100 protein-coding genes, 2 tRNA genes, 1 other RNA gene and 6 pseudogenes are annotated in these 108884 nt (G+C 63.6%); 43 read left to right on the plus strand and 66 right to left on the minus strand.

Annotated features, from left to right (window positions below):
• Nucleotides 1–67 precede the first annotated feature (67 nt).
• The 23 genes from L6Q67_RS18070 to L6Q67_RS18175 form a co-directional block, all read right to left on the minus strand.
• Nucleotides 68–508, minus strand: a complete 441-nt coding sequence (locus L6Q67_RS18070) for a transposase (protein ID WP_296572737.1) — start codon at nucleotides 506–508, stop codon at nucleotides 68–70.
• Between the two features lie 198 nt (nucleotides 509–706).
• Entirely contained in the window at nucleotides 707–1165 is a 459-nt protein-coding gene (locus L6Q67_RS18075; RefSeq protein WP_296572742.1) for a hypothetical protein, read from the minus strand.
• Between the two features lie 65 nt (nucleotides 1166–1230).
• Nucleotides 1231–1791 carry a hypothetical protein gene (locus L6Q67_RS18080; RefSeq protein ID WP_296572745.1) on the minus strand — a complete coding sequence of 187 codons (561 nt, stop codon included), beginning with the start codon at nucleotides 1789–1791 and terminating at the stop codon, nucleotides 1231–1233.
• Nucleotides 1792–2370: 579 nt separating this feature from the next.
• Nucleotides 2371–2682, minus strand: a complete 312-nt coding sequence (locus tag L6Q67_RS18085) for a hypothetical protein (protein ID WP_296572748.1) — start codon at nucleotides 2680–2682, stop codon at nucleotides 2371–2373.
• Nucleotides 2683–2753: 71 nt separating this feature from the next.
• A complete protein-coding gene (locus L6Q67_RS24570) occupies nucleotides 2754–2963 on the minus strand; it encodes a DUF6572 domain-containing protein (RefSeq protein ID WP_367171653.1) in 210 nt (69 codons plus the stop codon).
• A gap of 201 nt (nucleotides 2964–3164) precedes the next feature.
• Nucleotides 3165–3638, minus strand: a complete 474-nt coding sequence (locus L6Q67_RS18090) for an OsmC family protein (RefSeq protein ID WP_296572751.1) — start codon at nucleotides 3636–3638, stop codon at nucleotides 3165–3167.
• A 608-nt stretch (nucleotides 3639–4246) separates the two neighbouring features.
• A complete protein-coding gene (locus L6Q67_RS18095; RefSeq protein ID WP_296572754.1) occupies nucleotides 4247–4798 on the minus strand; it encodes a hypothetical protein in 552 nt (183 codons plus the stop codon).
• A gap of 438 nt (nucleotides 4799–5236) precedes the next feature.
• On the minus strand, nucleotides 5237–5695 hold the full coding sequence (locus tag L6Q67_RS18100) for a hypothetical protein (protein WP_296572756.1): 459 nt from the start codon (nucleotides 5693–5695) through the stop codon (nucleotides 5237–5239).
• 547 nt (nucleotides 5696–6242) lie between these two features.
• Nucleotides 6243–6590: a hypothetical protein gene (locus tag L6Q67_RS18105; protein WP_296572758.1), complete on the minus strand. Its 348-nt coding sequence runs from the start codon at nucleotides 6588–6590 to the stop codon at nucleotides 6243–6245.
• 90 nt (nucleotides 6591–6680) lie between these two features.
• Nucleotides 6681–6989, minus strand: coding sequence for a hypothetical protein (locus L6Q67_RS18110; protein ID WP_296572761.1), 309 nt, complete (start codon nucleotides 6987–6989; stop codon nucleotides 6681–6683).
• Between the two features lie 78 nt (nucleotides 6990–7067).
• Nucleotides 7068–7616 carry a hypothetical protein gene (locus L6Q67_RS18115; RefSeq protein WP_296572766.1) on the minus strand — a complete coding sequence of 183 codons (549 nt, stop codon included), beginning with the start codon at nucleotides 7614–7616 and terminating at the stop codon, nucleotides 7068–7070.
• A 174-nt stretch (nucleotides 7617–7790) separates the two neighbouring features.
• Nucleotides 7791–8450 (minus strand): hypothetical protein, encoded by a 660-nt coding sequence (locus tag L6Q67_RS18120; protein WP_296572775.1) that lies wholly within the window; start codon nucleotides 8448–8450, stop codon nucleotides 7791–7793.
• A 66-nt stretch (nucleotides 8451–8516) separates the two neighbouring features.
• The gene (locus L6Q67_RS18125; protein WP_296572777.1) at nucleotides 8517–8951 is read right to left on the minus strand and encodes a DUF695 domain-containing protein; all 435 of its coding nucleotides are present in this window, start codon (nucleotides 8949–8951) and stop codon (nucleotides 8517–8519) included.
• Between the two features lie 118 nt (nucleotides 8952–9069).
• On the minus strand, nucleotides 9070–9366 hold the full coding sequence (locus L6Q67_RS18130) for a DUF3144 domain-containing protein (protein WP_296572779.1): 297 nt from the start codon (nucleotides 9364–9366) through the stop codon (nucleotides 9070–9072).
• Between the two features lie 92 nt (nucleotides 9367–9458).
• Entirely contained in the window at nucleotides 9459–9893 is a 435-nt protein-coding gene (locus L6Q67_RS18135) for a hypothetical protein (protein WP_296572781.1), read from the minus strand.
• A gap of 29 nt (nucleotides 9894–9922) precedes the next feature.
• Nucleotides 9923–10273: a hypothetical protein gene (locus tag L6Q67_RS18140; protein ID WP_296572783.1), complete on the minus strand. Its 351-nt coding sequence runs from the start codon at nucleotides 10271–10273 to the stop codon at nucleotides 9923–9925.
• A 258-nt stretch (nucleotides 10274–10531) separates the two neighbouring features.
• A complete protein-coding gene (locus L6Q67_RS18145; RefSeq protein ID WP_296572785.1) occupies nucleotides 10532–11023 on the minus strand; it encodes a hypothetical protein in 492 nt (163 codons plus the stop codon).
• A gap of 27 nt (nucleotides 11024–11050) precedes the next feature.
• Nucleotides 11051–11530: a hypothetical protein gene (locus L6Q67_RS18150; protein WP_296572787.1), complete on the minus strand. Its 480-nt coding sequence runs from the start codon at nucleotides 11528–11530 to the stop codon at nucleotides 11051–11053.
• A gap of 183 nt (nucleotides 11531–11713) precedes the next feature.
• Complete coding sequence (locus L6Q67_RS18155; RefSeq protein ID WP_296572789.1) at nucleotides 11714–12295, minus strand: restriction endonuclease; 582 nt, start codon at nucleotides 12293–12295, stop codon at nucleotides 11714–11716.
• Between the two features lie 166 nt (nucleotides 12296–12461).
• Nucleotides 12462–13082, minus strand: coding sequence for a hypothetical protein (locus L6Q67_RS18160; RefSeq protein ID WP_296572791.1), 621 nt, complete (start codon nucleotides 13080–13082; stop codon nucleotides 12462–12464).
• 75 nt (nucleotides 13083–13157) lie between these two features.
• The gene (locus L6Q67_RS18165) at nucleotides 13158–14165 is read right to left on the minus strand and encodes a PHB depolymerase family esterase (RefSeq protein ID WP_296572793.1); all 1008 of its coding nucleotides are present in this window, start codon (nucleotides 14163–14165) and stop codon (nucleotides 13158–13160) included.
• 99 nt (nucleotides 14166–14264) lie between these two features.
• On the minus strand, nucleotides 14265–15365 hold the full coding sequence (locus tag L6Q67_RS18170) for an NADH:flavin oxidoreductase/NADH oxidase (RefSeq protein WP_296572794.1): 1101 nt from the start codon (nucleotides 15363–15365) through the stop codon (nucleotides 14265–14267).
• 98 nt (nucleotides 15366–15463) lie between these two features.
• The gene (locus tag L6Q67_RS18175) at nucleotides 15464–16885 is read right to left on the minus strand and encodes an MFS transporter (protein WP_296572796.1); all 1422 of its coding nucleotides are present in this window, start codon (nucleotides 16883–16885) and stop codon (nucleotides 15464–15466) included.
• Nucleotides 16886–17040: 155 nt separating this feature from the next.
• On the opposite strand from L6Q67_RS18175, the gene L6Q67_RS18180 reads away from it, so the two are divergent.
• Nucleotides 17041–17937 (plus strand): LysR family transcriptional regulator, encoded by an 897-nt coding sequence (locus L6Q67_RS18180; protein WP_296572798.1) that lies wholly within the window; start codon nucleotides 17041–17043, stop codon nucleotides 17935–17937.
• A gap of 18 nt (nucleotides 17938–17955) precedes the next feature.
• On the opposite strand, the gene L6Q67_RS18185 is transcribed toward L6Q67_RS18180, so the two are convergent.
• Nucleotides 17956–18957 carry a helix-turn-helix transcriptional regulator gene (locus tag L6Q67_RS18185; protein ID WP_296572799.1) on the minus strand — a complete coding sequence of 334 codons (1002 nt, stop codon included), beginning with the start codon at nucleotides 18955–18957 and terminating at the stop codon, nucleotides 17956–17958.
• A gap of 61 nt (nucleotides 18958–19018) precedes the next feature.
• On the minus strand, nucleotides 19019–19882 hold the full coding sequence (locus L6Q67_RS18190; RefSeq protein WP_296572801.1) for a transporter: 864 nt from the start codon (nucleotides 19880–19882) through the stop codon (nucleotides 19019–19021).
• Nucleotides 19883–20346: 464 nt separating this feature from the next.
• On the opposite strand from L6Q67_RS18190, the gene L6Q67_RS18195 reads away from it, so the two are divergent.
• The 3 genes from L6Q67_RS18195 to L6Q67_RS18205 are packed head-to-tail and all read left to right on the plus strand — an operon-like array spanning nucleotide 20347 to nucleotide 23882.
• Entirely contained in the window at nucleotides 20347–21996 is a 1650-nt protein-coding gene (locus tag L6Q67_RS18195; RefSeq protein ID WP_296572803.1) for an NAD(P)/FAD-dependent oxidoreductase, read from the plus strand.
• Between the two features lie 17 nt (nucleotides 21997–22013).
• On the plus strand, nucleotides 22014–22781 hold the full coding sequence (locus L6Q67_RS18200) for an SDR family NAD(P)-dependent oxidoreductase (RefSeq protein WP_296572806.1): 768 nt from the start codon (nucleotides 22014–22016) through the stop codon (nucleotides 22779–22781).
• Between the two features lie 60 nt (nucleotides 22782–22841).
• Nucleotides 22842–23882, plus strand: coding sequence for an alpha/beta fold hydrolase (locus L6Q67_RS18205; RefSeq protein WP_296572809.1), 1041 nt, complete (start codon nucleotides 22842–22844; stop codon nucleotides 23880–23882).
• Between the two features lie 97 nt (nucleotides 23883–23979).
• Here L6Q67_RS18205 and L6Q67_RS18210 read toward each other — a convergent pair whose 3' ends face one another.
• The 4 genes from L6Q67_RS18210 to L6Q67_RS18225 form a co-directional block, all read right to left on the minus strand.
• Nucleotides 23980–24867 carry an AraC family transcriptional regulator gene (locus tag L6Q67_RS18210; protein WP_296572819.1) on the minus strand — a complete coding sequence of 296 codons (888 nt, stop codon included), beginning with the start codon at nucleotides 24865–24867 and terminating at the stop codon, nucleotides 23980–23982.
• A gap of 103 nt (nucleotides 24868–24970) precedes the next feature.
• Nucleotides 24971–25663, minus strand: coding sequence for a hypothetical protein (locus tag L6Q67_RS18215; RefSeq protein WP_296572822.1), 693 nt, complete (start codon nucleotides 25661–25663; stop codon nucleotides 24971–24973).
• A gap of 188 nt (nucleotides 25664–25851) precedes the next feature.
• A complete protein-coding gene (locus L6Q67_RS18220) occupies nucleotides 25852–26886 on the minus strand; it encodes an adenosine deaminase (protein WP_296572824.1) in 1035 nt (344 codons plus the stop codon).
• 103 nt (nucleotides 26887–26989) lie between these two features.
• Complete coding sequence (locus L6Q67_RS18225; protein WP_296572828.1) at nucleotides 26990–28069, minus strand: BMP family ABC transporter substrate-binding protein; 1080 nt, start codon at nucleotides 28067–28069, stop codon at nucleotides 26990–26992.
• A 160-nt stretch (nucleotides 28070–28229) separates the two neighbouring features.
• On the opposite strand from L6Q67_RS18225, the gene L6Q67_RS18230 reads away from it, so the two are divergent.
• Entirely contained in the window at nucleotides 28230–28736 is a 507-nt protein-coding gene (locus L6Q67_RS18230) for a nucleoside deaminase (RefSeq protein WP_296572830.1), read from the plus strand.
• Between the two features lie 68 nt (nucleotides 28737–28804).
• Nucleotides 28805–30103, plus strand: coding sequence for a hypothetical protein (locus L6Q67_RS18235; RefSeq protein ID WP_296572833.1), 1299 nt, complete (start codon nucleotides 28805–28807; stop codon nucleotides 30101–30103).
• Between the two features lie 33 nt (nucleotides 30104–30136).
• On the opposite strand, the gene L6Q67_RS18240 is transcribed toward L6Q67_RS18235, so the two are convergent.
• Nucleotides 30137–31327, minus strand: coding sequence for a response regulator (locus tag L6Q67_RS18240; protein WP_296572835.1), 1191 nt, complete (start codon nucleotides 31325–31327; stop codon nucleotides 30137–30139).
• 177 nt (nucleotides 31328–31504) lie between these two features.
• On the opposite strand from L6Q67_RS18240, the gene xdhA reads away from it, so the two are divergent.
• The 8 genes from xdhA to guaD all read left to right on the plus strand — a co-directional run bounded on the left by xdhA (nucleotide 31505) and on the right by guaD (nucleotide 43040).
• Nucleotides 31505–32977: a xanthine dehydrogenase small subunit gene (gene xdhA / locus L6Q67_RS18245; RefSeq protein WP_296572838.1), complete on the plus strand. Its 1473-nt coding sequence runs from the start codon at nucleotides 31505–31507 to the stop codon at nucleotides 32975–32977.
• Entirely contained in the window at nucleotides 32974–35286 is a 2313-nt protein-coding gene (xdhB, locus tag L6Q67_RS18250) for a xanthine dehydrogenase molybdopterin binding subunit (protein ID WP_296572842.1), read from the plus strand. The genes xdhA and xdhB overlap by 4 nt, the downstream gene beginning before the upstream one ends.
• 46 nt (nucleotides 35287–35332) lie before the next feature.
• Entirely contained in the window at nucleotides 35333–36349 is a 1017-nt protein-coding gene (xdhC, locus tag L6Q67_RS18255) for a xanthine dehydrogenase accessory protein XdhC (protein ID WP_296572845.1), read from the plus strand.
• Complete coding sequence (locus tag L6Q67_RS18260) at nucleotides 36346–37923, plus strand: ABC transporter ATP-binding protein (protein ID WP_296572848.1); 1578 nt, start codon at nucleotides 36346–36348, stop codon at nucleotides 37921–37923. Before xdhC ends, L6Q67_RS18260 begins: the two co-directional genes overlap by 4 nt.
• Complete coding sequence (locus L6Q67_RS18265; RefSeq protein ID WP_296572851.1) at nucleotides 37910–38980, plus strand: ABC transporter permease; 1071 nt, start codon at nucleotides 37910–37912, stop codon at nucleotides 38978–38980. Before L6Q67_RS18260 ends, L6Q67_RS18265 begins: the two co-directional genes overlap by 14 nt.
• 55 nt (nucleotides 38981–39035) lie before the next feature.
• Nucleotides 39036–39956, plus strand: coding sequence for an ABC transporter permease (locus L6Q67_RS18270; protein WP_296572854.1), 921 nt, complete (start codon nucleotides 39036–39038; stop codon nucleotides 39954–39956).
• A gap of 400 nt (nucleotides 39957–40356) precedes the next feature.
• On the plus strand, nucleotides 40357–41718 hold the full coding sequence (locus tag L6Q67_RS18275) for an 8-oxoguanine deaminase (RefSeq protein WP_296572856.1): 1362 nt from the start codon (nucleotides 40357–40359) through the stop codon (nucleotides 41716–41718).
• A gap of 5 nt (nucleotides 41719–41723) precedes the next feature.
• Complete coding sequence (guaD, locus tag L6Q67_RS18280; protein WP_296572859.1) at nucleotides 41724–43040, plus strand: guanine deaminase; 1317 nt, start codon at nucleotides 41724–41726, stop codon at nucleotides 43038–43040.
• 47 nt (nucleotides 43041–43087) lie between these two features.
• On the opposite strand, the gene L6Q67_RS18285 is transcribed toward guaD, so the two are convergent.
• Entirely contained in the window at nucleotides 43088–43447 is a 360-nt protein-coding gene (locus tag L6Q67_RS18285; protein WP_296572862.1) for a DUF805 domain-containing protein, read from the minus strand.
• A gap of 139 nt (nucleotides 43448–43586) precedes the next feature.
• On the opposite strand from L6Q67_RS18285, the gene L6Q67_RS18290 reads away from it, so the two are divergent.
• The 3 genes from L6Q67_RS18290 (at nucleotide 43587) to L6Q67_RS18300 (ending at nucleotide 48312) form a co-directional block, all read left to right on the plus strand.
• Complete coding sequence (locus L6Q67_RS18290; protein WP_296572865.1) at nucleotides 43587–44786, plus strand: MFS transporter; 1200 nt, start codon at nucleotides 43587–43589, stop codon at nucleotides 44784–44786.
• A gap of 128 nt (nucleotides 44787–44914) precedes the next feature.
• Nucleotides 44915–46291, plus strand: coding sequence for a GGDEF domain-containing protein (locus tag L6Q67_RS18295; protein ID WP_296572868.1), 1377 nt, complete (start codon nucleotides 44915–44917; stop codon nucleotides 46289–46291).
• A gap of 92 nt (nucleotides 46292–46383) precedes the next feature.
• Nucleotides 46384–48312, plus strand: a complete 1929-nt coding sequence (locus L6Q67_RS18300; protein WP_296572872.1) for a radical SAM protein — start codon at nucleotides 46384–46386, stop codon at nucleotides 48310–48312.
• Between the two features lie 13 nt (nucleotides 48313–48325).
• Here L6Q67_RS18300 and L6Q67_RS18305 read toward each other — a convergent pair whose 3' ends face one another.
• On the minus strand, nucleotides 48326–48952 hold the full coding sequence (locus L6Q67_RS18305) for a response regulator transcription factor (RefSeq protein ID WP_296572875.1): 627 nt from the start codon (nucleotides 48950–48952) through the stop codon (nucleotides 48326–48328).
• Nucleotides 48949–50778, minus strand: a complete 1830-nt coding sequence (locus L6Q67_RS18310; protein WP_296572877.1) for a PAS domain-containing protein — start codon at nucleotides 50776–50778, stop codon at nucleotides 48949–48951. The genes L6Q67_RS18305 and L6Q67_RS18310 overlap by 4 nt, the downstream gene beginning before the upstream one ends.
• Before the next feature lie 627 nt (nucleotides 50779–51405).
• On the opposite strand from L6Q67_RS18310, the gene L6Q67_RS18315 reads away from it, so the two are divergent.
• Nucleotides 51406–53382: an ATP-binding protein gene (locus L6Q67_RS18315; protein ID WP_296572881.1), complete on the plus strand. Its 1977-nt coding sequence runs from the start codon at nucleotides 51406–51408 to the stop codon at nucleotides 53380–53382.
• Here L6Q67_RS18315 and L6Q67_RS18320 read toward each other — a convergent pair.
• Nucleotides 53379–55265 (minus strand): serine/threonine-protein kinase, encoded by a 1887-nt coding sequence (locus L6Q67_RS18320; protein ID WP_296572883.1) that lies wholly within the window; start codon nucleotides 55263–55265, stop codon nucleotides 53379–53381. The two genes, L6Q67_RS18315 and L6Q67_RS18320, sit on opposite strands and share 4 nt — an antisense overlap.
• A 357-nt stretch (nucleotides 55266–55622) precedes the next feature.
• Here L6Q67_RS18320 and L6Q67_RS18325 point away from each other — a divergent pair, with 357 nt between their 5' ends.
• Both L6Q67_RS18325 and L6Q67_RS18330 read left to right on the plus strand, forming a co-directional pair.
• Entirely contained in the window at nucleotides 55623–56705 is a 1083-nt protein-coding gene (locus tag L6Q67_RS18325) for an SUMF1/EgtB/PvdO family nonheme iron enzyme (protein ID WP_296572885.1), read from the plus strand.
• Between the two features lie 91 nt (nucleotides 56706–56796).
• On the plus strand, nucleotides 56797–57117 hold the full coding sequence (locus tag L6Q67_RS18330; RefSeq protein WP_296572888.1) for a hypothetical protein: 321 nt from the start codon (nucleotides 56797–56799) through the stop codon (nucleotides 57115–57117).
• Between the two features lie 96 nt (nucleotides 57118–57213).
• Here L6Q67_RS18330 and L6Q67_RS18335 read toward each other — a convergent pair.
• The 4 genes from L6Q67_RS18335 to L6Q67_RS18350 all read right to left on the minus strand — a co-directional run bounded on the left by L6Q67_RS18335 (nucleotide 57214) and on the right by L6Q67_RS18350 (nucleotide 60002).
• A tRNA-Leu gene (locus tag L6Q67_RS18335) sits at nucleotides 57214–57298 on the minus strand.
• Nucleotides 57299–57366: 68 nt separating this feature from the next.
• On the minus strand, nucleotides 57367–58134 hold the full coding sequence (locus L6Q67_RS18340) for an ABC transporter permease (protein ID WP_296572890.1): 768 nt from the start codon (nucleotides 58132–58134) through the stop codon (nucleotides 57367–57369).
• Nucleotides 58135–58147: 13 nt separating this feature from the next.
• A complete protein-coding gene (locus L6Q67_RS18345) occupies nucleotides 58148–58927 on the minus strand; it encodes an ABC transporter ATP-binding protein (RefSeq protein WP_296572892.1) in 780 nt (259 codons plus the stop codon).
• A gap of 34 nt (nucleotides 58928–58961) precedes the next feature.
• The gene (locus L6Q67_RS18350; RefSeq protein WP_296572895.1) at nucleotides 58962–60002 is read right to left on the minus strand and encodes an ABC transporter substrate-binding protein; all 1041 of its coding nucleotides are present in this window, start codon (nucleotides 60000–60002) and stop codon (nucleotides 58962–58964) included.
• 410 nt (nucleotides 60003–60412) lie between these two features.
• Between L6Q67_RS18350 and L6Q67_RS18355 the strand changes: the two genes are divergently transcribed.
• On the plus strand, nucleotides 60413–61276 hold the full coding sequence (locus L6Q67_RS18355; RefSeq protein ID WP_296572897.1) for a hypothetical protein: 864 nt from the start codon (nucleotides 60413–60415) through the stop codon (nucleotides 61274–61276).
• 86 nt (nucleotides 61277–61362) lie between these two features.
• Here the strand turns inward: L6Q67_RS18355 and L6Q67_RS18360 are convergent, their stop codons facing one another.
• From L6Q67_RS18360 to L6Q67_RS18370, 3 genes are all read right to left on the minus strand, one after another.
• On the minus strand, nucleotides 61363–62673 hold the full coding sequence (locus L6Q67_RS18360) for a dicarboxylate/amino acid:cation symporter (protein WP_367171655.1): 1311 nt from the start codon (nucleotides 62671–62673) through the stop codon (nucleotides 61363–61365).
• 45 nt (nucleotides 62674–62718) lie between these two features.
• Nucleotides 62719–63489, minus strand: a complete 771-nt coding sequence (gene sfsA, locus L6Q67_RS18365; protein ID WP_296572902.1) for a DNA/RNA nuclease SfsA — start codon at nucleotides 63487–63489, stop codon at nucleotides 62719–62721.
• Nucleotides 63490–63559: 70 nt separating this feature from the next.
• Nucleotides 63560–66160, minus strand: coding sequence for a chemotaxis protein CheW (locus L6Q67_RS18370; protein WP_296572905.1), 2601 nt, complete (start codon nucleotides 66158–66160; stop codon nucleotides 63560–63562).
• Nucleotides 66161–66384: 224 nt separating this feature from the next.
• On the opposite strand from L6Q67_RS18370, the gene rquA reads away from it, so the two are divergent.
• Nucleotides 66385–67071 carry a rhodoquinone biosynthesis methyltransferase RquA gene (gene rquA, locus L6Q67_RS18375; RefSeq protein ID WP_296572909.1) on the plus strand — a complete coding sequence of 229 codons (687 nt, stop codon included), beginning with the start codon at nucleotides 66385–66387 and terminating at the stop codon, nucleotides 67069–67071.
• A gap of 16 nt (nucleotides 67072–67087) precedes the next feature.
• Here the strand turns inward: rquA and L6Q67_RS18380 are convergent, their stop codons facing one another.
• From L6Q67_RS18380 to cbiB, 5 genes are read right to left on the minus strand one after another with little or no spacing between them, the layout of a single operon-like run.
• A complete protein-coding gene (locus tag L6Q67_RS18380; RefSeq protein WP_296572912.1) occupies nucleotides 67088–67891 on the minus strand; it encodes a cobalamin-binding protein in 804 nt (267 codons plus the stop codon).
• Nucleotides 67892–67929: 38 nt separating this feature from the next.
• On the minus strand, nucleotides 67930–68967 hold the full coding sequence (locus tag L6Q67_RS18385; protein ID WP_296572914.1) for a hypothetical protein: 1038 nt from the start codon (nucleotides 68965–68967) through the stop codon (nucleotides 67930–67932).
• Nucleotides 68964–69839, minus strand: a complete 876-nt coding sequence (locus tag L6Q67_RS18390) for a cobalamin-binding protein (RefSeq protein WP_296572916.1) — start codon at nucleotides 69837–69839, stop codon at nucleotides 68964–68966. Before L6Q67_RS18390 ends, L6Q67_RS18385 begins: the two co-directional genes overlap by 4 nt.
• A gap of 22 nt (nucleotides 69840–69861) precedes the next feature.
• Nucleotides 69862–70833, minus strand: a complete 972-nt coding sequence (gene cobD, locus L6Q67_RS18395) for a threonine-phosphate decarboxylase CobD (RefSeq protein WP_296572918.1) — start codon at nucleotides 70831–70833, stop codon at nucleotides 69862–69864.
• Complete coding sequence (cbiB, locus tag L6Q67_RS18400) at nucleotides 70826–71764, minus strand: adenosylcobinamide-phosphate synthase CbiB (protein ID WP_296572921.1); 939 nt, start codon at nucleotides 71762–71764, stop codon at nucleotides 70826–70828. The genes cobD and cbiB overlap by 8 nt, the downstream gene beginning before the upstream one ends.
• A gap of 39 nt (nucleotides 71765–71803) precedes the next feature.
• On the opposite strand from cbiB, the gene L6Q67_RS18405 reads away from it, so the two are divergent.
• The 4 genes from L6Q67_RS18405 (at nucleotide 71804) to ssrS (ending at nucleotide 74090) form a co-directional block, all read left to right on the plus strand.
• Nucleotides 71804–73315: a cobyric acid synthase gene (locus tag L6Q67_RS18405; protein WP_296572923.1), complete on the plus strand. Its 1512-nt coding sequence runs from the start codon at nucleotides 71804–71806 to the stop codon at nucleotides 73313–73315.
• Between the two features lie 32 nt (nucleotides 73316–73347).
• Nucleotides 73348–73575 carry a hypothetical protein gene (locus tag L6Q67_RS18410; RefSeq protein WP_296572926.1) on the plus strand — a complete coding sequence of 76 codons (228 nt, stop codon included), beginning with the start codon at nucleotides 73348–73350 and terminating at the stop codon, nucleotides 73573–73575.
• A gap of 1 nt (nucleotide 73576) precedes the next feature.
• Nucleotides 73577–73873 (plus strand): cell division protein ZapA, encoded by a 297-nt coding sequence (locus L6Q67_RS18415; protein WP_296572929.1) that lies wholly within the window; start codon nucleotides 73577–73579, stop codon nucleotides 73871–73873.
• A 35-nt stretch (nucleotides 73874–73908) separates the two neighbouring features.
• Nucleotides 73909–74090: non-coding RNA, 6S RNA (ssrS, locus tag L6Q67_RS18420), on the plus strand.
• Between the two features lie 100 nt (nucleotides 74091–74190).
• Here ssrS and L6Q67_RS18425 read toward each other — a convergent pair.
• Nucleotides 74191–74643 carry a c-type cytochrome gene (locus L6Q67_RS18425; RefSeq protein WP_296572936.1) on the minus strand — a complete coding sequence of 151 codons (453 nt, stop codon included), beginning with the start codon at nucleotides 74641–74643 and terminating at the stop codon, nucleotides 74191–74193.
• A gap of 141 nt (nucleotides 74644–74784) precedes the next feature.
• Here L6Q67_RS18425 and L6Q67_RS18430 point away from each other — a divergent pair.
• Nucleotides 74785–74861: transfer RNA gene (locus L6Q67_RS18430), tRNA-Arg, on the plus strand.
• A gap of 147 nt (nucleotides 74862–75008) precedes the next feature.
• On the opposite strand, the gene L6Q67_RS18435 is transcribed toward L6Q67_RS18430, so the two are convergent.
• Nucleotides 75009–75224, minus strand: a complete 216-nt coding sequence (locus tag L6Q67_RS18435; protein WP_366945156.1) for a helix-turn-helix transcriptional regulator — start codon at nucleotides 75222–75224, stop codon at nucleotides 75009–75011.
• 147 nt (nucleotides 75225–75371) lie between these two features.
• On the opposite strand from L6Q67_RS18435, the gene L6Q67_RS18440 reads away from it, so the two are divergent.
• The 4 genes from L6Q67_RS18440 to L6Q67_RS18455 all read left to right on the plus strand — a co-directional run bounded on the left by L6Q67_RS18440 (nucleotide 75372) and on the right by L6Q67_RS18455 (nucleotide 78546).
• Nucleotides 75372–75608 carry a hypothetical protein gene (locus L6Q67_RS18440; RefSeq protein WP_296572941.1) on the plus strand — a complete coding sequence of 79 codons (237 nt, stop codon included), beginning with the start codon at nucleotides 75372–75374 and terminating at the stop codon, nucleotides 75606–75608.
• Nucleotides 75601–76839 carry a site-specific integrase gene (locus L6Q67_RS18445; RefSeq protein WP_296572944.1) on the plus strand — a complete coding sequence of 413 codons (1239 nt, stop codon included), beginning with the start codon at nucleotides 75601–75603 and terminating at the stop codon, nucleotides 76837–76839. Before L6Q67_RS18440 ends, L6Q67_RS18445 begins: the two co-directional genes overlap by 8 nt.
• The gene (locus L6Q67_RS18450) at nucleotides 76832–77803 is read left to right on the plus strand and encodes a metal-dependent phosphohydrolase (protein WP_296572946.1); all 972 of its coding nucleotides are present in this window, start codon (nucleotides 76832–76834) and stop codon (nucleotides 77801–77803) included. The genes L6Q67_RS18445 and L6Q67_RS18450 overlap by 8 nt, the downstream gene beginning before the upstream one ends.
• A gap of 140 nt (nucleotides 77804–77943) precedes the next feature.
• Nucleotides 77944–78546, plus strand: coding sequence for a hypothetical protein (locus L6Q67_RS18455; protein WP_296572949.1), 603 nt, complete (start codon nucleotides 77944–77946; stop codon nucleotides 78544–78546).
• Here L6Q67_RS18455 and L6Q67_RS18460 read toward each other — a convergent pair.
• Nucleotides 78534–78839 carry a helix-turn-helix transcriptional regulator gene (locus L6Q67_RS18460; RefSeq protein ID WP_296572953.1) on the minus strand — a complete coding sequence of 102 codons (306 nt, stop codon included), beginning with the start codon at nucleotides 78837–78839 and terminating at the stop codon, nucleotides 78534–78536. The two genes, L6Q67_RS18455 and L6Q67_RS18460, sit on opposite strands and share 13 nt — an antisense overlap.
• A gap of 163 nt (nucleotides 78840–79002) precedes the next feature.
• Here L6Q67_RS18460 and L6Q67_RS18465 point away from each other — a divergent pair, with 163 nt between their 5' ends.
• A complete protein-coding gene (locus tag L6Q67_RS18465; protein ID WP_296572956.1) occupies nucleotides 79003–79875 on the plus strand; it encodes a hypothetical protein in 873 nt (290 codons plus the stop codon).
• 53 nt (nucleotides 79876–79928) lie between these two features.
• Here the strand turns inward: L6Q67_RS18465 and L6Q67_RS18470 are convergent.
• The 3 genes and pseudogenes from L6Q67_RS18470 to L6Q67_RS18480 form a co-directional block, all read right to left on the minus strand.
• Nucleotides 79929–80351, minus strand: a pseudogene (locus L6Q67_RS18470) (integrase core domain-containing protein); the annotation flags it as partial.
• A gap of 327 nt (nucleotides 80352–80678) precedes the next feature.
• Nucleotides 80679–81053 (minus strand): hypothetical protein, encoded by a 375-nt coding sequence (locus L6Q67_RS18475; RefSeq protein WP_296572959.1) that lies wholly within the window; start codon nucleotides 81051–81053, stop codon nucleotides 80679–80681.
• A 30-nt stretch (nucleotides 81054–81083) separates the two neighbouring features.
• Nucleotides 81084–81734, minus strand: coding sequence for a hypothetical protein (locus L6Q67_RS18480; protein ID WP_296572962.1), 651 nt, complete (start codon nucleotides 81732–81734; stop codon nucleotides 81084–81086).
• A 181-nt stretch (nucleotides 81735–81915) separates the two neighbouring features.
• On the opposite strand from L6Q67_RS18480, the gene L6Q67_RS18485 reads away from it, so the two are divergent.
• Entirely contained in the window at nucleotides 81916–82149 is a 234-nt protein-coding gene (locus tag L6Q67_RS18485) for a helix-turn-helix transcriptional regulator (protein ID WP_296572965.1), read from the plus strand.
• A gap of 682 nt (nucleotides 82150–82831) precedes the next feature.
• Here the strand turns inward: L6Q67_RS18485 and L6Q67_RS18490 are convergent.
• The 7 genes and pseudogenes from L6Q67_RS18490 to L6Q67_RS18520 form a co-directional block, all read right to left on the minus strand.
• Nucleotides 82832–84586, minus strand: coding sequence for a bacteriohemerythrin (locus tag L6Q67_RS18490; RefSeq protein WP_296572968.1), 1755 nt, complete (start codon nucleotides 84584–84586; stop codon nucleotides 82832–82834).
• A 747-nt stretch (nucleotides 84587–85333) separates the two neighbouring features.
• Nucleotides 85334–86953, minus strand: a complete 1620-nt coding sequence (locus L6Q67_RS18495; RefSeq protein ID WP_296572970.1) for a methyl-accepting chemotaxis protein — start codon at nucleotides 86951–86953, stop codon at nucleotides 85334–85336.
• A gap of 539 nt (nucleotides 86954–87492) precedes the next feature.
• Nucleotides 87493–87795 carry a hypothetical protein gene (locus L6Q67_RS18500; RefSeq protein ID WP_296572972.1) on the minus strand — a complete coding sequence of 101 codons (303 nt, stop codon included), beginning with the start codon at nucleotides 87793–87795 and terminating at the stop codon, nucleotides 87493–87495.
• A 104-nt stretch (nucleotides 87796–87899) separates the two neighbouring features.
• Entirely contained in the window at nucleotides 87900–88982 is a 1083-nt protein-coding gene (gene ltrA / locus L6Q67_RS18505; protein WP_367171654.1) for a group II intron reverse transcriptase/maturase, read from the minus strand.
• 39 nt (nucleotides 88983–89021) lie between these two features.
• A pseudogene (locus L6Q67_RS18510) lies at nucleotides 89022–90104 on the minus strand (ISAs1 family transposase).
• 286 nt (nucleotides 90105–90390) lie between these two features.
• Complete coding sequence (locus L6Q67_RS18515; protein ID WP_296572974.1) at nucleotides 90391–92319, minus strand: PAS domain S-box protein; 1929 nt, start codon at nucleotides 92317–92319, stop codon at nucleotides 90391–90393.
• A 127-nt stretch (nucleotides 92320–92446) separates the two neighbouring features.
• Nucleotides 92447–92566 (minus strand): annotated as a pseudogene (locus L6Q67_RS18520) (transposase domain-containing protein); the annotation flags it as partial.
• Between the two features lie 253 nt (nucleotides 92567–92819).
• Here L6Q67_RS18520 and L6Q67_RS18525 point away from each other — a divergent pair.
• The 5 genes and pseudogenes from L6Q67_RS18525 to L6Q67_RS18545 all read left to right on the plus strand — a co-directional run.
• A pseudogene (locus L6Q67_RS18525) lies at nucleotides 92820–93029 on the plus strand (integrase core domain-containing protein); the annotation flags it as partial.
• A gap of 222 nt (nucleotides 93030–93251) precedes the next feature.
• Nucleotides 93252–94520, plus strand: coding sequence for a PAS domain-containing hybrid sensor histidine kinase/response regulator (locus L6Q67_RS18530; protein WP_296572976.1), 1269 nt, complete (start codon nucleotides 93252–93254; stop codon nucleotides 94518–94520).
• Nucleotides 94521–94549: 29 nt separating this feature from the next.
• Nucleotides 94550–94747 (plus strand): annotated as a pseudogene (locus L6Q67_RS18535) (transposase); the annotation flags it as partial.
• A 467-nt stretch (nucleotides 94748–95214) separates the two neighbouring features.
• Nucleotides 95215–96342 carry an ISAs1 family transposase gene (locus L6Q67_RS18540; protein WP_296573014.1) on the plus strand — a complete coding sequence of 376 codons (1128 nt, stop codon included), beginning with the start codon at nucleotides 95215–95217 and terminating at the stop codon, nucleotides 96340–96342.
• A gap of 472 nt (nucleotides 96343–96814) precedes the next feature.
• A complete protein-coding gene (locus L6Q67_RS18545) occupies nucleotides 96815–96955 on the plus strand; it encodes a hypothetical protein (protein WP_296572979.1) in 141 nt (46 codons plus the stop codon).
• A gap of 491 nt (nucleotides 96956–97446) precedes the next feature.
• Here L6Q67_RS18545 and L6Q67_RS18550 read toward each other — a convergent pair whose 3' ends face one another.
• Nucleotides 97447–98973 carry a methyl-accepting chemotaxis protein gene (locus tag L6Q67_RS18550; protein ID WP_296572980.1) on the minus strand — a complete coding sequence of 509 codons (1527 nt, stop codon included), beginning with the start codon at nucleotides 98971–98973 and terminating at the stop codon, nucleotides 97447–97449.
• On the opposite strand from L6Q67_RS18550, the gene L6Q67_RS18555 reads away from it, so the two are divergent.
• The 3 genes from L6Q67_RS18555 to L6Q67_RS18565 all read left to right on the plus strand — a co-directional run bounded on the left by L6Q67_RS18555 (nucleotide 98899) and on the right by L6Q67_RS18565 (nucleotide 101865).
• The gene (locus L6Q67_RS18555) at nucleotides 98899–99990 is read left to right on the plus strand and encodes an IS5 family transposase (protein ID WP_296572984.1); all 1092 of its coding nucleotides are present in this window, start codon (nucleotides 98899–98901) and stop codon (nucleotides 99988–99990) included. The genes L6Q67_RS18550 and L6Q67_RS18555 overlap by 75 nt on opposite strands.
• Before the next feature lie 194 nt (nucleotides 99991–100184).
• Nucleotides 100185–100670 carry a glutathione peroxidase gene (locus tag L6Q67_RS18560; protein ID WP_367171656.1) on the plus strand — a complete coding sequence of 162 codons (486 nt, stop codon included), beginning with the start codon at nucleotides 100185–100187 and terminating at the stop codon, nucleotides 100668–100670.
• An 88-nt stretch (nucleotides 100671–100758) separates the two neighbouring features.
• Nucleotides 100759–101865, plus strand: coding sequence for an NADH:flavin oxidoreductase/NADH oxidase (locus tag L6Q67_RS18565; RefSeq protein ID WP_027458820.1), 1107 nt, complete (start codon nucleotides 100759–100761; stop codon nucleotides 101863–101865).
• On the opposite strand, the gene L6Q67_RS18570 is transcribed toward L6Q67_RS18565, so the two are convergent.
• The 5 genes from L6Q67_RS18570 to phnC form a co-directional block, all read right to left on the minus strand.
• A complete protein-coding gene (locus L6Q67_RS18570) occupies nucleotides 101862–102749 on the minus strand; it encodes a LysR family transcriptional regulator (RefSeq protein WP_027458819.1) in 888 nt (295 codons plus the stop codon). The two genes, L6Q67_RS18565 and L6Q67_RS18570, sit on opposite strands and share 4 nt — an antisense overlap.
• A complete protein-coding gene (locus L6Q67_RS18575; RefSeq protein WP_027458818.1) occupies nucleotides 102746–103753 on the minus strand; it encodes a phosphonate dehydrogenase in 1008 nt (335 codons plus the stop codon). The genes L6Q67_RS18570 and L6Q67_RS18575 overlap by 4 nt, the downstream gene beginning before the upstream one ends.
• A 21-nt stretch (nucleotides 103754–103774) precedes the next feature.
• Nucleotides 103775–104515 carry a phosphonate ABC transporter, permease protein PhnE gene (gene phnE, locus L6Q67_RS18580; RefSeq protein ID WP_232422840.1) on the minus strand — a complete coding sequence of 247 codons (741 nt, stop codon included), beginning with the start codon at nucleotides 104513–104515 and terminating at the stop codon, nucleotides 103775–103777.
• Between the two features lie 88 nt (nucleotides 104516–104603).
• Entirely contained in the window at nucleotides 104604–105464 is an 861-nt protein-coding gene (gene phnD / locus L6Q67_RS18585; RefSeq protein WP_027458816.1) for a phosphate/phosphite/phosphonate ABC transporter substrate-binding protein, read from the minus strand.
• Nucleotides 105461–106267 carry a phosphonate ABC transporter ATP-binding protein gene (gene phnC, locus L6Q67_RS18590; protein WP_027458815.1) on the minus strand — a complete coding sequence of 269 codons (807 nt, stop codon included), beginning with the start codon at nucleotides 106265–106267 and terminating at the stop codon, nucleotides 105461–105463. The genes phnD and phnC overlap by 4 nt, the downstream gene beginning before the upstream one ends.
• 225 nt (nucleotides 106268–106492) lie before the next feature.
• On the opposite strand from phnC, the gene L6Q67_RS18595 reads away from it, so the two are divergent.
• Entirely contained in the window at nucleotides 106493–107800 is a 1308-nt protein-coding gene (locus L6Q67_RS18595; RefSeq protein WP_027458814.1) for an HD-GYP domain-containing protein, read from the plus strand.
• 9 nt (nucleotides 107801–107809) lie between these two features.
• Here L6Q67_RS18595 and L6Q67_RS18600 read toward each other — a convergent pair.
• Nucleotides 107810–107923: pseudogene (locus L6Q67_RS18600) on the minus strand (CopK family periplasmic copper-binding protein); the annotation flags it as partial.
• A gap of 536 nt (nucleotides 107924–108459) precedes the next feature.
• On the opposite strand from L6Q67_RS18600, the gene L6Q67_RS18605 reads away from it, so the two are divergent.
• Nucleotides 108460–108884, plus strand: a 425-nt coding sequence (locus tag L6Q67_RS18605; protein ID WP_296573009.1) for a site-specific integrase, incomplete at its 3' end; no start/stop codon positions are given.

Below are 108884 nucleotides of genomic sequence, written 5' to 3' on the forward strand. Positions count from 1 at the left end.
CGCTGGATATGAAAACGCCGGCTGAGGCATTCGCTTTAGCAGCGTGACCTGTGCAGGATTTGGTGGGTCAATACAGCTTGACGCCGTCGATGGCGAAGAGCGCCCGCCCGATCAGATTCTGGTGGTCACACACCACCAGCACCTGGGCGAAGAGTCGGGCCACCTCGTCACCGAGTTCCGAAACGAAGGCGGCCAGCGTGGTGAAGTGCTGGCAGGCGTCGCCTGAGACAGCCATGAAGAGCACGTTGTGACGACAGGCCGCCTCGATGCTGCGGGAACTGACGAGTCCCCGGGAATAGGCGAGCAGGACGATCTTGAGGAGCACGGCCGGATCGAAGGCGGGGGCACCCCCCGCATCGTTACGAAAACGCGAACGCAGGGCGGAGAGATCGAGTTCCTTATCGACCAGATGGCACAGGGCGAACTCGAAGGAGCCAGGCAGAACCTGGCGCTGGAAATCCACCGGAATCATCTTCAAACCGTAATCGGGGGTCTTGAAGCGGGGCATCGGGGAATTCCGGTGTTGGGATATCCAATTATACCGAAGGCATTCTGCGGGCGGTGGGAGAAGGGTTTTTCTACAGCCTCAACGTTTGAGCTAACCCGTGCGGAGCAGATTGGCGCCGGCAGAGAGTCAGAATAAATTTGAGGCCCGAACGGCGGCAAGCTGTGTAGCGTCCGGTTGAGCGAATGATTAGGCCTCACTCTAAATGGCACCAGAGCAGGCTGCATGGAGTTTCTTGGGCTCGCCGACAATCTTGGCCACCAACGCGGTTGGCTCAGCAGGCCCACTCGGCGCCCCAAGAAAGGCAAAGTGAGTAAAGATATGGTGGTCTTGGTACTGAACCTTGAATACACCGAAGTGACCGCGTATTCGAACGGCTCGCAGCAAATAAAAATTTGCATGCCTGCCAGGATCTTGGTGGACGCCCAGTTGCTGCAGTTGCTGTGCGGATAGCTGAACGTATTCGTGCTGGGCTAGAAGTTTGAGCGCTATTCCTTTGTTCGCATCAGAGATCTCCGTTGCCGGCTCAATTTCTGTACTGGGGCCCTGCAATGACGAATACGTCTCGGGTGAGGCTGCCTTTGCCCATGGGATGGTCTCGCATGTCTGCGCCGTACAGATGGAGGGCAAAAGAATGGCGATGGCAGAAAGTAGTCGCATTTTTGCTGCCTAACGTTGAAGTTGTGGGGCGGCAAAGCCGTCCCAAACGAACAAATGGTTAGGCGCTATTTCCACAGTTTCCACCAGCTACCCTTGGTCTTGAGTTCGGCAAGCTCTTCAAATGGAGTGTTGTCAAAGTCCGCGTTGCTCTCATCGTGACGAAATCCACAGAGTTCCTTGGCGAGGATGAGTGGGATATCCATGTGGAAGTGGCCGTCGAGATTCTCGCTGTCCTCGGGTTCTACTGTGGCCAGTAATTCACGGAAGCGTTGAGGAAGCAGGCCTTGGGAAGAAATACTCTGATTGTCTTCGTCGCCTTGATGCTGGACATGCCAGACGCGCGCACCGTCTCGCCAAAGTTCTACGGACGCAAAGTTGACGTGCTCCTCGATAGCGCACGCGACCGCTCGACAGCCTTTCGAGAGTGCAGACATGCTTTTTGCATTCGCAATTCGGTGATCGCACCGTTGAGCGGCAACTAAGAACCAGTCGTTTGGCAAGATATGGCTTGCGACGCCTTTGAACGGATATACGCAGTCTTTCGCCGTCTTGACCAAGGACAGCCGCAACAGTGCTTCGTCGGCTGGAAGTGCCTCGACAGCGACCCAAGTTAATGAGATGCCCATGATGTGTGCGCGTAACGCCTAACGTAAAGGTAACCGGCCTGCCACTTCGGCAGGTCCGAGCAACCAGAGGGAGCGGTGTTAGCCGCCAGCTTAGGGGCAATCGTTTGGATTTCTGATGGAATATTTTCCATTAAATTCGAGTTTTTCATTTATCCTTTTATCTAAGCTCTGAGATAGATCGACAACGAACGTATTACTCTGAAATTCGACGTAGCCTGAAAGCCCCGTTATCTGATATGGAGCGGAATTAGGCCATGCGTAATACACTGAGATTTGATCAGCTTCATACCTGCCTTTGTTTGCCGGGGAACGAATTGCGACTAAGAGATTTGATCTTCCACCGACCAACCACTGAATTGGATTGTGAGGCAGATTCGGCCAAGTGCCTTGAAGGCTAGTCATACAAAGCGAACCTTCGCTTGCAAGCTGAACATGTTTTTCAAAATCTGGCGGACGAAATGGCCCACCGCAGGCAGAAAGTAACAGTACAAATAGGAAAACTGGACCATGCCGCATGGCTGTACCTAACGTGGAGCCAAGGAGCAGGCAGCTTCTGGCCTATCCCGCTTGAGCGTAGGGTTAGAGAGCATAGGCAGATTTCTCCTTTTGATGACGCTTACGCAAAAGAACGATAGCCACGACTACCGACCAAATGAGCCACCATGCTATGACAGCAATAGTCGCTCCCAAAGTGGTGGCCATGGGCCACCCATCGGAAGAGCTTTGAATAGTAGGCAACCCACAGCCTTCCAAAATGGATAATGCAACGAGTGTCGGAATCCAAAAGACGATTCCGAGAATTGGAACAAAGCGGGCAAGCAAGTATTCAAGCAGTAGCGCGCCCCCACCTCCGGAAAATGAAATGAGTAAAAGTCGTGCCATGCTGATCATTTTCTCTCCAATGTGCCAGCTAAGCCGGCAGCAAAAAACGTAGCTTTTTGACGGTCGGCTGGAGCGGGAAGTTAGATGTTTTCAACACGATACCCAAAATCCAGTCCCGCATTTTTTATTACTTCCCTGCGGAGGGATAAAAACCTAGCCCCTTCTTCATCCGGCTCAAACTGACATATAACAACAAGCTTAATTGACCTTCCCTCTGCAGCGGGGTATGACTCCAATATTTCTCCGGTTTCAACAAATGCCAAGTACGAGTTCAATTTTTCTTGGATCAACAGAAGATGTTCTCTGCCGCCCTATTCAAGGTGATCGGTTGCTGTCAAAGTTACTGAACCGCTGACGGGATCAGTGCTCATAAAATCGATCACGTTGGCCTGCTCGATGCTCATAGAGAAATCTAAACTCGAATGTAAGGGTCGGCCCGCTTGCGGGACGTCCAGCGGAGGCCGCAGGCCGTAGCAGCCTTGACCGTCATGTTAGAGATCGTGGAACACCGGCAGACAACAGACCTCTGTTTTGACTGAGTTGGCAATGAAGCACTCTTCGTGCGCTTGCTGATGTAGGGCTTTAATTTCACTGGCCGACGGAATGGTGTTGCCAGAGAACTTGACGCTTGGTCGGAGAGTGACCTGCGAAACGAAAAATTTTCCTTGAGAGTTTTTTGCCATTTTCCCTTCGGCAGTATCGAGATACTGATCAACGACGAGGCCCTGATTTGCAGCAAGTGAGAGGAACCACAGCATGTGACAACTGGAAAGTGAAGCGACAAAACCCTCTTCCGGGTCGACTGCATCGGTAGCGGAGTAAGGCACAGGAACGACATGCGGCGAAGAAGAGCCTTGGATTTCAATTCCACCGTCGAATCGGAGTAAATGGCGCCTACTGTATTTGTTATCAACAAAATTTTGGTCGCCTCGCAACCAAATGATCTCAGCGGTATATGTGGCCATGATGATCTCTAACGGTGAAAATAGCCGGCCGCCGCGCGAGGCGGCCAGCCTAAGCAACGACGGGTACCGGCGGTCGGGTTGACTAGTTTGTCAGCCTCCAATTGCATCATTTGCAATTCCGACTTATCTGATAGGAGTATTTCTTCTTAGGGAGGCTGAAAATGGTGTATTCCAGTGCTTGAGAATATGCCGCCCCAGCAATAGGCGCACCAGGTGGATATTTGACTTCCTTCATTTTGTAGCAAAGAGTGATTTGATTTCCTTGGACGAGAATCTTTCCGCTTTCTGAATCGATGGCCGAAGTCGATGTGGCAGTCGTCAGGATATGGACAATTAGGGTTCCGTCGGAGAGCCACCCTTCAAGCGGTTTGTCATACTCAGTTATCGGCACGGAGTAGAGCCATGGACTACCCCAGGTGCGAAATGTTGTGGTGGCCGCAAAAGCGTGCAAAGAGCCCAAAGAAAGAATCAATAGTGCAAGAAAGTGCTTAGGCATAATGGCGATTAGTGGTGAGGTCTAGCGTTTGACGTGAGGGGCCGCCGTAGCGGCGAAGCCGCGAAGGGAGCCCACAAGCGCAGCTTGTGGGTGGTCCTTCTCGACGGAACTGTTAGATTGGAAATTTTTCAGCATAAACTTTTGATTGAATTTTCTTCAACGGGGGCTGAATTCCGATAGGTGAAAATATATCCAACTGAACATGAGATAGCTTCATTAGACTTTCAAAAACCTGATTTATTGACATAAAAAAATCTTTTGTTGTTTTCCCCGTTGCCTTGTGCGAGCAGCTTGGACAACAAAATGTCGCCGGTTTTTTCTTATAGTCCAGTGTGTCCGGATCGAAATTTATCGACCAAGAGTGACTGCATTCATTGCATTGGAAGTACAGTTTTTCTTTCAGCCAATTGAAGACACCCAAATCCATGATATCGCCTATGGTGTAGCTGGCTAGAGAAATACCTTCGTTAGCCATTGCTGCTTCAGAAATGGAGAAACGAGGGTAGAACTTCAAGAATGCTTTTAGTCCTGTGCTGGCGCATTCGTAATGGCAACTTGGACATTCGAAGCGGCCGAAGCGAAGGGCATCACTACGATTTTTTGAGTTGAGCGTGTAAGTATGCCCACAGCGCCGACAGATCATTGAAGGGTCTTCGGGGAACATGGTTTCCTCGGAAATCTAACGTTGAATCTAACCGGCCAGCCGCGTCCAGCCACTGCCGGTCCGGTTGAGCGACTGGTTAGGCCAGGCGCTCATTTACGGACTCCCGCCAAGATAGAAGAAGACGAGCTATCTCCAGGTCGTGCTCCGGCCTCGCTAAAAGCCCCATGCGCTGCGTTGCGATGGAGCTGAGCTCTTTAGCAATTGCAGATTCATTTGCACAATCTCGGACCAAGGCAAAGATTCTGGGCAAATAGCCGTAGTACTCGTCTCGCGCTTGCGGCGTACCCGCGACTCCAATGGGATCCCAGACGTAGTGCAGAACTTCGTCAACGGCACGATAGAGCGCCATATCCTGCGCAGAGAGTTTCTGCCCCATGGCCTACGTTAAAAATCACCGGGCGGCCGCAAGGCCGATCCGGTTAATTGCGATGTTAGGCATTATTTCATTACCCCGTTAAATACGTATGCAATAAAGTTGAGCGCGAGCAATATCAAGGCAGCCAACTGAATGCGCCTAACTAGCTTCGCATACTTGAAAGACTCCTGCGGACCTAAAGAACCGGCAAGGCGCCGCAATTTTTCATCGTCGGAATGATCATAAGTTTCCGTTGGCGTCAGGTAGGTTTCCAGCTCATCACCACGAACGCGTCCGCCAAGCGCTTGCGCAATTTCAATCATGAGCTGAAGCTGCGCGTCATTAGGCTCTTTTGCCGTGAGTTCCAATGGGCTTGTATCCAACCAGAAGCCTTCTCCCTCACCCATCTTTTTTAGTAGTGTTTGCGATGACGAATCGTATGACCACTCGGGAAATTTCATTGCAAGGGCGATAAAGTCCTGCTCGGAGAATCGCTGGCGTCGTCCAGAAGCAGTCTTGATAATTGAAACGTTGTATCCCATATTAGTGCGCTGCCTAACGTGCTAGCTCAGGGACGCGCCGCTTGTCGGCGCGTCCCCTGGCGCTATGGGTTCGGCGGCAGCAGGCCAGAGCATGATGAGACAACGCTCGCTAGCGACTGCCGAGCTAGCAAAGTACGCACGTCCCCTGTAGGTCATTGGCTCCGCGAAAAGGCGGGGGCATTGGGGTACATAGTCAGTACAGCCACAGAGAACGGCTGTTCCTGAAGGAAGTGCAAGACTGAAGTCGGCTTGATGTTCCCATGGACCTTCCGCCTCGAAGGGCTCAGTACCGAACGTGACTTGCACAGACACTTGGGAGGCCGACTCGGTATGAAAGACAACAATGTGCGGCGCCGTGCGTAAGCGGCGCAACATGTCTTGTTCCGAAATCTCTTTGGGAATCGGAGGCTCAACTGTGGCATCCATGAGATAGAACTGGTGATAGTCCGCGAGGATCTGAAATGTGCGTAGGTCTTTCATGACGCCCAACGCCTGAATTAAGCCGCGCCGCGAAGTGGCGTCGGCTTGAATGAATGGTTAGGCGTGCTCACGCAGACCAACAATAAAGCGGACTGCCGAACACACCATGCGCTCCAAGATTGCTCTGGTCTGTGCCCCAGAAGCAATAGAACTGATCCTGCTCAGGCCGGTACACCAACCAATACCCAGATGAGTTGTGAGCAATGCATTGACCGGAAATGGCGTTGCCAACGGCCACATCAGGAAAGCCGGGAGGCATGACTGTTGCTGTGAGCGGAAAGGGAATGCAGGTATGCGCCCGGATGTCTGCAGCCAGACCAGACAGATATGCATGTACATCAACGCCAGCGCTGATAAAGACACCAGAGGTATCTCCCAAGGCGACTTCCAGTTTTGTCAGCAGCGGATCACCCACAAGCACACCTAACGTTGTAAGTAAGGGGCGCTGCGCGAAGCTCTATCGCGCAGCGCCCAGCGACCATAGGGAGCGGCCTTGACCGGGATGTTAGGCAGCATGTGTGCTCCCGAACACCTGCGAATACCAGTACGCGTTGGTGTCAGCAAACCATGATGAATTTGCTTGGTTTGCAAACTGAGCGAGTTCATTCATGTTGCCCTGATAGCGTTGATAAAGGGCGATGAGTTCTCGAAGGCTCTGAACGGAGAGCCTTTTGGAACGAAGGCGAATATGAAGCTCATGGCCATAGCCTCTAACCGAAACGACGCCGAAAATAGACTGTAGCCACGAGAAAAACGCGGCTTCATCACCGGCGGAGAAGTAGCGCATAGGTGCCTGCCAGATGAGCATGGCCATAAGATGCCTAACGTCGTAGCTCAGCCGACGGGCAAAAGCGCAGCTTTTGACCGGTCGGCTGGAGCGTAGTGTTGGGCCTCATTCCGCGAGCGCACGAATTAAGGGCCCGCGATACTCTTGATCCTTCTCGTTCCAGAACACAAGACCATTCTTTAGATCAAGATTGAAAAACGATTCGTAGTAGGCGTCCTCGTCAAACGGTTCGGCACCGCGCCCGAAGATCTTGATTTTCACTGGCTCTCGTTCCATGTCGAGCGCGCCTTGGTGCAGCGCGATTGCTGTTAACGTCTCCTCCGCGGTCATGCGGAGGACCTGCTTTTTCTCTTCGCCGTATAGGGTTGCCAGAGCCGTTACTAGCCTGTCGCTTTCTGGCCCGGTGCGGTAAAACACGACTCCGCGCTGGTAAACGTTAGCCATCTTTAAGTTCATTTCAGGGTCGAAGCCACCCTGAATGTTCTTAACTATGACGACGTTCATTCCAACGACCTGACCAGCATGGCTGGCCTGCAGCCGAAACCGATAGTGATCTGTTGTCTCCGAGCGATCAACAATTCGCAGCACGCAGTCGACGAACCCTTCCTCACTGTACTGATCAAGCAAAGGGTTTCCGTTGGAGTCTGTATTCATGGGGGTTGTGGACCACGCGAATAATGGCAGAAGAAGCAGTGACAGGAGGAGGCGTCTCATGAGGCCCAACGCCCAGGTTAGCCGGCGCCGGAAGCCGAAGGCTGGAGGGCACCAATACTGGTCATGAAAATACCAAAGGCATGGCCAGTGTTGGCGTCCGCATTGAACCGACAGTTAGACGGCACGATTGATTGCGCCTTCCACACTGTTAAATAGGTTGATAAAGCACTTGGATTCGATGGCCTCATTGAGCTTGGCTTTGGCCAGTTCTTGATCTCCGTTTGCCAATGCGGCATAGCCAGCGAGATACGACCTGATTGGTGAAGGGTTATGCCCCATGCCCCAAAGTAGCTGCATGTTCTCATCTTCGTCTTTCAATACACGGAGAACTTCATTTCTGCTGCTCAGACGTTGAAACCATGACAACGCTTCTGAGAGCTGATTCAGTACGTCTTGAATGCACCAATGAAGGTTCTTGCCCTCAGCGTCAATCGGCCAGATGCACCTGTCCTTCAAACTCGATTGAAGCGAGCAGACAAGTGACCTACGAAAGTAACACGCAGCTTCAGACGGGATGAGCACTCCGTTCTTCACTGGCAGTGGCCACCGTGGAGGTATGTAGAGTGGGATGCAACCTAGCCGCACCGCAAAGGAGAACGTGGTTGTTCCGATGACGTCTGCGTTGTATTTGTTGAAAGATTGAAATTCAATCACATCGATTCGCTCAGAGGTATGCCGCCATGCGACCCGTGAAGTGAACGTGTCGAATCCTTCGGCCTCCAGCGCGGGCCAAATGTATTTCTTTATCTCTCGATTAACAACCTTACTGTCCATGCTGTTTAACTTTGAAGCTGAGCCGCGAGCGGCGGCCTGCCGACGCGAGTCGGCTCAAGCGACTGGTCAGGCAGCGCTGAAGTCATCAATGAGGTCTCGAAGTTCGGACCAAGCTTCGTCTTCGTAGAACTTGATTTCGATTGGATGTCTGGGATGACCGGCAACATGGCTGTTGAACTCCTTGAGGAAGCGATCTCGATCGGCGATGTAGAACACATATTCCCTTAGCCCAGCGCCAACTCGGCGATAAGCCTCAATGTAGAACTCCGGCCGCTCGATCTGCGCCAGGGCTCCCTCAAGCTGCAGCATTTGCTGATTCTCTGCCGCGCTGGGCATGCCATTGTTGCCAGATCCATCGTATTCCCATCGCACCACTGTCAGCCACGGAGTGGCGCGTCGTGCATCCTCTTCCGGCATCTCGGGAACATATGTCCACAGGATCGGCAGCCCGTCCTTCTCTGTTCTAACTATGCGCCCCGATGGTGTTGTGCCTGTGTTCATTGCATATTGACTGAAGACGTGGAAGTACGCGCGTGATTCTTGCGATGCCTAACGTGGAGCTAAGGGGCGCGCCAAAGGCGCGTCCCAGCGACCAAAGGGAGCGAACTTGAGCGCAGGGTTATGCATCTTGGTCCACCTGCATATATGACTGGAAGTTATTGATGTAGTCATCCATGTTTTCATTAAGCATCTTGCGATACTCCACCACGAAATACTCAATGGTTTCTTCTTTTGCGGTGGCCATTTCTTCAGCACTGTGCCAGCCACACGCGCTCACCCAAGAGTTAAATCTTGCGGTGGCGTACATCATTGATGCACTGACCTTGCCCTTTGTTACATCATCAGAAGTCTGGTCGTTCGAGAGATGAATGTGTGCATCTGCTCGTTCATAGAACTTGTCATCTGGATTCTGCACAAAACTCTCCTGATGCATAACGTGGAAGTAACCGGCGCTGCGCGGCTTTATCGCGCAGCGCCCGAGTTGACTGCCGGGTTATGTTGAATTTTCTAGTTGGCATATTCGTATGTGATGTACCACTTTTCGTCGATTTGTTTGAAACCCATCTTGTACGGTTGCAATCCTGTTGGGTGTTCGTCGAGTGATGGATATAGCGGAGCCAGCGCCTTTGCAGAATAAATATAGCCCTTTCGATGGCTGGAATAGTTTCGGCTGCTCGGAAACACCATAATCCCCTCCGAAATTGGGTCGACGCCAATACCGTCAGCCTCGACCTTGGCTAATAGCCCCAAACAAGCGGTATTGCTTTTGGTGACGTAATGCCGCCACAGTATTTTGTTTTTTTCGATATGGCAGTCAGCACCTGTAACAAGCGCAGAGAAATATTCTTTCTTGCTCTCGTAGAGGCCCTGCATCTTGGCATCAGTCTGTGGCCCCGAACATCCGGTGAGTGCTACAAGAAAGATAGTGGCAGCGTAGCGCATAGGCCTTTCGTTGCAACATAACGTTTGACTTAAGCGGCGCCGTCAGGCGTCTGCTTGAAGGAGGGGTTAGAGCGTACGCCTGCCCCAACACCCAACGGATCGATGACAACCTTTCCCTCAAACCTTGGATCAGCGACCTTCACTCTTCCGACTTGAAGGAGTCTTTGGATTTTCTCAAAAGCTTCATCGCGCCGCCCGGATGAACAGTTTTGCGAATTCACAAAGAAAAGCAGTTGGTCTCCCGGAATGAACTGCTCCAACAGGGCATCGACTCGAACGCGATTCAACTCGTTTCCCTCCGCAAGATGCACGTACTCAGCAGGACCGAGGTCGCCATAAAAAAGACGCTGCATCAGGCTGGTGATCTGGCGTTTGTCCATGCGCTCTAACGTGAAGTAGACGACATTTGACGCCTCCGGCGTCTTACACGACTGTCGCCTAAGCTGCCATACGCCTTCAAGCCATTGAATCCAAAGACCCTCTTATTTGCCTCATCGCCCATCTTGTCGTCTACCTCTCCTGCATCCGCCTGCTACCCCAAAGTCATGCCGATACTCACACCTTCGCCGCCGTTTTCCTATGAACTGGTTCACTCGGCCAGTACGCGTACAAGACTGCGGGTGTCCGAGACCTGACGATCAATCCGCCCCCAGCGAAACGCCATCACCCAATCCGGAATCTCCCGCACCACCTCCATACTCACCCCCGATCAGCGCCTGAAGCTGCTGATTCGTATAGAAACGCAGGCTGACGACTTCGGACATGTTTCCGGGGGCAAAGGACTTGGGAAAGGAGAGCACCGGGCCATATACATAGCCCTGCAGCCCCTCGCCTGTGTTGCCGAATGAAGACAGTCTCTTGATGACGGTCAGGCGGTATCCCTTTCCGGCGTAGAACAGGGTGCCGCCATCGGCGGGGAGGGGTGCCTGTTCATCGAAGGCGGCGTTCTTGGGCTTTTTGCCTTGCAATACCCGTTCGAAATCTTCCGAGGCCTGGGTGATGATCTCCCGTTGTGCGGGCGAGAGCGTGTCCAGCTCGACGCCCTGGAAGGGGCCGGAGGGCAATGCGATGCCCGCAAGGGCGGAGCCCGCCAAGAGGATGAATGCCAGTGTTACTGCGTGCCGAAGCATCGATGAATCTCCATTAAGGCCTGAATTTCAGGGCGAAAGACCGTTTCCGGTGACTGAAGGCGATGCGTCACACACGATTGAACCCACAACTTTGTCCGCCAGCCTTCGGCCGACTTCTTCCGCCACCCTCGAAGGGTAGTAACGGGAGTCCGGGTCGACACCTCCGGCAAAGAGGGAGATGAACCCGTGTATTGAATCCTTACCCGTCACCTCACCAATCACTTCGTCCTTCTTGTAAGCAATTACCTTCAGCATGTAGCTGTTGTAGGAGTAGGCGGGAATGACGAAAGCGGTTGCCAATGACAGAAAGTACCCCACATAGCTAACCGGCAAGATCGGCCTGGACAGCTCTCCGGATACGGCAAGGCGGTACTTCTTACGGGAGCCTTCCTCTGCGGTCGTGATCCTGTTTGTATGCATCGCGTGCCCTATCCCCTGCACCGCAAAGCCCATCTCGCCGAGCCTTCGCTCGTAAGACGCCTCGGAACGGGGAACACACTCGGACAAGGGTCTATCGATATGGACGGTCGGCCCGGCACCCGGCACAGCCGCGCAGCCGGCCATCAAGCACGTCAGCGCCAATATCGAGGTCGACCGGGGTGTGATTGTGCAAGCCATGTAGGTATCCAGAGTACTTTAATGCCTTAAGCATACACGTAGCGCTATGCAGGCAGAAGAAGCCGGTGCAGCCTACCCCGCCCCCCGCATCCCCAGACTCTGCTTACACGCCGGATAACGCTGGCAGCCCCAGAAGTCCGCCTTTCCGCCCCGGCCTTTCACGGCCCGCATCTTTACCCCACAACTCGGGCAGCTTGGTGTGCGGTAGTCGCCTGCAGTGGCAAAGGCCAGCAGCGCGTCACGGGCGGGCTCTGGAAGGCGGTTGATCATCATGAGAAACATCTCTCCATCGATCAGGGTGATGCGATTGGCCTTGGCAAAGTCCTTGGCCTCGTCGGAGTACTTGCCGCTGGTCATGAAGAAGGCTTTGACGATCTTCTCGTGGGTCATCACACCCAGCAGTTCGCGCACGGGCTTCACGCCGACGAAGCGCTCGCCCCAGGCCTTGCACTGGACGATGGAGGTGGCCTTGCCGGAGTCGTCCTGGAAGAGGCGGATGTCGATGCCTCCATCCGGGCCCAGCGCGGTGGTTTCGCTGCGGATACCTTTGGATTCGTAGACCTGCTGGCAGACGTCCTCGAAGCGCTTCCACTCGATGTCACGGATCAGCTCGATGCTCCAGGCGGCGGGCTTGGCTGCACTGGGCGAAGACACCGCGTTTTCCTGCACCGGTAAGTCCGCAAACCCTTGAGGCTCCCGCCGCTCATTGACGGCGGATAGGCGATTTTCAGCGCCAGATCCAAATGCCTTTTCGTCATATCGCCAGACCTCATTCTAAATCGACAACGTCATTAGCTGAGTCTGTTGCCGCCCTTGCGCCTCACCCCACCCGCTCCGCATTCAAAAACCCAATCAAGGCCGCAAACCCCGCCTTCGCCTGCCCCGACGGGTCCACGATGCTGTGGCTGAAATAGCGCTCCACGTTGGCCGCCGTGATGGCGGTGTTGAGCGGGTCATAAGAGCCTCCGCCGGCGCCCCCGGCCGTGTTGCCCATCATGCGGACCAGGGCGATCTGGCTGATGCCGGCCGCGGCGGCGGTGTTGCCACTGGCCACGGCCTTGTCGTACAGCGCTTTTTCGGCCGGGCTGAGATTGGCCATGGTGTTCACCATCCCGGTGGCCTTTTGCATGTAGTCCAGTTCGTCGGCGGTGAGCTTTTCGGGTGGCTTGCCCTGGGCGGCGATCTCGGCGAGGCGCTTGTCGTGGGTAAACAGGTAGGTCTGATCGGCTTCGCTGCGGTTGATCGGCCCATGGGCGCGGATGGACGCCAGCTTTGCCTCGACCGACGCGTCACCCTCGGCGGCCAGCGCGGCGCGGGCGGCGGATGAGATGTGGACCGGGTCGGCAGAATCTGCCGGCGCGGCAGGCGAAACATGCCGCAGGGATGAGGCCCGCTCCATGGCGTGGGCAAAATAGGTGGCAGAAACGGGCTGGATGTTCATGACGGGCCTCCGGTGTGGTTCCGGTGGGGCTGGATGCATATTTCATGCCATCGGCGTTCCCGCCGCCCTGTCGGGTCAGCGCGCTGCCTCCAAGAAGAACCCCCAGATCACGTCCGTGGCGTCGAGGGCCTGGGAGGCGGGCTCCTTGCCCCGGCGTACGCGCTCGGCGCCGGGCCAGGAATGGCCGCCCCTTTCGGTGACGCACAGTTGCAGCCGGCTCTCTGCGGCGCAGCCGGAATACACCTCGCAGTAGGCGCCCGGCGTGTCCACGGTGCGGCGCGGTGCCGGGCTGCAGTGGTTGCGCGTTACCCAGCGCGCCATCGTGTCGGGCACCGAGACAAACTCGAAGACCTTGGAGGGGTCACGGAAGGCGTCGGGGCCGGCGCCACCGTTGAACAACACATGGGTGTCGTCCTTCGCGTGGATGTGCAGCACCGACACCGGGCGGGACGGCGTGCAGGTGGTGGTGGCGTCGGTGCCGGCTACCGAGGCAATGGCACGGAAGAGGTCGGCGGCGTCGCAGGCCAGGCGGTGGCTCAACATGCCGCCGTTGGACATGCCGGTGGCAAAGATGCGCTCCCGGTCGATGGGCAGCCTGCCGCGCACGTCGGCCACCAGGGCGCGGATGAAGCCCACATCGTCGATGTTGCGGTCGCGGGCGTCGCCGCAGCAGTTGCCGGCGTTCCAGGTGGCAAACCGGCCGCCGGGCAGCTTGCTATAACCGTTGGGAAAGGCCACCGCAAAGCCTTCCTGGTCGGCCTTGCTCACCCAGCCATAGCGGGCGTCGTCGGCCATGTATTCGGCGTGGCCACCGCCACCGTGCAGGGCGATGACCAGGGGCAGGGGCTTGCCCGGCGCCTGGCGGGCGGGGACGTGGAGCAGATACTTCCGCGTCAGCCCGCCATGGCGCAGGCTGTGCTCGGTGGTGCCGGCGGCGGCATCTGCTGCGGGCTCACGGCGCTGCTCGATACGCTCCCGCAGCCGCTCGCGCAGGCCGGGTCGGTCGGCGTCCTGGGCGATGGCGGCGGTGCTGGCGAGAAACAGGATCGCCACCTGGGCGATCCGGCGATGGATGGAGTTCATGGGCAGCCCTCTGCTTCGTGGGTGTGGCGGGATTGGCGTGAGTATCACCGAATCACACCCAGGACATGAAGATGGCAGCAGGGCTGTGGAACCCGCCCCTCAGCGGTTCGGCCGGTACTTCTCCAGCCAGTGGGCGTAGGGCGCCGGCAGTACCCAGGAGGGCCGCTCCACGCCCAGCTGCAGGGCAGCCTGATAGGGCCAGTGGGGGTTGGCCAGGTGGGCGCGGCCGACCATCACCAGGTCCATCTGGCCGTCGGCCACCACCCGGTTGGCGGTGGCGGGTGCATCGATGCCCCAGGACGAGGCCACCGGCAGCCCGGCCTCGCGCTTCACCCGCTCGGCCAGGGGCGCCAGAAACGCCGGCCCCCAGGGGATCCGGGTATCGGGGATGGAGAAGCCGACGCTGACGTTGAGCAGGTCCAGCCCACCGGCGCGGAAAGCACGGGTGAGGTCGATGGATTCGGCCAGAGTCTCCTCGTCGCGGCCATCGTATTCGATCACGCCGAAGCGGGCGGTCAGGGGCAGGCGCTCGGGCCACTCGGCACGCACGGCGGCCAGGGTTTCCAGCAAGAAGCGGCTGCGCCCGGCATAGCTGCCGCCGTACTCGTCGTCGCGCTGGTTGGCATGTACCGAGAAGAAGCTCTGGGCCAGGTAGCCGTGGGCAAAGTGCAGCTCCAGCCATTCAAAGCCGGCATCCCGGGCGCGGCGGGTGGCGGCAGCAAAGTCGTCGCGCACGCGGGCAATGTCGTCCCGGGTCATGGCCTTGGGAACGCGGGGCAGGTTGGCGCCAAACGCCACGGCCGACGGGCCGAGGATGGGCCAGGCACGGGGGTCGCCCTCGGGGATGTGATCGTCCCCTTCCCAGGGGCGATTGGCGCTGGCCTTGCGCCCGGCATGGGCGATCTGGATGCCCGGCACGGCCCCCGCGGCCTTGATGGCGGCGGCGATGCGGGCCAGGCCGGCAGCCTGTTCATCGTTCCAGAGGCCCAGGCAGCCCGGGCTGATGCGGCCCTCGGGCGCCACGGCGGTGGCCTCGACGATGACCAGCCCAGCCCCACCCCGGGCCAGGCCGGCGTAGTGGGCCTGATGCCAGTCGTTGGTCAGGCCGTCGGTGGCGCTGTACTGGCACATGGGGGGCACCGCGATGCGGTTGCGCAGGCTCACATCCTTGAGCGAAAACGAAGAAAACAGGGCAGACATCGATACGAACCTCAGCAAAGGGAAGCACCCACCACTTGGTGGGCGTTAGGCATGGGATTGGACAGAGTGGCTGCCAGTTCCCCGGCGCGTCCGATGCCTCAGCCGATTTCACGGCGGCGCCCGCCCCCCGCCAGCACAAGGGCCAGCAACACCAGCCCTCCTGCCACGCCAAAGGTGATCCGGGTGGCCACGACGATGGCGCCAGGATCGGCGGCCAGGATCTCCCCGCCCCCCGCCGCCGCCACAAACACCGCCCCCATCACGGAGGCTCCGGTGATCAGCCCCAGGTTGCGCGCCAGGTTGAGCAGGCCCGACACAAGGCCGCGCCCTTCGGCGCTCACCCCCGCCATGACCGCCGTGTTGTTGGCCGTCTGGAACAGGGCATAGCCCGCCGTGATGCACACCAGCGGCCCGAGGTAGCCCGAAACCCCCAGCCCGGCCGGCAGCAGCGCCAGGGCAAAGGCCCCCAGCGCCATGACCCGCAGCCCCGCCAGGGTGATGCGCCGGGCGCCGAAGCGGTCGCTCATGCGGCCGGCAGGCACCCCCGCCAGGGTCACCACCAGCGGGCCGACCGACACCACAAGCCCCACTTGCACGGCATCGAGCCCGAGCCCGCGAGCGAGGTGAAACGGCCCGACCACCAGGGTCGCCATCACCACCGTGGCCACGATGGCGCTCGTGGCCAGGCTGACCCGAAGCGCGGCGTCTCGGAACAGGGCCGGGCGGATCAGCGGTGACGCCACCTTTGCCTCCACCCGCAGAAAGGCCGCCACGCCCCCCAGGGCCGCCAGCAGCAAAGCCCCGTTGAGCCCGCCGAAATGGCCCCGCCCCAAAGTCATGGCGAGGGCGTAGGCGGCAAGGCTCAGGGCCAGCAGCAGGGTTCCGGCAGGGTCCAGGCCACCCCGCTCCGTGGCCGCAACCCGCTGGTCGGCGGGCAGATGGCGGTAAGCCAGGCCCAGCGCCAGCAGGCCCAGAGGCACATTCACATGAAAGAGCGCCGGCCAGCCCTCCACCGCAATCAGCACGCCCCCCAGGGACGGGCCGAGGGCGGTGCCCGCCGCCGACATCGTACCCAGCAGGCCCATGGCGCGGCCGGTTTGCGCCTTGGGCACCAGCTCGCCGACAAGGGCCAGGCTCAGGGCCATCATCACGGCCGCGCCCAGCCCCTGCAGCACGCGTGCCGCAATCAGCAGTCCGAGGGTGGGCGCCAGGCCACACAGGGCGGAGGCCAGGGTGAACACCCCCAGCCCCACCAGCAACAGGCGGCCCCGGCCAATGACATCGCCCAGCCGCCCGGCGCTGACAACCAGCGTGGTGACCGCCAGCAGATAGGCCAGCACGACCCACTGCACCGCCTGGAAGGACGCATCGAAGGCCTGCACCAGGGTCGGCAGGCCCACATTGGCAATGCTGGTGCCCAGGGACGACAGCAACACGGGCAAGGCCAGGCTGGCCAGGGCCCAGCGCTCCGACGCACCCGGGGAGGCAATGGCATCCGCGTCCGCCTGGAAGGTCTTCATCTTCAGCTCCTTGTTCCTGATCACGCCGCGAATCGGGCTACAGAAAGCATAGGGCGGGGGCTGACATGGCGGAAGACGCAGCATTTGCACTTTATCCGTGCATCCAACGCCACCTATGCTAGCTTCAAGGCAGACCCTTGATCCCGCACACGCCCATGTCCGCCCCCGACCTCAACCTCCTGATCACCCTGGATGCCCTGCTCGCCGAGGGCAGCGTGGCCGGCGCTGCGCGGCGCCTGCGGCTCAGCCCGTCGGCCATGAGCCGGGCCCTGGCGCGGCTGCGCGAGACCACCGGCGACCCGCTGCTGGTGCGGGCCGGACGGGGGCTGGTGCCGACGCCCCGGGCACTTGAACTGCGCGACCGGGTCGGCCAGCTGGTGCAGGACGCCAACGCCGTGCTGCGCCCTGCCGAAGACGCCCGGCTCGGGCAACTGGAGCGGACTTTCACCCTGCGCACCAGCGAGGGCTTCGTGGAGAACTTCGGGCCGGCGCTCATCGCCCGGGCGGGCGAGGAGGCCCCCGGCGCGTGCCTGCGCTTCGTGCGCAAGCCCGACAAGGACAGCACCCCGCTGCGGGATGGCAGCGTCGATCTGGAAACCGGCGTTGTCGGCAAGAGCGCCGCACCGGAGCTGCGCGTGCAGGCCCTGTTCCGAGACCGCTTTGTCGGCGTGGTGCGGATGGATCACGAGCTCGCCCAGAGCGAAGTGACACCCGCGCGCTATGCCGCCGGCCGGCACGTCCGCGTGGAGCGCCCGGGGCAGGCGCGGGGCGCCATCGACGAAGCCCTTGAGGGCCTCGGGCTGACGCGGCGGGTCGTCACCCTCGTCGACGGCTTCGCCGCCGCCCTGGCGCTGGCCCGGGCCTCCGACCTGATCGCCAGCGTGCCCGAACGCCACACCGGCATCCTGCGCAGCGGCCTGCACAGCTTCCCGCTGCCCCTGGCCCTGCCGGAGCTCACCGTCTCCCTGCTCTGGCACCCCCGCCTGGACGCCGACCCCGCCCACCGCTGGCTGCGGGGCCTGCTGAGGGCGGTGTGCGGGGAGCAGCGCTAAGGGCGCCCCTCGGCGACTTCACCGCCGCAGCAACGTGGAAGGGTACTCGCCAAAACGCTCCCGGAACCGGGCGGCAAAGGCGCCCAGGTTCGCGTACCCCCACTGTTCGGCAATGGAGGCCACCGTCGCGCCCTCCGGCGCAGCGATCAGGGCATGCCGGACCCCGTCGAGACGCACCTCCCGCAAGAACGCCATGGGCGTTGTCCGGCGAAAGTGGCGGAAGGCCGAAGACAGGCCCCGCACGCTGACGCCCACGGCCTGGGCGACCTCACCCACCGTCGGCGCCTGCCTGGCGTGCTCGCGCATGTAGTGCTCAGCCTGCAGTACGTGCCGTGGCGCGGGCGTCGAGGGGCGCGGCGCCACGCCCGCCCGGGCGCTCCACTCCATCAGCATCTGCATTCCCAGCATCTCCTCGAGATGCCGCCCGAGGGGGCCTTCCGCCACCTGCCGGGGAAACTCCGCCACACAGCGGCAGCAGTATTCGAGCAGGGCGTTCCAGGCCGACGCGCGGCCGCCGATGGCCAGCTTGGAGGTCCACAGCCGCGCCTCGGCAGGATGACCGGCCCAGCGCAGGTAGAGCCTCTCCAGACAGTCATGGGGAAACGTGACGTTCACCTGCAAGTGATCCTCGTTGAAGGACGCCTGATAGTCCGTCCGGCTGGTATCCACCAGAAAGCTCTCACCGACGGCGGTATCCACCGCCGTCCGGGCCGAACTCCAGTGCCGGGCCACACCCCGGATGGTGGTGAGCACCATGCCCACGCCCGCCTGCTGAAAGAAATCGGACAGATGCACGGGAATCCCGTAGGAAAACCGGCTCAAGGTCATCTGGCCGATGGCCACCGCATGCAGATCGGCATCGGGTGCCATGCAACGCGGCCCGGGGTGAACCCGGTAAGGCATATACACCCGCCGGGTAAAGACCTCCAGTTGGTCAAAGTCGCAGGTGGTGATCAGCCGGTGCCTGTCCGTCATGGCTCCACCGGCATCCACAACCAACGCGCCGCTCAAGCTCTCCATGGCTCTCTCCTCGCCCCGGGCGGCCGGCCCCGACCGCCAAGCCGTGCCGGCCGGAACCCCATCAGAAGACGTTCAACAGACGCAGATTGACGCGCACGTCCTCGCGCACGCCGTTCTCTACCGAAAGGTCCTTGCCCAGGGTGCCCAGCACCTGCCAACCCGGCGCGAAGAAATGGGCTGCCCCGATCGATGCGCGGCTACGGCGCTGCCTGTCGTTCTGCCCCACCCCATCAAGCTCGGTCTCGCCACCGCTCAACTGGGACAGGCTGAGGCTGAACGCGGTGGCCGGAGAGTGGTGATAGCGCAGGTGCGACTGGAAATCCCAGCTGCGCCGCTGGCTCAATGTCTGGCTGCCAGGCCCGAAATCCCGGTTGTCCCCATGAAACTGCACGTCACCCACCAGATCGAGGGTGAACGACTCTCCCAGGGGCATCACCCCCGCCGCCTGGAGCGCAAACTTCCAGCGGTTCTCGCCAAATGGGTTGAGCGTGCGATGGCGGTCGTACTGCCCGGTGGGCAGCCATAACCACGGCGTCACCCCCAGCACGCGCCGACGCTCATCCTTGTAAAGAAATACCGTGCTCGCCAGGATCAGATCGCCCACGCCATTACGCACGCTGGCCCCCCCGAGATCGCCTGCCGTCTGGATCGACCCGAAGGGCAGCAGGAACTGGGGCGCAACAGTAATCCCACCGATGTCCACGTACTTGACGGCCCTGAGAATCCCTACCTGGGCACGCACCCGCGCGTCGTCGGAAACCCGGTGCCCCCCCGCGTAAAGGGTGTCTCCGCTCGAATACTGGTAGTAGAGCAGGCCAAGCCGGGTGCCTGCCGGCGCGTAATCGTAGTCTCCGGCGTCCACGCTCACCGCCCCGGCCGGTTGCGACGCAAACATGACGGCGGCGGCGGCCATCGCGCCGGCCATCTGCCTTTCACCTGCGAAATGGATTCGGGCACCGGCATCCGGGAATCGGCGAGCCATTGCCCGCACTTTTTTTCTGATCATCAAATGTCTCCTTTGGGTGGGGCCGCACATTCGGTCTGATGCGCTCGGACGCCCGGCGGCAAATCTGCCGCGAATAGCGCGGAGTGCCCGCTCCGATTCGGCAGCCACCTGTCCCGAAACGGCATTTTTTATTTCTTCAATCCGGACCCGGACCTTGACCGAATTGAAATTTAATTGATGCGCAAATGGCGTCACGAAAAAGGGACGCAGCTTTCACGGTTCGTTCAAAAGAACGCCAAGGATCGACAAGATGCAGCGTCGGCTCCGCCTCTAAATTCCTTCGCAACACGGAAGCCGGCGCATCAAACGAAGCGCCGGCCCGTGCCACCACAGAGGCCCCGCCAGGGGGCGAGCCCACAGCACAAGAATGTGAAGGAGACGATATGAACACCACACAAACCCAAGGTGCAGCCAAAGCAAACCAGGACGTCGCGCCGGATTTCGATGCCATCGTGATCGGAGCCGGCGTCGCCGGCCTTTACCAGCTGCATCGCCTCCGCGAGCTGGGCATGAAGGTGCGCGCCTTTGAGACCGGCACCGGGGTGGGCGGCACCTGGTACTGGAATCGCTATCCCGGCGCGCGTTTCGACTCCCAGGCGGAGATCTACCAGTACTGGTTCTCCGAGGAGTTGTACAAATCCTGGCAGCCATCCGAACGCTTTCCCGCCCAGCCGGAAACCGAACGCTGGCTCAACTACGTGGCGGACAAACTCGATCTGCGAAAGGACATCCAGTTCAATACCCGGATCAGCTCGGCCCACTACGACGAGCAGACGGACCTGTGGCGGATCACCACCGCCGACGGCAAGGAGATGAGCGCCCGCTTCCTCATCGCCTGCTGCGGCATGCTGTCCGCCCCCATCGTGGAACGCTTCCCCGGCCAGGCTTCATTCAAGGGCGAGCTCTACATCACCGGCCTGTGGCCCAAGGAGCCGGTGGACCTCAAAGGCAAGCGGGTCGCCGTGGTCGGCACGGGCGCCACCGGTATCCAGGTGATCCAGACCATCGCCCCGGAGGTCGGATCCATGAAGGTCTTCGTACGCACGCCCCAGTACGTCATTCCCATGCACAACCCCAAGTACTCCACGGAGGACTGGGCACAATGGGGCGCACGTTTCCACGAGTTGAAGCAGCGCGTCCGCTCCACCTTCGCCGGCTTCGACTACGACTTCGATGCCGGCCCCTGGGCCGAAAAGACGCCGGAAGAGCGCACCGAGGTGCTGGAGCGCCTGTGGAACGACGGCTCCCTGGCCCTGTGGCTCGCATCCTTCCCCGAGATGTTCGTGGATGAGGAAGTCAGCGAGGAGGTGTCGAAGTTCGTCCGCGCCAAGATGCGCGCTCGTCTGCACAACCGGGAAGACCTGTGCGACCTGCTGATCCCGAAGGAGTACGGCTTCGGCACCCACCGCGTGCCGCTGGAAAACAAATACCTGGAGGTGTACCTGCAACCCAACGTGGAAGCGGTGGATTGCAGCACCGTGCCCATCGAACGGGTCGTGCCCGAAGGCCTGCAGACCGCTGACGGCAAGGTGCACGAGGTGGACGTGATCATCCTCGCCCTGGGCTTCGATGCCGGCTCCGGCGCCCTGACCCGCATCGACTTCCGCGGCCGTGACGGCCGCTCCCTCAAGGAACAGTGGGGCCAGGAGATCCGCACGGCCATGGGCCTCCAGGTGCATGGCTACCCCAACCTGTTCACCACCGGCGCGCCCCTGGCTCCGTCGGCGGCCCTGTGCAACATGACCACCTGCCTGCAGCAACAGGTGGACTGGATCACCGATTGCATCACCTACGCCCGCAACAACGGCAAGAAAGTCATCGAAGCCACCAAGGAGTTCGAGGACAGCTGGGTGCAGCACCACGACGAGACCGCCGCCAAGACCCTCGTGGTCAAGACCGACTCCTGGTACATGGGCTCCAACGTGGACGGCAAGCCCCGCCGCCTGATCTCGTACATCGGTGGCGTGGGTAACTACAACAGCCAGTGCGACGACCTCGCCAGCAAGGGCTATCCCGGCTTTGCGATGCGCTGAACGGAAAGGAGAACACCATGAATCGACTTTCCGGAAAGACGGCCGTCATCACCGGTGGCAGCAGCGGCCTCGGGTTGGCCATCACGCGACGCATGGCCGAGGAAGGTGCCGCTGTCGTCATCCTCGACCGGGATACCCAGGGGCAGGCGGTAGCGGACGCCATCTGTTCCACCGGCGGCAAGGCCCTCTTCGTGCAGGGGGACGTGACCGACGAGGCGCGGGTGTGCGAAGCCATGCGCATCACGGCCACGCATTTCGGCGGTATCGACATCCTGGTCAATAACGCCGGCATCGAAGGCGAGAACACCCCCACCGACCGCCTCAGCCTGGCCGAGTGGAACCGCGTCATGGCCGTGGATGTGACCGCGGTATTCCTGTGCTCCAAGCACGCCATTCCCCATCTGCGGACAGCCGGTGGCGGCGCGATCATCAACATCTCGTCGATCTACGGGATCGTCGGAGGCGGCGACATTCCGCCCTACCACGCCGCCAAGGGCGCGGTGCGGACCATGACCAAGAACGACGCCCTGCTCTATGCCAGCGAGCGCATCCGCGTGAACTCGATCCACCCGGGCTTCGTCTTCACCCCGCTGGTGGACCGCTACGTCCACGACAACGGACTGGCACATGACGCCGCCAAGGCCCATCTGGATGCCCTGCACCCCCTGGGCGGCACCGGCACCCCGGACGACATCGCCTGGGGCGCCGTGTATCTGGCATCGGACGAGGCGCGCTGGGTGACGGGCGCCGAACTGGTGATCGATGGCGGCTACACCGCCCGCTGAGCATCCCTACCCCAAGGCTGGCCGTCACCGCACGGCCAGCCCCCCTCGGAGGAGACACGCATGAACACCTATTACACCCAGGCAATCCACGGCCCCTTCCAGACCATCAGCATCGGTCGGCTGGCGCTGGAGGAAGGCGGCGTTCTGGACGACTGCACCCTGGCCGTCGCCACCCATGGGCAGCTCAATGCCGCCCGGGACAATGCCATCCTGATTCCGACCTGGTATTCGGGCACCAGCAAGATCATGGAGCAGGTCTATATCGGCCCCGGCCGGGCCCTCGACCCGAGCCGCTACTTCATCATCGTGGTCAATCAGATCGGCAATGGGCTCTCCCTCTCGCCGAGCAATGCCCCGGCCCCGATCGCCGGCCCCAATTTTCCCCGCGTGCGCATCGGTGATGACGTCCGTGCCCAGCACCGCCTGATCACCGAACATTTCGGCATCGAGCGGCTGGCCCTGGTGGTGGGCGGCTCGATGGGTGCCCAGCAGACCTACGAATGGGCCGTGCGCTACCCGGACATGGTCGAACGGGCCGCCCCGATTGCCGGCACCGCGCGCAACACCGAGCACGACTTCATCTTTGCCGACACCCTGATGGAGGCCATCACCACCGACCCGGGCTTCCGCGAAGGTGCCTATGGCGATCCGGCCGAGGTGGCCGCAGGGCTGCGCCGCCACGCCAGACTGTGGACCGTGATGGGCTGGAGCACCGAGTTCTTCCGCGGTGGCCGCCACCGGGTGCTGGGCTTCGAGAACATGGACGCCTTCGTCGATCAGTTCATGACGGGCTACTTTGGCCCCATGGACCCGAACAACCTGCTACGCATGGCCTGGAAGTGGCAGCGGGGTGACGTGAGCCGCCACACCGGTGGCGACCTGGCCCAGGCCCTGGGGCGCATCAAGGCCCGGACCTTCGTGATGCCCATCAGCCATGACATGTTCTTCCCGCCCAGCGACTGCCTGGCCGAGCAGCAGCTGATCCCTGGCAGTGAATTCCGCCCCATCACCAGCATCGACGGGCACCTCGCCCTGTTTGGCACCGATGCCAACGCGGTGGCCGAGGTGGACGCCAACCTCCGGGCCCTGCTCGGCAGCTAGCCCCCTCCGGAAGAGGGTGGCAGCCTCACCCCCGGGCGGGGCATGTCATCCAGCTTCCTTCCCGGGCGCATCAGTGCCAGCTGATGCGCCCTTTTTTTCAGCTCTGCCCTTCCTTGCGCAGACGGGCCGGGGTGGTACCCATGCGCCCGCGCATCATCCGGGTCAGGTGCGCCTGGTCGGCAAAGCCGCACATGGCAGCCACCTCCTTGATGGCCTGCGCCCCGGACGACAACAGGCGGACCGCCCGTTCCAGACGACGCCGGGTGACGTAATCGTAAGGCGACATGCCCGTGCTGGCCCGGAAATGCCGCGAGAAGGTCCACACCCCCAAGCCCACGGTATCCGCCATCTGCTCGATGCTGACGCCCTCATGGAGATGCGTATCCAGGTACTCGTCCAGGCGACGCAGGCGACTCGGAGAAAGGGGGCCAGCAGGTACGTCGTCTCGGAAATCGATGCGCGCGTACTTGCGGAAAAGATGCACGGCCAGCTGTATCGCCAGGGACTCCGCATAGAGGCTGCCCCCCATGCCCCGAAACTCCGCCTCGGCGGCGATGGCATCGACAATCCCGGTCACCACCGGATCCTGGGCCTGCAGCACATCATGCAGGCGCACCTCGGAGACCGGCCGATCGGTGATGTCCCTGGCCACCCGGGCCATGAGGGCCTCGGAGAGGTAGGTGTGGGTGACGTTGATGCACTCCGTCCAGTGCCAGTGCGACTGCTCGGACCGGGTAAGGAGGGAGAAATCCCCCGGTGTGCAGCGCTTGCGCGTCCAGCGCCCCTCAACCCGGCGGTCCATCGGGGTCTGGCCGCTGCGGTACCGCACCACCATGTAGTGGTCCATTGCGGGGATCGGCACATCGAGCCCGGTGTAGAGATAGGCCCGGTGCCCCACATCCTTCCAGCCCAGCCCGTCGCTGGCGGAGACGATCTGCCCTGGCACCCAGGTAGGCAGATCGCGCGGTGTAATCAGCGTAGGCATCGGGCACCTCGTCTGGAGCAGGAAGCGCGTTGAACAGACCGTACCAAAATCGACGGACGCCTAGAATACAAGAATCTCCGTATAGGTTAATAAATTTATCTGATCAATTTTCATCACGCCCACGGGCTGGCGGGCTGGATGCAGCCGTACCCGGTGACACCTGCCGCTGCACATGAAGCACGTAATCCCCCAGCCGTGAGGACACGCTCGTCACGACCACCGCGTCGCCCTTATTGAGGGCAGCCCACTGGGCCTCCGGCAGGCAGATGCGCCATCGGGAAAACATGCCCTCGGTATCCAGCTCGATCCGGGTCTTGCAGCCTCCAAGGCGACTGGAGCCCCCTTTATCGAAAACCCGCGCCTGAAAAGTACGCGCATCGCCCAACTGATAGGCGGGCCAGGCCGGCAGCACGGCGGCAAACAACAGATAGTGCATGAAGACCCATAGCGGAAACCCGAGCACATGGAGATGGGCACGCCGATCCGCCATGACGTCGTTTCCCCAGATCCAGCGGGTGATGACAAACGACACGAACACCGCTGCACCCAGCCCCCCCATGGCCACTTCAGTGGTCGGAAAGAAATTCACCCTGAGCGAGAGAACCCCCATGGCAGCCACACCCAAAAGCCAGGTCACCAAGACAGGATTGCTCTTCGGGCCGGCGCTGTCAGTTGCTGCCGCTTCGACAGGCAGCGCGCGGGCAAGCAATGCCACCGCAAGAATGAAAATGCCGGCACCGGCCAGGGGGCTTGGTGCAAAGCTGGCCAGTGTCCCGACGAAAGCAGGTAGCAGCATTTGCCGAGGGCCTGGCGTGCCCAGGCGCAGGGGTGTGCCACAGGACCGGCAGGCAAAGTTGCGCCCCGGACGGGTACTCAACTTTCGCCACAGGCTGATGGCCCTGCGGTCGCAGGCAGGGCAGGCAGGACCGTGCGGGTTCAATGGCGACGCCTCAGATCACAGGAAAGGCCGGGATTGATCCGAGCTCAGCCCGTTGCAGCCCCCGCGGCCTTGAAATACGCATCCAGCCGCGCGATCCACCCGGCTTTCTCGGCATCGGTGGCGAAGCTGGCTTCGAAGCTGTTGCGGGCAATGCGGTACCAGGTGGCGGTGTTGAAGTGGAAGGCGGCCTGGACGGCGCGGAGGTTGTCGTTGAGGTAGCCGCCAAAGTAGGCCGGGTCGTCGCTGTTGAGGGTGACCTTGGCACCCGCTGCCAGCAGCCGGGGCAGGCTGTGGTCGCTCATCTTTTCGAACACGCACAGACGGGTGTTGGACAGAGGGCAGACGGTGAGGGGGATGCCGTCACGGGCCAGGCGGGCAAGCACGGCGGGGTCGTCGGTGGCGCGCACGCCGTGGTCGATGCGTACCGCGCCGAGGAGGTCGAGGGCTTCGGTGATGTATTCGGGCGGGCCTTCCTCGCCGGCGTGGGCCACCACCGGCTTGCCGAGGGCACGGCAGCGGGCGAACAGGCGGGCGAATTTGGACGGCGGGTGACCTTGCTCGGAGGAATCCAGGCCGAAGCCGTGGATGCGGGCGAGCCAGGGCTCGGCCTCGTCCAGGCAGGCCAGGCATTCGTCCTCGCTGAGGTGGCGCAGGAAGCACAGGATCAGCCGGCCGGAGATGCCGTAGCGCGCACGCCCCTCCGCGAGGCCGTCCTCCAGGCCTTCCAGCACGGTGGTGAAGGGGATGCCGCGGGCGGTGTGGGTCTGCGGGTCGAAGAAGACTTCGACGTGGATCACCTTGTCGGCGGCGGCGCGCTTGAGGTAGGCCAGCATCAGGTCATAGAAGTCTTCCCGGGTGCGCAACACGTCGGCGCAGGCGTAGTACAGGTCGAGAAAACTCTGCAGGCTGTCGAAGGCATACGCGGCGCGCAGGGCGGCCTCGTCGGGGTAAGGCAGGGTGATGCCGTTGCGGCGGGCCAGGGAGAAGGCCAGGTCGGGCTCCAGGGTGCCTTCGATATGCACGTGGAGTTCGGCCTTGGGCATGCCGAGGGCGATGTCGAGGGGGTCGGGTGCGGTCATGATGTCTCCCGGTGGGCTGCGGAATACCCGCATCTTAGATGCCAAATAAAAAGGGCGCAGCCGAAGCCGCGCCCAAGTGCCACTTCGCGAGGAGAAACAGGGCCTACTTGGGAATGGCGCCTTCGACGCCTTCCACGTAGAAATTCATCTTGCGCAGCTCCGGGTCGCCCATGGTCTTGGCGGCGGCCAGCACTTCCTTGCCGTCCTGGGCCTTCAGCGGGCCGGTAAAGGGGTGCAGCTTGCCCGCCTTGATGGCGTCGCGGCGCTCTTCGGCGAGCTTCTTCACGTCGGCCGGCACCGCGGGGCCGAAGGATTCGATGTTCACCGCACCTTCCTTCACACCCCACCAGATGTCACCGGTCTTCCAGGTGCCGTCGAGGGCTTCGCCGACGAGCTTGTTGTAGATCACCCCCCAGTGCAGCACCGACGCGGCCAGGTGGGCCTTGCCGCCGAACTTGCTCATGTCCGAATCCCAGCCGAAGGCCAGCACACCTTTCTCCTGGGCCGCCTGCACCACGGCGGGCGAGTCGGTGTTCTGCATCAGCACGTCGGAGCCCTGGGCGATCAGGGTCAGGGCGGCTTCGCGCTCCTTGCCCGGGTCGAACCAGCTGTTCACCCAGATGGCGCGGGTGGTGGCCTTGGGATTGACGCTGCGGGCGCCCAGGGTGAAGGCGTTGATGTTGCGGATGACTTCGGGAATGGGGATGGACGCCACCACGCCGAGCTTGCCGCTCTTGCTCATCTTGCCGGCCACCACGCCCAGCATGTAGGCACCCTCGTAGGTGCGCACGTCATACACGCCCAGGTTGGGGGCCGTCTTGTAGCCGGTGGCGTGCATGAACTTGGTATTGGGGAAGGCCTTGGCCACCTTGACCTGCTGGTTCATGTAGCCGAAGGAGGTGGCGAAGATCATCTTGTAGCCCTGCTGGGCCAGGTCGCGGAAGACGCGCTCGGCATCCGCGGTTTCGGGCACGTTCTCGACGAAGGTGGTCTTCACCTTGTCGCCAAAGGTGGCCTCCACCGCCTTGCGGCCCTGGTCGTGGGCGTAGGTCCAGCCATGGTCTCCGGTGGGGCCGATGTACACAAAGCCGATCTTGGCGGGGTCGGCCGCCACCGCCTGGGTGGCGAGCCCCAGGGTCACCAGGCCGGCGACGGCGGCGGTCTTGAATCGGGACAGGGACATGGGGTTCTCCATGGTTCATGGGTTGAAGTTCGTGGCCCCACTGTAGCGGCAAGCTCCGCCGCAACCCATCCCGGTTCCGTTATGAACGGTATATGGTTCAAGGCACAAACCCGGTCCGGCCCTGCCCCGATAATCCCGCATCCTCCATCAAGGCATCGCCATGACCGCACTGAACCCCCGGGACGACCACTTCCTGCGCCACGCCATCGCCCTCTCCCGCCAGGTGCGGGACCAGGGCAAGCACCCCTTCGCCGCCCTGGTGGTGGATGCCGACGGGCACATCGTCGCCGAGGCGGGCAATAACTCCCTGCCGCCGGAGGGCGACCCCACCCGCCACGCCGAGCTGGTGGCCGCCGCCCTTGCCGCCCGCCACCTGCCGCCCGAGGTGCTGGCCGGGGCCACCCTCTACAGCAGCGCCGAGCCCTGCGCCATGTGCGCCGGGGCCATCTACTGGTGCGGCATCGGGCGGGTGGTGTATGCCCTGTCGGAGCACGCCCTGCTGGGCCTCACCGGCGCCCACCCGGAAAACCCCACCTTCGCCCTGCCCTGCCGGGAGGTGTTTGCCCGGGGCCAGCGCCCCATCGAGGTAATCGGCCCGCTGCTCGAAGCCGAAGCCGCCGCCGTCCATGCCGGCTTCTGGACGCCACACAGCGGACTTGCCGAGTAGAATCGCGGCTTCCATTTTTGCCTGGCAGGCTCGTCCCTGCGCCCTCCCCTATGACCAGCCTGACCTCCGTGACTCAACTCCCGCAGACCAACATCTTCCGCAAGGGCGACGTTTTCGTGCTGTTCGGCGAACTCTTCGGGCGGGGCTACGCCAGCGGCCTCGTCCATGAAGCACGCGAGGCGGGCATGGAGATCATCGGCATCACCGTGGGCCGGCGCGACGAGAACAACGCCCTGCGCCCCCTCGACGACGAAGAGCTGGCCGCCGCCGAAGCCGGGCTGGGTGGCACCATCATCAACGTGCCGCTGATGGCCGGCTTCGACCTCGACGCCCCCGCCGGCGAGCCCACCCCCACCGACCTGCTCGGCGCCCTGACCCTCAAGACCTGGACCGAAGACAAGCTCGACTGGGCGCACATCGAGAAATGCCGCCAGATCGGCATCCAGCGCTTCAAGGACGCCGTGGCCCAGGTGATGGCCCGGCTGGAAGGCATGATCGCCGACGGCCGCAACGTCTACTTTGCCCACACCATGGCCGGCGGCATCCCCAAGGCCAAGGTCTTCCTGGCCATCGCCAACCGCGTCTACAAGGGCAAGGGCGAGCGCTTCCTGTCCTCCCAGGCGCTGCTCGACAGCGACCTGGGCAAGCTGATCCTGCAGAACTTCGACGAAGTCTCGGCCAACAGCTTCCAGTACCTCATCGAAGGCAGCGCCGCCCTGCGCCAGCGCATCGAGGCCAGCGGCGGCCAGGTGCGCTACTCGGCCTACGGCTACCACGGCACCGAGATCCTCATCGACGGCCGCTACCAGTGGCAGACCTACACCAGCTACACCCAGGGCAAGGCCAAGATGCGCCTCGAAGACATCGCCCGGGACGCCTGGGCCAAGGGCATCAAGGCCACGGTGTACAACTGCCCCGAGATCCGCACCAACTCGTCCGACATCTTCGTCGGCGTGGAGCTGCCGCTGATCTCCCTGCTGTATGCCCTCAAGAAAGAGAATGGCGGCGCCTGGGCCGACGCCCAGTGGCAGGCCTGCAACGCCCTGCTGGCCGACGGTCACACCCTGGAAGAAGTGCTGGCCAAGGTGGACGCCTTCCATGGCAGCGAGGTGATGCAGGGCTTCCGCGACTTCCCCGCCTGGCCGATGCCCAACAGCCAGGCCCTGGCCGACCTGATGATCGGCACCTCCGACGACATCGTGCAGATGCACACCGACCGCAAGGCCCTCATCACCGACCTGCTCAGCAGCCTGGTGCTCGAAGCCACCGGCCCGCTGATGCTGCGCGAAACCTCCGCCCCGGCCGGCCCGGTGCTGTGGCTCAACCACGACATCATCGCCCGCCAGCTCAACCAGCTCCACGCCTGAGCCTCACCCCGCCGGCCCCCCGGGGCCGGCCGCTCAGAACAGCTCCACCTCGGTGTTGCCGCGCCCGTCGTTGAGGGCCTGCATGACTTCGGCGAACTGGGCGTCGAAATCGCCACCGCTGGCCAGGCGGTCGAGAACGCGCTGGACTGCCCGGTCCATGGTGGTGCTGATGGTGGCCTCCTGCTCATTGGAGGTGCCGAGCCAGGAATACGTCTTCTCGATGCCGTCCACCAGCTCCTGCAGGAGCAGGCGGGCGTCCATCAGCATGGCGCGGTTCTTGTCGCCCAGGGTGTTCAGGGCCGTCTCGGCGCCGCTCAGGGCCACCTGCAGCTGCTCGGCGCGCTTCTGCCCTTCCTGGCGGATGTCCACGTTGATGGCCAGGGCCTCGGCCGTTTCGGCCAGAATCACCAGGCTGTCGCGCAGGATGCCGGCCCGCTCCGCCTCGTCGGGCATGTCGGCGACGATGATCGACACCCGTTCGTAGTTGACCACCAGGCGGTGCTTGAACTGGAACAGGCGCCCCATCTCCGCAGCGTGCTCGAGGATGGACCACTCCAGCGGCGACGGCTCGCCCCGCTCGGTGATGGCCGTGGCACCGCCGTCGTGGGCAATCAGCACGCAGCAGCTCAGCCCCAGGTCACGGGTGGCCGCCAGCAGCTGCCCGGCCAGGGAAGGGTGATCCTGGCAGACGATGCTCGAGCGCATGAAGTTGAGCAGGATGCCGTTCTGGCTGGCATTCGACAGAAAGCCCATGGCCATCTTCTGCAGGGCTTCCTTCTCCTTGGCCAGGGACGCTGCCGTCCGGTACTGGCGGATGGCCACCGACACCTTGCGCAGAAAGATATCGCCATTCACCGGCTTGGTGATGAGATCACTGCCGCCTGCTTCGTAGGCCTTCAGGTGCTCTTCGAGGGACTGGCGGGCGGTGACGAAGAGGATCGGAATGCTGGTCCATTCGCGCAGACGGCGGCAGGTCTCGTAGCCGTCCAGGCCCGGCATGCCCACGTCGAGCACCACCAGGTCGGGTAGCTGGACCTTGCACAGTTCGATCGCCTCCTCCCCCGACTCGGCGGTCAGCACATCGAAGCGCCGGGCCAGCAGGCTACGGTGGGTGGCCCGGGCCAGCCGGTCATCGTCCACCACCAGCACCCGCCCGGTGAGTCCGCCATCCTCATCCGCAGATTCTTCCTGATCGCTCCGGTGCCTCAACGCGTACCTCAACATGCCTGTTATTCCTTGCTCTTCTGGACAGGCGACATTATTTCACGTTCGGGCGGCGGGGCTGGGCGGCGCTCATATGGCGTTCCGGATACCCCTTATATGCCCCGGCAGGCAGCGGGCGGCCACGCCATGTGTTAACTTGAAATCATCCCGTCACGCTGGCAGCAACGAGCCCGAACCATGAGCGAACGCCCCATTCACTTCTACTTCCGCGGCGCGATCCGGCAGCTCGACGGTGTCGCGCCGACCCGCACGGTGCTCCAGTACCTGCGCGAGGATGCCCACGCCTGTGGCACCAAGGAAGGCTGCGCGGAAGGCGACTGCGGCGCCTGCACCGTGGTGCTCGGGGAAAGGGTGGACGGCCAGCTCCGCCTGCGCGCCGTGAATGCCTGCATCCAGTTCGTGCCCAGCCTGGACGGCAAGGCCTTGTTCACCGTCGAGGATGTGGACAGCGTGGGCGGACTGGGCGTGACCGGCCTGCTGCATCCGGTGCAGCAGGCCCTGGTGGACCGCCACGCCTCCCAGTGCGGCTTCTGCACGCCGGGCTTCACCATGTCCCTGTTCGCACTCTACGAGAACCATCCGGAGTGCCCGTCACGCGCGACCGTGTGCGACAGCCTGTCGGGCAACCTGTGCCGCTGCACCGGCTACCGGCCCATCGTCGACGCCGTGCCCCTCGCCTACGCCCAGCCCCGGGTCGGCGTGGATCGGGACGCGGTGCTCGCCGCCCTGGACGGGATGGCCGCCCTGCCCGCCCTGGACTATGTCGGCGCAGGGCGCCGCTTCAGCGCCCCCGACAGCCTGCCGGCCCTCGCTGCAGCGTGCCTGGCCGCCCCCGGAGCGCGCCTCCTGGCCGGCTCCACCGACGTGGGCCTGTGGGTCACCAAGCAGCTGAAGGACCCGGGCGACCTGATCTACCTGGGCGCGGTGGAGGAGCTGAAGGCCATCCGCACCGACGCCGCCGGGCTGTTCATCGGCGCCGGCGCCAGCCTCACGGATGCCTTCGCGGCCCTCACCGCCTTTGCCCCTGCCTGGGCCGGGCTGGCGCGCCGCTTTGCCTCGCTGCCGGTGCGCAACGCCGGCACCCTCGGCGGCAACGTGGCCAACGGCTCGCCCATCGGCGACAGCATGCCCGGCCTGATCGCCCTGGGCAGCGAGATCCTGCTGCAGCGGGGCGAACGCCTGCGCCGCATGCCCCTGGAGGATTTCTACCTGGCTTACCAGAAGACGGCCCTCGAGCCCGGCGAGTTCGTGCTCGGGCTGCAGTTGCCACCGCAACCCGCCACGCGCCACTTCCGCACCTGGAAAGTCTCGAAACGGGAAGATCAGGACATCTCCGCCGTGTGTGGCGCCTTTGCCATCGACGTCAGTGACGGTCACATCAGCGGCGCCCGCATCGCCTTCGGCGGCATGGCCGCCACCCCCCTGCGGGCCCGCGCCACCGAGGCCTTCCTGCTCACCCGGCCGTGGGATGCCGCCACGGTGACAGCCGCTGCCGAAGTGCTGGCCCACGAATACACGCCCCTCTCCGACATGCGGGCGTCGTCCGCCTACCGCAGCCGGGTGGCCGCCGGCCTGCTGCACCGCCTGTGGCTGGAATGCGCCGCCGCCGCCGCCCCGCGCAGCCTCGCCGACCTGGAGGACAGCCTGTGAACGCCCCGGACACCGCCCAGGCCGCCATCGGCGCCGGCCTGCCCCACGAGAGCGCCCACCTGCACGTCACCGGCCGCGCCACCTACGTGGACGACATCCCCGTACCCGCTGGCACCCTGCATGCTGCTCTGGGCCTGTCCAGCATCGCCCACGGCCGCCTGCTCGGGCTGGACCTGAGCGCGGTGCGTGCAGCCCCCGGCGTGCGCGACGTCATCGTCGCCGCCGACATCCCCGGCATCAACGACTGCGGGCCGGTCAAGCACGACGATCCCATCCTGTGCGCCGGCGAAATCCTCTTCCACGGTCAGCCCCTGTTTGCCGTGGCTGCCGACAGCCACGACGCCGCCCGCCGCGCCGCGCGCCTGGCCCGGGTGGAGGTGGAAGCCCTTCCGGCCCTGCTTACCGCCGAGGCCGCCGCCGAAGCCGAGTCCTGGGTGCTGCCGCCGGTCGAGGTGAAGCGCGGCGACACCCCGGCCGCCCTGGCCGCGGCCCCCCACCGGCTGCGCGGCGAGGTGAACCTGGGCGGCCAGGAGCACTTCTACCTGGAAGGCCAGATCGCCTGCGCCATCCCCGGCGAGGACCACACCCTGCGCCTCCTCACCTCCACCCAGCACCCCACCGAGATGCAGCACATGGTGGCCCACGCCCTGGGCTGGCGGGTGCATCAGGTGATCGCCGAGTGCCGGCGCATGGGGGGCGGTTTTGGCGGCAAGGAGAGCCAGTCGGCCCAGATCGCCTGCATCGCCGCGGTGCTGGCGGTGCGCAGCGGCAAGGCGGTCAAGCTGCGCCTGGACCGGGACGACGACATGCGCATCACCGGCAAGCGTCACGACTTCCGCATCGAGTACGAGGCCGGTTTCGACGACAGCGGCCGCCTGCTCGGCCTCAAGCTGCTGCTGGCCTCCCGCTGCGGCTTCTCGGCCGACCTGTCGGGGCCGGTGAACGACCGGGCCATCTTCCACGCCGACAACGCCTACTACCTGGACGCGGTGGACATCCTGAGCCTGCGCGGGCTGACCCACACCGTCTCCAACACCGCCTTCCGGGGCTTTGGCGGCCCCCAGGGCATGTTCGCCATCGAGTCGGTGATGGACGACATCGCCCGCCACCTGAGCCACGACGCCTTGGCCGTGCGCCAGGCCAACTTCTATGGCGACAGCGCCGGCGAGCAGCGCAATGTCACCCACTACGGCATGCAGGTGGAGGACAACGTGATTGCCCCGCTGGTGGCGCAGTTGGCCGCCAGCAGCGACTACACCGCCCGCCGCGCCGCCATCGACGCCTTCAACGCCGCCAGCCCGGTCATCAAGAAGGGCCTGGCCCTGACCCCGGTGAAGTTCGGCATCTCCTTCACCGCCACCTTCTACAACCAGGCCGGGGCGCTGGTGCATGTGTACAACGACGGTACCGTGCTGGTGAGCCATGGCGGCACCGAGATGGGCCAGGGTCTGTACACCAAGGTCCGCCAGATCGTCGCCCACGAGTTCGGCCTGCCGGTGGACGACGTGCGCCTGTCCTCCACCGACACCAGCCGGGTGCCCAACACCTCGGCCACCGCCGCCTCCAGCGGCACCGACCTCAACGGCAAGGCCGCCCAGGCCGCCTGCCGGACCATCCGCGCGCGCATCGCCGGCTTCGTGGCCGAGCGCCTGGGCGTGCTCCAGGAGGCCGTGCAGTTTGCCGACGGCCGCATCACCGCCCCGGGCTTCGACGCCGCCTTTGGCGAGGTGGTGGCCGATGCCTACCGGGCCCGCATCCAGCTGTGGGACGCCGGCTTCTACAAGACGCCAAAGATCCACTACGACCCCGTCACCATGCAGGGGCGGCCCTTCTTCTACTTTGCCTACGGCGCCTCGGTGAGCGAGGTGGCCATCGACACCCTCACCGGCGAGTCGAAGGTGCTGCGGGTGGACATCCTTCACGACGTGGGGCGCAGCATCAACCCGGCCCTGGACATCGGCCAGATCGAGGGAGGCTTCATCCAGGGCATGGGCTGGCTGACCACCGAAGAACTGGTGTACGCCAGCGACGGCCGCCTCGCCACCCACGCCCCGTCCACCTACAAGATCCCGGCGGTGTCCGACCTGCCGCGGGATTTCCGTGTGGCGCTGTTCGACAACGCCAACGTGGAGGACAGCATCCACCGCTCCAAGGCCGTCGGCGAGCCGCCGCTGATGCTGGCCTTCTCGGTGTTCTTCGCCCTGCGCGACGCGGTGGCCGCGGCCCTCGGCCCCGGCGCCCGGCCACAACTCGACGCCCCCGCCACCCCGGAAGCCATCCTCAAGGCCCTGAACGGAGGTGCCCTGTGAGCCCCCCGCGCCCCTTTGCCACGACCACCCAACTGGAGGTGTCACCATGAACGACTGGCTGCATACCCTTGCCAACTGGCTGGAGGCCGGACAGCCGGCCGTAGTGGTGACCGTGGTGCGGGCCGACGGCTCCACCCCCCGCGAGGCCGGCGCCACCATGCTGGTGGGCCGCGCCAGCACCGTCGACACCATCGGCGGCGGCCACCTGGAGTGGCTGGCCAGCACCACCGCCCGGGAGCTGCTGGTGGATGGCGGCGCGCCGCGCCTGATGCGCTTCGCCCTCGGCGCCTCCCTGGGGCAGTGCTGCGGCGGCGTGGTGTGGCTGGCCCTGGAGCGCGTCGACGTGGCGGAGGCGGCCGTGTGGCGCACCCGGGCCGAGGCCGTGGCCGCCGGAAGCACCCTGCAGCGTCGCCTGCTGTCCGGTGACGTGGGCAGCCTGTGGTCCCTGTCCGACGACGACCCCGGGCGGGGCGAGGCGGCCCGTTTCTGGTCGGATGGCGGCCACTGGCAGTTCGAGCAGCAGGTAGCCACCGGCAACTTTCCGGTGCTCGTGTTTGGCGCCGGCCACGTGGGCGAGGCCATCGTCCGGGCCCTGGCGCCCCTGGGGGCGCGGATCACCTGGGTGGACACCCGGGACGACATCTTCCCGGCCGACGTCCCCGAGGACGTCTTCACCGTGAGCACCGACATCCCCACCGCCGAGATCTACGACGCCCCGGCGGGCAGCTACTTCCTGGTGCTGACCCACGACCACAGCCTGGACTTCAGCCTGTGCGAGGCCATCCTCACCCGCCACGACTTTGCCTTCTTCGGCCTGATCGGCTCGCGCACCAAGCGCGCCAGTTTCGAACATCGCCTGATCGCCCGCGGCCTGGCCCCCGAACGCCTGCCCGACATGACCTGCCCCATCGGCATTCCCGGCATCGACAGCAAGCAGCCCGGCGCCATCGCCCTGTCGGTGGCGGCCCAGCTGCTGCAGGTGCGCGAAGCCCGCCAGGCCGTGGCCCGCGCCGCACGTCCGGTGGCCATCACCCCCTTCCTCTTGTCCGGAGCCCGCCCGTGAGCACACCCCCGCCCCCCTTCAGCGGCCCGCCCGACGGCCTGCCGCGCCTGGAGCTGACCGGCATCACCAAGCGCTACCCCAGCGTGGTGGCCAACGACGGCATCCACCTCAAGGTCGCCCCCGGCGAGATCCACGCCGTGCTCGGCGAGAACGGCGCCGGCAAGAGCACCCTGATGAAGATCATCTACGGCGCGGTGCAGGCCGACGCCGGGCAGATCCAGTGGAACGGGCGTGAGGTGGTCATCGCCAACCCGTCCGAAGCCCGCCGCCTGGGCATCGGCATGGTCTTCCAGCATTTCTCCCTGTTCGAGACCCTCACCGTGGTGGAGAACATCGCCCTGGCCCTGGACGAGCCCTTCGACCTGAAGGGCCTCGCCGCCCGGGTCAGCGAGGTGTCCCAGCGCTACGGCCTGCCCCTGGACCCCCAGCGCCTGGTGTACAGCCTGTCGGTGGGCGAACGGCAGCGGGTCGAGATCGTGCGCTGCCTGCTGCAGGCCCCCCAGCTGCTGATCCTCGACGAGCCCACCTCGGTGCTCACCCCCCAGGCCGTGCAGAAGCTCTTCGAGACCCTGCGCCGCCTGTCGTCGGAGGGGGTCAGCATCCTCTACATCAGCCACAAGCTGCACGAGATCCAGAGCCTGTGCCACAGCGCCACGGTGATGCGCGGCGGCAAGGTCACCGGCACCGCCACCCCATCGCGCGAGACGCCGGCCAGCCTGGCGCGCATGATGATCGGCCGCGAGCTGCCGGTGTGCGCGGTGCCCGCCTTCACCGGCGAGGCCACGCCGGTGCTCAGCGTCCGCGGCCTTTCCCACATCCCTGACGACCCCTTCGGCACCGCCCTCAAGGACATCGCCCTGGAGGTGCGCCGGGGCGAGATCCTCGGCATCGCCGGCATCTCCGGCAACGGTCAGGCCGAGCTGCTGGCGGCCCTGTCGGGCGAGACCACCGGCCCCGCCGGCACGGTGAGCCTGGCCGGCACCCCGGTGGGCCACCTGGACGCCGGCCGGCGCCGCGCCCAGGGCCTGGCCTTCGTGCCCGAAGAGCGCCTGGGCCGGGGTGCCGTACCGCCCATGAGCCTGGCCGACAACGCCACCCTGTCAGCCCACGGCCAGGGCCTGGTCAAGCGCGGCCTGCTGCGCCCCAAAGCCGCCTGGGCCTTTGCCAAGACCTGCATCGAACGCTTCGACGTGCGCTGCGGCGGGCCCGGTGCCGCCGCGCGCAGCCTGTCCGGCGGCAACCTGCAGAAGTTCATCGTCGGCCGCGAGATCATGCAGCAGCCCATCGCCATGGTGGTCGCCCAGCCCACCTGGGGGGTGGACGTGGGGGCCGCCGCCTTCCTGCGCCAGACCCTCATCGACCTGTCACGCAGCGGTGTGGCCATCCTGGTGATCTCCGAAGAGCTCGAAGAGCTGTTCGAGATCTGCGACCGCATCGCCGTGCTGGCCGAAGGGCGCTTGTCCGAGGCCGTGCCCAAGCAGCAGACCAACGCCGAGAAGATCGGCCTGCAGATGTCCGGCCTGTTCGCCGACGCCCATGCCACCGACCGGGAGCCCGCCCATGCCGCTGCTTGAAGCCCGCCCCACCCCGTCGCCGCAGATGCGCCTGCTGGCGCCGCTCATCGCCATCGGCCTGACCCTGGCGGTGGGCTCCCTGCTCTTCCTGTCCCTGGGCAAGAGTCCCGTCGAAGCCTTCGGCGTGTTCTTCATCCAGCCCCTCTCGTCCGGCAACGGCTGGAGCGAACTGATGGTCAAGGCCGGGCCGCTGATCCTCATCGCCCAGGGCCTGGCCGTGGGCTTCCGGGCGCGCATCTATAACATCGGCGCCGAGGGCCAGCTGATCATGGGCGCCCTGGCCGGCGGCGGCGTGGCCATCGCCTTCGACGGGGTGGATGCCTGGTGGGTGCTGCCCCTGATGGTGCTGGCCGGAGCCCTCGGCGGCGCAGTGTGGGGCGCCATCCCGGCCCTGCTGCGCACCCGCTTCAACGCCCAGGAGACCCTCACCACCCTGATGCTGGCCTACGTGGCCACCTTCACCCTGTCCTACATGGTCAATGGCCCCTGGCGCGACCCGGAGGGCATGAACTTTCCCCAGTCCATCCTGTTTGGCGATCCAGCCCTGTTTGCCCCCTGGTTCGAGGGCATGCGGGTCAATGCCTCGCTGCTCATCGCCGCCTTCGCGTCGGCGGCCTTCTGGTTCTTCACCTCCCGCAGCTTCCTGGCCTACCAGCTCACGGTGGGCGGGCTGGCCCCGGCGGCCGCCCGCTACGCCGGCTTCTCGGCCGATCGCACGGTGTGGCTGAGCCTGGTGCTGTCCGGCCTAACCGCCGGCCTGGCCGGGGTGGGCGAGGTGGCGGGGCCGGTGGGCCAGCTCAACCTCAACATCTCGCCGGGCTATGGCTTCGCCGCCATCATCGTGGCCTACCTGGGCCGGCTCAACGCCATCGGCATCGTGCTGGCCGGCCTGCTGATGGCCCTGCTCTACCTGGGGGGCGAGGCCGCACAGGTGGCCCTGCAGCTGCCCGCCGCCATCACCGGCCTGTTCCAGGGGATGCTGCTGTTCTTCCTGCTGGGCGCCGACGTGTTCGTCGATTACCGCCTCAAGCCCCGGCCCAAGCCGGCCTACGCATGAAACGCCGGCACGGCCCCCCCCAACACGCCCGACACCCGCATCCCCAGGAGGCCCCATGCTCGAACACCTGATCCCTGTCCTCGCCGGCACTCTGGCCGCCGCCACGCCGCTGATCTTTGCCGGCCTGGGTGAGCTGGTGGCCGAGCGTAGCGGCGTCATCAACCTGGGCGTCGAGGGCATGATGCTGATCGGCGCGGTGGCCGGCTTTGCCGCCGCGGCACACTCGGACGGTGGCGCCCTGGCCGGCCTGCCCGCCGGTGCCTTCGCCGGCGCCCTGGCGGCCCTGATCTTCGCCATCTTGTCCCTGTCCATGGCCGCCAACCAGGCCGCCTGCGGGCTGGCCCTGACCATCTTCGGCATCGGCCTGTCGGCCTTCATCGGCCAGCACTACGTGAGCTACAGCCTGCCCGGCCTGCAGCCCCTGGCGCTCCCCGGCCTGTCCGACATCCCGGTGCTCGGCCCGGTCCTCTTCCACCAGGACACCGTCACCTACCTGGGCCTGCTGAGCTTTGCCGGGGTGTGGTGGGTGCTCAGGAAAACCCGCCTGGGCCTGATCCTCAAGGCCGTGGGCGAGGCCCCCGACGCCGCCCACGCCATCGGCTACCCGGTGATCGCCATCCGCTACGCCGCCACCCTGTTCGGCGGCGCCATGGCCGGCATCGGCGGCGCCTACCTGTCCACGGTGTACACCCCCCTGTGGGTGCAGAACATGGTCGCCGGGCGGGGCTGGATCGCCATCGCCCTGGTGGTCTTCGCCGCCTGGAACCCCACCCGCCTGCTGCTCGGCGCCTGGCTCTTCGGCGGCGTCACCATCCTGCAATTCCACGCCCAGGGCCTGGGCATCGCCCTCCCCGTCCAGCTCCTCGCTGCCCTGCCCTACCTGGCCACGGTGGTGGTGCTGGTGCTGATCTCCCGGGACAAACGGCTGCTGCAGCTGAATCTGCCAGCGTCGCTGGGGAAGCCGTGGATGCCGTGAGGGTGGTGGTGCTCTCTTCCCAGTGGGGTCGACTTCATTCGACCTTTTACGGGTTGAGCCTGTGCTGGCGGGCTTCTCGGATGCACCGAGCCCCTGCGGAAATTGAGTCGGGCACTGGCCGTTGATCACCTGCATTTCCTGTCCCCTCTGGCGCGCCGACTGGAGGGTTCGGCAGGCGGAAAAAGGGCTGCGCATGTTTGAGCCCGCAGGGCGAGTTTGCGCAGACCCCGCCTGACGGACCCGGAAGGAGGGAACCCCCGAAGGGGGCGCGACAGCGGGGTACGTTTTCTTGCCTTCTTCTTTGTCGTACAACAAAGAAGAAGGTCGCCCGCCGGGGCGAGACCCGGCCAACGTCACGCAAAAAATCGGAACGCGCCCCAGCAAAGGCAACCAAAAGAGCATGAACAAAACCCTCCTCCTCCACCACGCCGACGTCCTCGTCACCATGGACGCCCAGCGCCGCGAGATCCCCGACGGCGCGGTATTCATCCGCAACGGCATCATCGAAGCCGTCGGCCCCACGGCCGAGCTCCCTGATACCGCCAACGAGATCATCGACCTGCGCGGCCGCATCGTGCTGCCCGGCCTGGTGAACACCCATCACCACATGTACCAGAGCCTGACCCGCGCCGTGCCCGGGGCCCAGGACGCCGAGCTGTTCGGCTGGCTGCAGACCCTCTACCCCCTGTGGGGCGGGCTGACGCCCGAGATGATCCGCGCCTCCACCCTCACCGCCATGGCCGAGCTGATCCTGTCGGGCTGCACCACCTCGTCCGACCACCTCTACCTCTACCCCAACGGCAGCCGGCTGGACGACAGCATCGAGGCGGCCCGGGAGATCGGCATGCGCTTCCATGCCTGCCGGGGCAGCATGAGCGTGGGGCGCTCGGCGGGGGGCCTGCCGCCGGATCATCTGGTGGAAGACGAAGCCGACATCCTCGCCGACAGCCGCCGCCTCATCGAGACCTGGCACGACCCGGCCCGCCACGCCATGCTGCGGGTGGCCCTGGCGCCCTGCTCGCCCTTCTCGGTGAGCACCGAGCTGATGCGCGAATCGGCCGCACTGGCGCGCAGCTACGGGGTGTCGCTGCACACCCACCTGGCCGAGAACGACAACGACGTGGCCTACAGCCGCGCGCGCTTCGGCATGACCCCAGCGGAATACGCCGAGAGCCTGGGCTGGGTGGGGCCCGATGTGTGGCACGCCCACTGCGTCAAGCTCGACGACGCCGGCATCGCCCTGTTTGCCCGCACCGGCACCGGCGTGGCCCACTGCCCCTGCTCCAACATGCGCCTGGCCTCGGGCATCGCCCCCATCCCGGCCCTGCGTGCGGCCGGCGTGGCGGTGGGCCTGGGGGTGGACGGCTCCGCCTCCAACGACGGCGCCGACCTGCTCGGCGAAGCCCGCCAGGCCATGCTGCTGGCCCGGGTCGGCCACGGCCCGGCGGCCATGAACGCCCGCCAGGCCCTGGAGCTGGCCACCCTGGGCGGCGCCCGGGTGCTGGGCCGGGACGACATCGGCGCCCTCGCCCCTGGCATGAGCGCCGACCTGATCGCCTTCCGCGCCGACACCCTGGCCCTCTCCGGCGGCGCCGTGCACGACCCGGTGGCCGCCCTGGTGTTCTGCGCGCCGGAGCGCGTGGACCTGAGCCTCATCAACGGCCGCCCGGTGGTGGTGGACGGCACCCTGCAGACGGTGGACCTGGGCCGCGTGGTCCACCACCATAACCACCTTGCCCGCCAGCTGGCCGAAGCCCTGTGAAGCCCATGCCCGACACCCACATCCTGGTCCGCGGCCAGATCCTCCACTACCTGAACGACCCCGGCCCGGCGGACGACCCGAGCGCCTGGGAGTTCTTCGACGACGGCGCCCTGTGGATCACCAACGGCCACATCCACGCCGTCGGCCCCTGGGCCGCCCTCCGCGCCAACATGCCGCCGGACGTGCGCGACGCGGCGGCATTTCATGACTACCGGGGCAAGCTGGTACTGCCCGGCCTGGTGGACACCCACATCCACTACCCCCAGGCCGGCGTGATCGGCTCCTACGGGCGCCAGCTGCTGGACTGGCTCAACGACTACACCTTCCCCGCCGAAGCGCGCTTTGCCGACTATTCCGTGGCCGAGAAGACCGCCAACTTCGTGGTGGATCGCCTGCTCGCCCACGGCACCACCACCGCATCCGTCTTTGCCACCGTCCATGCCCACTCGGTGGACGCCTTCTTCCGGGCGGCCGACGCCAAAAACCTGCGCATGCTGTGCGGCAAGGTGCTGATGGACCGCAACTGCCCCGACACCCTGCAGGACACCGCCGAATCGGGCCGCGCCGACAGCCAGGCCCTGATCGAACGCTGGCACGGCAAAGGCCGCCTGGGCTACACCCTGACCCCGCGCTTCGCCCCCACCTCCACCCGCGAACAGCTGCAGGCCACCGGCGAACTCTTTGCGTCCCGCCCCGACCTGCACCTGCAGACCCACCTGGCCGAAAACCGCGCCGAGATCGACTGGGTGCGGCAGCTCTTCCCCGAGCGCAGCAGCTACCTGGACGTCTATGCCCACTACGGCCTGCTCGCCCCGCGGACGATCTACGGCCACTGCATCCACCTCTCCGACGCCGAACGCCGCGAGATGGCCGCCAGCGGCGCCGCCGCCGCCTTCTGCCCCACCTCCAACTTCTTCCTCGGCAGCGGCGCCTTCGACTACGCCGCCAGCACCGCCGCCGGCCTGCGCGTGGGCCTCGCCACCGACGTGGGCGGCGGCACCGGCTTCAGCCTGATCCGCACCCTCGGCCAGGCCTACGAGGCCAGCCAGATCCACGGCACCCCGCTATCCGCCATGCGCGGCTGGTACCTCGCCACCCTGGGCGGCGCCCGCGCCCTCTACCTGGACGACCACATCGGCAACTTCCAGCCCGGCCGCGAAGCCGACTTCACCGTCCTCGACTGGACCGCCTCGCCCGAACTGGCCTGGCGCATGGACACCACCACCCGCCTCGCCGAAAGGCTGTTCGCGCTGATGATTCTGGGGGATGAGCGATGCGTGGTGGCGACGCATGTGATGGGGGAGCGGGTGGGCTGGGGTTGAACGCCTCCCCAAGATCAGCCGGGATACGATGCAAGCACGCTCCCATCTCAGGCGGGGAGCCCCTTCGGATTCACCCCATACTCGTTACTCCCCGCCTGGCTGTCCTGCACGGCAAAGTAGATCAGCACCAGCGCGCCGATCAGGGGCACCAGCATCAGCAGGGCCCACCAGCCGGATTTGCCGATGTCGTGGAGGCGGCGTACCGTCACGCCGACGCTGGGCAGCAGCACGCCGAGGCTGTAGATGCCCGACAGCACGTCGCCCAGGCCGCCTTCGCCGCCGCCGCCCACCAGCTGCAGCACGATCATGATGATCAGGTTGAAGAGGGTGAACATCCAGTATTCCTTGCGCTGGGCGCGCCCCTTGAAGTCGGCGTACTGCTTGAGTGCTTTCAGATACCACTGCATGGAAATCTCCCTGTGCATGTCAAAAGGATGGGCCCGGGAACGATAGCATGGGCAGGGTGACGGACACGCGGGGGCGTCGGGCTTTCCTTCGTCCGCCAGCCGGGCTACCTTCGGCCATCCGCCTGCTCCGATGCATTCCATGCCGCCCATCCTCCGCGCCCTCAACTCCCGCAATTACCGCATCTACTTCGCCGGCCAGCTGATCTCTCTGGCGGGCACCTGGATGCAGCAGGTGGCCATGGTGTGGCTGGCCTACCGGCTCACCGGGTCGGCGCTGGTGCTGGGCACGGTGGGCTTTGCCAGCCAGTTCCCGATCCTGGTCTTCAGCGCCATCGGCGGGGTGATCACCGACCGCTTCGACAAACGCCGCCTGCTGCTGGCCACCCAGGCCCTGTCCATGGTGCAGGCCCTGGGGCTGGCGCTTCTGGCCTGGCAGGGCAGCGCCACGCCGGCGCACCTGATTGCGCTGGCCTTCGGGCTGGGCCTGATCAATGCGCTGGACGTGCCGACCCGCCAGGCCATCGCGGTGCAACTGGTGGACGACAAGGCCGACCTGCCCAACGCCATCGCCCTCAACTCCTTCCTGATGAACGCGGCGCGCTTTGTCGGCCCGAGCCTGGCCGGCTTTGTGGTGGCGCTGGCCGGCGAGGCGGTGTGCTTCCTGCTCAACGGCCTGTCCTATCTGGCGGTGCTGCTGGCGCTGCTGGCCATCCGCCTGCCGGCCGGGGAGGCGCGCAAGCCCCCCGCGCCGCCGCTCCAGGCCCTGCACGAGGGCCTGGCCTACGCCGCCGGGCAGGCGGAGATCCGCGCCTCGCTGCTGCTGGTGGCCACCGTCAGCTTTCTGGCGGCGCCCTACGTGGTGCTGATGCCGCTCTTCGCCCGGGAGATTTTCGGCGGCGATGCGCGCCTGTACGGGCTGCTGCTGGGCTGCTCGGGGGCCGGCTCGCTGCTCGGCAGCGCCTATCTGGCCAGCCGCCAGGACACCTCCGGCCTGACCCGCAAGGTGGCCCTGGCGGCGCCGGCGGTGGGCGTCTGCGTGGCGCTGTTCGCCCTGTCACCGGCCCTGTGGATGGCGATGCCGGTGCTGCTGGCCCTGGGCCTCGTCATCATCGTCACCGTGGCGGGCAGCAACACGCTGATCCAGACCCGGGTGGACAACGCCTTCCGGGGTCGGGTGATGGCCCTGTTCACCATGGCCTTTCTCGGCGTGGCGCCGCTGGGAAGCTTTGCGGTGGGCAGCCTCGCCCATGCCTTCGGCGTGCGCCCGACCTTGGTTCTGTGCGGCCTGCTGACGGTGGCGGCGGGTCTGTACTACCGGCACCGGGCAAGCCGCAGCTAGACCATGCGGATATTTGCGCGTCACAGCCCTGGCCGGACTACCCAAAATGGGCTTTTACGCCTTGCGGGGCCGGGGTGCTAGCCCTTATTTTGGGCGTCCAACAACAATAATTCCAAGGGAGGGCCCCCATGCCGCAGAGCTCACGACTGGCCAGCCAGACCTGGCAGATCCTTTCCGAAACCTGCTCCGACACCATCCGCGACGCCGTCGCCCGCATCATCCAGCGTGACAAGGCCGACCTGGCCGCCGCCTTCTACACCTACATGCTTCAGGACGAAGGGGCCAAACCCTTCCTCTCCGTCACCACGGTCGAAGCCCGCCTCAAGCCCGGCCTGCAGCGCTGGCTGGAGGTGCTCTTCCAGCACCGCAGCGTAGAGGAGCTGGCCGCCGCCCTGGCCCTGCAGCGCCACGTAGGTGAAGTCCATGCCCGGGCCCAGATCCCCGTCAACCTGGTGGCCCGGGGCCTGCGCCTGCTCAAGCACGAGATCAACACCCGCCTGCTCGACACGCCCCTCGACCGCACCGAGCTGGTCAATGCCGTGCTTTACGTGGACCGCCTCACCGACGTGGCCTTCGAAGAGATGAGCGCCGCCTTCATGCTGTCGTCCGAGCGCGGGGTGCGCACCGACGAGGCCTACCGCATGTTCGCCGCCGGGCGCGACCTGGCCCTGGAGCGGGAGAAGCAGTCGGTGGCCGTCCTGGAATGGGAGGCCCGCTTCTACCGCATGCTGGCGGCCGGCTCGTCCTTCGACGACATCCCCAGCCTGAAGGACTCTGAGTTCGGCCTGTGGCTCTACCACAAGGCCCCGCTGCTCTTTGACGAAACCCGCGAGCTGCCCCTGATCGGCGAATGTGTCGAGCGCATCGACCAGTCCCTTTTTCCGCAGCTGGTGTTCGGCCGCGACAAGGATCTGCACTCCGACACCAATCGTGCGCTGGCCAAGGCGGTGCTGGTGGAGGTGGACCAGATCAAGTTCCTTCTACGCTCCATGTTCGACCGCCTGGTGGACCTGGACGTGGGCCGGGACGTGCTCACCCAGCTCTTCAACCGGCGCTTCCTGCCCTCCATCCTGAAGCGCGAGATCAGCCTGTCGCGCCGCTCCGACAGCCAGTTCTGCGTTCTGATGCTCGACATCGACCACTTCAAGCGGGTCAACGATGAGCACGGCCACGATGCCGGCGACCGGGTGCTGCAGCATGTGGCCGGGCAGCTCATGAACCAGGTGCGGGGCGGCGACTTCGTGTTTCGCTACGGTGGGGAGGAGTTCCTCGTGGTGCTGGCCGCCATCGACGAGGAGCAGGCCAGAAACGTCGCCGACAAGATCCGCCAGCGCATCGCCGAGATGGAGGTTCCCCTGGCCGCGAGCCAGAACCTGCGCGTGACCATCAGCATCGGCATTGCCGTGAACGACGGGCACCCGGACTACCAACGCATCATCGAACGGGCCGACCGGGCCCTCTACGCAGCCAAGGAGACCGGGCGCAACCGGGTCGTCGCAGCCTGAGCGACCCGGGCCCGATCGGGGGCTCGGCCCGGCGGGCCATCCCCGCTATCATTCCGGCCTCACCCCTTCAGGCCTGTGGGCCGGAAACCACCATGACCAAAACCAGCGGCGCTCCGGCTACATCCCGGGCCGCGCCCCGCGTGCTGTCGCTCATCCCGCCGATGACGCAGCTCAACACGCCCTACCCGTCCACCGCCTATCTCACCGGCTTTCTGCGCAGCCGGGGCGTGGACGCGGTACAGGACGACCTGGCCCTGCGGCTGGTCCTCACCCTGTTCTCGCCCACGGGGCTGGAAGCCCTGCGCGAGCGGGCCCGGGCGCTCCCTGGCAAGAAGCGCTCGGCCACCCTGCAGACCTTCGAGGCCGCCTTCGACCGCTACCGGGCCACCATCGCCCCGGCCATCGCCTTCCTGCAGGGGCGCGACCCGACCCTGGCCCACCGCATCGCCAGCCGCGCCTTTCTGCCCGAGGGGCCTCGCTTTGCCTCGCTGGACGCCTACTACGACCCGGATGGCGGCGACCCGCTGGCCTGGGCCTTCGGCGCCCTGGGCGTGCAGGACAAGGCCCGCCACCTGGCCACCCTCTACCTCAACGACCTGGCCGATGTGCTGCGCGAGGCCGGCGACCCGCGCTTCGAGTTCGTGCGCTACGCCGAATCCCTGGCCATGGCCCAGCCCAGCTTCGAGCCCCTGGCCACGGCCCTGGCGGCGCCCCCGACCCTGGTGGATGACACCCTCGAGGCCCTCACCCGCGAGGCCATCGCGCGCCATCAGCCCCAGGTGGTGCTGCTGTCGGTGCCCTTCCCCGGCTCGGTGTACGCCGCCTTCCGCATCGCCCAGACCCTCAAGGCCCACCACCCGGCCATCGTCACCGTGCTGGGCGGCGGCTTTGTGAACACCGAACTGCGTGAGCTCGCCGAGCCGCGGGTCTTCGACTACTTCGACTACATCACCCTGGACGACGGCGAGCGCCCCCTGCTGGCCCTGCTGGAGCACCTGGCCGGCAAGCGCGGGCGCTCACGCCTGGTGCGCACCTATGTGCGCGAGGAGGGCCAGGTGCGCTACATCAACCTGGCCGAGCCCGACGTGCCCTTTGCCGAGGTCGGCACCCCCACCTGGGACGGCCTGCCCCTGGACGGCTACCTGTCCATCCTCGACATGCTCAACCCCATGCACCGCATGTGGTCGGACGGGCGCTGGAACAAGCTCACCGTGGCCCACGGCTGCTACTGGAAGAAATGCAGCTTCTGCGACGTAAGCCTCGACTACATCGGCCGCTACGACGCCGCCGGCGCCGACCTGCTGGTGGACCGCATCGAGGCCATCGTGGCCGAGACCGGCCAGACCGGATTTCACTTTGTGGACGAGGCCGCCCCGCCCAAGGTGCTCAAGGCCCTGGCTGACGAGCTGGCCCGGCGCAACCGGGCGATCTCGTGGTGGGGCAACATCCGCTTCGAGAAATCCTTCACCCCCGAGCTGTGCCAGCAGCTGGCCGACAGCGGCTGCATCGCCATCTCCGGCGGCCTGGAGGTGGCCTCGGACCGGCTGCTCAAGCTGATGAAAAAGGGCGTGTCGGTGGATCAGGTGGCGCGGGTCACCAAGGGCTTCAGCGACGCCGGCATCCTGGTGCATGCCTACCTGATGTACGGCTTCCCCACCCAGACCGTGCAGGACACCGTGGACGCGCTGGAATACGTGCGCCAGCTCTTCGACGCGGGCTGCATCCAGTCGGGCTTCTTCCACCGCTTCGTGTGCACCGTGCACTCGCCGGTGGGCCAGAACCCCGACGAGTACGGCGTCAAGCTCAAACCCCTGCCGCCGATCCGCTTCGCCAAGAACGACGTGGGCTTCATCGACCCCACCGGGGTGGACCACGACGCGCTGGGCGTGGCCCTCAACAAGGCGCTCTACAACTACATGCACGGCATCGGCCTGGACGAAGATGTGCGCAGCTGGTTCGATGTGCGGGTGCCCAAGGCCCGCGTGCCGAAGAACTTCATCGGGCGGGCGCTGGGCTACTGAGGCCCCGGCAGGCTCAGATCAGCTGGTTGGCGATGGCGTAGCGGGTCAGGTCGGCGTTGCTCTCCATCTCCAGCTTTTCCAGGATGCGGGCGCGGTAGGTGCTGATGGTGTTGGGGCTGAGCTCGAGCTGCTCGGCGATGCCGGCAATCGACTTGCCCCCCGCCAGCAGGCACATCACCTGGTATTCCCGGTTGGAGAGTTTCTCGTGGGCGGCGCTGACCGACTGGTCGGCGGCACCCTGGGCAACCCGGTAGAGCAGCTCCGGGGAGAAATGCTTGCGCCCCCGGGCCAGCTTGCGCAGGGCCTCGATGAGGGTTTCCGGCGGGCTCTCCTTGCTCACGTAGCCATCGGCTCCGGCCTTGATGCTGCGCACCGCCAGGCTCTCCTCGGGCAGCATGCTGAGGATGAGCACCGGGGTGTGGCGATTGAAGCTGCGGAACTGCTTGGTCAGCTCGAGCCCGTTCTGGTCCGGCAGGTTGATGTCCAGCACCACCACGTCGTAGTGCTCGTTGCGCAGGTAGTCCAGGGCCTCGGCCGCAGTGCGGGCTTCGTGGCGGATCACGAAACCCTGGCCGGGCAGCAGCACCTGAGCCAGGCCCTGGCGGATGAGGGGGTGGTCATCCACGATCAGCAGGTTCATGCCCTTGTCCTCCCGCTGCCGGCGGCAAGGGGCACGCGCAGGGCCACGCAGGTGCCCTTGACCACGGGAGCTGTGCTGATGGTGAGCCCCCCGCCGATCTGGGCCGCGCGCTCCTTCATGCCGGTGAGGCCGAGGGTGTTGCCCACCAGGGCTTCACCGCGGATGCCTACCCCGTTGTCGGAGACCTGCAGGGTCAGGGCCGTGCCGTCCCAGTCCAGGGCCACCTCCACCGCGGTGGCCCGGGCATGCCGGGAGATGTTGGTCATGGCCTCCTGAAACAGGCGATAGATGTGGGTCTTGGCGCTCTCGGAGAGGGGAATGTCATCCGCCGGCACCGCACAACGGCACCGGATGCCCATGCGTTTGCGGAACTCCCCGGCCTCCCACTCGATGGCACCACCCAGCCCCAGGGTGTCGAGGATGCGCGGATGCAGCTCCTGGGAGATGCGCCGCACCGACAGCATGGCATCCTCGACAATGGCCTCCACCGCGTCGATCCGCTCGTGCATCCCGGTATTGCCGGCGCCCGCCAGGCGCCCGAGCTGGCGCAGGTTCATGCGGATCGCGGTGAGGGTCTGGCCAAGCTCGTCGTGGAGCTCCCGGGCGATGCGGGTCCGCTCCTCCTCCCGCACCACTTCCATGTGGGCCACCAGAGCCTGGATCTGCGCATGGGACTGCTCGAGGCGACGGATCGCCTCGATGCGCTCGGTGGCATCCGAGAGATAGCCATGCCACAGCACGCTGCCATCGGCGCCGGCCTGGGGGATGGCATTGCCCTCGATCCAGCGCAGGCCGAGATGGGGGTGGTGGATACGGAACTGGCCGTGCCAGGGCTGCAGGGCCCGGGCCGAGGCGCGGATGTCATCGCCCACGGCGACGATGTCGTCGGGGTGGATCATGCGGACCAGGGGCGAGGCATCGACAACAAAGTCTTCCGCCGAGAACCCCAGCGCCTCGAGCTCCCGACCATCGATGTAGGGGAAGGAACAGGCCCCGTCGGGATGCATGCAGAAGGCGAAGATCGCACCCGGCACCGTGGCCGCGATGCTCTTCAGCCGGTCGGCCAGATCGGCCTTGCGCCGCAGGGCCGCCTCCAGCGCCTGCTTCAGGGTCACATCGTTGCCGGCACTCAGGGTGCCGATGATCTGGCCATCCGCATCCTTCAGGTAGGCGTTGTGCCAGGCGATCAGACGGCGGGCGCCGTCCTGCGTGAGGATCTCGTTCTCGAAGTACTCCACCGCCTCCAGGCGACCCTCCATGATCTGCCGGAACACCGGAAAGACCCGGGTCATGCCCTCGGGCTGGGGCAGACAGCTGGCAAACCACGAACACCCGACAATCTCCGCAGCGGGCCGGCCCAGCACCCGGGCACCGCAACGGTTGATACTGTTCACCCGCCCGTCCCGGTCGAGGGACACGATGAGGGTCTCGACGGTGTCGAGGGTCTGCTGCAGCAGTGCGCACTTGGCCTGCTGGGACAGCTCGGCCAGCTTGCGCGAGCTGATGTCCACGTGCATCAGCAACAGGCGCCCCGTTGCGGCGCCGAGGGGAACGGCCTGCAGCATGAACCACCGGGCCTGCTCCGCCGAGTGGCAGGGATACTCGAACTCGAAGCGGCCCTGCCGCCCCTCGAGCACGGCAAGCAAGCCCGCCAGCACCTCGTCGGCCCCCGCCCGCCCGCACACGTCGAAGTAATTCTGGCCGGCACACTCCTCAGTGGCCAGGGCGCCTCCGTTATTCCGCGAAAACTGGCGCCACGCCTGATTGACACAGACGATGCTGCCGTCGGACTCGATCAAGGCCACCGGATTCGGCAGGGCCTCCACAACCTGATATCCGTCACATGTCACATCATGGCGCGGCGGGGTCGGGGCGCGCGGCATGGGGGCTGACGGGATGCTCAAAATACGTCCCTCTCTTCATCGAAAACGGCTCTGAGCCAGGGCTCGGCCGTCCTTTCATTGATCGCCGGCATTTACGCACAAAAACCCGCGAAAGCACTGAACTATTACAAGAAGGCCGAGATTTTAATGTAGTCATTCAACTACATACCCTCAAGACTTCTTGATTCCACCAGGGCCCGATGTGCCCTAGCATGCCTCCCATCAGTGGGAACGGACTGGCCCTTCAAGGTAGGGCGGATGGCCGGCAGCATTACATGGGCAACAAAACCGGCAGGATCCGTGACAATTCCGGCCATATGCGTGGACCGGCAACGGCACTCCCGCCGGCCTGCATTTCCATTCCTCCGGCTTATTGAAAACAGAATAGACATACACACCTTTCTTATTCGTTTTCAATTCCAAAGAAGCCGCCTTGTTTATTCATCGTCATGCCCACCGCCGCCAGAGCTCAATCCACGCGATCAATTGCGCCGACAGACAGGGGCACGGTCTGAATCTGAAATGCATGCCAGCGGGGATGCGCGCAGCCCATTTCCGGAGACCATAGGCATGGTCCGGGAAGAAGACTTTCCGGCGCTCATGCAGCAGCTGGCGGATCACGCTTCGGACTGGCTGTTCGTGCTCCGGCCCGACCACAGCTACGCCTTCTGTTCCGGGGCGTGCGCCCGGATCACCGGGTACACGCCTGATGAGATGGCGGCAGCCCCGACCCTGCTGCCGACCATCGTTCATCAACACGACCTGCCCCGCTACGAGGCCCACCGCCTGGCCCCGACCGCGGACGAGCTGGCGCTGCGCATCACCCATCGGGACGGCAGCCCACGCCGCGTCGGCCTGCGTGTCCGACCCCTGCCCGGCCCCGACGGTCAGCCCACCGGCCCCCTCCTCTGCGCCCTCCGCGACCTCACCGACCACCACGCCACCCGGGACACCCTGCGGGCCCTGTCCCTGGCGGTCGAGCTGAGCCCGGCCAGCGTGATGATCGCCGACCGGGCCGGCCACATCGAATACGCCAACCCCGCCTTCTCCAAGGCCTCAGGCTACCGCCTCGAGGAGCTGATCGGACGCACCCCTCAGATCCTCAAGTCCGGGCTGACGCCCCAGGAGACCTATGCCGAGATCTGGGCCACCCTGGCCCAGGGGCGCCACTGGCAGGGGGAGCTGCTGAACCGCCGCAAGGACGGCAGCCTCTTCCAGGAATCAGAGACCCTGGCCCCGCTGTGCGACGCTGACGGCATCCCCACCCACTACCTGGCCATCAAGGAAGACATCACCGGCAACGAGCGCCGCCTTGAAGAAATGGTGGCCGAACGGGCGACGCACATTGCCGAGCTGAACACCCGGCTGCAGGAGCGGGCCACCGCCGCCGAAGCCGCCAGCCAGGCCAAGAGCGCCTTCCTGGCCAACATGAGCCACGAAATCCGCACCCCGCTCAACGCCATCATCGGACTCGCCCGGGTACTCCTGCGGGACCAGGTCAGCCCGGGCCAGCAGGACCGGCTGGCCAAGATCGTCACCGCCGCCGACCACCTCTCGTCGATCATCAGCGACATCCTGGACATCTCCAAGATCGAAGCACGCAAGATGCGCATCGAGAACGCCGACTTCGATGTGCAGACGCTGCTGGCCAGCCTGGTCACCCTGGTGGAGGAACGCATCGCGGGCAAGGGCCTGGGTTTCCGTCTGGCCGCCGACACGCTGCCCGCCGCCCTCCGGGGCGACGTCACGCGGCTGCGCCAGATCCTGCTCAACTACCTGGGCAACGCCATCAAGTTCACCGACCGGGGCGGGATCACCCTGGCCGCCCGGATCATCGCCGGGCGCACCGACGATGTGCAGGTGCTTTTCGAGGTCATCGACACGGGCATCGGCATCGAGCCCGAGGCCCAGTCCCGCCTCTTCGAGGCCTTCGAGCAGCTGGACAGCAGCACCACCCGCAAATATGGCGGCACCGGGCTCGGCCTGGCCATCAACCGGCGCCTTGCCGCCATGATGGGTGGCGAGGTGGGCGTGGACAGCACGCCGGGCCGGGGCAGCCGTTTCTGGCTCACGCTCCCCCTGGGCAGGGCCAGCGCCACGCCCCGCGCCACCGCAGGCACCCCGGGCGAATCGGCCGAGGCCTGCCTGCGCCGCGAATTCGAGGGCGCCCGCATCCTGCTGGTGGATGACGAACCCATCAACACCGAAGTCGCCCGGGAACTGCTGCACGAAGCCCACCTGCAGGTCCATGTGGCCGAAAACGGCGCCCTCGCCCTGGAGGCGCTGCACCGCGGCCGCTACGACGCAGTGCTGATGGACATGCAGATGCCGGTGATGGGCGGGCTGGAGGCCACGCGCCGGATCCGCCTGCTGCCGGGTGGCAGCGCCGTGCCCATCATCGCCATGACCGCCAACGCGTTTGCCGAAGATCGCCAGGCCTGCCTCGACGCCGGCATGAATGCCTTTCTCGGCAAACCGATCGACCCCGAACTGCTGTTCGCCACCCTGCTGGAGGCGCTCCGGACGGCAGCGCCGAGAACGCCCTAGCGCTTCTGGGCCGGCGGCGCGACTTCCGTCACCGTGAAGTGCCTGGCGCCAAAATCGGCAGCGCAGCGGGCTTCGCCCTTCGGACACACGGGCGCCCCCGCCAGGCTGCCCGGGCCCAACCGGCCAAGGGCCTGTTCGACCTCCTTGAGCGGCGCGCTGGCAATGCCGTCGTGGGGCACCAGCCCCAGCCCGGCAAAATCGCGCTTGTTGTCGGCAACGATCGCCAGCACATCCCATTCACCTGCCGGAGCATCCGCGGTGAAAGACCAGCGCTCCCGCGGGAGGCGCAGCGCCCCGCCAGCGGCAATCCGGTTGTCGAGATCCAGGGCATTCGGGTAGATCAGCGACAATTTGCCGTCGGTCTTGTCCAGCAGGAGCAGGTAGACGTAACCCGCCTGCTCGCTCTTGAGCGCGAAAGACAGGGCATCCTTGCCCACCACCAGCGAGGACTTGACCCCGCTCAGCGTCACTTCCCGGCGGCCCGAATCATGCAGAGCCTGGAGCGCCTGGCTCCAGCTCACCGTGGCCGGCGCCGGAGTGACGGGCACGGGAGCCGGGGCCGTCTGCACCGGAACCTCCCGCGGCGCGTCCTTCACCGGCTCCTGTACTTTGGCCACCTCGGGCACGACGGCAGGCTTCGGCGCATCGTCACTGCCCTTCAGGGCGAAGTAACCCACCGCCGCCAGGGCGACGGCCGCCACCCCCAGCACCGGCCCCACGAAACCCCGGCGCGCCTTCGCCACAGGGGTCGGCGTCGTCTCGTCGGCAAGCGGCCCCTGGGTGCGCGCCTGGGTGGGCTTCACCTCGGTCTTCGACGCCGACGCGGCGATGGTCAGGCTGGATCTCATCCGCGGCGCATCATCCTGCGCCATCACACCTGCAGGTGAGACTGGCGACGACTCGGCGGGCGGTGAAACCGCAGGCGCCGCACCGAAACCCAGCACCTCGCGCATCTCCGCGATGGACTGGGGCCGGTCATCGGCCTTGACCGCCAGGCATCGATCCAGGCCGGCCAGGAAGACCGGGTCGAAAGACCCCGCCGCCAGCGTTGCCAGCGGCTGATAGGTATCGTTCATCAGCCGCCCCACCGACGCCGGGGGCGTCCGGCCGGTGATGATGTAATACACGACTGCGGCCAGGGCGTAGATGTCGGTCCATGCCCCCTGCTTCAGGCCGGGCATCTCGGCGTATTGCTCGACGGGGGCAAAGCCGGGCTTGAGGATCACCGTCAGCACCTGCGTCATGTCACCGATCACGCGGCGGGCAGCGCCAAAATCCAGCAGCACCGGACGCTCATCCTTCAACAGCAGGATGTTGTCGGGGGCGATATCCCGGTGGAAGCAGCTCTCGGAATGCATGATTTCCAATGCATCCATCAGCGGCACGAGGATCCGGCGGATCCAGCCCTCGTCGGGCACCCCGGTGCGCTGCTTGAGGGCATCACGCAGGGTGACCCCATCGTAGAAGGGCATGGCCATGTAGGCCGACCCCCTGTCTTCCCAGAAACGATAGACCTTGACCAGTGCCGGATTGTCGAACTTGGCGAGCAGACGCGCTTCATTCACAAAGCTGCGCAGCCCCACCTCGAAGGTCTCGCGATGCCGCTCCGAACGCACCGAAACCTGCATGTCCCGGGTGCGGGAGGCCAGCGACGTGGGCATGTACTCCTTGAGGGCGACCTTGCGCTCCAGGGAGTGGTCGTAGGCCAGATAGACAATGCCGAAGCCCCCCTCGCCAATCAGCCCCACGATCTCGAACTCGCCGAGCCGGGTGTTCATGGGCAGGCAGTTGGGGCTGCTGTCGGGGGCTGTGGTCGGACGGCTGCCGGCGGGGCTGGCAGCCCCTCCGAGCACGATGGTCCTGTCGTTTCCGGAGCTGGACACCTGCTAGCCCCCGACCGTCAACGGGGCTGCGCGCCAGAAAGGCAGGAGACACAGGCGAGCCATGGGCCGAGCCGATTTCTTCACAATTGCAAACCCCAGCATCACACAATTCCGGATGTCATCCATCGCCACCAACGGCGGACGGCATGTGCAGGCCCCGGCCCGCGTCTTTGCCGCCGATTCTAGCACCATGCCGTTCCCGCCATACGCCGCCGGGCGCCACACCGGCCGGGGTCAAAACAGGGCGCCGGCGCGGCCTGGCCCGGTTTTGTCCTGTCACCGATTCCCTATATCATCCGAAGACATCCACCCTTGTTTCCGCCGGCCTTCCGCGCCCTTCCGTCCTCTCGCCGAACCATGACCCTCCGCGCGCTGCCCCTCGTCGCCCTCATGCTGTGCAGCCCGGTTGCGGACGCGGGCTTCGAGAAACGGGAAGCCACGCCCCCGCCCAATGTCGAGGCGCCCCGCGCCCCGGCCCGCCCGCCCAAGGAGGCGGCCCCCCGCAAACCCCGCCCCGCACCCCGCGCCCCCATTGCAGCCCCCCCGGCAGAAACCGCCCCGGAACCGGTGAAATCCGTGAGCGCCCCCGTCCCCGTCCCCGAGGTGGTGCGCGATTGCGCCGACTGCCCCGAACTGGTCATCGTCCCCGCCGGGGAGGTCGCATTGGGCTCGCCCGACGGCGAAGCCGGGCGCAGGGGTGACGAAGGCCCGCAGATCCGCTGGCAGTTGCAGAAGCCCCTGACCATCGGGCGCTTCGAAATCACACGCGGTCAGTTTGCCGCCTTCACCCGCGCGGCCAATTACGTTCCCGCCCTGCCTTGCGGCGAGTTCGACGGCAAGGCCTGGTCCTATGGCCTGACACGGCGCTGGAGCAGCCCGGGCTTCCATCAGGAGGACACCCACCCCGTCGTGTGCGTCAGCAATTCGGACATCACCGCCTACCTCACCTGGCTTTCCGCCAAGACCGGCCGCAAATACCGCCTGCCCAACGAGCTCGAGTGGGAATACGCAGCCCGGGCCGGCCGCGCCGACGTACGCCCAGGACGCTCCGGAGCCACTCCCTGCGCCTACGCCAATATCGCGGATGCCGCCTTCCAGTGTTCCGACCACTTCGCCGCAACCTCTCCCGTCGGCCAGTTCCGCCCCAACGACTTCGGGCTTCATGACGTGATCGGCAACGCCGCCGAATGGGTCGATGGGTGTTACAGCGAAACGCTCTTTGAAACCCTGCGCAAGAAGCAGGCGACGGGTGGCGGCAATGTGCTCGATGGCTTCTTCGACTCCCTGGCGTCAGGCGTGGGGCTGTGCCGCAAGGTCGCCCGGGGCGGGTCCTGGCAAAGCGGCCCCGACGAGGCCCGGCTTGCCGCACGCGAAATCTTCGACACCTTCTCTGGCGGCAACAACCGGACGGGCTTCCGCGTGGTGCGGGAAGCCCCATAGCCTGCCCGGCCCTGCCATCCGCAGGGCATCACTCCGTCCCGGCCACACCCACCCCACGAATGGAATCCCGGTTTTTCCGGACGCTCACGCCATGAAACTGAATCACCTGCCCATCGGCGCCCGCTTCGAATACGACGGCCAGATCTACACCAAGACCGGCCCCATCACCGCCGCCGCCGAAAAGGGTGGCCAGCGCATGATCCCGCGCCATGCGGTACTGCGCCCGGTGGACGGCCACACCCCGCCGCCCGCCGCAAGCACGACACGGCAAGTGGACGAAAGCCGGGTGCTGGCCGCCTTCGACAGCTACCACAACACCGCCCTGCGCCTGGCGGAAGGCCTCGGCAAGGCCGAGCTCGAACAGGCCCGGGCAAGGTTTCTGGCGGCGCTGGAGGGCTCGCAGGAGAACTGACAGGCAGGCGCCACGGAGGCGAAAGACGCAAAAAAAGCCGGAACCCCGATTTATCTGGGCCTGCCGGCTTGCTTTTGACTACTGCAGAACAGCTATTGGTGCCTTGGGCGAGACTCGAACTCGCACGACTTGCGTCACTACCCCCTCAAGATAGCGTGTCTACCAATTTCACCACCAAGGCACGGCGTGAAGGGCGCGGAGTATAACTGACAAGGGTGGGCCCGGGTCAACAAAAACCGTCACCCTCCATCACGGCGCCCCACCGGGATTGCGGTGTGCCCAGCCGGTCATGCGTTTTTCGACGAAGGCAAACAACTCGTACATCACCACCCCCATCACGCCGATCACGATCAGGCCGGCAAAGACGAGGGGCATGTTCATGGACGAACTGGCCGACATCATCAGGTAGCCGATGCCCAGGTTGGAGGCCACCGTCTCGGCAATCACCGAGCCTACGAAGGCCAGGGTGATGGCCACTTTCAGCGACGCGAAGAAGTAGGGCATGGCCCGGGGCAACCCGACCTTGCCCAGGATGTCGATGCGCGAGGCGCCGAGGGAGCGCAGCACGTCCTCCAGCTCCGGTTCCAGGGTGGCCAGGCCGGTGGCCACATTGACCACCACCGGGAAAAAGGAGATCAGAAAGGCGGTGAGGATGGCCGGCACGGTGCCGATGCCGAACCACACCACCAGCACCGGCACGAAGGCCACCTTGGGGATGGAGTTGAAGCCCACCAGCAGCGGGTACATGGCCCGGTAGAGCAGCGGCGAGGAGCCCACCGCCATGCCGATCAGCAGGCCCACCGCCACGGCAATGGCAAAGCCCGCCAGGGTGGTGATGAAGGTCTGGGTGGCGTGCATCATGATGGGCTCGAACTGGGCAACCCCCACCTTCCACACGGCACTGGGCGCCGGCAGCAGAAACTCCGGCACGTCGAAGCCCACGCAGACCAGCTCCCACAGCAGGAACATGCCGGCCACCACCAGCCAGGGGGCAGCCTTCACGAGATTCACTTTCATGCTCTGACTCCTTTCAGGCGGCGCGGACGCGGCCGATGTGCTCGCGCAGCTCGTGCACGTAGCCGGCAAAGCGGTCGGTGTAGGTCACGTCCAGATCGCGGGGGCGCGGCAGGTCGATCTCCCGGCGCACCAGGATGCGCCCGGGGCGCTTGCTCATCACGTACACGGTGTCGGCCAGGAAAACCGCCTCGCGCAGGTCGTGGGTGACGAGGATGACGGTGAAGGGCTGCTGCTGCCACAGGTCGCGCAACATGCACCACAGCTCCTCCCGGGTGAAGGCATCCAGGGCGCCGAAGGGCTCGTCGAGCATCAGCAGGCGGGGCTGGTGGATCAGCGCCCGGCAGATGGAGGCGCGCTGCTGCATGCCGCCGGAAAGCTCCCAGGGGTATTTGTCCTCGAAGCCGGCCAGGCCCACCCGGGCGAGCAGCTGGCGGGCTTCGGCCTCGTAGCGGACGCGCTCCTTCTTGAGGGTCGAGCGGTAGGGCTCGACGATCTCCAGAGGCAGCATCACGTTGTCGAGGGTGGTGCGCCAGGGCAGCAGGTTGGCGTTCTGGAAGGCCATGCCGACGATCTTCAACGGCCCGCCGACCTGGCGTCCATCCACATAGACATAGCCACCCGAGGGCATGCGCAGGCCGGAGATGAGCTTCATGAGGGTGGACTTGCCGCAGCCGGAGGGGCCGACCACGGCCACGAACTCGCCCTCGCGGACGTCCAGGCTGACGTTCTCGATGGCCAGCGCACCACCAGGGGCGTAGGCCAGATCGACGTTCTCGAATTTGACGAAAGACATGGGGACTTTCTGGATGAGATGGAACGGAGCCAGGCTACAGGCTGCGTTCGGCCCGGGCCGGCAGGAAGGCCGGGTTGAACAGCTCACCGGCGGCGGGCACCTTGGGCAGGGCGTAGGCTTCGGCGGTTTCGGCGATGGAGCGCTTGAGGCGATCGGCGGTGACGGCGCCCAGGCCGTTCTGCTTGACCTCGGCGGTCACCACGCTGGTGTCGAGGGCCAGCCTGAGGCGGCGGGTCTCCAGGGCCACGTCGATCAGGGGGTCACGCTCTTTCACCGCCGGAATGGCGGCGTCGGGCTTGGCGATGGTCTCCTTGAGGGCCTTGTTGAAGGCGCGCAGGAAGCCTTCGATGGCCTTGGGCTTCTCGGCAATGAGCTTGGGGCTCGCGATGATGGCATTGCCGTAAAGCTCCACGCCGAAATCGGGGTAGCGCAGGGCCACGATGTCGGCCGGCTTGACGCCCCGGGCCTCCAGGTTGAGCAGGCTGGTGAAGTAGAAGCCGGTGATGCCGTCCACGTCGCCCCGGGCCAGCAGGGTTTCGCGGATGGCCGGGTCCACCGACTGCCATTTCACCGCCTCCACGCCCAGCCCGTTGGACTTGGCAAAGGCCGGCCAGGCCTTGCGCCCAGCGTCGAAGATCGGCGCGGCGAGGGTCTTGCCGGCCAGATCGGCGGGCCTGCTGACGCCGCTCTTCTTCAGGGTAAAGACCGCCGCCGGGGTGGCGTTATAGACCATGTACACAGCCTGGATCTTCGAGCCCGGTGTCCGGGCGTCGTATTCCACCAGGGCGTTGAAGTCGGCAAAGCCCATCTCGTAGGCGCCGGTAGCGACCCGGGTGACCGCCCCCGCCGAGCCGTTGCCGGCGTCGATGGTCACGTCCAGGCCCTCGGCGGCGAAGTAGCCTTTGCTCCTGGCCAACAGGAAAGGCGCAGCCGGACCCTCAAAGCGCCAGTCGAGGGTGAATTTCAGCTTCACTGGCTCGTCAGCCAGGGCAGGGGCGGAGACAAAGGGGCTGGCAAGGGCGGCCAGGCCGGTGGCAAGCAGCAGACGACGGGACGCGCTGAGAAGGTGCGACATGGTGAACAACTCCAGGAAATGAAAGGCAGACATGCGTCGATCGCATTGCGGAGCGCTTGTGCAACGTCCGTGCCATCTCCCAACACATTGATTTCGTGGACTAAATTTTCATGCTCGGGTCAAACCCCAGCCACACCGGCGGATGCCCGACAGAAAACCCGCCAAACCATGCCCTCCCATGGTGCTCGGGGCCGGATCACGCACCGCCCCCGTGCATACCATAAACATATCTTGAATCGTAAAGAGTGTTTATTTTCAAATGGATATAGTCCATTCAAGTATATCCATCCGGTGATGAAGGATATTCCCAAGACGGGTTCTCACCCCTGCTAGATTCGGTTCCATCGGTTGTCCGCCCCTTGCACCGGACGACCCGACCGAACCTAGCCATGACTCATCAGGAGCCCAACATGAAGTTCTCGAAGAAGAAGTGCCTCGTCGCAACCCTGCTGGCCGCCTGTGCCGGCACCGCCGGCGCTGCCAACTGGAGCGACACCTACATCGGCTACCGCTGGGGGGCCAATTTTGGCGAGCCCTTCGGCAAGACCGACATCTCCAAGAGCATCGTCAATCTGGCCCACGTGAGCGGCTACAAATACGGCACCAACTTCCTGAATGCCGACCTGCTGATGTCCGACAGCAAGGACCCGTCGGCCCCGGGCTCCAAGTCCGGCGCCCAGGAGATCTACATCGTCTATCGCCATACCCTGGACCTGGGCAAGGTCACCGGCAGCGAATTCAAGTTTGGCCCGGTGCGCGGCCTGGGCCTGACCGGCGGCTTCGATGTGAACACCAAGAACGACGCCGGCTACAACTCCAAGAAGCGCATGATCGTGGCCGGCCCGACCCTGATGATGGACGTGCCGGGCTTTCTCAACGTGAGCCTGCTCTACCTGTGGGAAAGCAACGCCCCCTACAGCAAGTTCAGCCACACCCAGACCGACCGCTACAGCTACGACCCGCACCCCATGCTCAACCTGGCCTGGGGCATTCCCTTCAACCTGGGGCCGGTTCCCCTGTCCTTCGAGGGCTTCGCCAACTTCATCGCCGCCAAGGGCAAGAACGAGTTTGGTGGCAACACCGCCGCCGAAACGAATATCGACATGCAGGTCATGTACGACGTGAGCCCGCACATCGGCGCCGCCGCCAAGACCTTCAAGGTCGGCCTGGAATACCAGTACTGGCGCAACAAGTTCGGCAACGACCACAACGGTGCGGCCGGCGATGGGGCCTTCGCCAAGACCACCATGATCCGCGCCGAATACCACTTCTGAACGCCCCCCGCAGCAGACGGCAAAAGGCCGGCCCGACTTGCGTCGGGCCGGCCTTTTTTACTTGCCTTGGCGGGGTGGCGCCGAACTCAGCTGGCCGGAGCCAGGGCAGGCTCGATGACGGGCACCACCACTTCGTCATCCAACTTGCCATCCAGGGCCAGGGCCATGCGCTCCCGGTCCAGTTCCTTCTCGGAGGCGGAGATCACCACGGTGGCCACGGCGTTGCCGGTGATGTTGGTCAGGGCGCGGGCCTCGCTCATGAAGCGGTCGATGCCCAAGATCAGGGCCATGCCGGCCACCGGGATGGTGGGCACCACGGCCAGGGTCGAGGCCAGAGTGATGAAGCCTGCGCCGGTGATGCCGCTGGCGCCCTTGGAGGTCAGCATGGCCACCACCAGGATGGTCAGCTCCTGGGTCAGGGTCAGGTCGGTGTTGGTGGCCTGGGCGATGAACAGGGCCGCCATGGTCATGTAGATGTTGGTGCCATCCAGGTTGAAGGAGTAGCCGGTGGGCACCACCAGGCCGACCACGGAGCGGCTGCAGCCCATCTTCTCGAGCTTGTGCATCAGCTTGGGCAGGGCCGACTCGGAGGAGCTGGTGCCCAGCACGATCAGCAGCTCTTCACGGATGTACTTGATGAACTTGACGATGGAGAAGCCGGTGTAGCGGGCAATGGCGCCCAGCACGACAAAGATGAACAGGCCGCAGGTGAGGTAGAAGGCACCCATCAGCTTGGCCATGGGCACCAGGGAGGCCACACCGTACTTGCCGATGGTGAAGGCCATGGCACCGAAGGCACCCAGGGGGGCGAGCTTCATCACGCTGTTAACAATGCCGAACATCACGTGGGAGATCTGCTCCACGAAGTCGAAAACGGGCTTGCCCTTGTCACCCATGGCGGCCAGGGAGAAACCGAACAGGATGGCCAGCAGCAGCACCTGCAGGATGTCGCCCTTGGCAAAGGCATCCACAAAGGTGGAGGGGATGATGTTGAGGACGAACTCGGTGGTCGTCTGGGCGTGGGCCTTGGCGGTGTAGCCCTCGATGGCCTTGGTGTCCAGGGTGCTCACGTCGGCGTTGAAGCCGGCACCGGGCTGGGCCACGTTGGCCACCACCAGGCCGATGGCCAGGGCCAGGGTGGAGACGATCTCGAAATACAGCAGGGCCTTGCCGCCCACCCGGCCGACCTTCTTCATGTCCTGCATGCCGGCGATGCCGTGCACCACGGTGCAGAAGATCACCGGAGCGATGATCATCTTGACCAGCTTGATGAAGCCGTCCCCCAGGGGCTTCAGATCCACCCCCAGCTTGGGCTCGAAATACCCCAGCAGCACGCCGCAGACGATGGCAAACAGCACCTGCACGTACAGCACCTTGTAGAACGGCTTTTTCATGATGGTCTTTCTCCGGTGTTTGTGACTATGGGCCGGAGATTAGGCCGATCATCGGGAGCCCGAAATTGTGCTCTCCCCCATTGTGGACGGCCCTATTGTGGAAAGCCGCAGGCCTGGCACCTCCACCACCAGCCGGCGCACCAGCTCGATGCCAGCAGGATCGATGCGGGCCCCCAGCGCCAGCACCTCCACCCCCGCCGCCATCGCGGCGCGCAGGGCCTGGCCGTAGTCCGGGTCGATGTGGTCGGCCGGGCGCACTGCATCCACGTCGGAGCGCTGCACGCAGAACACCAGCACCGCCCGATGCCCGGCCGCCACCATGGCCGACATCTCGCGCAGGTGCCGGGCGCCACGGGTGGTCACCGCATCGGGAAAATAGCCGATGCGCCCTTCCACCGCGGCGGTGACGTTCTTCACCTCCAGGTAACAGTCGGGCCGCCCGGCCCCCTGCAGCAGGAAGTCGATGCGGCTGCCCTCACCGTACTTCACCTCCGGCCGGATCCGTTCATAGCCCCCCAGCTCCGGCACACCCCCGCCCTCGATGGCCTCGCGGACCAGGGCGTTGCTGCGCCCGGTGTGTACGCCCACGATCACCCCCGGCGCGGTTTCCACCAGCTCCCAGGTCCACGCCAGCTTGCGTGCCGGGTTGGCGGCCGGCGACAGCCACACCCGGCTGCCCGGCGTCTTGCAGCCCTGCATGGAGCCGGTGTTGGGGCAATGGGCGGTGAGCAGCTGCCCGTCGGCCGTCTCCACGTCGGCCAGGAAACGCTGGTAACGGCGCAGCAGGCGCGCCTCGAGAAGGGGGCTGGGAAAACGCATGGCGGGCGACCCGGTGGAGGGAAGCCGCCATGATGGCAGGGGCGGCAGGCACCCCGCCAGTGCCCGGGCCCTAGGCGCTGACGATCCCGGTCTCGTCACCCAGGCGCGCCGACAGCTTGTCGGCCGACAGCAACAACAGGAGCTCGCCGCCCTGGCCGCCCTCGGTCTTGACGATGCTGTCCACCAGGCTGGCGCTGCCCTGGAAGAGGCCGGCCACCGGCTGGATCAGGGACACCGGGACTTCCGGGATCTCGCCCAGCTCGTCCACCAACAGGCCCAGGCGCTGGCCATTGGTGGCGCCACGGACGATGACGATCTGGCTCGGCGTGCCGGCGCGCTCGCCGTGCACGTAGTCGCGCAGGTCCACCACCATGATGGGATCGCCCTCGTACATCACGCAGCCGCGCACGTGGGCGGGCAGCCCGGGCAAGGTGGTGATGCGCTGGACATCGATGGATTCGACGATGTCGCTGGAATGCATGCCGTACCAGCTGCCGCCGATATGGAAGGTGGCCAGCTCGACGGTGACATCGTCGGGCGTGCCCTTGAGGTGGCGGGTCACACCGCTGCGGGCGGCCGCCGGGGCAGGGGCGGTGGCGTGCTCGTCGGCGTCGGTGAGGGGGATCAGGACCACCGCCACCACGTCGTTGCGATAGGCGTCATCGGGGCCCTTGTACTCCCGGTAGCCGGCCGACATGCGCGCCGCCGCGGCATGAAAGCGCCCGGCGTGGGCCACGATGCCGCTGCAGGAGGCGCCGGGGGCGAGATCGAAATACTCGGTGGGCAGCTCGAGGCGGCTGCCCACGGCAGGCACGTCCGGGCCGGCACTGGCGATGACCAGCCCGTCCGGCCCGACGAACACGGCGATGCCCGCGTGGGCGTCGTCGGGCGCCGCCTCGGGCAGGCAGTCGGCGAGCATGGCCGACAACTGGGGGGCCGAATCGAAGACGATGGCAATGCCGCCGACCACCCGGTGGCTGCGCACCGGGTCACGCACCGCCGCGCCGTAGATGTAGGTCGGACGACCGGCGTACAGGGGCGTCGGTGCAAAGGCCGAGACGCAATAGGCCTGGGGGTTGTCCAGGGCCAGGGTGCGCGCCACCCATTCATCCCCCAGCCTGCGCCCGACCAGCGTGGCGGCGTCGGCGGCGGACACCGCCACCACGCAGCCCTCCGCATCAAACAGGATGAGGTTGGCATACACGGTATAGAGCCCGTTGATGGTCTGCAGGATGGGCGTGAGGCGGGCCGCCGCCTCGGCCGGGGGCCGCGCACTGGCGAGGACCGTGCGGACGGCCGTGCTCAGGGCCCACCAACGGCAGTCATTGGCACGCTCGTAGAGATTGCGGTCCATGATGTCGATGGCCAGGCCGGCACGGGCGCCACAGTCACGCAGGATGGTGGACACCACGGTCTCGTGCAGATTGGCGATGGAGCGCTCGAAGATGTCCTTGGTGCGTGCGCCGGTATTGCTGATCTCCCACAGCAGGGTCTTGGAGAAGGACGCGTTGATGCCCTGGGCCGCCCGCCCCTGGCGGCAGCTCTGACGCACGTTACCGTTCCACACGGCACGGTTGAGCTCACGCTGGATGGCCTCGGCCTGGCGGGGGATGAGCTGCAGCGCCTCGGAGAACAGGGCCGGGCTGTCCATCACCCGGGCCAGCACCGCCGGCGGAATGTTCTCCAGGGCCCGGGCCGCCGGGGTCTCGAAAGCGTATTCGACGGGCACCATCACATGCCCCTGCCAGCCGGGGCCGAAGTAGCCCTGGTAGCCCCGGGTGGCGCGGGTGGCGGCCAGGTATTCGCGGCCGGCAAAGCGCAGCACCCGCGAGGGCACCGAGGCGTCGGCATCGAGCGGCGCACTCACGGGTACCTGCCAGGGGTCGCTGGACGCCATGACGGTGCCGTGGGCATCCAGCAGGGTGATCACCGCCCAGTCGTCGTCGGCACACAGGTTGCGGAAGATGCGCTCGCATTCGTTCTGGAAGCGGAACACCAGGCACAGCACCCCCACCGCCTCGCTGCGGCCCGCCGGGCAGACCCGCCAGGCGTAGATCAGGGCCGGCCCGCCGGGTTGCAGGTCGGTCGGCCCGTAATGCTCCACGTAGGCTCCGTTGCTGCCGAGAGCCTCGTGCAGCAGCGGATCGTCCGACCGGGTGACGGGATGGGTCTCGTCGAGCTGGCACAGCACCTTGCCCTGCCGGTCGAGCAGCAGGATGTCGGCGTAGACCGAATACTTGGCCACGTACTCCCGGAAGCGGACCAGGATGCGCTGGCGCTCCCCCTCATCCTCCTCCCCACTGTCGCTGGCCGCTTCGGCATAGGCGCACAGGTCGCTGTCGGTGGCCAGAAAGCCGATGTCGGCGGTACGCTCGAAGAGGTTGCGTACCAGGATGTCGATACTCACCTGGGCACGGGCCGCCAGGTCTTCGGCCACCTTGCGCCGGGACTCGGTGGCCAGGCTGTTGAGCAGGGTGCCGGTGAGCTGGGCGAAGGCCGCGCGCATCCCGGTGATCTCGGTGCCGGTGCCCGACAGCTGGCCCAGCACGGTCAGGTTGTCCCACACGGCCTGAAGGGTCTGGAGGGATTCCCGATAGGTCTCCACCTCCGGCATGTGGCGCACCACGCGCGCCAGATCCCCTTCGAAATCCACGCCCTTCCAGTTCGTCATGCTCTGTCTCTCGGTTCAGGATTGCTGGAACAGCCCAACATTACGGCGGCAGGGAAAGCGGGTTGAGCCCTGGGAATAAAAAATTTCCGCAACGCAACAATCTGCGCGTTCCCTCTCCCCGCCACTCCCTCATCGCCGTATCATCTGCCCGAGATGCAGACCGGATGCGGCTCTCGGGCCACCCCACCGCTCTGCGGCAGATCCGACTCCAGCCAGGCCAAGCCATGCGTGAATCCACCTCCGCTGTCCCCCGGGAATTGCCGGACTACCTCCGGGATACCTACACCTGGGCTTACCTCGATCACCGTACCCTGCCCTGGCTCGACCGCCCGGTGGTGGTGTCGGCCATTCTGTGGGGCAACGCCGACCGGCTGATGAGCCGGGCCGTGGCCGAGTTCCAGCCCGGCCAGCGCGTGCTGCAGGCGGCGGCGGTGTATGGAGATTTCTCGCCCCGGCTGGCCCGGCGGCTGGGCAACGAGGGCCAGTTGCTGGTGCTCGACGTGGCGCCCATCCAGATCGCCAACACCCATCGCAAACTGGCCCCCTGGCCCGCCAGCACCCAGGCCCAGGTGGCCGACCTCACCGAACCGGTGGGGCGCAGCTTTGACGGCGTGTGCTGCTTCTTCCTGCTCCACGAGGTGCCCGCCACGGCCCGCCGCCGCATCGTGACCAACCTCCTCAACGCCGTGGAGCCGGGCGGCAAGATCGTCTTCGTGGACTATCACAAGCCGCGCTGGTGGCACCCCATGGGGCCGGCGATGGCCCTGGTGTTCCGCTACCTGGAGCCCTTCGCCAACTCGCTGCTGGAAGAGTCGATCGACACCCTGGTGCCCGAAACCGCCGGTTTCGAATGGCGCAAGGAGACCTTCTTCGGCGGGCTGTACCAGAAGGTGGTGGGGATCCGCCGCTGAGGGCGGGCCCCCGCGCTCACCCTGCCAGGCGGTCCAGACAGGCGGAGATGGCGGGCAGGCCTTCCCGGATCGCCGCCGGGCCCGGGGCCAGCAGGATGGCCGACTTGATCTCCACCACCTGGCCGTTGGCCACCGCCGGAATGGCGTCCCAGCCGGGCCGGGCGGTCACGTGGGCAGGCTGGAAGTGCTTGCCGCACCACGACCCGATGATCAGATCCGGCGCCCGGGGAATGACCACCGACGCATCCGCCAGGATGCGCTCGCGGGCGTTGGGATGCACCGACAGTTCGCCAAAGCAGTCCTCGCCGCCGGCGATGCCGATCAGCTCCGACACCCAGCGGATGCCGGTGATCAGCGGGTCGTTCCACTCTTCAAAGTAAACCCGGGGGCGCCGCCCCAGCCGCGCTGCGCGGGCCTCGCCGGCGGCACGCACGGTGGCGATGGTCTGCTCCAGTTCGGCCACCAGCGCCAGGGCCCGGGCCTCGGCCCCCACCAGGCGCCCCACCGTCTCGATCATGGCCAGGATGCCCTCCACGCTGCGGTGGTTGAATACATGCACGGCCACCCCGGCCTTCACCAGATCGCGGGCGATGTCGCCCTGCAGATCGGAGAAGGCCAGCACCAGATCGGGCGCCACGGCCAGGATGCGTTCGATCTTGGCGCTGGAGAAGCCGCTGACCTTGGGCTTCTCCTTGCGCGCCCGGGGCGGGTGGGTGGTGAAGCCGGAGATGCCGGCGATGCGCGCCTCCTCGCCAAGCAGGTAGAGCACCTCGACGGTTTCGGTGGACAGGCAGACGATGCGCTGGGGCAGACGGGACATGGGCGTTTCCGGGGATTAACAGTGGGACTCAGCAGGGCTCAACGAGGAAAAGGCGCCGGGCAGGCTTGGGCATCCCTGGCCGGATCGCACAGCTGCACCGGGGCCAGGAAGGCCTCGGCAGCGAGCCGGGGCTCCTGCGCGGCGGCCAGCACGGCCTGTGCATCACCAGCGGGCAGGCGCCAGGCGCGCTGCACCACGTAGAGCCAGTCCGGCCCCTCGATGGCCTTCACCACGGCCAGCTCGGCATAGTTGGTGTCGGGCACCCGGGGGCACACCAGGAAAGTCTGGGCCACCACGCCATGGGGCGCGTTGGCGCCGGGCGGCAGCAGGCTCACCTCGCCCGGCGGCACGCCGCAGCGGGTGGCGCGGCTGCGCTGCATGCCCTCCAGCAGCATCAGCGCCTGGCCGCCCGACTTGCTGCGCGGCAGGCCCTGCACGGCGACCAGCTGGGTCCACTCGCGAATGCTCTCCCCCAGGGGCACGAACTCGGCGCTCCAGTTGCGGGGCGTGCTCTCGTTGGATGCCGGCACGCTATCGGCGGGCAGGGGCAGGTTGAGCCAGCGCACGCCACCAGCGGCAAGCTCCTGGCGACGGGCAGCGGCCAGTTCGCGCAGGCGCCGGAAGGGCGGATCGAGCTCGGCCTGGAAGTCGGCCCCCGCGCTGTCGGCCACCAGCACCCGGGAGTTGTCCTTCTCGAAGCGGTACCACACGTCGTACTGACGCGCCGCGCCGCAGGCCTGCACGGTCCACTGCTCGAGGGCGTGGTGCACATGGCGCGGCCGGGTTTCGAGCAGGTCGGGGGCGGCCTGGGCCGTCGCGGTGACGCGGACATCCTGGCAGGGCTTGGCTGCGCGGGCCTCGTGAGCCTTGATGGCCTCGATCACCTGGCGCTGGGCCGCGGCCATGCGCCAGGCGCCGGCATAGCCCGGCACCAGCCGCTCGTCGGCAGGAACGGCCGCCACCTGGCCGATGCGGGTGACGATTTCACCGGGGATGGGCCCGGGCCCCGCCCCAGGCTCGACCGCGCCGGCCGTGCTCAGGCCCAGCGCCAGCAGCGTGGCAAGGCGCCACCTCATCGCCGCGCCCGCGCCTCGTCGAGCTGGCCGCACAGGCGCTCGGCGCCGTCGAGGATGCGCGGCGTGTGGCGCTGGATCTGGTCCGGCGGGATGAAGAACAGGTTGCCGCGACTGACCGCCTGCAGCTTGCCCCATTGGCGCCAGTCGTCCAGCCATTCCGGCCGGGCCTCACCCATGCCGCTGGCAACGATCACCTCCGGCGCCGCGGCCAGCACGGCCTCGGTGTCGATGGTCGGGGCCAGCACCGGCAGGCGGGCAAAAACGTTTTCACCGCCGCACAGGCGGATCACGTCGGAGATCAGATGTTCGCCGTTGATGGTCATCAGCGGGCGGTTCCAGATCTCATAGAAGGTACGCACCTTGGGCCGACTGGAATAGCGGGCCTGCAGGGCGGCGTGGCGCTCGCGAAAGGCCTTGGCGGCCCCGTCGGCCACGGCCTCGGTGCCGGCCAGCCGGCCCATCTGCGACAGGCTGCGGGCCACGTCCTCGATCTTGCGCGGTTCGTTGATGAAGACCGGGATGCCCAGCCCGCGCAGCTTGTCCAGGTGGGCGTCGCGGTTGCCGCTCTTCCAGGCCACCACCAGGTCGGGCTTGAGGGCTACAACCTTTTCCATGTCCACCGAGGTGTAGCCGCCCACCCGGACCACCTTCCGGGCGGCCTCCGGGTAGTCGCTGTACTGCACGACGCCCACCACCTTGTCGCCCGCGCCGGCGGCATACAGCAGCTCGGTCACGTGGGGCGCCAGGCTGACGATGCGGCGGGCGGGCTGGGCCAGGCGGATGCTCTGCCCCAGATCATCGGTGACATCGACGACCGCGCTGGCCAGGCTGGAGACGAACAGGAGGCCAAGGGCCAGGAGGGTGTGACGCATGGGGGGAGTACTCCCTGTGAAATCAGGATTCGGCAAGGGCCGCGGCGAGGCGCGCCCATTCGGATTCGGAGGCCGGCAACCCAAAGCGCAAGCCGGCCGGTGCCTCGAACAGGCGGGTCAGGATGCCCTGCGCGGCAAGCTGCTCATGGAGGGCGCGGGCGCGGGGTGTCGGACGCCACTGGAACAGCGCAGTTCCCCCGCCACCGCCGAGGCCATGGGCGTCGAGCAGATCTGCCAGCCGGCGGCTGTGGTCGGCCAGGCTGCGCCGGGCCTCGGCCTGCCAGGCCATGTCCGCCAGCGCTGCGGCTGTCACCCGGCGTGCCGGGCCCGATACCGCCCACGGCCCGAGCCGCTCGGCCAGCGCCTCCAGCACGCGGGCCTCGGCAAACACAAAGCCCACCCGGGCCCCGGCCAGGCCGAAGAACTTGCCCACCGAGCGCAGCACCACCAGGCCGGGCCGACCTGCATGGGGCACAAGGCTGTCGGCGGGGTCGGCATCGATGAAGGCCTCGTCCACGATCAGGCAGCCGCCCCGGGCGGCCAGGTCGGCATGCCAGCCCAGCAGCTGATCCCGCGAAAAGCGCTGACCGTCTGGGTTGTTGGGCTGGACCAGGAGCAGGATGTCCGCCTCGCCCAGTGCGGCCGCGATCTGCTCGGCGGCAACGGCCCGGATCTGATGCCCGCGCCAGGCATGGGGATGCTCGGCATAGGTCGGCGCCAGGGTGAGCACCCGCGCCGGCGCAAAGCACGTCGGCAAGGCCTGGATGGCCGCCTGGGAACCTGCCACCGGCAGCAACAGGGAGTTGCCGTAAAAAGCAGCGGCGGCCGCCTCCAGCCCGTCGTCCGTCTCGGGCAGGCGCTGCCACACCTCGGGCGCCAACGGCGGCGCAGGATAGGCGCGCGGATTGATCCCGGTGGACAGGTCCACCCACTCCGCCAGCGGAATGCCGTAGCGCCGGGCAGCCTGGCGCAGACGCCCGCCGTGCTCAAGCATGGATCAGCGCACTCACCGCCGCCACGGCCAGCACCCACAGCCACACGCCATTGCTGACCAGGGCCAGGGCCTTGTCGATGTCCGCGGCCCGGGCCGGCGCGCCGGCCCCCAGGGGCGGGCGGCTTTCGAGCTGACCGTGGTAGATCGCCGGCCCCCCCAGGCTCACATCCAGGGCACCGGCACCCGCCGCCATCACCGGGCCGGCGTTGGGGCTGTCCCAGGCCGGCGCCTGGGTGCGCCAGCAGCGCAGGGCGTTGGCCGTATGCCCGAGCAAGGCATAGCTCAGGGCGGTGAGCCGGGCGGGAATGAAGTTGAGCACGTCGTCGATGCGCGCCGCAGCCCAGCCGAAATGCAGGTAACGCTCGGTGCGGTAGCCCCACATGGCATCCAGGGTGTTGGCCAGGCGGAACATCAAGGCCCCCGGGCCGCCCAGCAGGGCAAACCAGAACAGGGCACCGAACACCGCGTCGTTGCCGTTCTCGAGCACCGACTCGACGGTGGCCTTGGCCACGCCCGACTCATCCAGCTCTGCGGTATCGCGGGAGACGATCCAGGACAGGCGCTGACGGGCGCCGGCCAGGTCGCCCTGCGCCAGAGGCACCGCCACCGCCCGGGCGTGCTCGGCCAGGCTGCGCCCCCCCACGGCGAAGTACAGCAGGCCCACATCCACCACCACGCCCAGCCACACATGGGCTTCCTTGAGAGAGCCGGCCAGCGCCACCCACGGCAGCACCGCCACGCTCCAGGCCAGCAGGCCCGCGCCCCGGTGGCTGCCCACGCGGCGCATCAACCGCTCGACGGCCGCGGCATAGCGCCCGAACCCCACCAGGGGATGAAAACGCCGCGGCTCACCGAAGAGGCGGTCAAGGGACAGCCCCAGCAGCATGGGCACGGCAACAGGAAACAGGGCGGCGAGGAGCAGGGCGAGCATGGGATAATCAAAGGCTTATTGCACCCTGGATTGTAAGTCATGCGTCAAGCCCGCACCCTGATGGTTCAGGGCACCACCTCCGATGCCGGCAAGAGCACCCTGGTCGCCGGCCTGGCCCGCCTGCTGTGGCGGCGCGGCGTGCGGGTCGCCCCCTTCAAGCCCCAGAACATGGCCCTCAATTCGGCGGTGACGGTGGATGGCGGCGAGATCGGCCGGGCCCAGGCCCTGCAGGCCATCGCCGCGGGCCTCGAGCCCCACACCGACATGAACCCGGTGCTGCTCAAACCCTCCACCGACATCGGCGCCCAGGTCATCATCCATGGCCGTGCCGTGGCCAACCTGTCGGCGCGGGACTACCACGAGTACAAACCCCGGGCCATGGCTGCGGTGCTGGAGAGCTACGGCCGCCTCGCCAATGCTTACGAAGCCGTGCTGGTGGAAGGCGCCGGCAGCCCCGCCGAAATCAACCTGCGCGACCGCGACATCGCCAACATGGGCTTTGCCGAAGAAGTGGACTGCCCGGTGATCCTGGTGGCCGACATCGACCGGGGCGGCGTCTTCGCACATCTGGTCGGCACCCTGGAGCTGCTCTCCCCCACCGAACAGGCCCGCGTCAAGGGCTTCGTGATCAACCGTTTCCGGGGCGACATCGGGCTGCTGCAATCGGGCCTCGACTGGCTGGAGGCACGCACCGGCCGCCCGGTGCTGGGCGTGCTGCCCTACCTGCACGGCCTCTTCCTGGACGCCGAGGACGCCCTCGCCGACGCCCGCGCCGACAAGGGTGAAGCCCGCCTGCGCGTCGTCGCGCCGGTGTATCCGCGCATCTCCAACCACACCGACCTGGACGCCCTGCGCCTGCACCCGCAGGTGGACTTCAGCTGGGTCGGCCCGGGGCAGGCCATCCCCGCCGCCGACCTGATCGTGCTGCCCGGCTCCAAGGCCGTCCAGGCCGACCTGGCCTGGCTGCGCCAGCAGGGCTGGGAGGACGCCATCAAGCGCCACCTGCGCTACGGCGGCAAGCTCGTCGCCATCTGCGGCGGCTACCAGATGCTCGGCCGCCAGCTCCACGACCCGCTGGGGCTCGAGGGCAAGCCCGGCAGCGTCGCCGGCCTGGGCCTGGTCGACGTAGAGACCGAACTCGAAGCCGAGAAGCAGCTGCAGACCGTTTCGGGCAATCTGCACCTGCCCGGCGCGGCCCCAGTGAGCGGCTACGAAATCCACATGGGCGTGACCCGCGGCCCGGCCCTGGCGCGCCCTGCCGTACAACTCGCCGACGGGCGGGCCGACGGGGCCCTGTCCGACGACGGGCAGATCCTCGGCACCTACCTCCACGGCCTCTTCGACCACCCGGACGCCCTCACCGCCCTCCTCGCCTGGGCCGGCTTCCGCGATGCCGCGCGGGTCGACCTGTCAGCCCGCCGCCAGGCCGATCTCGACCGCCTCGCCGACAGCCTCGAAGCCAGCCTCGACCTGCCCCGCCTGGCCACCTGCTTCGGCCCCGGCGCCGCCGCCGAGGCGCTCCTCACCGCCACCCCGGGCACGCTTGCTTGACCGCTCAACCGCCCCTCTCTACCATTCCGCCCATGGACGCCGATCTCGCCTCTCTCGAACAAAAGCTCGAACAATTGCTCAGCCGTCATGCCGCAGCCCAGGCCCGGCTGAACAGCCAGTACGCAAGCGCGCAAACCGAAAACCGCGCCTTGCAGGAGCGGGTCGACGCCCTGGAATCCGCCAATCGCGAACTCAACGACAAGCTCGGGCTGGTGGGCAGTCGCCTCGAAGCACTGCTCGCCCGCATCCCGGAGGCCTGATATGGAACAACTCGACATCAAGCTTCTGGGGCGCGAATACCGCGTCGCCTGCAAGCCCGAAGAGCGGGACGGGCTACTCGCCGCCGTCACCTACCTCGACGAAAAAATGCGCGACCTGGCCGACAAGACCAACTCCGCCGGCGAACGTCTGGCGGTGATGACGGCCCTCAACATTACTCACGAATTTCTGCAATTTCAGCGTGCCGGCGGGTTTGACATCCCGACGCTCAAGCGTAGAATCGAACGCATCAACAGTCGTCTAGACGGTGCCCTGGCAGAGCAGGAAACGCTCTTCTAGCCCACCCAAGGTGGCTGAGCAACACAGGTTTGATTAATCCCCTGCGGTGTTGGTCAAGGCTTAATATTCCTTGAACCAATGTCTACGTGACATGGATCGCTGCCCAATGAAACCGCTGGTGTGCGCGCTCCTCGTCGAGTGTGCCTGATGCGGAAGGAATGCGGCCCCCCTGAACTCCGGTTCAGGATGAAGGCCTGACGGCATGCGCGGGGGACCCAACAAAAAAGCGCAGACTTCGGTCTGCGCTTTTTTACGTTCATTTTTTGCGTCCTGCGCCGGCCCGTAACCCGAAGGCTACGAACCGGTACTGCGAAACCTCACTCCGGCGCCTTGAAACCCGCACCCGCCTTGTTGGCCAGGAAAGCCACGGCACGCTTCAGCTCGTCGTCGGTCAGATCGGCAGCGCCACCCTTCGGCGGCATCGCGCCCTTGCCGGCTGCAGCCGACTTGGCCAGGCCCTCAAGGCCGGCACCCAGACGGGGGCCCCAGGCACCCTTGTCGCCCGCCTTCGGCGCACCGGCAGCACCACTGTCGTGACAGGCGCCGCACACGGACGCGTAGATCTGCTCACCCTTGCGGCTGCCCGGAGCCGCAGCAGGCGCCGCCTGCAGGGAAACACTTGCCACCGGCTGAATCAGCTTGGCAGCCAGCTCTTCATCGACCGCGGCCTTCTTGCCACAACCCACGAGCTGGGTTGCCATCACGGCAACACCAAGAGAAAGCGCAATCCGCGCGTAGGAACGGACGGGGGAACGACGAAAATCCGACATGCTGAATTCCTCGAGAACGGGCAAGATTTAATAAAGCATTGATTATAGCGGGGGTATCCGCTTTCTGTCAGGCAAAGCATGGACTCCGGACCCGATTCGCGCTATCCTGCGCGCCTCGAAAGCAATGCTGTCGAAAACCGCGCGCCCGTAGCTCAGCTGGATAGAGTACTGCCCTCCGAAGGCAGGGGTCGGACGTTCGAATCGTCTCGGGCGCGCCACAAATTCAATGGGTTAGATCGAAAGATCTAGCCCATTTTTGTTTTGTGCCCCCGCCGTGCCCATCCTGTGCCCATGCCGTGCCTCGCACTCTGACAGCTTTTGCCCAAAAGCTAGGAGTCGAGTGCTGCTTTCCGTGCCTCTATTTTTCACGAACCCAAATCGTCAGGCACTCGCTCAAACAAATCCCCTACCCCACACGCAAACAAAGCGCAGAGACAATCGATCGTCTCCATGTCTACCCGGTTGGCCGTCTCGTTGTATAGCAGGGTAATCGTGTTGCGGTGTAGGCCCGTTTCACGGGCAACGTCAGCAATCTTGAGCTTCCGCTCGCCCATCATCCGGGACAGGTGGCATCGGATCATTCTTTCCTCCAGAACAAAAAGTCATCTTGAATGACAAAAATGGATTGACAACGACTTTCTGAGAGATAGAATGTCATTCAGAACGACAAAACGCCTAGCTGAATGCGTTTTTGCAGTTCTGCGTGATTTTAATTCTTGGAGACCGTCATGTCACTGACCTACCTCACCACCGACGAGTTGTCGGGCCTCATCAAGTACGACCCACGAACCATCCGAGAACGCCTCAAGGACAGCGTACTCCTTGAGGGAAAGCACTACATCCGCCCGTTTGGTGGCCGGAAGATTCTGTACATCTGGGAGCACATCGAACGAGACATGGGCCTGAAGTCGGCCGGCGACAGCTTCGCCATCCCGATGGCAAACGGAGGTGTGTGTCATGGGTAGTATTCGTCGGCGAACCGACAACAACCTACTCTTTCTGGACTTCCGCTACCGGGATATTCGCTGCCGGGAACAAACCGCTCTCCCCGACACAGCCGCCAATCGGAAAAAAGTCCAGAAGGTACTCGACCGCATCGAAGCCGACATCGCCGCCGGCACCTTCGACTACCGTCGCTACTTCCCGGCCAGCAAGAACGCAGCGCGTTTCGACGCCGCACCGGCCGGGACCGTCACGGTGACCGCAACGGCACCGAGTGCACCCACGGTCGCCCCGACACCTCTTTTCAAGGACTTCGCGGAGACCTGGTACCTGGAGAAGGAAGTGGAGTGGCGCAAGTCCCACCGGATCACCATCCGCAGGGAACTCGACAGCCTGATTTCCCGCTTTGGGGAGATGGCGGTCGGCCAGATCACCAAGGCTGACGTACTTGCCTACCGCGCCGAACTCGGCAAAGTAACCGCGCGGGGCAAGGAAACCAAACTGTCTGCTGCACGGATCAACAAAATGCTGAACCCGCTCAGGCAAATCCTCAACGAAGCGGCCGACCGCTTCAATTTTCCCACGCCTTACCAGAACATCAAACAGCTTCGTATCAAGCGGACCGATGTGGATCCCTTCTCCCTCGAAGAGGTGAAGTCCATCCTCGCCACCGTACGCGAGGATTTCCGCGACTACTTCACCGTGCGCTTCTTCACTGGCATGCGCACCGGAGAGGTGGACGGCCTCAAGTGGAAGTACATCGATTTCGAGCGCCGACTGATTCTGGTCCGCGAGACGGTCGTCCTCGGCGACGAGGAGTACACCAAGACCGACGGCTCTCAACGGGACATCCAGATGAGCCAGCTCGTGTTCGACGCCCTGAAACGTCAGCAGGCGGCGACGGGGAAGCACTCGGACTTTGTCTTCTGCAACCGCCTGCACAAGCCGCTGGATCACAAGAACGTGACCAACCGGGTCTGGTATCCGCTGCTACGTCATCTGGGCCACAAGAAGCGGCGCCCCTACCAGTGCCGCCACACGGCCGCGACCCTGTGGCTCGCCGCCGGCGAGGCACCGGAGTGGATTGCCCGGCAGCTCGGCCATACCACCACCGAGATGCTGTTCCGGGTCTATTCCCGCTACGTCCCCAATCTCACCCGTCGTGACGGCTCAGCCTTCGAGCGGCTGATCACTCAATCGATCGCCAGCCAGGCCCTGCCCGTTGAAGCGCTCAAGGAGAACTGCGATGTCTGAGGTCAAAGTCACTTTCAGTACGAGCCGCCTGCCAGGCGCAGATCAGCTTGTGGATCGGCTCCCCCCGGTGCTCCGCATTCAATCGATTGCGCGATTCCCCTTCGATGAGCGCCATATGCTGTGTCAGGCCGTTCTGTTTCACGAGCAGGCAGGCCTGAAGGTGGAGTGGCTGTGCCGCCAGCCCGACAACCGACTGACGGCCGGCGCGCTGGTGTCGATCCGCTGGCTCGGTCGCCCGGTGTCGACGACGGGCGCCATCCGGATCTCCCGCCTCGTCAAACTGGAGCGACCGGAAGCCAGCTTGAATCCCTTTGCCACCATCCCCCACAGTTGGGTCAAGGACAGGCCTCTGGTGGCACGTGCAGCCCAACTCTGGGAAGGCTTGGGACGACCGCTCCAGCATCTCTTCAACGCGATCTTCTGGGACCACCACCGCTTCGAGCGCTATCTGGATGGACCGAGCTCTCTGGCCGGGCATCACAATGGACGCAACGGCAATTTCCGCCACGCGGTCGAAGTCGCCGAGCGGGCGTTGGCGCTCGCCAGCCATCATGCGGAAGCGCATCTTCCTGTCCTTCTCGCCAGCAGCCTGCTGCACGACGCCGGCAAGGCCGAGGAGTACCGTTTCAATGGTCGCCACCGTCGCTTCGAGATGACCGAACGCGGCACCCTCCTCGGCCACAAGCACACCGTGCTCGAGTGGATCGCCGCCGCCCGCGCCCAGCACCGGGTGATCGTGCCGGAAGCGCACTATCTGGCGCTCCTGCACGCCATCACCGCCGCCAAAGGGGCGCCAGACTGGCTCGGGTTGCGCGAACCGCTCAGCCTTGATGCCCACATCCTGTCCATGGTCGATCGCCTATCCGGCCAGGCAGATCTGGTCGCCCGCAACGCGCCGACACAAGGCGGGTTCGGTGCCTACCACCGACACCTGGGCGGGCGGCCTTATGTCCTGAGGGAATGAACTCAGCCCGGATCGGCTGCGAGGCAAACGCTCAGTAGCAGGTCGCAGCTTTCGCTTAGGGTTTGGGGACGATTCGCTATGCTGTTCATGACAGCGGACGTCCCGTCACTCCCCTCCCCCGACATCGCTTGGAGACGCTCATGAATCATCATGAGGACGACGCTCGTCCATCAATTCCGCCACTGCGTGGCACCCGCATTTCCCGTTCAGTCCTCCTCTCCAATCCACGACTGATTGGGATCTGGAGAAAGCACTTCGACGAAACCAGCTGGCGCCTCTACGCCATCAGCGTCTTTGCTCCCCACGTTCTGGGCCACCGCTACGCTCTGGAAGAACCCCGGTACCTAAAAGCCTACGTCCAGCAGCAGGCCCGCAAGGTCGAGAACATGATCGGCTGGGCTCGGAAGCAGCTCGAGGCGAACGGCTTGCAGGAAGGTGAGCCAGGCGCATTGGAACATCTCGACACCGACATCCGCAGCCCTCTGGCCAATGCCTATGCCGATCTCTTCATCCGGGCGGATCTGGCAATCCGACTGCTTGACGCATTGTGGGTGCAAGGAGGACTGACTGACTCCGGGCATCAGGAGAGAACGCGTGCGGTACACGGCGCGGCACTCGGGATTCTGGGGGAAACCCGAAGAGCTCATGCGCGGTGCCGGCACAGAATCGAGGTGCAATACCTCGGTCGTGAGGCTGCGGCGCCGACGGGCGCTCGACCTAAACCGTCAGCTCACCCCTCCTGAAGCTGGGTGAGCAACTCGCGGAGTCGATCCGGGCTGCATCCACCGAGAACGCGGATCAGCTCCGCCAGGTCGTCCTCGGGCTCATACAGGTAGGAAACAGGGACATGGAGTTCGGCGGCAAGGCGCTGGGCCATCTGCAAGTCGGGCACGTGCTTGCCACGCTCGTACTGATTGATCCGGGCACTGGCGACGAACCGGTCGATACCGGCAAGGATGCCCAGCTGCTTCTGCGACACACCCTTCGACTCGCGGGCTGCCCGAAGGCGCCGCGCAAACACTGACCTCTCGTCCATCCTCGTCCCCTGCACATGAGGACTAAGAGATTCTTAGGAACTACACCTATGGCATACTAAGGAATACTTAGCACCTAGATCGTTGGACTCGAGCACCAAGACTCCCTCGGCGGGGAGTCCATCAAAAGACATTCCGTCAAGCCACTCAGACAAGGACAAAAGCATGAACAAATTGGCCCTCACGCTGGCTATCAGCGTCACTCTTGCCGGGTGCGCAACCAAGCCAAAACCTCACCCGCCCTCCCCGGTGAAACACCAACTCCAATCCCTACCGATCGAGCAGCGCTACGGGATTCCGATCTACCTGAAAAATACCAATGGCACCTGGACAGCGTCGGAGGTTGGGGATATCAACAACTCGAATACCGAGCGGGTGAAGCTGTTTCCGAAGGCGGATTGGAAGGCGGATCCGGACTTTCCGAGAGGTGGCTGGGACACCACCTGCAAGCCTGGATCCGAGGTCAGGTCTTCAAAATCGGGCGACTACAACCGCTGCAACTCTCGGCTCTTCGTCAACGAGGACGGCAACAGGATCCTGGATCGCAGCCTGCTTGAGCGAATCCTGGCCCAGACGGGTGCAGTGGAAATGGTTCGAGGCACCGAGCCGCTCTGGCAATACAGGGCGCGCTTTGAGGGGATCCGCAACACCACGAATGAAGTCGCCATCAAAGCCTTCATCGACACCTACTCAAGCTACGACCCGGACCATGTGATTAAGCCTCTTCAGGCGCGCCTAACGGATATCGAACGGCAAGCTATGCAAAGGCGGAACTATGCTGCACAGGAGCAAGAACGGATTGCCTCAAGGCAGACAAGACGTGAGGAGTATGTTCGCAGCCTGAAGATCGGCGACACGATCGTGGTCAAGTCGGAACCGGTCGTGAAGTACTCGGAAGAAGTACGGACCTACACCATGCGGTCGCTCGAGTACCGGGGCCTGATCATCGACATCAAGGGGCCGCTTCTCTATGTTCAGTGGCAGAACAGGGAACCGCGAATGGAGTGGATACCGGCGTCTTCGGTGTCGCTGCCCTGAACCCAAGCTACCCCGAATTGAATCGGGTTCTGAGGCCCCATACTCGGTTGTGGTCAAGTATTTTCAGACACCCCGATAGGGTGTTTTTCTGCCATGTCCCGCTCATAAGCAGTGGGCGACAGATAGCCCAGTTTCGAATGCAGCCGGACGCTGCTGTAGAAGCCGACGATGTACTCGGTGACGTCGCATGTGGCCTCTGCGTGGTTGGCGTAGTCGCGCTGCCAAACCCGCTCCGTTTTCAGGTTCAGGAAGAAGCGCTCCATCACAGCGTTGTCCCAGCAGTTGCCCCTGCGACTCATGCTCGCGCGCAGACCGCGGCGTTCGAGCAAGGCCCGGTGGGCCGCGCTGGGTGATCGCCATCTGCAGCGCGGAGCAGACCAGTTCGGCAGGGGCGCCATGGCCCAGCCGACGATCTTGCGCGAGAAGAGGTCCATCACCACGGCCAGGTACAACCCGCCGCTGCGCGTACGCAGATACGCGGCTGCTCCGCAGTCAGTGGCTTGCCGATCTCGTTTTGGCCCTGCAACTCGGCCTCAAAGTGCGCCAGCCAACGACGCACCACAGTCTCGCCCAGACTCTTGTCACGACAAACCTGCCTGACACTCAGGCCCTGATCCTAGATCATCTTCACGACCTGAAGCTTGAACTCCGTATCGAACGGAACGATCTGCGCTTTTTGCTTATCAATTTCTCCTCGGTGGGTGAATCATCCACCTATCGAGGTGTCCGGGAAAATTAGACCACTACAGAGAGCTCCAATCCACCTTGACTGCCACCGAGAAAGATCGCGAGGTCTGAGGTGATTAACCATCCCTCGACGCCTTGGATTGCGCCGCGCGTTTAAAAGCGAGATGTTCTTGAATCGCCTCGACTAGGCTGACCCCACTCAGAAGACACAGACCAACCAATCCCCATGCTGCACTCTCACCGAAGCTCAACCAGAAGAGCCCTGCGAGCAGCATCGCCACCAATGCAACAATAATGCGAGGAACAGGCTGAGGAAGCCACGCCAGCACCGCATAAGCAAGGGAACTCATGAGAAGCATGTACGCAACACCTCCCATGTGGCTCCCTGTCTGGTAGAAGTCAAACGCCTCAATCGAGAACTGACGCCAGGGCATGAACCACAGCCACATCCCCCCGATGCCCAACAACGTCCCTACAACACGCTTATCCATCTCGCCACACTCCGTCCGGTCAGGTGCTCTTCACTTGTTGGCACTTCCAGCTTGATTCACAAACGCACCCTTGAAGGCCTCTGGAATGTAGCTGTCCACGACCGTCACCTGCCCACCAACAGACTCGGCAGCCAAACGCAGATCGTTCATCGCACGGGGGATGAACTGGCTTGAATCCCCGATCAGGGAGCGGGCTGCAGCAGATCCGAGGGCCTGGGGAGTCATCCCGCCACTTGCCTTGACGAAAGTCGCGTAAACGTCGATCTGATAGCCACTCTTGTATGGCAGAACGCAGACGAAGAAGCTCGTTCTCTCACCGTACTGCGCCATGCTCGTACTGTCCGAGGCCAGAGTCATGAGCGCATCCTTGCAGACAGGAACACGCACGTTCTGCGCTTGCGCGGCCAGCAGGGCCCCCATCTTTGTGCCGCCAAACGGATCTTTCAGTTCAAAGCGCCCCGGGGTCTCTGGGAGCACCGCAGGTGGAATGTCTCTGTTCACCCGAACCTGACTCGAGTGCTTCTGAACCGCTTCAAGCACGGCGTTCAACAACCTGGTGCGATCCACACTCACAGGCTGCACATCGTAGATAACGAAGGTCGATTCGGTCTGGTAGGTGGGCTGCATGGAAGCACAGCCCGCCAGGGAGGCGGCGGCCACGGTCAGTATCAGCTTCTTCAATCTTGAATCCTCTGGGGTAGTCATCATGGGCAGGCTTACCGGAGCCTGACGAGCCCTCCACTCCTTCTTTGCCAAGCAGCCTCAAGGCCGAAATCGAACAACCGAAGGAAAGCCAACTCGATTGGCATTATGCTACTTTTAGAGTGTCGATTCAAAGAGCGCATGACGGTTTACTCGGTGGGTGACCACCGAACACCTTCCCACGCCTGAGCAAGCACTCGGCCTCGTGATCCGCAATCGCCGGAAGGTGCGCGGCTGGTCGCAGGAAGACTTGGGGTTCGAGTCAGGGCTGCACCGCACATACATCGGGGTGCTGGAACGAGGGGAGAAGAACATCTCCCTGCGGAACTTGATTCTTGTGGCCTCAACTCTGGGAGCCAAGGCATCAGAGCTACTCGATGAGGCTGGCCTGTAAGCGTTCTATCTCAGCGAGCCTTCAATGCCAGGATATTTCGACGCAGTGGCAGAATGGGCGAGTTCGGTTGCCAGTGCGACCGACCGACACCTCCCAAGAAATGCTGGCTGACGTAGACTCTGGCCACTCTGTCGTGCAAGCATGGGCGGAACACCTTGGCACCGACCAGCCACAACCAGTGCCACATTGTTAGTCGGTCCTGAAATATTCAAGTCACCGCCCCCGGCCGCCTACCCGCCGGCCATGCCCCCTCGCCGCTGACCACCCACCCAAGCATCCCGACCAGCACGAAGAGCGCAAATGAGCTTTCAGCCCCAGACGGGCCACAGCCCGCATCAGCCAGCACAGATTGAACCCCACGGCGCACAACACCGGGTGCAGCACATCGCCTGCCGATCCTTTGAGCCAATTGCTGTCGTAAACCGAAAAATAACACAGACGGTTCATCGTTGCGCGCATTGATCTGGGTCCCGCTTATCCATCGCAGTCCGGATTCACTTTGAACGGCGAAGACCCTTTACCTGCATGCCTGGCTCGTCTATCACATTTGTCCCATAGCAGAACAACATGCTCTGAGGCTACAGAGTTCCTAGGAAACCCGGGGAGACTCATTACGCCACTTCAGCGCAGTCTCGTTATCTAAATTCTGCGCTTGCATTTCCCCAACACATTCCTCTCCCTATCACTGAGGAATCCATCTTGCAAGAACTGCATAAAGAAGGTCGGGATCCACAGGTTTGGTTACAAAGTCGTTCATCCCGGCGTCCTTACAGCTTTTTCTGTCCTCTTCAAAAGCACTGGCAGTCATCGCAATGATTGGCATGGTCATACCGAGCTTACGGATCTCTCTTGTTGCCTCGAGCCCCCCCATAACCGGCATCTGCATGTCCATCAGAATTAGGTCGTAAGAAGAATCTCGGACTTTCTTCATCGCCTCAGCTCCGTGACTGGCGATTTCTATATTTAGGCCCGCGCTTTCAAGTAACTCGGCGGCGACAAGTTGGTTTATTTCATTGTCTTCAACCAACAATACACGACTACCGACTCTTAACGTCTGATCAATCTTTGAGATTACGTCAGAAAAGGTCGCCGTACCATAGTCGAGCGTCAAGGCGAACCAGAACGTACTGCCTGAGCCAGGAATGCTTCTCAAGCCAACCTCTCCGCCCATTAGCGTAGCTAACCGCTTCGTAATAGCAAGCCCAAGGCCGGATCCCCCAAATTTTCGGGTGGTGGACATATCAACCTGCTCAAACGCGTCAAATATACGTGCTTGATCTCCTTCGGGAATGCCAAGCCCGGTATCTTCCACTTCAAATCTTACTTTTATCTTCGAGTCAAGACGTGACTCCTCCTTGAACTTGAGAACAATACGACCACACTCCGTGAACTTAATGGCATTGCTCATAAAATTGATGAGAATCTGACCAACTCTTAATGGGTCCCCTATCAAGGAAATTTTTCTCAACGACTCATCTACATCGAAGACAAATTGCAGCCTTTTTGCGCGCATGCCTTCACCGAACATGCTGTTTATTTTATCGCACAGGGCGCCAATGTTGAACGAAATAGCTTCAAGCTCTATACGGCCTGCTTCAATCTTTGAAAAATCAAGAATGTCATTGATAATTTCGAGCAAATGCTTGGCTGATTCGGAAATATTTCTTATTTTTTCCACGTGCTCCATATCCTGAATGCTCTTTTGCAAAAGGTGCGTAAGCCCTAGAATGGAGCTCATCGGCGTACGGATCTCATGACTCATGTTAGCCAAGAATGCACTCTTCGCCTGATTCGCGACTACAGCTTCGTCGCGCAGGCGCGTCATTTCTTCTTTCGCCGCACGTAGCTCTTCCTCAGCTTTGATACGTCGATTGATCTCACGGGTCAGTTGAATGGTTCGGTTGGCCAGCTTGTCGTACATCCCCATGACCGTATCGATCAGGACGTGGGTCGCCCCCGCCATCTCGGCGTTGGCCAGCTCCTTGGCCTGCTCCAACGATACTCCCGATGGCAGGGCAAGAACGACCTTAGCCATGCGCTTATCGGACTCAATGATGTGCAACGCCAACCAATTAGTGAGAAAAGCGACAATTTCTTCGATCACCTCGTCCGTCGTCTCCTCGCTCTCCTTAGCCTTTATCTCCAACAGCTTAGCAACAAAGTCGCCATGGGCCTTCCTATGCCACTCATCCCACGGGTCATTCTCGAAATAGTGGTGCCATATATTCTCTTCGGTTAAAAAATGAACGACTGTGTACTCTCTCAGTTCGTCAAATATCTTGTTCAATGTCGGCGCATCGGACTGGAACGCCAGATGTCCAACAAGCACATTGAGCAACTCAACCAAGCGCTTATGCTGCTCGTCGACAATCTCAATACCCGTCGCGAAATTTTCATTCCACGGAAAAATATCGACCAAGTGGGAACTAGCTGACATAGCTGAACTCATTTCGTGTTGCACATGCTATAAAATCGTCATCCGACTGCCCGCTCATCAAGTTAGTTCTAGCAGTACAGGCATCGCGAGCCGGTTGCCGCATAACTCGCCTGAATTACAGACTCGGCATCTCAGATGAGCATATTGATCGAAAGTCCTGCATGGCATCTTTTCAACCTCGCCCCTATTGAGAACCTTGTCTTTGCGCGTAGCGGCTAGACTACGGAGGAGCATTACGCAGGCTATAGCCTACCGCCATGCATTAGACGTAGGCCAAGCAGCCATCTGCGCGTCTCCTGAATGCGCCCCAATCACCTTGCAGCTATTCAAAATGAAGCACCACAATTTCTCCAATACCTCTCCACCAGCATCATGAACCCACTTTCGGGCGTCACCCTCAGCAAAAAATATTTTCATATGCCTCATGCTCATTTTTGACGATAGACGATGCTGCTCAAGAACACTAAGTCCGCAGGCAATTCTTTTGAATTAATAACGGCCAGCGGGAATTTTGAAGCAATGAGTCGGTTGCCGCCGTGCACAGGCCTTCGGTGCGGCTGATCGTGTAACACTCCAGATCCGTGAAGTCTCCGATCGCATAGTCAACGTCAGTAACACGCGAATCGGAGGGCACAGCAACTGCGTGGGTACAAAGCTCCTATCCGCTGACGACCTCGCAGAAGCGTGAATAGACTCCGCGCTCTTCCCATTTGATTTCGTAAGGCACTACCAACCCTACGAATTTGATTAAACGGTTCTGAATCTTGCTACAGACGTGCTTAACGCGGTTGATACCGAAGTGAGCTCTTCAGCGGTCACGGAAACAGTGCGCACAGCGGCAACATTGCGCTCCGAAAGCTGAGCCACCTCTTCCACGTTGCGCGACAAGTCGGTTGCGGCCTGTCGTTCTTCGTCTAGTGCGTCACTGATATCTTGTATTGACCGCATGACAAGCGATGCCGACTCCCGGATTTCATTCATTGACTTAGCTGCGCGGTGTGCAGTCCCGACGACCTCCGTCACCAAGTGACGACTCGTGCGCATACTTTCGACAGATGAGTTGGCACCCACGTGAACTGCTTCAATCACGGCCCCAATCTCCTTCACCGACGAGCCCGTCCGCTCAGCCAGTTTCCGCACCTCATCGGCCACCACAGCAAAACCCCGACCCTGCTCACCCGCCCTAGCAGCCTCAATGGCGGCATTGAGAGCCAACAGATTGGTCTGTTCGGCGACATCTCTAATTACAGTGGTGATCTTGTCGATCTCGAGCACACGATCGGCCAGCAGAGCAAGCTGCCCGGCCGTACGTTCCACTTGTGATGCGACCTCGGCGATGCGAGCGGCCGACACTTCCACTTCATCCGCACTGGTGCGAGCCATATTTTCGGCATGTGCCGCTTCCCGTGCGGCGTGGCTTGCACTAGTGGCAACGTGCTCAATGGAAACCGTTAGCTCCTCGACTGCCGCCGCTGCTGCCGAGGTTGAGGTGGCCTGCAACTCGGAGCTCGATGACACATCGTTTGCCGAGTTAGCCAACTGACGAGACGAATTCATCACTGCGCTGGAGCTGTATCCAATATGGCCGACAACATCCAACAAGCCGCACCGCATCTGCTCCAGCGTCATTAGCACGCGGCCAATCTCATCCGAAGGGCCCTCTATCGCGCTAGCCGGGGTTGCGCGAAGATCCCCTGATGAGACTTGGCGGATAAGCTGATCGGCCAGATCGAGCTTTGCGGCAATGCGTCGTGTGATCTGAAATCCGATTCCGAGCACAAGAACAGCAACGGCGAGGGCAAGCCCTATCATTGCTTTCAGCGCAGCTGATTTTGTCACTTGAGCGCGATTCGCAGCTTCATCTCCGAGCCGCTTGTTGTAGATGATATGCGCATCCAAAAGCTCTGCAATTTGGCGGGAGAGGCCCGTGTCGGCGTTCAGCCCATTCTCGGCTTCGAGCGTCTTGCGCTCATCCGACAAGCGTAGGAGCTGATCCGCACTTTGCGTGTGAATCTTGAAGAGTCGCTGGCTTGCTTCAAACAGCTGACGATCCTTGTCATCGGAAATCAGGGGTTCGTATGCTGCGTAAAGTTTCTGGATCTCGCTCCGGATTTCTGTGATCGATGTCCTGATCTCCTGCTTGTCCGCGTCGGAGCTAGCAAGGACGTGGCGGTAGGTGCGGGCACGCTCTTGACCGATCCGTGTGGAGATGCGTCCGAGCAGCTCGGTACTCGGAACCGTATTGACGTTTGCGTAGCCTGCCGCGCTAAACAGGCCTTCGGTGTTGAAGTAGCTGATAGTCGTGAGCGCGATCAAGCTGAATATTGCCGCAGCGATCAACAGCTTTAGCTGGGTTGAAATGGACACGACCTCTCCTTCATAGACGAATCTGGGAACTGATTAGAAATACTCAAAAAGACCTATTGCAAAAATGGTTATTTTATGCAGCTCTCGCACTAGATTACACTCGGATAGGAGTTTTCACGCTTCCAGATGCATCTAGTTCATGCTGTTCAGGCAGGATGAGTAGCACGACGAAGCTGAGGACGAGATCCGCGATGCCGGATGTGACCCCGTTCAGAATTCGAACGACATATCTACATCTGTCGACATCTTCGCTATTTTTGTCCACAACGGCGGCAATATGGCTCCGAATAGCTCCTTGCACGACCTCCACCACAGTGGTTGTATTTGACATAAAGCTTGGGTCCCACTTCCGTGTCAGCACCGTCCCCTTCGTTAACTGTAAATTAATGTGAAATATCGATAGAACACCTAAGCCACACTACCTCCTTGTGGGTATGCTTCGTCGGCCGAGGTCCGCGAACAAGTGCTAGAGCAGTTCGACAGCATCCGTGCCTGCCCTCCTACCTGTAGTGAGGGCCTGCAGCACTTGAGCGAACGTTTCATCGAAGCGTCCTCCAGATGTGATGCACGGCATGATGTGCTGCACCGAGGAGTTCACCGCCGCGCTGATTTCCGTTTCCTGGCGTTGACAGATGTTTAGCCAAGCGCAAGCCTTCTCCGGCTCGAACGCGAGCCCCATCCACGACGAGGACGCGGCCGATCGTCGTGCTGTCCGCTGCGGTTGAACAGGCCGGGTCGAGATCATGACTTGACGCATTGCGCCGCATGCCGCCTCGAACCAATTCAATTATTTTTAATATTTTTATATTTTTTGTTAAATTTAACAAATAAATATTTCGCATGTCTCCATAAGACTATCTCGCTTCACACGTGACGATTACTCTCCGCCCCGCCCCCCGCACAGATCCGTACGTGCGGCATTACCGCATACGGCTCCTGCCTTGAGTCATGACGCAAAGCGTTGATGCGGATACGGGTGGAGCACCCGGGCCCGCGGGAGGTAGCGTTCGACCAGACGCCCGAACCGGGCCCAAGGCATTCGTCTACGCTGACTTCGCCGTCGCAGCGCATGCAGCCACGCCCGGGACACGTCCTTGCGGAACGCATCCAAGCGGTTAACATTGCCCGGTACGGCGTGGTAGTTGAAGTAGCCTTGGACCACGCGCCGCAGCCAACGACCAACCACGGGGATCGGTTCGTGCATACGGCGCATCAGCGCCTCTCGGATCGCCTTGAGGCGGGCACGCATTCGCTTCGCCGAGCTCAGCCGCTTCAGTTGGAACCAGCCGTTCGACCGAGATTTCCCACAGATGTGGGTGAACCCCAGGAAGTCGAACGTCGGTGGCTTTGCAAGCCCAAGCTTTATGCGTGCCTGGGCCGCGAAGCGACCGAACTGCAGCACGCGCGTCTTGTCCTCGTTCAGCGTCAGCCCGAACTGGGCGAACCGCACCTTAATGTCCTCAAGGAATCGGATCACGTCGCTCTTGCTCTCAAACCCGAGAACGCTGTCGTCAGCGTACCGAACGATCACCACGTCCCCTCCTGCATGGCGGCCTCGCCAGCGATGCGCCCATAGGTCGAAGACATAGTGCAGGTAGATGTTCGCCAGTAGCGGCGAGATCACTGCCCCTTGCGGGGTACCCACCCACACATCGGTCCTGTTCCCGTTTTCGACAACGCCGGCCGTCAACCACTTGCGGATCAATCGCAAGACTCTCGTGTCGCCGATCCGGTGCTCGAGGAATCGCATCATCCAGGCGTGATCGACGGTGTCGAAGAATGCCTTGATGTCGGCGTCGAGCACCCAGTTCACGCGCTTCTTCTGCATACCCACCACCACTGCATCCAGCGCTTGATGCTGGTTGCGCCCTGGCCGGAAGCCATACGAGAAGCCGAGGAAGTTCGCTTCGTAGATCGGCGTGAGCACCGACACCACGGCTTGCTGGACGATCTTGTCCTCCAGCGCCGCGATGCCCAGCGGGCGCTGCTTGCCGTCCGCCTTGGGGATGTACTCCCTGCGGGAGGGCAACGCCCGGTAGCCAGGGCTCCCGCAGCTACCCATCCGACATCAATCCTCCTCCTCATCGCCGTCGGTCTTTGGCTCAACCGCCAACCCCAGCAAGGCAGCCCGAAACTCATCCGAGGTCGCCGCCAGCAATCGCTTGGTCTTGATGCTGGTTTTGACCGAAGTGTTCAACCGGATCAGGTTCAACGCGATATGGCGCACCAGCGCGAGGTTATGGGCAACGTGGCCGGTGCGTGCGCGGGCGTAGTCATCGCCAAACTGAACATCCAGGCACCAGTGCAGCCGGTTCTCCACTTCCCAATGGCTGCGCACGGCGCGCATGAACTTCTCGGCGTCCGGGGCCAGGCTACTGATGTAGTAGCGGCGTTCAACGCTCGTCCTGTCACCGATACGGCGTGTGTGCTCGACGAGGGCGAAGCTCTGCAGCTCGCGCCACTGATCGCCCTTGTAAAGCCTGTCGCCCGCGTCGAAAGCCCAGCAGCGGCGCCATTCTTCCCGGCCGTGTCCCGTGTTGTGGCTCTCCCAGTTCGAGGCAGCCTGCAGCACTCCGCCAACGCCTGCCTGGGCCAGCAGGATCGAGTCGAGCAGCTTCGGGTGGTTGTCCTTCACGCACAACACGTAGTCGGCGCCCCGCTCACGGATCTCGTCTGCGATGGCTGTCTGAGTGCCCATTGCATCAATGGTGAGAACCCCGCAGAGGCCGACCCATTCGGCCAGCGTCGAGCGCGCGAGCGCCATTTCCGCCCGGGCAAAGATGCCTTCCTGGCGATAGAGCGGCAGGTGATCGGCGTATTTGGCGACCAGCACCTGGGCGAGGAGCCCGGCGGTGGGCAGGCCCTTGTCGATCACCTGTGGCGGAACCGGCGCCTGGCGGATCGTCTGGCAGGGGCGGCAGGCCCACTTGCCGCGCACATGGCTCTCGACAGTGAAGATCCCCGGCGTGTAGCCGAGCTTCTCGCTGACGTCCTCGCCGATACGCTGCATCGGGCAGCCGCAGGCGCAGATGGTGGAGTCCGGCTCATGGCGAATCTCGGTGCGCGGCAGTTCAGGTGGCAGCGGCGCGCGCTTGGGTTAGCGAGCTAAGCGGCTGGGGGAAGATGAGTTTGCCGGGGGCTTACGCTCTATCGGCTACGCGTCGCCATCGACCGCGTGCTGGCCGATCCGAAATGGATCCTGGCCATCCAGTCCCAACTGCGCATCGGGCAGCAAATCGAGTATTTCGATGCCTGAGCCAATCAGCAGTGTTCAGGGCAGATTCTAGAATTCAGGAAGAAAGAGGTCCTGATCCGCCAACTCTAGCGGACCTCGGGGAAAAGTTTGTTCAATTAGGTCATGCTCAATTCTCTCAGAGTATCGGGCCAGCACCAAATGCGGGACGGCTCACCATTTCGCTGAAGTTCGTCCTAATCACTTAAACAAGGTAAGGAGACAGTACCCCCCCCTTCCCGGCATGTTTCGCTCGATACATCCAGTGATCTGCCTCTCTGAGCAACGCAGCAGGTAACCGCTCCTCTCCTGATGCGTGGACGACCACCCCAATACTCGCACCAAGCTCCACGCTCTGGCCATGGAAGTGCTGCGGGCCAGAAATAGCGTCCAGAATCTTCTCGGCGACTCGCAAAGCATCGGGGTAGCCGCTCATCAGTCCCTCCAAGACCACGGCAAACTCATCCCCGGCAAAGCGGACCGCACAATCCGTTTCGCGGATGCAGTTCTTGATTGCGGCGGCCACCCTGCATAGCACCTGATCTCCCGCCTCGTGCCCAAAACGATCGTTCACCGCCTTGAATCCGTCGAGGTCGAGGAACAGGAGGCCCAAGTATTTCCCGCTGCGATCAGCCCTGGCCATCGCCCTCGGCAGTACCTCGGCCAGCGCCCGCCGGTTGAGCAAGCCCGTTAGCGCATCCTGCCGTACTTCATGCTCCCGGCGGATTTCTGCCTCTTTCCTCTCTGTGATGTCGTGCAGGAAGGCACTGAATACGGCCTGTCCATCGATATCGAGGGCTTTGATGCGTACCTCTACCGTGAGCGTCGAACCGTCCTTGCGACGAGCAGGGATCTCCAGGCGCTGATCGAGCATGGTCGTTGCCCCGCTTGCTCGGTATCGACTCAGACCAGAACGGTGCATCTCAGCCATGCCAGCAGGCACGATAAGCTCTTCCAGTGGCCGGCCCATTGCCTCTAAGGCAGACCACCCAAAAATGTTCTCAGCCTCCTGGTTCCATGCGGTGACCAAGCCAGCTTGATCCAGAGCGATGTATGCATCGTAGGTGTTCTCCAGGATGGTCCGGAGCTCCGCCTCACGCTTGCGGAGTTGGCGTTCCGAGTTGATCTGTTGGTCAATGGCCTCGACTAAGCGACGATTTGCCTCCAGCAACTGAGCCGTTCGATCCTCGACTTTTTGTTCAAGCTCACGTTGCAAGGCAGCTAGGCTATCCTCAGCGATCTTCCGGGAATTGATATCCTTGATGATGGAGATGAAGTACTCCAACCGGCCTAACGCATCCGTTTTCTTGGTGACGCCCAGAGCAATCCAGACCACCTGCCCATCCTTACGCAGGTAGCGCTTCTCTATGTGGTAGTGATCAATCTTGTCGTCGATCAGTTGCTGAAGCAGTGACAAGTCCGCACTAAGATCACCCGGATAGGTGATGTCCTGAATGGTCAGCTTCATCAATTCGTCGGCCTCATAGCCAACAATGCTGCACAACGCGTCGTTCACGCTGATCCAGGCACCATTCGGTGCAACCAGAGCGATCCCCACAGAGGCGAGTTCAAACATCGACCGGTAGCGGGCCTCATTGGCCTGCGCGGCCTCCCGAGAGCGCTCGAGACGGCTAGTCGTCGCCATCAAGTGTTCCCGCAACTGGATTTCATTGCTGACCATCTCCGCAAGATCACGCAAGGTGTCCAGTTCATCCGGCGTCAAGTTGTGCGGCTTGCTATCTATCGCACACAGGGTGCCGAGTCGATGGCCTGCGGATGTCCTTATCGGCACCCCCGCGTAAAAGCAGATATTCGGCGCCCCCCTCACCAAAGGGTTATCTGAAAAGCGTTGATCCAAGCGCGCATCGGGAACAACCAGAGGTTCTCCTCGCAGGATCGTATGAGCGCAAAACGCCACGTCGCGGGGCGTCTCATCCACATCAAGACCGACCTTCGACTTGAACCACTGGCGGTCTTCGTCAACGAGCGAAACTAACGCGATTGGAACATGCAGGGACCGCGCCAACAGCTTTGTCACCCGATCGAATTCGGGCTCGGGAAGCGAATCCAGCAGGTTGAGGCTTCTCAAAACCTCTAGTCGCTGCTTCTCATCTGATGGGGTCGGAGCAATCATGCGCACTGCTTTTCAGAGAATGACGGATCAGCCTGAGTCTAAGTCAAAGGGTGGCTGATGCTATTGAGTACAGCACGCGGATAGTGATCTGTTCGTAAGCCCCCGGCAATCCCCTCTTGACCGAGCCTCAGGCTGAATCCGGCCTCCACCAGTGCGGCAACAACTCCCCGATCCGACTCCGCGGCTGAGTCGGCAGGCGGGTGAGGACATCCTTCAAGTAGGCGTAGGGCTCACGCTCATTCAGGCGTGTGAAGGTTCAATAGGTTCTTTCAGGTGGTCACCCGGAGAGATTCTGAGAGACTGGAAATCGCCAAACCCCCAGTCACCTCGAGAGCCTGCCCCGGATGAACACTCACAAGAATGCCCGATTGACATCCCTTCGTCGCCTGGAAATGGTTCAAGCCATCACCGAACAGGGTCTGTCTGCATCGCAGGCGGGGGCGGCGCGCCGTGACCGCCCGCAAGCGGCTCAGCCGCTATCTGGCCGCGGGCGCTGCCGGCCCCAGACCAACGGCAAGGCTGAGCGATTCATCCAGTCCGCCTTGCGCGAATGGGCCTACGGGCATGCCTACGCAAACTCGGAGCAGCGGCGCGCCGCATTGCCGCTCTGGAATCACTTCTACAACTGGCACCGACCTCACCACGGGATCGGCTGCCAAACACCCAGCTCTCGCCTACCTGGTGACGGAAACAACGTCTTGACTCTTCACAAGACTGGACAAGGCATAACCTTCTGGAGACTGGACATGGGCAGTCGCCATTACATGGCGGAGCATCACGAGCCCCAAGAAACGCCAACTCCAAGGACTAAATCATGAAGCCGAAGAGCATTTATTAACCCAAGAGTGATAGGGTTATTATCGGCGTGCCTTACGCGACAAACACGCTATGTGGTCCTTGACACGTCAGCCTGCCCGATATTGTCTTTTCCCATGACTACCCCGACAACGCCTGCCCCCGACGGCATAGTATCGCCGAGCACTTCGATCGATCCCCTTGCCTCCGAACTCGCTCGCCTTCAGCACATCAACGAATGGCATGGGCAGGCTTTAGCTTTTGCCAATATCGGTCTGTATCGCTGGGAGTCTGCGTCCGATCAGTGGTTCTGGTCACACGAGATGTACGACATCAGGGGATTCCCTCGAGACCCGCGGTTCGCTACCCCTGCCGACTTCTACGCCCGCGTACATCCCGACGACCAAGAGCGAGTGCTAACCGCAGAGATTGCCTGCAAGGAGGGGCGAGCACCTTTGGACGTGGAGTACCGCTTCTTGCTGCCCAGCGGCGATCTTCGCTGGCACCGAGAGCGGGCCAACCTGGTACGCCTCCCAGACGGCAAACACGAGATTTTGTCCGGTGCATTGATAGACATCACCGAACAGAAACGCGCCGCACTTGAACTCGAGCGTCGCCAGGATCACTTGGAGGCCCTGGTGGACGATAGGACTGCCGCGCTGCGCGTGGCCAAGGATGTGGCCGAGAGCGCTCACCGCGCCAAGAACATGTTCGTCGCGAATGTCAGCCACGAACTGCGCACTCCCCTGAACGCCATCATGGGGATGACAGACCTGGCCTTGAGACGGGCTGAGGATCCCAGGCTGCAGGGCTACCTCAACAAAGCGAAGCAAGCCTCACGGCGCCTGCTAGCTCTCATCAACGACTTGATAGACATCGCCGACATTGAGGCCGAGCGAATGTCACTTGACATCAAAGTATTTCAACCAGCCATGGTTGCAGCGAGTCTCAAGGAAATTTTTGGGCCGGCAGCAGCCACGAAGGGGTTAGCCCTCACTATCGAGGTCGCCCCGGACTTGTCGAATCGAACCACCTATGGGGATCCAGTCCGGATCACGCAGGTTGTCCGAAATCTGGCGGACAACGCAATCAAGTTCTCGGAAAGGGGAAGGATTACTATCCGCTTCCGCATCTCCTCCGAGACATCAACCCACCTCAGCCTTCACTGCAGTGTGGAGGACGAAGGAATGGGTATTCCTGAGGCCGACCTGCAGCGGATTTTTACTCTCTTCGAGCAAGGAGACGGCTCCTCTACTCGGCGTCATGGCGGCACGGGGCTCGGCTTGGCTCTTTGCCGCAAGTTGGTGCACCTGATGAACGGAGAGATTGGCGTCACCAGTCTGCCAGGGGTAGGTTCCACGTTCCATTTCACTGTGCGGCTGACGTCCAGCACACCGAAGCAGTAATCACCGCAACGGTGCCACCGGCAGAGAACGAAGACGGGCCTTTGCGGATCGAGGTGCCGCGCAACCGGGCTGGCAGTTTCGAGCCGCTGCTCATCCCGAAGTACGAGCGGCGCTTTACCGGCTTCGATGACAAGATCGTCGCCATGTACGCGCGCGGGGTGACGATTCGCGAGATCCAGGGTTTCCTGGCCGAGCAGTCTGGCACCGAGGTTTCACCTGAATTCATCAGGGTACTGACCCAGCCCCTCAGCTACTTGGGAGAGTTCGCGTTGCCGCGGAGATCCTCGACCTTCTCGACGATGCCCCCGGGCCCCGCCCAGTCCAGTGCGATGAGCTTGAGGTGAAAGACCTGTGCCTCTCCGGTCTTGGTGGTGGCTCGCCACATAGTGGTAGTTGAGAGCTCAAAAATGGGCCCCATAGGTGTTTTATAGGATGACATGGGAGCATCCTAAGCACAGAGGCGTCGGAGCGCTATGACTCAGTTCATTGCAAACTGGCGCCGCTGTACCACCAGGGGTCAGGGCCTACGCACTTAATTGTCATCAGCCGCGCCGCTTACTCCAAATGCATTCACGCCACCTGAAAGTCGTTCACGTTCATACGCTTGCAGCCGCACCTTGTGGACGGCGCGCAAATCGCGTCTACTCTCGTCTTTTGGACGACGATCATGGAAACGCCCGCGCCGATGCCCCTGATGAGCTGCCTTGCCGAGATCAACGACCCGCGCCGGGCGGGCTATGCGTGTCGCCATGACCTGCAGGATATCCTGGCGATCGCCGTCTGCGCGGTGCTCTGCGACATGAACAGTTTCGAAGAGATGGCGTTCTGGGCCGAGCACAAGACGGCCTGGCTCAAGCGTTTCCTGAAGCTCGAAGGCGGCGTTCCGTCTCACGACACCTTCAACCGGGTGTTCCGCATCCTTGATCCGCGCGCCTTCGAAGAGGCCTTCCGGCGCTGGGTGGGCCGGCTCGTGCCGGCCGTGGCCAGTGGCACCCTGGCGGTCGATGGCAAGACGGTGCGCGGTTCGGGCGATGGCGCCGCCTCGCCGATCCATCTGGTCAGTGCCCTTGCCACCGACTGCGGCCTCGTGCTGGGACAACAGAAGGTGAACGACAAGAGCAATGAGATCACGGCCATCCCGGAGCTGCTCGATGCGCTCCTGATCAAGGGCTACCTGGTCACCATCGACGCGATGGGCTGCCAGAGCGAGATTGCCGCGAAGATCCTGGAGAAGAAGGCCGACTACCTGCTGGCCGTCAAAGGCAACCAGCCCGGCCTGCAGGTGGCGCTGCAGGAGCGCTTCGGCCTCGCTCAGCGTGACGCGCTGCACGAGGCGTGGCACTCTGCCCAGCTCACCGAAGAGTCCCATGGCCGCTTCGTCTGGCAGGGTTTCTGGGTGGCAGAAAACAAGGATGTCGTGGATACCGAGCGCTGGCCGGGCTGCAAGATGCTAGGCATGGTCGAGTCCCTGCGAAAGGTCGGCGACAAGGAGTCGGCGCCCGAGCGCCGTTACTACATCAGCTCCCGGGTGATGACGGCCGCAGCCTTCGGCAAGGCAGTCCGAGCGCACTGGGGAATAGAAAATGGGGTTCACTGGATGCTCGACGTGAACTTCCGCGACGATGCCGCCACGGTGCGCAAGGATCATGCGGCCGAAAACCTCTCGCGCTTGAAGCGGATCGTGCTCAACCTGCTCAAGCTCGAAACGGCCACTCTGGCCCAGTTCGGCAAGATCAGCCTCAACAAGAAACGCAAGCTCGCCTCCTGGGACGACAGCTACCGGATGGCAATGTTGGGGATCAAACCGGCGCATGACAATTAAGTGCGAAGGCCCTGCACCAGGGGTCGCGGTAGGGACGGGGATAACTCCCCGCCCCCGCACAGATCCGTACGTGCGGCACTACCGCATACGGCTCTTGCCTTGAGTCATGACGCAAAGCGTTGATGCGGGTACGGATGGAGCACCCGAGCCCGCGGGAGGTAGCGCTCGACCAGACGCCCGAACTGGGCCTAAGACATTCGTCCACACTGACCTCGCCGCCGGAGCGCATGCAGCCACGTCCGAGACACGTCCTTGCGGAACGCATCCAGGCGGTCAGCACTGCCCGGTACGGCGTGGTAGTTGAAGTCGCCCTGGACCACACGCTGCAGCCAACATCCGACCACGGGGACCGGTTCGTGCATGCGTCGCACCCCTTCTCCATGCTCTACAGCGTACTCTCAGGTAGATCTGGCGCTTGATCCGTTCGCGCTTGAGCAACTGAAAGGAGCTTTCCACCACGGCGTTGTAGGTGATGTCGGTCATCAAGGTCACGCCGTCGCCCATCCGCATCATCCCGAAGGGGCTGCTGACCGAATCGGCCCGCGCGTGGGTGGTGACATCGAAGTACATGGATGGGCTGTCGAGGCTGGTGGGCGGTTTCGCAGGGCGGTGACGTAAGGGCAGGCTTCACCTAGTTAGTGTCCTGATCTTTGCGAAGTTGGCTCAGATCCGAGTCATTTTCCTGGCTAGGGGTCCCCAAATTTGGGGAGCTCAAATTCTCCATGCAGGTCGGTCAGCAATGCACGGCGTTCCGAATGTGCCGCCGCCAAGACAATGAGGAGCCTCGAAATCGCGGAGCTGGTCGATTCTCGCCACGAAAGCGTGAAGCGCGCGATTGAGCGCTGCGCAGAAAAGGTGCAATCACGTTCCCACCGCTGGTGGAAACGTCTTTCAAGGGAGTAAACGGTAGAGGTCAAACCATCAGCGTTAATCAGCTCGACAAACGCTCCAGCCTGATTGTTGTTGCCCCGCTTTGCCCGGAATTTACCGCTCGCATCGTGAATCGCCGGTAAGCGCTCGAGGCCCAAGCCGCTACCGTCCCAGCCCAAGTTTTCAAGATCCCGTCCACGCTCCCCAAAGCTTTGCAACTCGCCATTGTCCGGCTCAAGTTCGGAAGCGAGAGATACTGGCTCGGATCTGTATCGAAAGCACTTCCATCTCACGAGCCGTGTCTGCAGTTGCGCTGGCCTGAGTGTGGTTATGCACGGCCTGCTCGGCGATGGTTTCGACATTGCGGGCAATCTCACGGGTGGCTGCACTCTGCTCGCGTAGGGCGTCGGAGATGCCGATCACCGCACTACTGACTTGGCTCGCGCCGGTCTTGATGTCAGAGATCCGGCCGCCGGCCTCACCGGCGAGCGCAACGCCTTCCTCGACCTGGCCCTCTCCTTTCTTCATGCTTACCACAGCCGTCTCGGCACCGTTCTGGATGTCGTCCACCATCCGGGTGATCTCCTGAGTGGACAGCGAGGTGCGCTCCGCGAGTTTGCGCACTTCGTCGGCCACCACGGCAAATCCACGCCCTGCTTCGCCGGCCCGTGCGGCTTCAATGGCGGCATTGAGCGCCAGCAGGTTGGTCTGGTCGGCGATTTCGCGGATCACGTTGACGATGCGGGAGATCGCCTTGGACTCGTCTCCCAGATGCAGCACCGCTTCGGCCGACTGTCGTACGGTATCTGCGATCATGGACATACTCGATATCGCCTGGTTAATCACCTCGATGCCTGATTCGGATACATCACCCGAGGTTTCCGCAAGCCCTCGGCACGATTCGGCGTGCTCGGCGACCTGCTGGATGCTGCCGGTCATCTGCTCCACCGCGCTCGCCATCACGACCGCGGACTGGCTTTGGGTTCCGGAACTGGAGGCGACCGCATCCGAAGCAACTGACAGCTTTCGGGCATTGTCTGCAAGACCGCGGATGCCCGCGTCGATCTCTCCAATCATGCTGCACAGATGGGCGCTCATGTTGTCAAGGGCGCTCAGAAGTTCTCCCACCTCATCGGTGGAATCGGTTTCGATGTGCTGGGTCAGATCCCCTTCGGAAACCCGCTGGGTAACAGAAACGGCGCGCTGGAGCGGGCGGGTGATCCAGCGCCGGCTCATTACGATCATGGCGCTCACGAGAATCGCCGTAGCGAGGAGCGCAGCCACTACGATCTGAATCTGGATCATCCGCACCTCGTGGACAAATTCGTCGGCATAGGCGCTGGTTGCCACAAGCCAACCCCATTTCTCGAAAGGCTGCATGGCGACAAGCTTCTCTCTCGCCTCCTTGTCGCCAGCGTTCTGCCACCAATACTGGCTGATGCCCCGCCCCTGTTCGATCAAGCCGCGGATCACTGCAACACCATTCTTGTCCTTCACATCCAGCAGGTTCTTTCCTTCGGCGGACGGGTGGATCACGGCCATACCAGGCTCGACCTTTGCATCCAGCACGAAGGGATAGCCGGTATCTCCGACCCGCACGGCCCTAACAGGTTGGTGCAAAACCCAGTGAACGATCCGGCCATCCGCCTGTCCTAGCCGTATCCCCGAACCCCAGGCAGAACAACGATGCGCGGCGAAGTCGATCCCCAGTCCTCGATGTTTCACTATTTCTCGGTCGAGTCCCGGATTCCGGCCGATCACCCGTTGCGCCGGGTGAAGAAACTGGCCGAATCGGCACTGTCCGCCATTTCTGCGGAGCTTGATGGCCTTTACGCCCGGACGGGTCGCCCTTCGATTCCGCCGGAGCGCCTGCTCAAGGCCCAATTGCTGATTGCCTTCTACTCGGTGCGCTCCGACCGGTTGTTCTGCGAGCAACTTGATTACAACCTGCTGTTCCGCTGGTTTCTCGATTTGGACCTGGAGTCGGGCGGACTCGATCAATCGAACTTCAGCCGCCTGCGCGAGCGCCTGGTGGAAACCGACATCGCCCGACGTTTCTTCGACGAGGTGGTGCGTCTGGCCCGCAAGGACAAGTTGCTGTCCTCGGATCACTTCACCGTCGACGGCACCTTGATCGACGCCTGGGCCTCCTTCAAGAGCTTCAAGCGCAAGGACGATGACGAACCACCCAAGCCCGGGGACGGCACCGGGATGGTGGATTTCAAGGGCGAGAAGCGTTCCAACGCCACCCACCAGAGCACCACCGATCCGGACGCGAAACTCATGAGAAAGGGCAACGGCCAGCCGGCCAAACTCAGCTACGGCGGCCATGCCCTCATGGAGAACCGGAGCGGTCTGTGCGTGGATCTGCTCATCACCGACGCCACCCTGGCGGAGCATCAGGCGGCGCGGCAACTGCTCACCCGTGCGCGTCGGCGGAAGATTCACCCGAAGACCCTGGGTGCTGACAAGGGCTATCACGTGAAGGACTTCGTCCAGCATCTGCGTGAGCACGGGATCAAGCCACATATCGCCCGAATCGACGGTCGCAAGACACCGGGGCTCGATGGACGGACAAGCTGCACCGAGGGCTACAAGATCAGCCAGCGGAAACGAAAGCGTGTTGAAGAGATCTTCGGGTGGCTGAAGACAGTGGGCGGAATGAGAAAGACCCGCTTCATCGGAGAAGCCCGAACCCAGATCGCCGCCTACCTGTCGGCGGCGGCGTACAACCTGCTGCGAATTGCGAAATTGCAGCGCGCAGGGAGTGAAGCATGAAGCGGCACCCGGAATTGGGCGAAAGCCCATTCCCCGGCCCATTTGATGGGCATCAAAACGGGATTGGGAAGCCAATTCCGGGAATGAAGTCATGATAAATCAAATAGTGAGGGGACCGGCTGGCGCGGCTTCTCGGGGTTTTGCATCGGCCTGCTAACGCAGCCAGCGCCGCCGGCCGCACTTCCTGCCCGCCGCTGCTGCAACATACCTTTCCGCGATTGCAAGACGATCAACCGCAGTCGCTTTGCCAGTACACCGGCAAAGTGTTGTTAGTCGTAAATACGGCAAGCTATTGCGGTTTCACGGGCCAATACGCCGGTCTGGAAGCGCTGTATGCACGCCACAAGGACCAGGGTCTGGTGGTGCTCGGTTTTCCTTCCAACGACTTCAAGCAGGAAACCGGCAGCAACCAGCAAATCGGGGCTTTTTGCCAAAATACCTTTGGCGTGAAATTCCCGATGTTTGCCAAGAGCTCGGTCAAGGGGGCGCAGGCGTCGCCCTTTTACCGACAACTGGCCGCTGCCACCGGCAAAGAACCGGGCTGGAACTTCTATAAGTACCTGATCGGGCGCGACGGCAAGGTGGCGAGCGCTTATTCGAGCATGACCGGCCCAGCAAACAAGGGCTTGCAGCAGGAGATCGACCGACTGCTGGCGCAGCCGGCACCCGCAGGGCAGTGATGGCCGCCCGCCTCGCTCACGGCGGGTAGCAATGTTGGGTATCATGATCTGACCGTCCAGGACTGGACATGAAGAAGACTGCCAACCCATGAGTACCCTTTTCGCTCCCATCGAACTTGGAACGCTGACACTGCCCAACCGTATCGTGATAGCGCCGATGTGCCAGTATTCGGCACAGGACGGCAATGCCACATCCTGGCACCTGATGCACCTGGGCCAGCTGGCGCTTTCCGGCGCCGGCATGCTGATCATCGAGGCTACCGCCGTTGAGGCAGAGGGCCGCATTTCGGCGCAAGATCTCGGCCTGTGGTCAGATGAGAACGAGCAGGCGCTGGCGTCCACGCTGGCGCAAGTGCGCCGGCATTCGGCCATGCCGATTGCAGTGCAGCTGGCGCATGCCGGCCGCAAGGCATCCACTGTTCCACCCTGGCTGGGCGGGCAGCTGCGCCCGTCTGGCGAAGGCGGCTGGCGCACGTGGGCGCCCTCGGCCTTGCCTTTCACTCCCGGCAATGAAGCGCCGCAGGCGCTGGATGCGGCTGGCCTTGTGCGCATTCGCCAGGCCTTTGCTGCGGCCGCGGCGCGCGCGGCCCGTATCGGCATCGATGCCATCGAAGTCCATGGCGCGCATGGATACCTGCTGCACCAGTTCCTTTCGCCGCTTTCTAACCGGCGTGACGATGCCTATGGCGGGTCGCTGGAAAATCGCATGCGTTTTCCCTTGGAAGTATTCGAGGCGGTGCGTGCAGCCTTTCCGGCCGGCCGGCCGGTCGGCATCCGCGTCTCGGCAACCGACTGGGTCGAAGATGGCTGGGATATCGAGCAAACTTTGGCATTTGCCGCCGCTCTGAAAGTGCGCGGCTGCGATTTTCTGGACGTGTCCACCGGCGGGCTGTCGCCACAGCAAAAAATTTCCCTAAGCCCGGGTTACCAGGTGCCGTTCGCGGAAAGATTGAAGAGGGACGTCGGCATGCCGACCATTGCCGTCGGCCTGATTACCGAAGCACGGCATGCCGAGTCCATCGTCGCCAGCGGCCAGGCCGACATGGTGGCGCTGGCGCGCGGCATCCTGTACGACCCGCGCTGGCCTTGGCATGCGGCCGCCGAACTGGGCGCGCAAGTGGATGCGCCGCCGCAGTACTGGCGTTGTCAGCCGCGCGAGCTCAAGGCGCTGTTTCGCGACGCCCGGATCAGCTAGGGTGCGGGCGCCAGCGGCGCGGTTTCACCCTGCAGCAAAAATTCGCAAAAATGACGCGCCGGCGCGTCCGGCAAGAGGTCCTCGCGGCTGATCACGTACAGGTCCTTGTGCAGTGCGCCGCCTTCGAGGGGAATTGCCCGCAGACTGCCATCGCGGTTTTCATCGGTCACGGCGGCCGCCATCACGAGCGAGATGCCGAGTCCGGCCCGCACCGCATGCTTGACCGCTTCGGTGCTGCCAAGTTGCATGGCGATCCCGATGTTGCGCGCATCGTCGCCGAAATAGGACTGCAGCAGCCGCCCTGTGCCGCTGCCGGCTTCGCCGCCCAGTAGCGCCTGCCCGCACAGCCAGTTGCGTGGAATGCTGGTGCGCCCGGCCCAGGGATGGTCGGGCGGCACGATGACCTGCAATTCCTCGCGATGCCAGACGGTGGCGGTAAAGCCGGGGCGTGGATCCCACCATTCCATGATGGCGACGTCGATCTCGAAATTCTGCAGTTGCTCGGCGATGCGGTTGTTGCTGCCAATAGCTATCTGGAGCTTGTGCGCAACGCGGTCGCGGTAGGCGCGCAGACGCGGCTGCAGCAAGTAGATGCCGGTATTGGAACTGGCGCCGATGCTGAGGACTGTCTTGTCGAACAAGGCTTGCGCGCGGGCGCCGGCGCGTACCAGATGTTTAGCGTAGGGCAGGAATGAAGTGCCTTCCGGCGTCAGTGTGCAGCCGGCATTGCTGCGCTGGATCAGCGCCACCTTGAGCGATTGCTCGAGCCGCTTGATATGTTGCGTGACGGCCGGTTGCGACTGGCCAGTCTGCCTGGCCGCCTCGCGGAATCCCCCCTGATTTGCGACCGCAAGGAATGTGGCGACGCACTCCAGGTTGATCATGTCGCCGTCTTCCTGCCGGGACGGTTGATGGCGCCGGCAGGCGCCTCGCCATTGAGCGCCTGGATAATGTTGCAGGCGGCCTGACGTTCGATCTCCAGGCGCACTTCGGCAACGGCCGAACCGAGGTGCGGCGTGAAAAAAGTTTGTGCAGGATTGTCCAGCAAGGCTTGCGGAATGGCGCGCGGCCGGTCTGGCCGTGCCCATTCTTCCAGCTCGAACACGTCGGCGGCATAGCCGGCAAGGCGGCCGCTGGCGAGCGCTGCAACGACTGCGGCTTCATCGACCACCGAGCCGCGGCAGGCATTCACCAGGTAGCTTCCCGGACGCATCCTGGCGAGCGTGTCAGCATTGATCAGGTGCAGGGTCTCCGGCGTCATCGGCAGCATCGGCACGATGAAATCGCTGGCGGCCAGCAATTCATCGAGTTCGACTTGGCGCGCATTCCATTGCGCAGACTGTTCGGTCGGCAGGGCAACGTGGTCGCAATACAGAATCTGCATGTCGAAGCCAGCCAGCCGCTGTGCGATGGCGCGGCCGACCGCACCCATGCCGATGATGCCGATCGTACGCCCGGTGAGCCCCGTGCCGTACAGCTGCGGGAGCCACCCCTGAAAGCCGCTGCTGCGGATCTGGCGGTCACCTTCCAGCATGCGGCGTGTTAACCCGAGCAGCAGGCCGATGGTCAGTTCCGCGGTCGGGATGGTCAGCAGGTCGGGCACGATGGAAAACCAGATGCCGCGGCGGGTGCAGGCGGCGACGTCGAAGTTGTCATAACCCTTGAGCGCCGCGCCGACGATTTTCAGTTGCGGGCAGGCTTGCAGGAAGGCGTCGTCGATACTGTCGGGCATGAAGACCATGATGGCTTGCGCATCGCGCGCGCGCGCCAGCACTTCTTCGCGCGGCAGGGTGTCGCGCGAAGTATTGGGAATGACTTCGGCAACGCCTTGCAGCAGTTCGATGATTTCCGGATGCACCCAGTGGGTGAGCACGACTTTGGGTTTCATGTAACGATTTGCGTAAATGATTTACTTGAAGGTGCGGCGCAGGAAGGCGCTCAGGGCGTCGACCAGGCTCACCATGACGAGGATGACGATCAGGATTGCCGAGACATCCGTGTATTGCATGATGCGCAGCGATCCCATCAGTTCGAAGCCGATGCCGCCGGCGCCGACCATGCCCATGACCGTCGAGGCGCGGAAGTTGTATTCCCAGCGGTAGATCGCTGTATCGGCCATCTGCGGCAAGACTTGCGGCAGGATGCCGTGGAAGATCACCTGCAGCGGGCTGCAACCGGCGGCGCGCGCGGCTTCCACCGGCGCGCGGTCGGCATGTTCGATGGCTTCGGCAAAGAACTTGCCGACCATGCCCACCGAATGCAGGCCAAGCGCCAGCACGCCCGGCAGCGCGCCGAAGCCGACTGCAGCGACGAACACGATGCCCATGATGAGTTCAGGGATCGAGCGCAAGCCGTTCAGCAGGCCCCGGGCGCATTGGTAGACCAGCGGATGCGGCGTGGTATTGCGCGCTGCCAGCACCGCCAGTGGCAGCGACAGCAGCACCGCAACCGCCGTGCCGGCCACGCTCATGGCCAGGGTGTCGAGCAGTGGCTTGACCCAGGAGCCGGCCTGGCTGAAGTTCGGCGGAAACATCTCGCCGACCAGTGACGCCAGGCTGGGGATCCCTTCGCCCAGGCGTTCGGCGTCGAACAGGCCAACGTAATACCAGCAAGCGATGACGATTGCCAGCACGGTGGCCAGGGAGACCATCGAGCGGTTCCAGGCGCGCTGCCGGCGGTCCAGCAGCGGTGCGAATTGAGCGTGCATGAAGACTCCTGATTGCTTGTGCGATGTGTGCCTAGAACTTGGACAGATCCAGCTTGAGCAGCGTGCCGAGATTGCGCACGACATCGTATTCCTTGTCGCTGATCGGGCCGAAGCCGTCGGCTTTGAATGGCTTCAGCACGGCCGGGTCATTCAGGCCCAGGAAAGCGGCGCGGATCTTTTCCTTCAGCGCGGCATTCAGGTTGGAGCGCATGGTCCACGGGTACTGCGGAAAGGGCTTGGATTCGACCAGCACCTTGACCTTGTTGGCGTCGATGATGCCGCGCTGGACCAGCGATTCGAAAATCGGCTTGGACAGGCCGCCCGCCTGCGCGTGGCCATTCTGCACGGCGATGGCGACGGCGTCATGGGCGCCGACGAAGTGTTCCTGGTAATTCTCGCCGGCTTTCAAGCCATTTTCCGCCAGCATCGATTTCGGGATCAGGTGGCTGGAGGTCGAGGCCTTGTCGCCATAAGCAACGTTCTTTTTTGCGATGTCGGCAATGCCGTTGATGCCGGCGCCGGTATTGATGACCAGGACCGACTGGTAAGTGGTGCTGCCTTTTTGCTTGATCGCGGCGAAGGCTTCGATTTCGCTCTTCTGCCGGGCCAGCACATAGGACAGCGGGCCGAAGTAAGCCAGATCCAGGCGGCCATGGCGCATCGCCTCGATCATCGAGGAGTAATCGGTGGTGACGATCAGTTCAATCTTCTTGCCCAGCGTTTTTTCCAGATACTCTTCCAGCGGCTTGTTGTTCTTGATGACGGTCGAGGCATTTTCATCCGGCAGCAGGGCCACTTTCAGGGTGTCCGGATCCGGATTGGGCGCAGCATGCGCGACGGCGCCCAGAAGGGCAAGCGAGGCCAGGCTAATGGCGGCAAACAGTTTCTTCATAATGCTTCCTTTGCGGTTGCGATGGGAAAGGGAAAACGGACGGTGGCAGCGACGTCTGCCGGCGGCGTGCCCGCCGCCTTGTGCTCGTACAGGGCGGCGGCTTGCGCCGGTGTCAGGGCATCCGGTGTGGCGTCGAACACGAGACGTCCGTGTGCCAGGCCAACGATGCGGTCAGCATACTTGCGGGCAAGTTCGACCTGGTGCAGGCTGATGACCGCCGAGATGCCGTCTTCCTTGCAGATACGGTGCAGCAGCGACAGGACTTTGTCGGCGCTGACGGGATCGAGGCTGGCCACCGGTTCGTCGGCAAGAATCAGGCGTGGTCGCTGCGCCAGGGCGCGGGCGATGCCGACGCGTTGCTGCTGGCCGCCGCTTAACTGGTCCACCCGCGTCAGCGCCTTGTCCAGCAAGCCGACACGCTCCAGGCATTGCAACGCAAATTCCTGTTCGGCGCGCGGCAACGGAAACAGGCTGCGCAGGGTCGAGTGGTAACCGAGACGTCCCATGAGCACGTTTTGCAGGGCCGGGAGGCGGCCGATCAGTTGATGCTGCTGGAAAATCATGCCTGTCTGACGGCGGTGCATCTGCAGCGTCTTGCGGTCCTGGAGGGGGCCGTGTCCGTCGACGCGGACCTCGCCGGCATGCGGGGTGTGCATCAGGTTCAGGCAGCGCAGGAGGGTTGATTTGCCGGCACCGGAGGCGCCCAGCAAAACGGTAAACTGGCCCTGGCAGAAGTCCAGGGTGGTTGGATGCAGGGCAACAAGATTGCCGAATTGCACCGATACTTTGTGCAGATGAATCATGGCGAGTCCTTCGTTGGTTTCGCAATCAAACTGCGATGACGATTACAAAATCGAATTGCCAGGCCATGGTAGGGGGGGCTGTGTTACCTGCGCGTGACGAACCGATGAAGAATCTGTGACATCGCCACCGGCGGCACCATTTTTAACTGGGTTAATGCACCAATTCTCACTCGATCGCGTCAGCGGCCACTTCAAGCACTTCATGGAACTGCTACAGAATCTGAAATGAACGCTATTCAACTGCCCCAGACACACCGGCAATTGCGCCGCATGTTGGCGCGGCGCCTCGGTATAGGTGCGCTCCTGGTTGGCAGTCTCGCGGGAGGTCTTGCCTACTGGGTCGAATCGTATCGCGTAGAGCAGCGCACCCTTGAACGCGCCATAGCGGGGGTCAGGCATTTCGAGTCGCCCGCCATGCAAATGGCGGTCGGCGGGGATAAAGGAGATAGCCATTCCGCGATTTCGCAGTTGCTGACCGATGAGTTTGTCGGGATTCGAGTTTTTTCGCCCAATACGGAGATGGTGTTTGATGCTTGGCGGTCACTCCCCGAGTCGCTGAAAGAGATCGCCCGACAACAGCGCCATCCATGGCCGCCAGCTCCAGGCAGCCATAGCAAACGATTTTCGGTGGCTGGCGAAGAACTGGTTCAGGTCATTCTGCCGATGACCACCAGTGATGGCCGTCTTGCAGGCTATGTCGAGGGAATCAGCCTGGTGTCCCGCTCGGCACTGCAAGAGAGAGAACAACAGATTCGCGGGGCTGCGCTGACGGCCTCGATATCAGTATTCGCGGCAGCGCTGTTGCTTTACCCGTTAATGTCGGGATTGCTGGGCCAAACGGTGGCATTGTCGTCTCGACTCCTGGAATCCAATCTTTCGCTGCTGCGCTCCCTTGGAAACGCCATCGCCAAGCGTGACGCAGATACCGACGCCCATAACTACCGGGTTACCTGCTATGCGGTCTCACTTGCCGAAGCACTGGGTGTTGGCAAGGAAACCATTGCCGAACTGGTGCTGGGCGCCTTTCTGCACGACGTTGGAAAAATCGGCATTCCGGATCAGATTCTGTTGAAACCGGGACGGCTGACCAGCGAAGAATTTCAGGTCATGAAGACCCACGCCATGCTCGGCATCGAGATCGTCGCCGGCAATCCCTGGCTGGCTGGCGCAGAGAAGACCATCCGGCATCATCACGAACGCTTCGACGGGAAAGGGTATCCGGATGGGCTCATTGGCGAGGCAATACCGTTGGCCGCACGGATTTTTGCCCTGGTCGACGTGTTCGACGCATTGACCTCTGTTCGCCCGTATAAACCAGCCTTGTCATTGGAAGAGACGTTGAGCATCATGGAACGGGAAGATGACCAGCATTTCGATCCAAAGATTCATGCCGTTTTCCGGCAGGTTGCTCCGGTGCTATACGCACAAGGCCAATCCAGAGATCATGCCCAATGGAGTCAGGAATTGAAGGCGATGCTTGAACGGTACTTCAAAATGAAAACGGCTCCCAAAGGAGCCGCCGAATTCGAGTGATGCGGGAAATTAACCGCGATGGTATTTGTGCAGCAATTCGTCAACACGCCAGATTTCGTTTCCGTTCATGATGATTTTTTTGCCGTCCTTGGTTTCCATCACATGGCCAGATTCCATATAGGTTGCGCGACCATATCATGGTTCTCTCCTTGTGACATCGGGTTAATCGTGTCGGACTCATTTCGTCCAACCGTGATGTCATCTTAGGAGTCCGATACCAACAGGACGCTGACCCCCGCGTTACATTTTTGAAAGCTTTTCGCCGGAAATGGTCAGGGAGAGAGGTGCCCGTCGCTTTCGCACCAACGTTACTTGGTTTTTCTGTCGAAGCAGAGTTTGTTAGATATAAATGCTGCCGTTCCTCGCTTCTGCTTACTGCGCGGCAGGTAACCAGCAGTTTGCTGACCGAAGAGTGAAGTGATTCGAACGGCCGGATTGGCCGAATTGTTGTCTGTTGCCAAAGACATCAGGCAGGTCGTCGGCCTTATGTAAAGCTTTCCATAAGGCCGATTATGCAAAGCCAGCGATTATGGAAAGTAGCCGGGGTGGCTGTGGCTAAGAAGCAGGAAGGAAGGAGCTTTGCAGCGGCCGGCATCCCCGCGAGCTCGACATAATTTCCTCGGTCTCCTGAAGTAGTAGTTCCACTTCAGGAGACCGTTATGAGCCAGATCTCTTCGCCCCCGGTTACGCCAAGTACGCATCCAGCGCCGGCGCTCTCCGATCACATCACCGCGGAACTGCGCCGCTACGACGAACACCTGCACGATGTCCGTGGGTTGGCTGAGGGCACTCGCAGGCAGCGAGTTCGCGTCGTAAGACGGCTGCTGCAAGAGCAATTCGCTGATCGCCCAATCGATGTTGCCAAGCTGCATCCGGATGACGTGCGCAGCTTTCTTGCCAGGCAACTGGAGGCGCACTGGTCACACGCCAAGGCATCTCTGCTGGCTTCGGCCTTGCGAAGCTACTTCCGCTACCGGGCCACCTGCGGCGATCGGGTCGGTAGGCTGACCGCAGTCATTTCAAACCCGGTCCACTGGAAGCTGGCGTCATTGCCACGGGCGCTCAATCCCGATGATGCTGATCG

It is taken from the genome of Zoogloea sp., from assembly GCF_023150065.1.
GTDB lineage: Bacteria > Pseudomonadota > Gammaproteobacteria > Burkholderiales > Rhodocyclaceae > Zoogloea.

What these genes read in the sequence shown, in the direction of transcription:
- L6Q67_RS18170 (WP_296572794.1), bottom strand. Translation starts at nt 15,365, where the DNA reads ATGTCTGCCCTGTTTTCTTCGTTTTCGCTCAAGGATGTGAGCCTGCGC.
- L6Q67_RS18330 (WP_296572888.1), top strand. Translation starts at nt 56,797, where the DNA reads ATGAAACTGAATCACCTGCCCATCGGCGCCCGCTTCGAATACGACGGC.
- L6Q67_RS18275 (WP_296572856.1), top strand. Translation starts at nt 40,357, where the DNA reads ATGAACAAAACCCTCCTCCTCCACCACGCCGACGTCCTCGTCACCATG.
- L6Q67_RS18270 (WP_296572854.1), top strand. Translation starts at nt 39,036, where the DNA reads ATGCTCGAACACCTGATCCCTGTCCTCGCCGGCACTCTGGCCGCCGCC.
- L6Q67_RS18415 (WP_296572929.1), top strand. Translation starts at nt 73,577, where the DNA reads ATGGAACAACTCGACATCAAGCTTCTGGGGCGCGAATACCGCGTCGCC.
- L6Q67_RS18085 (WP_296572748.1), bottom strand. Translation starts at nt 2,682, where the DNA reads ATGATCAGCATGGCACGACTTTTACTCATTTCATTTTCCGGAGGTGGG.
- rquA (WP_296572909.1), top strand. Translation starts at nt 66,385, where the DNA reads ATGCGTGAATCCACCTCCGCTGTCCCCCGGGAATTGCCGGACTACCTC.
- L6Q67_RS18435 (WP_366945156.1), bottom strand. Translation starts at nt 75,224, where the DNA reads ATGATCCGATGCCACCTGTCCCGGATGATGGGCGAGCGGAAGCTCAAG.
- L6Q67_RS18465 (WP_296572956.1), top strand. Translation starts at nt 79,003, where the DNA reads ATGAACAAATTGGCCCTCACGCTGGCTATCAGCGTCACTCTTGCCGGG.
- L6Q67_RS18185 (WP_296572799.1), bottom strand. Translation starts at nt 18,957, where the DNA reads ATGGAGAGCTTGAGCGGCGCGTTGGTTGTGGATGCCGGTGGAGCCATG.
- L6Q67_RS18350 (WP_296572895.1), bottom strand. Translation starts at nt 60,002, where the DNA reads ATGTCGCACCTTCTCAGCGCGTCCCGTCGTCTGCTGCTTGCCACCGGC.
- L6Q67_RS18145 (WP_296572785.1), bottom strand. Translation starts at nt 11,023, where the DNA reads ATGCTTCGGCACGCAGTAACACTGGCATTCATCCTCTTGGCGGGCTCC.
- L6Q67_RS18385 (WP_296572914.1), bottom strand. Translation starts at nt 68,967, where the DNA reads ATGAGGTGGCGCCTTGCCACGCTGCTGGCGCTGGGCCTGAGCACGGCC.
- L6Q67_RS18405 (WP_296572923.1), top strand. Translation starts at nt 71,804, where the DNA reads ATGCGTCAAGCCCGCACCCTGATGGTTCAGGGCACCACCTCCGATGCC.
- L6Q67_RS18390 (WP_296572916.1), bottom strand. Translation starts at nt 69,839, where the DNA reads ATGCGTCACACCCTCCTGGCCCTTGGCCTCCTGTTCGTCTCCAGCCTG.
- L6Q67_RS18160 (WP_296572791.1), bottom strand. Translation starts at nt 13,082, where the DNA reads ATGAACATCCAGCCCGTTTCTGCCACCTATTTTGCCCACGCCATGGAG.
- L6Q67_RS18230 (WP_296572830.1), top strand. Translation starts at nt 28,230, where the DNA reads ATGACCGCACTGAACCCCCGGGACGACCACTTCCTGCGCCACGCCATC.
- L6Q67_RS18190 (WP_296572801.1), bottom strand. Translation starts at nt 19,882, where the DNA reads ATGGCCGGCGCGATGGCCGCCGCCGCCGTCATGTTTGCGTCGCAACCG.
- L6Q67_RS18205 (WP_296572809.1), top strand. Translation starts at nt 22,842, where the DNA reads ATGAACACCTATTACACCCAGGCAATCCACGGCCCCTTCCAGACCATC.
- L6Q67_RS18090 (WP_296572751.1), bottom strand. Translation starts at nt 3,638, where the DNA reads ATGGCCACATATACCGCTGAGATCATTTGGTTGCGAGGCGACCAAAAT.
- L6Q67_RS18340 (WP_296572890.1), bottom strand. Translation starts at nt 58,134, where the DNA reads ATGAAAGTGAATCTCGTGAAGGCTGCCCCCTGGCTGGTGGTGGCCGGC.
- L6Q67_RS18100 (WP_296572756.1), bottom strand. Translation starts at nt 5,695, where the DNA reads ATGGGATACAACGTTTCAATTATCAAGACTGCTTCTGGACGACGCCAG.
- L6Q67_RS18490 (WP_296572968.1), bottom strand. Translation starts at nt 84,586, where the DNA reads ATGTCAGCTAGTTCCCACTTGGTCGATATTTTTCCGTGGAATGAAAAT.
- L6Q67_RS18380 (WP_296572912.1), bottom strand. Translation starts at nt 67,891, where the DNA reads ATGTCCCGTCTGCCCCAGCGCATCGTCTGCCTGTCCACCGAAACCGTC.
- L6Q67_RS18355 (WP_296572897.1), top strand. Translation starts at nt 60,413, where the DNA reads ATGAAGTTCTCGAAGAAGAAGTGCCTCGTCGCAACCCTGCTGGCCGCC.
- xdhA (WP_296572838.1), top strand. Translation starts at nt 31,505, where the DNA reads ATGAGCGAACGCCCCATTCACTTCTACTTCCGCGGCGCGATCCGGCAG.
- sfsA (WP_296572902.1), bottom strand. Translation starts at nt 63,489, where the DNA reads ATGCGTTTTCCCAGCCCCCTTCTCGAGGCGCGCCTGCTGCGCCGTTAC.
- L6Q67_RS18440 (WP_296572941.1), top strand. Translation starts at nt 75,372, where the DNA reads ATGTCACTGACCTACCTCACCACCGACGAGTTGTCGGGCCTCATCAAG.
- L6Q67_RS18110 (WP_296572761.1), bottom strand. Translation starts at nt 6,989, where the DNA reads ATGGCCATGCTCATCTGGCAGGCACCTATGCGCTACTTCTCCGCCGGT.
- cbiB (WP_296572921.1), bottom strand. Translation starts at nt 71,764, where the DNA reads ATGCTCGCCCTGCTCCTCGCCGCCCTGTTTCCTGTTGCCGTGCCCATG.
- L6Q67_RS18140 (WP_296572783.1), bottom strand. Translation starts at nt 10,273, where the DNA reads ATGGACAAACGCCAGATCACCAGCCTGATGCAGCGTCTTTTTTATGGC.
- L6Q67_RS18450 (WP_296572946.1), top strand. Translation starts at nt 76,832, where the DNA reads ATGTCTGAGGTCAAAGTCACTTTCAGTACGAGCCGCCTGCCAGGCGCA.
- L6Q67_RS18545 (WP_296572979.1), top strand. Translation starts at nt 96,815, where the DNA reads ATGTCGGTCATCAAGGTCACGCCGTCGCCCATCCGCATCATCCCGAAG.
- L6Q67_RS18500 (WP_296572972.1), bottom strand. Translation starts at nt 87,795, where the DNA reads ATGCGAAATATTTATTTGTTAAATTTAACAAAAAATATAAAAATATTA.
- L6Q67_RS18565 (WP_027458820.1), top strand. Translation starts at nt 100,759, where the DNA reads ATGAGTACCCTTTTCGCTCCCATCGAACTTGGAACGCTGACACTGCCC.
- L6Q67_RS18540 (WP_296573014.1), top strand. Translation starts at nt 95,215, where the DNA reads ATGAGCTGCCTTGCCGAGATCAACGACCCGCGCCGGGCGGGCTATGCG.
- L6Q67_RS18180 (WP_296572798.1), top strand. Translation starts at nt 17,041, where the DNA reads ATGTCCGCCCCCGACCTCAACCTCCTGATCACCCTGGATGCCCTGCTC.
- L6Q67_RS18285 (WP_296572862.1), bottom strand. Translation starts at nt 43,447, where the DNA reads ATGCAGTGGTATCTGAAAGCACTCAAGCAGTACGCCGACTTCAAGGGG.
- L6Q67_RS18570 (WP_027458819.1), bottom strand. Translation starts at nt 102,749, where the DNA reads ATGATCAACCTGGAGTGCGTCGCCACATTCCTTGCGGTCGCAAATCAG.
- L6Q67_RS18475 (WP_296572959.1), bottom strand. Translation starts at nt 81,053, where the DNA reads ATGGATAAGCGTGTTGTAGGGACGTTGTTGGGCATCGGGGGGATGTGG.
- phnC (WP_027458815.1), bottom strand. Translation starts at nt 106,267, where the DNA reads ATGATTCATCTGCACAAAGTATCGGTGCAATTCGGCAATCTTGTTGCC.
- phnD (WP_027458816.1), bottom strand. Translation starts at nt 105,464, where the DNA reads ATGAAGAAACTGTTTGCCGCCATTAGCCTGGCCTCGCTTGCCCTTCTG.
- L6Q67_RS18345 (WP_296572892.1), bottom strand. Translation starts at nt 58,927, where the DNA reads ATGTCTTTCGTCAAATTCGAGAACGTCGATCTGGCCTACGCCCCTGGT.
- L6Q67_RS18070 (WP_296572737.1), bottom strand. Translation starts at nt 508, where the DNA reads ATGCCCCGCTTCAAGACCCCCGATTACGGTTTGAAGATGATTCCGGTG.
- L6Q67_RS18220 (WP_296572824.1), bottom strand. Translation starts at nt 26,886, where the DNA reads ATGACCGCACCCGACCCCCTCGACATCGCCCTCGGCATGCCCAAGGCC.
- L6Q67_RS18295 (WP_296572868.1), top strand. Translation starts at nt 44,915, where the DNA reads ATGCCGCAGAGCTCACGACTGGCCAGCCAGACCTGGCAGATCCTTTCC.
- L6Q67_RS18115 (WP_296572766.1), bottom strand. Translation starts at nt 7,616, where the DNA reads ATGAATACAGACTCCAACGGAAACCCTTTGCTTGATCAGTACAGTGAG.
- L6Q67_RS18370 (WP_296572905.1), bottom strand. Translation starts at nt 66,160, where the DNA reads ATGACGAACTGGAAGGGCGTGGATTTCGAAGGGGATCTGGCGCGCGTG.
- L6Q67_RS18200 (WP_296572806.1), top strand. Translation starts at nt 22,014, where the DNA reads ATGAATCGACTTTCCGGAAAGACGGCCGTCATCACCGGTGGCAGCAGC.
- L6Q67_RS18325 (WP_296572885.1), top strand. Translation starts at nt 55,623, where the DNA reads ATGACCCTCCGCGCGCTGCCCCTCGTCGCCCTCATGCTGTGCAGCCCG.
- L6Q67_RS18425 (WP_296572936.1), bottom strand. Translation starts at nt 74,643, where the DNA reads ATGTCGGATTTTCGTCGTTCCCCCGTCCGTTCCTACGCGCGGATTGCG.
- L6Q67_RS18575 (WP_027458818.1), bottom strand. Translation starts at nt 103,753, where the DNA reads ATGAAACCCAAAGTCGTGCTCACCCACTGGGTGCATCCGGAAATCATC.
- L6Q67_RS18290 (WP_296572865.1), top strand. Translation starts at nt 43,587, where the DNA reads ATGCCGCCCATCCTCCGCGCCCTCAACTCCCGCAATTACCGCATCTAC.
- L6Q67_RS18445 (WP_296572944.1), top strand. Translation starts at nt 75,601, where the DNA reads ATGGGTAGTATTCGTCGGCGAACCGACAACAACCTACTCTTTCTGGAC.
- L6Q67_RS18135 (WP_296572781.1), bottom strand. Translation starts at nt 9,893, where the DNA reads ATGCGCTACGCTGCCACTATCTTTCTTGTAGCACTCACCGGATGTTCG.
- L6Q67_RS18175 (WP_296572796.1), bottom strand. Translation starts at nt 16,885, where the DNA reads ATGAAGACCTTCCAGGCGGACGCGGATGCCATTGCCTCCCCGGGTGCG.
- L6Q67_RS18210 (WP_296572819.1), bottom strand. Translation starts at nt 24,867, where the DNA reads ATGCCTACGCTGATTACACCGCGCGATCTGCCTACCTGGGTGCCAGGG.
- L6Q67_RS18125 (WP_296572777.1), bottom strand. Translation starts at nt 8,951, where the DNA reads ATGAACACAGGCACAACACCATCGGGGCGCATAGTTAGAACAGAGAAG.
- L6Q67_RS18515 (WP_296572974.1), bottom strand. Translation starts at nt 92,319, where the DNA reads ATGATTGCTCCGACCCCATCAGATGAGAAGCAGCGACTAGAGGTTTTG.
- L6Q67_RS18120 (WP_296572775.1), bottom strand. Translation starts at nt 8,450, where the DNA reads ATGGACAGTAAGGTTGTTAATCGAGAGATAAAGAAATACATTTGGCCC.
- cobD (WP_296572918.1), bottom strand. Translation starts at nt 70,833, where the DNA reads ATGCTTGAGCACGGCGGGCGTCTGCGCCAGGCTGCCCGGCGCTACGGC.
- L6Q67_RS18240 (WP_296572835.1), bottom strand. Translation starts at nt 31,327, where the DNA reads ATGTTGAGGTACGCGTTGAGGCACCGGAGCGATCAGGAAGAATCTGCG.
- guaD (WP_296572859.1), top strand. Translation starts at nt 41,724, where the DNA reads ATGCCCGACACCCACATCCTGGTCCGCGGCCAGATCCTCCACTACCTG.
- L6Q67_RS18455 (WP_296572949.1), top strand. Translation starts at nt 77,944, where the DNA reads ATGAATCATCATGAGGACGACGCTCGTCCATCAATTCCGCCACTGCGT.
- L6Q67_RS18305 (WP_296572875.1), bottom strand. Translation starts at nt 48,952, where the DNA reads ATGAACCTGCTGATCGTGGATGACCACCCCCTCATCCGCCAGGGCCTG.
- xdhC (WP_296572845.1), top strand. Translation starts at nt 35,333, where the DNA reads ATGAACGACTGGCTGCATACCCTTGCCAACTGGCTGGAGGCCGGACAG.
- L6Q67_RS18165 (WP_296572793.1), bottom strand. Translation starts at nt 14,165, where the DNA reads ATGAACTCCATCCATCGCCGGATCGCCCAGGTGGCGATCCTGTTTCTC.
- L6Q67_RS18460 (WP_296572953.1), bottom strand. Translation starts at nt 78,839, where the DNA reads ATGGACGAGAGGTCAGTGTTTGCGCGGCGCCTTCGGGCAGCCCGCGAG.
- L6Q67_RS18075 (WP_296572742.1), bottom strand. Translation starts at nt 1,165, where the DNA reads ATGCGACTACTTTCTGCCATCGCCATTCTTTTGCCCTCCATCTGTACG.
- L6Q67_RS18315 (WP_296572881.1), top strand. Translation starts at nt 51,406, where the DNA reads ATGGTCCGGGAAGAAGACTTTCCGGCGCTCATGCAGCAGCTGGCGGAT.
- L6Q67_RS18265 (WP_296572851.1), top strand. Translation starts at nt 37,910, where the DNA reads ATGCCGCTGCTTGAAGCCCGCCCCACCCCGTCGCCGCAGATGCGCCTG.
- L6Q67_RS18080 (WP_296572745.1), bottom strand. Translation starts at nt 1,791, where the DNA reads ATGGGCATCTCATTAACTTGGGTCGCTGTCGAGGCACTTCCAGCCGAC.
- L6Q67_RS18530 (WP_296572976.1), top strand. Translation starts at nt 93,252, where the DNA reads ATGACTACCCCGACAACGCCTGCCCCCGACGGCATAGTATCGCCGAGC.
- phnE (WP_232422840.1), bottom strand. Translation starts at nt 104,515, where the DNA reads ATGGTCTCCCTGGCCACCGTGCTGGCAATCGTCATCGCTTGCTGGTAT.
- L6Q67_RS18225 (WP_296572828.1), bottom strand. Translation starts at nt 28,069, where the DNA reads ATGTCCCTGTCCCGATTCAAGACCGCCGCCGTCGCCGGCCTGGTGACC.
- L6Q67_RS18300 (WP_296572872.1), top strand. Translation starts at nt 46,384, where the DNA reads ATGACCAAAACCAGCGGCGCTCCGGCTACATCCCGGGCCGCGCCCCGC.
- L6Q67_RS18410 (WP_296572926.1), top strand. Translation starts at nt 73,348, where the DNA reads ATGGACGCCGATCTCGCCTCTCTCGAACAAAAGCTCGAACAATTGCTC.
- L6Q67_RS18555 (WP_296572984.1), top strand. Translation starts at nt 98,899, where the DNA reads ATGCGCGGCGAAGTCGATCCCCAGTCCTCGATGTTTCACTATTTCTCG.
- L6Q67_RS18595 (WP_027458814.1), top strand. Translation starts at nt 106,493, where the DNA reads ATGAACGCTATTCAACTGCCCCAGACACACCGGCAATTGCGCCGCATG.
- L6Q67_RS18095 (WP_296572754.1), bottom strand. Translation starts at nt 4,798, where the DNA reads ATGTTCCCCGAAGACCCTTCAATGATCTGTCGGCGCTGTGGGCATACT.
- L6Q67_RS18215 (WP_296572822.1), bottom strand. Translation starts at nt 25,663, where the DNA reads ATGCTGCTACCTGCTTTCGTCGGGACACTGGCCAGCTTTGCACCAAGC.
- L6Q67_RS18195 (WP_296572803.1), top strand. Translation starts at nt 20,347, where the DNA reads ATGAACACCACACAAACCCAAGGTGCAGCCAAAGCAAACCAGGACGTC.